112 protein-coding genes (1 of these 112 only partly in view) are annotated in these 109,196 nt (G+C 62.8%); 40 read left to right on the forward strand and 72 right to left on the reverse strand.

The window, feature by feature from the left end; translation table 11 throughout:
• The 5 genes from HMPREF3147_RS07280 to HMPREF3147_RS07295 form a co-directional block, all read left to right on the forward strand.
• Positions 1-1,525 (forward strand): RNA-binding domain-containing protein (locus tag HMPREF3147_RS07280; RefSeq protein WP_210384576.1); only part of this gene is annotated, 1,525 nt, incomplete at its 5' end.
• Positions 1,526-1,838: 313 nt separating this feature from the next.
• The gene (locus tag HMPREF3147_RS07285; RefSeq protein ID WP_246815744.1) at positions 1,839-2,765 is read left to right on the forward strand and encodes a PepSY-associated TM helix domain-containing protein; all 927 of its coding nucleotides are present in this window, start codon (positions 1,839-1,841) and stop codon (positions 2,763-2,765) included.
• A gap of 15 nt (positions 2,766-2,780) precedes the next feature.
• Complete coding sequence (locus HMPREF3147_RS13015; protein ID WP_246815745.1) at positions 2,781-3,074, forward strand: PepSY domain-containing protein; 294 nt, start codon at positions 2,781-2,783, stop codon at positions 3,072-3,074.
• Between the two features lie 52 nt (positions 3,075-3,126).
• Positions 3,127-5,169 carry a M3 family metallopeptidase gene (locus HMPREF3147_RS07290; protein ID WP_070446428.1) on the forward strand — a complete coding sequence of 681 codons (2,043 nt, stop codon included), beginning with the start codon at positions 3,127-3,129 and terminating at the stop codon, positions 5,167-5,169.
• Between the two features lie 82 nt (positions 5,170-5,251).
• The gene (locus tag HMPREF3147_RS07295) at positions 5,252-6,280 is read left to right on the forward strand and encodes an HNH endonuclease signature motif containing protein (RefSeq protein ID WP_070446430.1); all 1,029 of its coding nucleotides are present in this window, start codon (positions 5,252-5,254) and stop codon (positions 6,278-6,280) included.
• A 302-nt stretch (positions 6,281-6,582) separates the two neighbouring features.
• On the opposite strand, the gene ppc is transcribed toward HMPREF3147_RS07295, so the two are convergent.
• The 3 genes from ppc to pdxS all read right to left on the reverse strand — a co-directional run bounded on the left by ppc (position 6,583) and on the right by pdxS (position 11,265).
• Positions 6,583-9,333: a phosphoenolpyruvate carboxylase gene (gene ppc, locus HMPREF3147_RS07300; protein WP_070446432.1), complete on the reverse strand. Its 2,751-nt coding sequence runs from the start codon at positions 9,331-9,333 to the stop codon at positions 6,583-6,585.
• A 124-nt stretch (positions 9,334-9,457) separates the two neighbouring features.
• Positions 9,458-10,267, reverse strand: a complete 810-nt coding sequence (locus HMPREF3147_RS13140) for a type 1 glutamine amidotransferase family protein (RefSeq protein ID WP_371325743.1) — start codon at positions 10,265-10,267, stop codon at positions 9,458-9,460.
• Positions 10,268-10,362: 95 nt separating this feature from the next.
• Positions 10,363-11,265 carry a pyridoxal 5'-phosphate synthase lyase subunit PdxS gene (gene pdxS, locus HMPREF3147_RS07310; RefSeq protein WP_049157099.1) on the reverse strand — a complete coding sequence of 301 codons (903 nt, stop codon included), beginning with the start codon at positions 11,263-11,265 and terminating at the stop codon, positions 10,363-10,365.
• 81 nt (positions 11,266-11,346) lie between these two features.
• Between pdxS and HMPREF3147_RS07315 the strand changes: the two genes are divergently transcribed.
• The 4 genes from HMPREF3147_RS07315 to HMPREF3147_RS07330 all read left to right on the forward strand — a co-directional run bounded on the left by HMPREF3147_RS07315 (position 11,347) and on the right by HMPREF3147_RS07330 (position 15,909).
• Positions 11,347-12,645, forward strand: coding sequence for a MocR-like pyridoxine biosynthesis transcription factor PdxR (locus HMPREF3147_RS07315; RefSeq protein WP_070446434.1), 1,299 nt, complete (start codon positions 11,347-11,349; stop codon positions 12,643-12,645).
• A 44-nt stretch (positions 12,646-12,689) separates the two neighbouring features.
• Complete coding sequence (locus HMPREF3147_RS07320; RefSeq protein ID WP_070446436.1) at positions 12,690-13,304, forward strand: MBL fold metallo-hydrolase; 615 nt, start codon at positions 12,690-12,692, stop codon at positions 13,302-13,304.
• Between the two features lie 138 nt (positions 13,305-13,442).
• Positions 13,443-14,762, forward strand: a complete 1,320-nt coding sequence (locus HMPREF3147_RS07325; RefSeq protein ID WP_070446438.1) for an O-acetylhomoserine/O-acetylserine sulfhydrylase — start codon at positions 13,443-13,445, stop codon at positions 14,760-14,762.
• Positions 14,710-15,909 carry a homoserine O-acetyltransferase MetX gene (locus tag HMPREF3147_RS07330; protein ID WP_236659323.1) on the forward strand — a complete coding sequence of 400 codons (1,200 nt, stop codon included), beginning with the start codon at positions 14,710-14,712 and terminating at the stop codon, positions 15,907-15,909. Before HMPREF3147_RS07325 ends, HMPREF3147_RS07330 begins: the two co-directional genes overlap by 53 nt.
• A gap of 50 nt (positions 15,910-15,959) precedes the next feature.
• Here HMPREF3147_RS07330 and HMPREF3147_RS07335 read toward each other — a convergent pair whose 3' ends face one another.
• Positions 15,960-16,283, reverse strand: a complete 324-nt coding sequence (locus HMPREF3147_RS07335) for a DUF3017 domain-containing protein (protein ID WP_070446599.1) — start codon at positions 16,281-16,283, stop codon at positions 15,960-15,962.
• A 217-nt stretch (positions 16,284-16,500) separates the two neighbouring features.
• Complete coding sequence (locus HMPREF3147_RS07340; RefSeq protein ID WP_070446440.1) at positions 16,501-17,355, reverse strand: bifunctional methylenetetrahydrofolate dehydrogenase/methenyltetrahydrofolate cyclohydrolase; 855 nt, start codon at positions 17,353-17,355, stop codon at positions 16,501-16,503.
• 24 nt (positions 17,356-17,379) lie between these two features.
• Here HMPREF3147_RS07340 and HMPREF3147_RS07345 point away from each other — a divergent pair, with 24 nt between their 5' ends.
• The 5 genes from HMPREF3147_RS07345 to HMPREF3147_RS07365 all read left to right on the forward strand — a co-directional run bounded on the left by HMPREF3147_RS07345 (position 17,380) and on the right by HMPREF3147_RS07365 (position 22,327).
• The gene (locus HMPREF3147_RS07345; protein WP_070446441.1) at positions 17,380-17,850 is read left to right on the forward strand and encodes a tRNA (cytidine(34)-2'-O)-methyltransferase; all 471 of its coding nucleotides are present in this window, start codon (positions 17,380-17,382) and stop codon (positions 17,848-17,850) included.
• Between the two features lie 47 nt (positions 17,851-17,897).
• Positions 17,898-19,769, forward strand: a complete 1,872-nt coding sequence (locus HMPREF3147_RS07350; protein WP_070446443.1) for a pyruvate kinase — start codon at positions 17,898-17,900, stop codon at positions 19,767-19,769.
• Between the two features lie 108 nt (positions 19,770-19,877).
• A complete protein-coding gene (locus HMPREF3147_RS07355) occupies positions 19,878-20,126 on the forward strand; it encodes a FeoA family protein (RefSeq protein ID WP_070446445.1) in 249 nt (82 codons plus the stop codon).
• A 3-nt stretch (positions 20,127-20,129) separates the two neighbouring features.
• Positions 20,130-22,064, forward strand: coding sequence for a ferrous iron transport protein B (gene feoB / locus HMPREF3147_RS07360; RefSeq protein ID WP_070446446.1), 1,935 nt, complete (start codon positions 20,130-20,132; stop codon positions 22,062-22,064).
• The gene (locus tag HMPREF3147_RS07365; RefSeq protein ID WP_070446448.1) at positions 22,064-22,327 is read left to right on the forward strand and encodes a hypothetical protein; all 264 of its coding nucleotides are present in this window, start codon (positions 22,064-22,066) and stop codon (positions 22,325-22,327) included. The genes feoB and HMPREF3147_RS07365 overlap by 1 nt, the downstream gene beginning before the upstream one ends.
• On the opposite strand, the gene HMPREF3147_RS07370 is transcribed toward HMPREF3147_RS07365, so the two are convergent.
• Positions 22,305-23,819, reverse strand: a complete 1,515-nt coding sequence (locus HMPREF3147_RS07370; protein ID WP_246815746.1) for a PH domain-containing protein — start codon at positions 23,817-23,819, stop codon at positions 22,305-22,307. The two genes, HMPREF3147_RS07365 and HMPREF3147_RS07370, sit on opposite strands and share 23 nt — an antisense overlap.
• Positions 23,816-24,265, reverse strand: a complete 450-nt coding sequence (locus HMPREF3147_RS07375; RefSeq protein ID WP_070446450.1) for a PH domain-containing protein — start codon at positions 24,263-24,265, stop codon at positions 23,816-23,818. Before HMPREF3147_RS07375 ends, HMPREF3147_RS07370 begins: the two co-directional genes overlap by 4 nt.
• A gap of 58 nt (positions 24,266-24,323) precedes the next feature.
• On the opposite strand from HMPREF3147_RS07375, the gene HMPREF3147_RS07380 reads away from it, so the two are divergent.
• Genes HMPREF3147_RS07380 through HMPREF3147_RS07385 form a run of 3 tightly spaced genes read left to right on the forward strand, consistent with a single transcriptional unit; the run spans position 24,324 to position 25,061 of the window.
• Positions 24,324-24,584 (forward strand): helix-turn-helix transcriptional regulator, encoded by a 261-nt coding sequence (locus HMPREF3147_RS07380; protein ID WP_070446452.1) that lies wholly within the window; start codon positions 24,324-24,326, stop codon positions 24,582-24,584.
• Positions 24,585-24,591: 7 nt separating this feature from the next.
• Positions 24,592-24,714 carry a hypothetical protein gene (locus HMPREF3147_RS13085; RefSeq protein WP_256364858.1) on the forward strand — a complete coding sequence of 41 codons (123 nt, stop codon included), beginning with the start codon at positions 24,592-24,594 and terminating at the stop codon, positions 24,712-24,714.
• 2 nt (positions 24,715-24,716) lie between these two features.
• The gene (locus tag HMPREF3147_RS07385; RefSeq protein ID WP_246815747.1) at positions 24,717-25,061 is read left to right on the forward strand and encodes a hypothetical protein; all 345 of its coding nucleotides are present in this window, start codon (positions 24,717-24,719) and stop codon (positions 25,059-25,061) included.
• Positions 25,062-25,066: 5 nt separating this feature from the next.
• On the opposite strand, the gene HMPREF3147_RS07390 is transcribed toward HMPREF3147_RS07385, so the two are convergent.
• Entirely contained in the window at positions 25,067-28,204 is a 3,138-nt protein-coding gene (locus tag HMPREF3147_RS07390; protein WP_070446455.1) for an error-prone DNA polymerase, read from the reverse strand.
• 163 nt (positions 28,205-28,367) lie between these two features.
• Here HMPREF3147_RS07390 and HMPREF3147_RS07395 point away from each other — a divergent pair, with 163 nt between their 5' ends.
• The 4 genes from HMPREF3147_RS07395 to HMPREF3147_RS07410 all read left to right on the forward strand — a co-directional run bounded on the left by HMPREF3147_RS07395 (position 28,368) and on the right by HMPREF3147_RS07410 (position 32,030).
• Entirely contained in the window at positions 28,368-29,267 is a 900-nt protein-coding gene (locus HMPREF3147_RS07395; protein ID WP_070446457.1) for a MetQ/NlpA family ABC transporter substrate-binding protein, read from the forward strand.
• Between the two features lie 33 nt (positions 29,268-29,300).
• Positions 29,301-30,203 carry a MetQ/NlpA family ABC transporter substrate-binding protein gene (locus tag HMPREF3147_RS07400; protein WP_070446459.1) on the forward strand — a complete coding sequence of 301 codons (903 nt, stop codon included), beginning with the start codon at positions 29,301-29,303 and terminating at the stop codon, positions 30,201-30,203.
• A gap of 106 nt (positions 30,204-30,309) precedes the next feature.
• A complete protein-coding gene (locus HMPREF3147_RS07405) occupies positions 30,310-31,353 on the forward strand; it encodes a methionine ABC transporter ATP-binding protein (protein WP_070446461.1) in 1,044 nt (347 codons plus the stop codon).
• Positions 31,350-32,030, forward strand: a complete 681-nt coding sequence (locus tag HMPREF3147_RS07410) for a methionine ABC transporter permease (RefSeq protein WP_070446463.1) — start codon at positions 31,350-31,352, stop codon at positions 32,028-32,030. The genes HMPREF3147_RS07405 and HMPREF3147_RS07410 overlap by 4 nt, the downstream gene beginning before the upstream one ends.
• A 93-nt stretch (positions 32,031-32,123) precedes the next feature.
• Here the strand turns inward: HMPREF3147_RS07410 and HMPREF3147_RS07415 are convergent, their stop codons facing one another.
• Positions 32,124-32,993 (reverse strand): sucrase ferredoxin, encoded by an 870-nt coding sequence (locus tag HMPREF3147_RS07415; RefSeq protein WP_070446465.1) that lies wholly within the window; start codon positions 32,991-32,993, stop codon positions 32,124-32,126.
• 98 nt (positions 32,994-33,091) lie between these two features.
• Here HMPREF3147_RS07415 and HMPREF3147_RS07420 point away from each other — a divergent pair, with 98 nt between their 5' ends.
• Positions 33,092-33,745: an AMIN-like domain-containing (lipo)protein gene (locus HMPREF3147_RS07420; RefSeq protein WP_070446467.1), complete on the forward strand. Its 654-nt coding sequence runs from the start codon at positions 33,092-33,094 to the stop codon at positions 33,743-33,745.
• A 5-nt stretch (positions 33,746-33,750) separates the two neighbouring features.
• Here the strand turns inward: HMPREF3147_RS07420 and HMPREF3147_RS07425 are convergent, their stop codons facing one another.
• Together HMPREF3147_RS07425 and HMPREF3147_RS07430 are read right to left on the reverse strand one after the other, a co-directional pair.
• On the reverse strand, positions 33,751-35,295 hold the full coding sequence (locus tag HMPREF3147_RS07425; RefSeq protein ID WP_070446470.1) for a DNA polymerase Y family protein: 1,545 nt from the start codon (positions 35,293-35,295) through the stop codon (positions 33,751-33,753).
• A complete protein-coding gene (locus HMPREF3147_RS07430) occupies positions 35,292-35,975 on the reverse strand; it encodes a hypothetical protein (RefSeq protein ID WP_070446471.1) in 684 nt (227 codons plus the stop codon). The genes HMPREF3147_RS07425 and HMPREF3147_RS07430 overlap by 4 nt, the downstream gene beginning before the upstream one ends.
• Before the next feature lie 59 nt (positions 35,976-36,034).
• Here HMPREF3147_RS07430 and HMPREF3147_RS07435 point away from each other — a divergent pair, with 59 nt between their 5' ends.
• Entirely contained in the window at positions 36,035-36,445 is a 411-nt protein-coding gene (locus HMPREF3147_RS07435) for a hypothetical protein (protein WP_070446473.1), read from the forward strand.
• 109 nt (positions 36,446-36,554) lie between these two features.
• On the opposite strand, the gene HMPREF3147_RS07440 is transcribed toward HMPREF3147_RS07435, so the two are convergent.
• Complete coding sequence (locus tag HMPREF3147_RS07440; protein WP_070446475.1) at positions 36,555-37,208, reverse strand: response regulator; 654 nt, start codon at positions 37,206-37,208, stop codon at positions 36,555-36,557.
• Between the two features lie 2 nt (positions 37,209-37,210).
• Entirely contained in the window at positions 37,211-38,359 is a 1,149-nt protein-coding gene (locus HMPREF3147_RS07445) for an ATP-binding protein (protein ID WP_083276465.1), read from the reverse strand.
• Between the two features lie 113 nt (positions 38,360-38,472).
• Here HMPREF3147_RS07445 and HMPREF3147_RS07450 point away from each other — a divergent pair, with 113 nt between their 5' ends.
• From HMPREF3147_RS07450 to HMPREF3147_RS07460, 3 genes are read left to right on the forward strand one after another with little or no spacing between them, the layout of a single operon-like run.
• Positions 38,473-39,528, forward strand: a complete 1,056-nt coding sequence (locus HMPREF3147_RS07450; RefSeq protein WP_070446477.1) for a PspC domain-containing protein — start codon at positions 38,473-38,475, stop codon at positions 39,526-39,528.
• 11 nt (positions 39,529-39,539) lie between these two features.
• The gene (locus HMPREF3147_RS07455) at positions 39,540-40,661 is read left to right on the forward strand and encodes a threonine aldolase family protein (protein ID WP_070446480.1); all 1,122 of its coding nucleotides are present in this window, start codon (positions 39,540-39,542) and stop codon (positions 40,659-40,661) included.
• A 33-nt stretch (positions 40,662-40,694) separates the two neighbouring features.
• Positions 40,695-41,882, forward strand: coding sequence for an HNH endonuclease signature motif containing protein (locus HMPREF3147_RS07460; protein ID WP_070446482.1), 1,188 nt, complete (start codon positions 40,695-40,697; stop codon positions 41,880-41,882).
• 415 nt (positions 41,883-42,297) lie between these two features.
• Here the strand turns inward: HMPREF3147_RS07460 and guaA are convergent, their stop codons facing one another.
• Together guaA and HMPREF3147_RS07470 are read right to left on the reverse strand one after the other, a co-directional pair.
• Positions 42,298-43,866: a glutamine-hydrolyzing GMP synthase gene (gene guaA / locus HMPREF3147_RS07465; protein WP_070446483.1), complete on the reverse strand. Its 1,569-nt coding sequence runs from the start codon at positions 43,864-43,866 to the stop codon at positions 42,298-42,300.
• Between the two features lie 24 nt (positions 43,867-43,890).
• Positions 43,891-44,817 carry a LysR family transcriptional regulator gene (locus HMPREF3147_RS07470; RefSeq protein WP_070446485.1) on the reverse strand — a complete coding sequence of 309 codons (927 nt, stop codon included), beginning with the start codon at positions 44,815-44,817 and terminating at the stop codon, positions 43,891-43,893.
• A gap of 74 nt (positions 44,818-44,891) precedes the next feature.
• On the opposite strand from HMPREF3147_RS07470, the gene HMPREF3147_RS07475 reads away from it, so the two are divergent.
• A complete protein-coding gene (locus HMPREF3147_RS07475) occupies positions 44,892-45,869 on the forward strand; it encodes an EamA family transporter (RefSeq protein WP_168160902.1) in 978 nt (325 codons plus the stop codon).
• A 170-nt stretch (positions 45,870-46,039) separates the two neighbouring features.
• Here the strand turns inward: HMPREF3147_RS07475 and HMPREF3147_RS07480 are convergent, their stop codons facing one another.
• Complete coding sequence (locus HMPREF3147_RS07480; protein WP_070446489.1) at positions 46,040-47,236, reverse strand: GuaB3 family IMP dehydrogenase-related protein; 1,197 nt, start codon at positions 47,234-47,236, stop codon at positions 46,040-46,042.
• Between the two features lie 9 nt (positions 47,237-47,245).
• Complete coding sequence (guaB, locus tag HMPREF3147_RS07485; RefSeq protein ID WP_070446490.1) at positions 47,246-48,760, reverse strand: IMP dehydrogenase; 1,515 nt, start codon at positions 48,758-48,760, stop codon at positions 47,246-47,248.
• A gap of 148 nt (positions 48,761-48,908) precedes the next feature.
• On the opposite strand from guaB, the gene HMPREF3147_RS07490 reads away from it, so the two are divergent.
• Entirely contained in the window at positions 48,909-49,283 is a 375-nt protein-coding gene (locus HMPREF3147_RS07490; protein WP_010189463.1) for a DUF5319 domain-containing protein, read from the forward strand.
• 78 nt (positions 49,284-49,361) lie between these two features.
• Here HMPREF3147_RS07490 and HMPREF3147_RS07495 read toward each other — a convergent pair whose 3' ends face one another.
• Entirely contained in the window at positions 49,362-50,192 is an 831-nt protein-coding gene (locus HMPREF3147_RS07495) for a hypothetical protein (RefSeq protein WP_070446492.1), read from the reverse strand.
• 105 nt (positions 50,193-50,297) lie between these two features.
• Entirely contained in the window at positions 50,298-50,915 is a 618-nt protein-coding gene (locus tag HMPREF3147_RS07500) for a sigma-70 family RNA polymerase sigma factor (RefSeq protein WP_070446495.1), read from the reverse strand.
• A 394-nt stretch (positions 50,916-51,309) separates the two neighbouring features.
• Here HMPREF3147_RS07500 and HMPREF3147_RS07505 point away from each other — a divergent pair, with 394 nt between their 5' ends.
• Positions 51,310-51,609 carry a WhiB family transcriptional regulator gene (locus HMPREF3147_RS07505; protein WP_070446497.1) on the forward strand — a complete coding sequence of 100 codons (300 nt, stop codon included), beginning with the start codon at positions 51,310-51,312 and terminating at the stop codon, positions 51,607-51,609.
• 501 nt (positions 51,610-52,110) lie between these two features.
• Here the strand turns inward: HMPREF3147_RS07505 and HMPREF3147_RS07510 are convergent.
• From HMPREF3147_RS07510 to HMPREF3147_RS07530, 5 genes are all read right to left on the reverse strand, one after another.
• Positions 52,111-52,395, reverse strand: coding sequence for a P-loop NTPase family protein (locus HMPREF3147_RS07510; RefSeq protein ID WP_070446499.1), 285 nt, complete (start codon positions 52,393-52,395; stop codon positions 52,111-52,113).
• 221 nt (positions 52,396-52,616) lie between these two features.
• Positions 52,617-54,233 (reverse strand): chaperonin GroEL, encoded by a 1,617-nt coding sequence (gene groL, locus HMPREF3147_RS07515; protein ID WP_070446501.1) that lies wholly within the window; start codon positions 54,231-54,233, stop codon positions 52,617-52,619.
• Positions 54,234-54,251: 18 nt separating this feature from the next.
• A complete protein-coding gene (groES, locus tag HMPREF3147_RS07520) occupies positions 54,252-54,551 on the reverse strand; it encodes a co-chaperone GroES (protein WP_167595557.1) in 300 nt (99 codons plus the stop codon).
• A gap of 141 nt (positions 54,552-54,692) precedes the next feature.
• On the reverse strand, positions 54,693-55,967 hold the full coding sequence (locus HMPREF3147_RS07525) for an FtsX-like permease family protein (RefSeq protein ID WP_070446503.1): 1,275 nt from the start codon (positions 55,965-55,967) through the stop codon (positions 54,693-54,695).
• Positions 55,951-56,556 (reverse strand): ABC transporter ATP-binding protein, encoded by a 606-nt coding sequence (locus tag HMPREF3147_RS07530; protein ID WP_070446505.1) that lies wholly within the window; start codon positions 56,554-56,556, stop codon positions 55,951-55,953. The genes HMPREF3147_RS07525 and HMPREF3147_RS07530 overlap by 17 nt, the downstream gene beginning before the upstream one ends.
• 112 nt (positions 56,557-56,668) lie before the next feature.
• On the opposite strand from HMPREF3147_RS07530, the gene HMPREF3147_RS07535 reads away from it, so the two are divergent.
• Both HMPREF3147_RS07535 and HMPREF3147_RS07540 read left to right on the forward strand, forming a co-directional pair.
• Positions 56,669-57,799, forward strand: a complete 1,131-nt coding sequence (locus tag HMPREF3147_RS07535; protein ID WP_070446508.1) for a sensor histidine kinase — start codon at positions 56,669-56,671, stop codon at positions 57,797-57,799.
• Positions 57,796-58,431, forward strand: coding sequence for a response regulator transcription factor (locus tag HMPREF3147_RS07540; RefSeq protein WP_070446510.1), 636 nt, complete (start codon positions 57,796-57,798; stop codon positions 58,429-58,431). Before HMPREF3147_RS07535 ends, HMPREF3147_RS07540 begins: the two co-directional genes overlap by 4 nt.
• Before the next feature lie 34 nt (positions 58,432-58,465).
• On the opposite strand, the gene HMPREF3147_RS07545 is transcribed toward HMPREF3147_RS07540, so the two are convergent.
• The 9 genes from HMPREF3147_RS07545 to glmS form a co-directional block, all read right to left on the reverse strand.
• A complete protein-coding gene (locus HMPREF3147_RS07545) occupies positions 58,466-58,894 on the reverse strand; it encodes a hypothetical protein (protein WP_070446512.1) in 429 nt (142 codons plus the stop codon).
• 167 nt (positions 58,895-59,061) lie between these two features.
• On the reverse strand, positions 59,062-60,114 hold the full coding sequence (gene tsaD, locus HMPREF3147_RS07550; protein ID WP_070446514.1) for a tRNA (adenosine(37)-N6)-threonylcarbamoyltransferase complex transferase subunit TsaD: 1,053 nt from the start codon (positions 60,112-60,114) through the stop codon (positions 59,062-59,064).
• Positions 60,108-60,623, reverse strand: a complete 516-nt coding sequence (locus HMPREF3147_RS07555; RefSeq protein ID WP_070446515.1) for a GNAT family N-acetyltransferase — start codon at positions 60,621-60,623, stop codon at positions 60,108-60,110. Before HMPREF3147_RS07555 ends, tsaD begins: the two co-directional genes overlap by 7 nt.
• On the reverse strand, positions 60,620-61,312 hold the full coding sequence (tsaB, locus tag HMPREF3147_RS07560; protein WP_070446518.1) for a tRNA (adenosine(37)-N6)-threonylcarbamoyltransferase complex dimerization subunit type 1 TsaB: 693 nt from the start codon (positions 61,310-61,312) through the stop codon (positions 60,620-60,622). Before tsaB ends, HMPREF3147_RS07555 begins: the two co-directional genes overlap by 4 nt.
• Positions 61,312-61,881 (reverse strand): hypothetical protein, encoded by a 570-nt coding sequence (locus HMPREF3147_RS07565; protein ID WP_070446520.1) that lies wholly within the window; start codon positions 61,879-61,881, stop codon positions 61,312-61,314. Before HMPREF3147_RS07565 ends, tsaB begins: the two co-directional genes overlap by 1 nt.
• Before the next feature lie 140 nt (positions 61,882-62,021).
• Positions 62,022-63,614 (reverse strand): aspartate:alanine exchanger family transporter, encoded by a 1,593-nt coding sequence (locus HMPREF3147_RS07570; RefSeq protein ID WP_070446522.1) that lies wholly within the window; start codon positions 63,612-63,614, stop codon positions 62,022-62,024.
• 1 nt (position 63,615) lies between these two features.
• Positions 63,616-64,080, reverse strand: coding sequence for a tRNA (adenosine(37)-N6)-threonylcarbamoyltransferase complex ATPase subunit type 1 TsaE (tsaE, locus tag HMPREF3147_RS07575; RefSeq protein WP_070446525.1), 465 nt, complete (start codon positions 64,078-64,080; stop codon positions 63,616-63,618).
• Complete coding sequence (gene alr, locus HMPREF3147_RS07580; protein ID WP_210384578.1) at positions 64,070-65,167, reverse strand: alanine racemase; 1,098 nt, start codon at positions 65,165-65,167, stop codon at positions 64,070-64,072. Before alr ends, tsaE begins: the two co-directional genes overlap by 11 nt.
• Before the next feature lie 31 nt (positions 65,168-65,198).
• Positions 65,199-67,070: a glutamine--fructose-6-phosphate transaminase (isomerizing) gene (gene glmS / locus HMPREF3147_RS07585; protein ID WP_070446527.1), complete on the reverse strand. Its 1,872-nt coding sequence runs from the start codon at positions 67,068-67,070 to the stop codon at positions 65,199-65,201.
• A gap of 118 nt (positions 67,071-67,188) precedes the next feature.
• On the opposite strand from glmS, the gene HMPREF3147_RS07590 reads away from it, so the two are divergent.
• Entirely contained in the window at positions 67,189-68,010 is an 822-nt protein-coding gene (locus tag HMPREF3147_RS07590; protein ID WP_070446529.1) for a dienelactone hydrolase family protein, read from the forward strand.
• Between the two features lie 646 nt (positions 68,011-68,656).
• Here HMPREF3147_RS07590 and HMPREF3147_RS07605 read toward each other — a convergent pair.
• From HMPREF3147_RS07605 to eccCa, 9 genes are all read right to left on the reverse strand, one after another.
• A complete protein-coding gene (locus HMPREF3147_RS07605) occupies positions 68,657-70,324 on the reverse strand; it encodes a zinc metalloprotease (protein ID WP_070446534.1) in 1,668 nt (555 codons plus the stop codon).
• Positions 70,324-70,635 (reverse strand): hypothetical protein, encoded by a 312-nt coding sequence (locus HMPREF3147_RS07610; RefSeq protein WP_070446536.1) that lies wholly within the window; start codon positions 70,633-70,635, stop codon positions 70,324-70,326. The genes HMPREF3147_RS07605 and HMPREF3147_RS07610 overlap by 1 nt, the downstream gene beginning before the upstream one ends.
• Before the next feature lie 140 nt (positions 70,636-70,775).
• On the reverse strand, positions 70,776-72,119 hold the full coding sequence (gene glmM, locus HMPREF3147_RS07615) for a phosphoglucosamine mutase (RefSeq protein WP_070446538.1): 1,344 nt from the start codon (positions 72,117-72,119) through the stop codon (positions 70,776-70,778).
• Positions 72,120-72,291: 172 nt separating this feature from the next.
• Positions 72,292-72,828, reverse strand: a complete 537-nt coding sequence (rpsI, locus tag HMPREF3147_RS07620; protein WP_070446540.1) for a 30S ribosomal protein S9 — start codon at positions 72,826-72,828, stop codon at positions 72,292-72,294.
• The gene (rplM, locus tag HMPREF3147_RS07625; protein WP_010189505.1) at positions 72,828-73,271 is read right to left on the reverse strand and encodes a 50S ribosomal protein L13; all 444 of its coding nucleotides are present in this window, start codon (positions 73,269-73,271) and stop codon (positions 72,828-72,830) included. Before rplM ends, rpsI begins: the two co-directional genes overlap by 1 nt.
• Positions 73,272-73,706: 435 nt before the next feature.
• The gene (locus HMPREF3147_RS07630; RefSeq protein ID WP_010189507.1) at positions 73,707-73,994 is read right to left on the reverse strand and encodes a WXG100 family type VII secretion target; all 288 of its coding nucleotides are present in this window, start codon (positions 73,992-73,994) and stop codon (positions 73,707-73,709) included.
• A 70-nt stretch (positions 73,995-74,064) separates the two neighbouring features.
• Entirely contained in the window at positions 74,065-74,382 is a 318-nt protein-coding gene (locus HMPREF3147_RS07635) for a WXG100 family type VII secretion target (RefSeq protein ID WP_010189512.1), read from the reverse strand.
• A gap of 179 nt (positions 74,383-74,561) precedes the next feature.
• Positions 74,562-75,692, reverse strand: coding sequence for a type VII secretion-associated protein (locus HMPREF3147_RS07640; protein WP_070446541.1), 1,131 nt, complete (start codon positions 75,690-75,692; stop codon positions 74,562-74,564).
• A complete protein-coding gene (eccCa, locus tag HMPREF3147_RS07645) occupies positions 75,689-79,417 on the reverse strand; it encodes a type VII secretion protein EccCa (RefSeq protein WP_246815748.1) in 3,729 nt (1,242 codons plus the stop codon). Before eccCa ends, HMPREF3147_RS07640 begins: the two co-directional genes overlap by 4 nt.
• Before the next feature lie 129 nt (positions 79,418-79,546).
• Here eccCa and eccD point away from each other — a divergent pair, with 129 nt between their 5' ends.
• Entirely contained in the window at positions 79,547-80,878 is a 1,332-nt protein-coding gene (eccD, locus tag HMPREF3147_RS07650) for a type VII secretion integral membrane protein EccD (protein WP_070446546.1), read from the forward strand.
• The gene (locus HMPREF3147_RS07655; RefSeq protein WP_070446548.1) at positions 80,875-82,050 is read left to right on the forward strand and encodes a S8 family serine peptidase; all 1,176 of its coding nucleotides are present in this window, start codon (positions 80,875-80,877) and stop codon (positions 82,048-82,050) included. The genes eccD and HMPREF3147_RS07655 overlap by 4 nt, the downstream gene beginning before the upstream one ends.
• On the opposite strand, the gene eccB is transcribed toward HMPREF3147_RS07655, so the two are convergent.
• From eccB to secY, 12 genes are all read right to left on the reverse strand, one after another.
• Positions 82,010-83,269, reverse strand: coding sequence for a type VII secretion protein EccB (gene eccB, locus HMPREF3147_RS07660; protein WP_070446550.1), 1,260 nt, complete (start codon positions 83,267-83,269; stop codon positions 82,010-82,012). The two genes, HMPREF3147_RS07655 and eccB, sit on opposite strands and share 41 nt — an antisense overlap.
• Positions 83,270-83,323: 54 nt before the next feature.
• The gene (gene truA / locus HMPREF3147_RS07665; RefSeq protein WP_070446552.1) at positions 83,324-84,184 is read right to left on the reverse strand and encodes a tRNA pseudouridine(38-40) synthase TruA; all 861 of its coding nucleotides are present in this window, start codon (positions 84,182-84,184) and stop codon (positions 83,324-83,326) included.
• A 212-nt stretch (positions 84,185-84,396) separates the two neighbouring features.
• Complete coding sequence (rplQ, locus tag HMPREF3147_RS07670; RefSeq protein ID WP_070446554.1) at positions 84,397-84,891, reverse strand: 50S ribosomal protein L17; 495 nt, start codon at positions 84,889-84,891, stop codon at positions 84,397-84,399.
• A 78-nt stretch (positions 84,892-84,969) separates the two neighbouring features.
• Positions 84,970-85,980 carry a DNA-directed RNA polymerase subunit alpha gene (locus HMPREF3147_RS07675; RefSeq protein ID WP_010189530.1) on the reverse strand — a complete coding sequence of 337 codons (1,011 nt, stop codon included), beginning with the start codon at positions 85,978-85,980 and terminating at the stop codon, positions 84,970-84,972.
• A 69-nt stretch (positions 85,981-86,049) separates the two neighbouring features.
• Positions 86,050-86,655, reverse strand: a complete 606-nt coding sequence (gene rpsD / locus HMPREF3147_RS07680) for a 30S ribosomal protein S4 (protein ID WP_010189536.1) — start codon at positions 86,653-86,655, stop codon at positions 86,050-86,052.
• 21 nt (positions 86,656-86,676) lie between these two features.
• Complete coding sequence (gene rpsK / locus HMPREF3147_RS07685; RefSeq protein ID WP_010189540.1) at positions 86,677-87,081, reverse strand: 30S ribosomal protein S11; 405 nt, start codon at positions 87,079-87,081, stop codon at positions 86,677-86,679.
• Between the two features lie 3 nt (positions 87,082-87,084).
• Complete coding sequence (gene rpsM / locus HMPREF3147_RS07690) at positions 87,085-87,453, reverse strand: 30S ribosomal protein S13 (protein WP_039673764.1); 369 nt, start codon at positions 87,451-87,453, stop codon at positions 87,085-87,087.
• 185 nt (positions 87,454-87,638) lie between these two features.
• Positions 87,639-87,857, reverse strand: coding sequence for a translation initiation factor IF-1 (gene infA / locus HMPREF3147_RS07695; protein ID WP_003854422.1), 219 nt, complete (start codon positions 87,855-87,857; stop codon positions 87,639-87,641).
• A 223-nt stretch (positions 87,858-88,080) separates the two neighbouring features.
• Positions 88,081-88,872 (reverse strand): L,D-transpeptidase, encoded by a 792-nt coding sequence (locus HMPREF3147_RS07700; RefSeq protein ID WP_070446556.1) that lies wholly within the window; start codon positions 88,870-88,872, stop codon positions 88,081-88,083.
• Between the two features lie 52 nt (positions 88,873-88,924).
• Positions 88,925-89,719: a type I methionyl aminopeptidase gene (gene map / locus HMPREF3147_RS07705; protein WP_070446558.1), complete on the reverse strand. Its 795-nt coding sequence runs from the start codon at positions 89,717-89,719 to the stop codon at positions 88,925-88,927.
• Between the two features lie 15 nt (positions 89,720-89,734).
• Positions 89,735-90,280, reverse strand: coding sequence for an adenylate kinase (locus HMPREF3147_RS07710; RefSeq protein ID WP_070446560.1), 546 nt, complete (start codon positions 90,278-90,280; stop codon positions 89,735-89,737).
• Positions 90,280-91,605, reverse strand: a complete 1,326-nt coding sequence (secY, locus tag HMPREF3147_RS07715; RefSeq protein ID WP_070446562.1) for a preprotein translocase subunit SecY — start codon at positions 91,603-91,605, stop codon at positions 90,280-90,282. Before secY ends, HMPREF3147_RS07710 begins: the two co-directional genes overlap by 1 nt.
• Before the next feature lie 380 nt (positions 91,606-91,985).
• Here secY and HMPREF3147_RS07720 point away from each other — a divergent pair, with 380 nt between their 5' ends.
• Complete coding sequence (locus tag HMPREF3147_RS07720) at positions 91,986-93,293, forward strand: class I SAM-dependent methyltransferase (protein ID WP_070446564.1); 1,308 nt, start codon at positions 91,986-91,988, stop codon at positions 93,291-93,293.
• 17 nt (positions 93,294-93,310) lie between these two features.
• On the forward strand, positions 93,311-94,792 hold the full coding sequence (locus tag HMPREF3147_RS07725) for an FAD-binding oxidoreductase (RefSeq protein ID WP_070446566.1): 1,482 nt from the start codon (positions 93,311-93,313) through the stop codon (positions 94,790-94,792).
• Positions 94,793-95,044: 252 nt separating this feature from the next.
• On the opposite strand, the gene rplO is transcribed toward HMPREF3147_RS07725, so the two are convergent.
• The 6 genes from rplO to rpsH are packed head-to-tail and all read right to left on the reverse strand — an operon-like array spanning position 95,045 to position 97,693.
• Positions 95,045-95,494 (reverse strand): 50S ribosomal protein L15, encoded by a 450-nt coding sequence (gene rplO / locus HMPREF3147_RS07730; RefSeq protein WP_010189563.1) that lies wholly within the window; start codon positions 95,492-95,494, stop codon positions 95,045-95,047.
• 3 nt (positions 95,495-95,497) lie between these two features.
• The gene (gene rpmD / locus HMPREF3147_RS07735) at positions 95,498-95,683 is read right to left on the reverse strand and encodes a 50S ribosomal protein L30 (protein WP_010189565.1); all 186 of its coding nucleotides are present in this window, start codon (positions 95,681-95,683) and stop codon (positions 95,498-95,500) included.
• Between the two features lie 3 nt (positions 95,684-95,686).
• Positions 95,687-96,313: a 30S ribosomal protein S5 gene (rpsE, locus tag HMPREF3147_RS07740; protein ID WP_010189568.1), complete on the reverse strand. Its 627-nt coding sequence runs from the start codon at positions 96,311-96,313 to the stop codon at positions 95,687-95,689.
• A 40-nt stretch (positions 96,314-96,353) separates the two neighbouring features.
• On the reverse strand, positions 96,354-96,755 hold the full coding sequence (rplR, locus tag HMPREF3147_RS07745; protein ID WP_046648465.1) for a 50S ribosomal protein L18: 402 nt from the start codon (positions 96,753-96,755) through the stop codon (positions 96,354-96,356).
• Between the two features lie 3 nt (positions 96,756-96,758).
• Positions 96,759-97,295, reverse strand: coding sequence for a 50S ribosomal protein L6 (rplF, locus tag HMPREF3147_RS07750; RefSeq protein ID WP_070446568.1), 537 nt, complete (start codon positions 97,293-97,295; stop codon positions 96,759-96,761).
• A gap of 14 nt (positions 97,296-97,309) precedes the next feature.
• Positions 97,310-97,693, reverse strand: a complete 384-nt coding sequence (gene rpsH / locus HMPREF3147_RS07755) for a 30S ribosomal protein S8 (RefSeq protein ID WP_010189573.1) — start codon at positions 97,691-97,693, stop codon at positions 97,310-97,312.
• A 311-nt stretch (positions 97,694-98,004) separates the two neighbouring features.
• Between rpsH and HMPREF3147_RS07760 the strand changes: the two genes are divergently transcribed.
• Positions 98,005-98,253 carry a DUF6457 domain-containing protein gene (locus tag HMPREF3147_RS07760; protein ID WP_010189574.1) on the forward strand — a complete coding sequence of 83 codons (249 nt, stop codon included), beginning with the start codon at positions 98,005-98,007 and terminating at the stop codon, positions 98,251-98,253.
• Entirely contained in the window at positions 98,250-99,101 is an 852-nt protein-coding gene (gene fdhD, locus HMPREF3147_RS07765; RefSeq protein WP_010189575.1) for a formate dehydrogenase accessory sulfurtransferase FdhD, read from the forward strand. The genes HMPREF3147_RS07760 and fdhD overlap by 4 nt, the downstream gene beginning before the upstream one ends.
• On the opposite strand, the gene HMPREF3147_RS07770 is transcribed toward fdhD, so the two are convergent.
• From HMPREF3147_RS07770 to HMPREF3147_RS07795, 6 genes are all read right to left on the reverse strand, one after another.
• Positions 99,070-99,855 carry a formate/nitrite transporter family protein gene (locus HMPREF3147_RS07770; RefSeq protein ID WP_070446570.1) on the reverse strand — a complete coding sequence of 262 codons (786 nt, stop codon included), beginning with the start codon at positions 99,853-99,855 and terminating at the stop codon, positions 99,070-99,072. The genes fdhD and HMPREF3147_RS07770 overlap by 32 nt on opposite strands.
• A 132-nt stretch (positions 99,856-99,987) precedes the next feature.
• On the reverse strand, positions 99,988-100,539 hold the full coding sequence (rplE, locus tag HMPREF3147_RS07775; RefSeq protein ID WP_010189579.1) for a 50S ribosomal protein L5: 552 nt from the start codon (positions 100,537-100,539) through the stop codon (positions 99,988-99,990).
• 1 nt (position 100,540) lies between these two features.
• Complete coding sequence (gene rplX, locus HMPREF3147_RS07780; protein WP_005527724.1) at positions 100,541-100,855, reverse strand: 50S ribosomal protein L24; 315 nt, start codon at positions 100,853-100,855, stop codon at positions 100,541-100,543.
• A gap of 4 nt (positions 100,856-100,859) precedes the next feature.
• Positions 100,860-101,228: a 50S ribosomal protein L14 gene (rplN, locus tag HMPREF3147_RS07785; protein ID WP_070446572.1), complete on the reverse strand. Its 369-nt coding sequence runs from the start codon at positions 101,226-101,228 to the stop codon at positions 100,860-100,862.
• Between the two features lie 291 nt (positions 101,229-101,519).
• Positions 101,520-103,526 carry a sucrose-specific PTS transporter subunit IIBC gene (locus HMPREF3147_RS07790; RefSeq protein ID WP_070446573.1) on the reverse strand — a complete coding sequence of 669 codons (2,007 nt, stop codon included), beginning with the start codon at positions 103,524-103,526 and terminating at the stop codon, positions 101,520-101,522.
• 112 nt (positions 103,527-103,638) lie between these two features.
• Positions 103,639-104,964: a glycoside hydrolase family 32 protein gene (locus HMPREF3147_RS07795; protein WP_070446574.1), complete on the reverse strand. Its 1,326-nt coding sequence runs from the start codon at positions 104,962-104,964 to the stop codon at positions 103,639-103,641.
• A 21-nt stretch (positions 104,965-104,985) separates the two neighbouring features.
• On the opposite strand from HMPREF3147_RS07795, the gene HMPREF3147_RS07800 reads away from it, so the two are divergent.
• A complete protein-coding gene (locus tag HMPREF3147_RS07800; RefSeq protein ID WP_070446602.1) occupies positions 104,986-105,855 on the forward strand; it encodes a carbohydrate kinase family protein in 870 nt (289 codons plus the stop codon).
• Positions 105,852-106,244, forward strand: a complete 393-nt coding sequence (locus HMPREF3147_RS07805) for a hypothetical protein (RefSeq protein WP_070446576.1) — start codon at positions 105,852-105,854, stop codon at positions 106,242-106,244. The genes HMPREF3147_RS07800 and HMPREF3147_RS07805 overlap by 4 nt, the downstream gene beginning before the upstream one ends.
• Before the next feature lie 53 nt (positions 106,245-106,297).
• Here HMPREF3147_RS07805 and HMPREF3147_RS07810 read toward each other — a convergent pair whose 3' ends face one another.
• From HMPREF3147_RS07810 to rplV, 6 genes are all read right to left on the reverse strand, one after another.
• Positions 106,298-107,020 carry a hypothetical protein gene (locus HMPREF3147_RS07810; protein ID WP_070446577.1) on the reverse strand — a complete coding sequence of 241 codons (723 nt, stop codon included), beginning with the start codon at positions 107,018-107,020 and terminating at the stop codon, positions 106,298-106,300.
• Positions 107,021-107,207: 187 nt separating this feature from the next.
• Positions 107,208-107,489 (reverse strand): 30S ribosomal protein S17, encoded by a 282-nt coding sequence (rpsQ, locus tag HMPREF3147_RS07815; protein ID WP_010189641.1) that lies wholly within the window; start codon positions 107,487-107,489, stop codon positions 107,208-107,210.
• 2 nt (positions 107,490-107,491) lie between these two features.
• Positions 107,492-107,722 (reverse strand): 50S ribosomal protein L29, encoded by a 231-nt coding sequence (rpmC, locus tag HMPREF3147_RS07820; protein ID WP_005276944.1) that lies wholly within the window; start codon positions 107,720-107,722, stop codon positions 107,492-107,494.
• Positions 107,722-108,138 carry a 50S ribosomal protein L16 gene (gene rplP, locus HMPREF3147_RS07825; protein WP_010189643.1) on the reverse strand — a complete coding sequence of 139 codons (417 nt, stop codon included), beginning with the start codon at positions 108,136-108,138 and terminating at the stop codon, positions 107,722-107,724. The genes rpmC and rplP overlap by 1 nt, the downstream gene beginning before the upstream one ends.
• A 3-nt stretch (positions 108,139-108,141) precedes the next feature.
• Positions 108,142-108,888, reverse strand: a complete 747-nt coding sequence (rpsC, locus tag HMPREF3147_RS07830; RefSeq protein WP_070446580.1) for a 30S ribosomal protein S3 — start codon at positions 108,886-108,888, stop codon at positions 108,142-108,144.
• Positions 108,888-109,196, reverse strand: partial view of a 50S ribosomal protein L22 gene (gene rplV / locus HMPREF3147_RS07835; RefSeq protein ID WP_010189645.1) — the 3' portion only. 54 nt of this gene lie beyond the right edge of the window; only the last 309 of its 363 coding nucleotides appear in the window; its start codon lies beyond the right edge, outside the window — the gene reads right to left on this strand; it ends in the stop codon at positions 108,888-108,890. The genes rpsC and rplV overlap by 1 nt, the downstream gene beginning before the upstream one ends.

Raw genomic sequence — 109,196 nt, forward strand, 5'->3', positions numbered from 1 at the left:
AGACTTTTTCTTGACTGTTTCTTGCTTCTCGCGCATACTTTTACTCATGACTCCCATCAACTCTGCGCCTGAGGAACAACTTGTAGCCCGCGTGAAACGGTTTACGGCGCTTCCGGCTGAGCTACCGTGGCTCGAGTTCAAGGTAAACAAGCTGTCCTCTGGCGCGGAGATCGCAAAGTATGCCTGCGCTTTAGGCAACTCGGCGCGTCTGCACGATGAACCAGCAGGATACCTCATATGGGGAGTAAACGATGACCACGCTGTCGTTGGGACGTCGTTTGACTGGCAACGCGCAAAGGGGAAAGGCAACGAAGACCTACTCCCCTGGCTCAACCGCGTCATTAGTCCAGCTCCTGAACTAACCTTCGACGAGATCACGGTTGATGGGCGCCTCGTTGTGCTTCTGCGCATCCCCGCCGCATTGTCCGCCCCGTATTCCTTCGAAGGGAAACGGTATTTCCGCAAGGGCAGCTATGTAAAGAACCTCATGGATTTTCCCAATGAAGAACGTCAGCTCTGGCAGAAGCTCAATCAGTTCGAATTTGAAAACACTGTAGTCGCAGAGAACCTTGAGCCCGAATCGATTACCGACCTCCTTGATCCTGAGGCTTTCTTCCTTAATCGGCCGGAACTCCCGCATACGACAGGCGCTGCCCTTATCGACACATTAAGGAGCGCCAAAGCCATCTCCTACTCACACGAGCAAGGCTGGCATATTCCGGCGTGGTCCGCACTCATGTATGCGCGCTCTCTTCAGGACTTTCCGGAGCTGCGCGGGCGCGCTCCCCGCGTCCTATACTTCAACGGCCCTTCACGCACGGAGGTGGAACGAGAATGGGAATTCACCGAAGGCTATGCGTCTTCCTTCACCCACATAGTCACGCTTTTCAACACCATTCGTCCAGGTGGCGAACATATTGATTCCAGCGGTAAGCGCGTATTGACTCCGTTGTTGCCAACGGTAGCCTTCCGCGAGGTACTAGCAAATGCACTCATGCACCAGGATCTCGAGCAACGTGGCAGATTCTTGACCGTGGAGATTTTCAGCGATCGGGTCGAAGTAACCAACCCAGGGACCCCGCTTATCGACCCCCAACGGTTCATTGACTCGGCGTCCACCACACGCAATACCCATCTCGGTGAAGCTTTACGTCTGGCGCATTTTGTCGAACAACGCGGAAGTGGCTGGGACAAAATCGTCTCTTCCCTCGAAGCCGAACACTTCCCGCCTGCTCTCATTCGCGCCAACGGAAGTACCACCGTCTCCCTCAGCGCCTACCGCCCCTTTGCGCTGATGACGATGGAAGAAAAGACCCAAGCCGTTTATCAACACGCTTGCCTTCGCTTCCTTGAGAACCTCCCCGTTAACAATTCCTCAATCCGTCAGCGCTTCGGGCTGAAGAACTCACAAGCCGCTCAAGCCACACGCCTGCTTGCTGCCACCGTCGAGGAAGGACTCATCCATGCCTATGATCCCAACGCCGGTCCGCGTTCGTTGCGCTATGTTCCGTTCTGGAGCGAATAGAGATCACCTTCTTGCTTCATCAATCGCAAACAGGTCTTAAACAGCACTCCGCGACGCAATTTATACCCGTTGAGCTGCGAAGACTTTTTCTTGACTGTTTCTTGCTTCTCGCGCCTTATCTCGCGGGGCTTTTATCCTTTGAACACCGAGAACCCTAGTTAGTTAAAAAGTTTTTCACTACTTGGGAACCGAGAAACCATCGTCTCAGACTACTAGTGCAGTTGATATCAGCGCCTGTCCATCGCCCTTTGCTGAGCGCCCCGCGAACGTTCAGCAGGGGCCTTCACCAAAGACACTGAAAAGAGCACTACCTATGAGTCGGACGGCTCTGCGATCTTTCATTCAGCGCATTCACTTTTATGGCGGTATGTTCGTCGGCCCCTTCATTCTCGTTGCGGCCTTGACTGGCTGCCTCTATGCCATGGCACCCACCCTGGAGAAGGTGGTGTACCACGACGTCATGTCCGTTCCGGCGGTCGAGCACCCCGTGAGCTTGGAAGAACAAATCCAGGCCGCACAGCACGAGGTCATCGGGGACTACCCCACCTACTCCGGCCTGGGCGAGATGCCGCTACGCCGCTGGATTTCCTCCCTGCACGAAAGCTTCCACTTGGGCAAGATCGGTGAGCTCTACTCGGAGCTGGCTGCCTCTTGGCTGTGGGTCATGGCCTGCGGGGGTCTTTATATGTGGTGGATTCGCCGCCGTCCAAAGAACAAGGCAACCGCGAACGCCGCACACCAGCAGCCCAAGCGCTCTGCCCGCTGGAAGGCCACCCGCCTGCATTCCACCGTCGGTGCCTGGATCTTCATCGGTCTGCTTGGTCTCTCTGCCACCGGTATCACGTGGTCGGGACTGGCCGGCGACAACGTTGATTCCCTAGTGGAGCGCATGCAGTGGAAGGCCACCCCCATCGAGACTGCCCTCCCCGGCACCACCGCTGAAACGCATGAGCACACCATGCATGAAGGTCATGAAGGGCATGGGGTTGGAGGGGCATCGTCAAGCACGAACATAGCTGCCGAGGCCGAGCGCGTCCTCGCCACCGGCCGCGCCGAAGGGCTGACCGGACCGCTGCGCCTCTACCCGCCGGAGGACGTCCACTCCGCCTGGCAGGTCAGCGAACGCTGGGTGGAATGGCGCACCACCTCCGATGCAATTTCGGTAGATGGCGCCACCGGCGACGTCATCGACCGCCAGCCTTTCTCCAGCCTGCCGCTGTTTAGCAAGCTCAGCAGCTGAGGCATCTACCTGCACATGGGCATCATGTTCGGGCTGCCATTGCAGATTGCGCTACTCACGCTGGGTCTCGCCACCGCCGCTCTCGTGGTGCTGGGGTACTACATGTGGTGGAAACGTCGCCCACGCTTCCTCCCGACTGCCCACTTCTCCTGGGCCACCACAGGACTGGGCGCGCTTTTCGCGGCCACCGTGGGCGTCTTCCTGCCGCTCTTAGGAATCACCTTGGCGGCGTTCCTGGTTCTCGACATCGTCCTGGTGTACCGTGCCACCACTCCACGCAGGGAACGCACACCAATCCCGGTGGGATAGTTTAGTGAAAGCCATCACATAGGAACGGGCTTATTAGGTACGGTAGTTTCTTATGACTAACCCACTACTGACCCCCTCTACGCTGCCCTATCAGCTCCCGCCGTTTGCGGAGATCAAGGTAGAGCACTACCGCCCCGCTTTCGACGAAGCACTCGCGCTTCACGACGCCGAGATCGCCTCCATCACCGACAACCCCGCCGCGCCTACGTGGGAAAACACCGTGGAGGCGCTCGAGCGATCCGGCCAGGACCTCGACCGCGTCATGGCCGTCTTCGGCAACCTCTCCGGTACGGATGTCACCGAGGAGATGGAGGAGATCGCCGCCGACATCTACCCGCGACTGTCCGCGCACTATGACGCGATGTACCAGAACGAGGTGCTCTACGCGCGCATCAAGGAGGCGACGCCGCCTGCCGACGACGCAGAAGGCCAGCGCCTCCACGACCACCTCCTGCGCACCTTTGCCCGCAAGGGTGCCGATCTCGATGCGACTGGCAAGGCCCGCCTGTCTGAGATCAACCAGCGCCTTTCTGCACTGTCGGAGGAATTTGGCCGCAACCTCATGGCATCTACCCGCGAGCGCGCGGTCTCCTTCACCGAGGAGGAACTCGAAGGCCTGCCCGCCGAGCGCATCGCTTCCGCCAAAGCCGACGCTGAGGCGCTTGGCCGCGAGGGCTATGCCATCCCGCTGGAGCTGCCAACCGTACAATCGGAGCTAAGCCGCCTGGCGCGGGAGGATGCGAGGGAGAGGTTGTATGGGGCGTCGGCAAGCAGGGGATCCGAAAACAACATCCCGGGACTCATCGAAGCCGTCCAGCTACGGGCCGAGAGGGCCGAGCTGCTGGGCTTTGCCTCTCATGCCGACTACGTGATCGCCGAGGAAACCGCCGCGACTGCCGACGCCGCCCGCACCATGCTCTTCGACCTCGCCCCCGCCGCCGCGGCCAATGCCGAAGGCGAGCAGAAGCTCCTCGCTGAAGAGGCTGAGCTCAACAGCCAGGGATTCACCGCCGCCGACTGGCCCTACTGGGAATCCAAGGTCCGCGCCCGCGACTTCTCCCTCGACGAGGAAGAGCTGCGCAAGTACTTCCCGCTGGACCAGGTCCTAGAGAAGGGCGTCTTTGCCGCCGCCGAACGTCTCTACGACATCACCGTTATCCCGCGCGATGACCTCGAGGGCTACGCGGAGGGGGTTCGCGTGTGGGAGGTGCGGGACGGTTCCGTCCCGCACGGGGAAAAGAACTCACACGGGATCGGTCTTCTCCTCACCGACTACTTCGGGCGCCCCACCAAGCGCGGCGGCGCATGGATGAGCGAGTTCGTGGGGCAGTCCCGACTGCTGGAGCGCAAGCCGGTCATCGTCAACGTCATGGGCATCACCAAGCCCGCCGACGGCTCCCAACCGCTGCTGAGCATGGATGGGGTCCGCACTGTCTTCCACGAATTCGGTCACGCCCTGCACGGCCTGCTTTCCGACGTCCGCTACCCCACCTTCGCCGGCACCAACGTACCGCGTGATTGGGTGGAATTCCCCTCGCAGATCAACGAGAACTGGGCACTGGATAAGAACTTGGTCAAGGAGTACGCCCGCCACGTGGAGACGGGCGAACCTATTCCGGACGAGCTTCTCGACGCCATCTCCGCCGCCTCCGAGTTCGGCCAGGGATTCGCCACCTCGGAGTATCTGGGGGCGTCGATCATCGACCTCGCGTGGCATTCCCTGAGCGCGTCGGAGGCCGCCGAGTTGGAAGCTACACCGGAGGCCGTCGCCGAGTTCGAGGCCGAGGCCCTGCGCGCGGCCGGGCTAGACAACGAGCTCATTGCGCCGCGCTATCGCTCGACCTACTTCAACCACATCTTCGCCGGTGGCTACTCCGCGGGCTACTACTCCTATCTCTGGGCCGAGGCCCTCGATGCCGATGGTTTCGAGTGGTTCAAGGAGCAAACCGACCTTCGCGAGGCCGGCCAAAAGTTCCGCGATGTCATCCTGTCGAAGGGCGCATCCCGCGACTTCACGGAGGCTTACCGCGAGTTCCGCGGCCGCGACAAGGACGTCGCCCCGCTGCTCAAGCGCCGCGGCCTTGCCGGCGCCTAGTGCCGACTAGTTATCCACAGATTTCGTCGGATGGCTAGTCCGGGGCTTGGCGGCAGGATGGGGTGCTTTTAGGCTGCGGAGTATGAGATTGCAGACATACTTCGCCGCACTCGGCCGCGCCATTGACCTGGTGGCCGAGTGCGCGGGCCTGTCTGAATCTGACTTGGTGTCCCTTGGCGCCACGCCTGCCGACGCCACCGTGTTCCTCTCTCTTCACCACACCTACTTCGGGCATACCTCCTCGACGAAGAAGCAGCGCACGGCGGTTGCAGCCGCCCGCCGGCGCGGGCACGGGCTGGTGACCTTGCAGCTTATCGAGCACTTCGTGGCCAAAGTCCGGGACCACAACAAAGCGTGGGATTTGCGGGTGGAGCTGTGCCAGACCAGCGCTGAGTTGGTGGAAAAGGTAGCGCGCAAGCGGTTGCGGATGATGCGCAAGCCCCGCACGTATGCCGAGCGCGCCAAGCTCACCCAGCATGGCAACGGCCTGGCCACGCTCACGGTCACCGCGGACTCGCTGCAGCTGACCGGCGTCTTCGAAGGCATCGACCAGGAACGCCCCGGCGAGAGCTTCTTGGAGAATCTGGAGGGCGGTGGCGTCAAAACTGAGGTTGCCACCATGGCGGTCCTGCAGCTCGATGACTACGCAGAACTGCTCAAGGGCAATACCGACAAGGATGGCGAAGAGTTCATCGTCCGCACAACAAGTGGCGCGACGATGACCGGTTCGCAGCTAGTAGAGCGCGCTCTGCTGGACAAGGGGATCATCGTGGCTGTCAGCCGCGAGCACGGCCCGCTCGATGTCTTCCGCTTCCAGCGCTTCGCCACCACGAAGCAGCGCCTCGCCTTGGCTGCGGAGAATCCGTGCTGTGCATGGGAGGGCTGCAAGGTTCCTTTTGAGAAATGCCAAATCCACCACATCAAAGCCTGGGCCCGCGGCGGGCCCACCAACATCCTCAACCTGGTGCCACTGTGTCCGTACCACAACGGAGTCAACGACGATGACCCCGATGCCCCGCCCTCACGCGGCCACACGGACCGTATCGGCGGGCGGGTGGCATGGATCCCGCCATACGACGCCGCACCGGTCTTCACCAGCGCCTTCAATTAGCCCCCCCTTCAACTACCCCCAATGCCCGCTAAGGCACCGGTGTGCCCCGTCCCGCCAGTGCAGGTAGCAGTGCAAGCAACGCCGCTACCAGCGCCAGGGCATTCTTCCAGCACTGTTTGGTCGTACCCCGCAGGAAACCGCCTCCTCGCGGGGCATTCGGCGTGCCGGCTTAATTCATGGAACTGATCATGCGCTCAAGCCTGTCCCGCAGGAATTTTGGCCGTGCCGGTTGGCCGTGCCGGTTGGCCGTGCCGGTTGGCCGTACCGGTTGGCTGGGCGGTCGGTTTGGCGGGCGTGCCGGCTTAGCCGGCGTTGCGCAGCGCTGTGGCGAGACCATTCATCGTGACCTGGATGGTCTTGGACACCAGGAACTGATCGTCGCCGCGGCGGTAGCGACGCAGCAGCTCCAACTGGATGGCGTTGAGCGGAAGCAGGTACGGGTAGCGCCGCTTGAGCGACCGCGCCTGGCGCTGGTTCTCACTGACCAACTCCGCGTTGCCGGTGACCTTGAGGTAGACCTCGCGGGTGCGCTCAAACTCCTCGGAAATCAGGCTGAAGATACGGTCCGCAGTTTCTTTGTCATCAACCAAGTTGGCATACAGGCGTGCCAGCTGCATCTCCGCCTTGGCCATGACCTGCGCCATGTTGGCGAACACGGAGCGGAAGAAAGGCCACGTACGGTACAGCTCACGCAGCTCCTCCCAGCGCTTCTCCACTTCTCCATCGCCGCTTTTTACTCCGGCCTTTCCGGTTTCTGCTCCATCCGCAGTGGCATTTACTTCTTCTACGCTGGCCAGTCCTACTCCACATTCACCACCGGAGGATTGCTGTACCCACGCTGTCACCGCACTGCCCACGCCGAACCAGCCCGGAATGTTGGTGCGGGACTGTGACCACGACAGCACCCAGGGAATCGCTCGCAAATCCGTAATCGCGGTGGTCTGCTTACGCGAGGTCGGGCGCGAGCCCAGGTTAAGCTCGCCGATTTCGTGCAGCGGAGTGGACTGGGTGAAGTAGGCGATAAACCCGGGGTCATCAACCAGCTGGCAGTACGCCGTACCGCTCAAGTCCGCCAGCTCCCGCATGATGTCGTAGGCCCGCTCGGGATCCGCAATCGGCTCGGTATCCAACAACGATGCCTCCAACGCACCGGAAACGAAAGCCTCCAAATGACGGCGCGCGGTCTCCGGAGCTCCATACTTCGCAGAAATCACCTCGCCCTGCTCAGTAATACGCACCGAACCCGACACCGCACCTTTCGGCTGCGCCAAAATCGCATCATACGTCGGGCCACCGCCGCGGCCCACCGCACCACCACGGCCATGCGCCAAACGCAGCTCCACGCCGTGGCGCTCACACAGCTCAACTAGGGCCAATTCGGCGTCGTACAGCGCCCAATTCGCCTGCAGATACCCGCCGTCCTTGTTGGAATCCGAATACCCCAACATAACCTCTTGCACATCCCCGCGCGAGCGCAGATGCTCGCGGTACACGGGCACCTGCCATAGCTTCTCCAGAATGCCAGCACCCGCTTTCAAATCCTCGATGGTCTCAAACAGCGGCACCACATCTACCTGGTTCAGCCCCACCTCCTTGAGCAGCACCATCGGCTCCAAAATATCGGAGACCGTTCCCGTCATAGAGATAATGCAGTGCGACACCGACTTCGGTCCAAAGTCCCGCACAGCGCGGGCCGCCGCACGGAAAATCCCCAGCTCCTTGGCTGTATCCTCGGTGAATTCCTTTTCAGTGCCCGGGAAGAGCAGCGGACGATTTGTCTGCAACTCCCGCACCAGCAGCGCGACCTTCTCCTCCTCCCCCAGCCCGCGATAGTCCGAGGTAATGCTGGCTGCGGCGAAAATCTCGGTGAGGACGTTCTCAAAGGATTCCGAATTCTGGCGCATATCCAGCGTCGAGAGGTGGAATCCAAACGTGGTCACCGCCGAGCGCAATCGGGCAAGGCGGTCATCGGCGATGATGTCATCGTTGAACTGGCGCAGCGAGCGGTCGATCACATCCAGGTCCCGCTTGAGCTCCTCCGGAGACGCATAGGCGCTTGGCGACGCCTCCCCTTCCAACCTCGCCAGCACCTTCTTCCGGATGCCGAAGATGGCCCGGCGATAGGGCTCGTCGACGCGAGATTTTTCGTCGTTGTGGGCGGCGTCGGCAAGCGCGCCCAGCTCCTTGGAGCTGGAGGAATAGCGGTCTGATAGAGAGAGTTCGCGCTCCAGCTCGCCGAGCTCGTCGGCGTAGTACTGGAGCACCGTCGCCGCGGCTTTGCGGGTGGCATAGGTCAGGGTGTGCTCATTGACAAAGGGGTTGCCGTCATGGTCGCCGCCAATCCAAGAGCCAGGGCGGACGACGGGGGAATCGGGAAGCTGCTGGCCAAAGGTCTCACGCATGGCGTGACGGATAGCGCGGTTGAGGGCGGGGACCTGGTCGAGCAACGAAAGCTTGTAATAGCGCAGGCCGACGTCAATCTCGTCCTCAAGGGTGGGACGGGCGATGCGAATCAGCGCGGTCTGCCACAGTAGCGTCATGCGCAGGTACATTTCCTTCTCAATCGCCGCCATGTCGCCGCCGCGGTGTGCTTCCTTGAGGAGGTTCTTGATGCGGGTCTGGGTATCGAAGACGGTACGGCGGCGAGTTTCGGTGGGGTGCGCGGTGAGAACGGGGGCAACGTGCGCACCGCGGATGACGGAGGCGGCGTCGGCGGGCGCAACACCTTCTTCTTTGAGCTTGGCGAATGTCTTGCGCAGGGAAACCGGCGCCTCGACGGACTCGTCATCCAAGTCCTCCGCTAGGTTCGCGATGAGCGCGAAATAGCTGAACGCTCGCGCCACGAGGTTGACTTTGGTGATGTCGAGGTCGCGGAAAATAGCGACGAGATCTTCCGGCTTGGCATCGCCGTGGGCGATGTCGAAGGCCATGCGGCGGGTGGATTCGACGAGCTCAAAGACGTCCTCGCCCTCCTGCTGCGCGATAACTCGGCCGAGCACCCGGCCGAGGAAGCGGATGTCTTCGCGGACTTGTTCTGGGGCAGGTGTGCTCACGGCGAGGAGCCTTTCTGGGAGTGATGTGTTCGGCTGGCACATCTCAATGTAGCCCAGAGCACTATCGAGTGATAGGTATTTGCCGAAAGAGCTCGCGGGCAGAAAGGGGTGCGGACAGAAAGAGTTAATAGGCAAAGGACGCGAGCCACGCGGCGTGGAGGCGCGAGTCGCCGTTTTCTTCCGGATGGAAGCTCAGCGCTGTGACGTGCCCCTGCCGCACACCGACGATCACTTCGTGTCCCGCAGTAAGACGAGTTAGCTCCCCGTCATGCCCGGCACTATCTGCGCACGCCACACCAGATTTAGCGCTCGCACCCGCACTGAGAACTTCACTGCTGCTTGCCGCGCCACTAGCCCTTGCCGCGCCACCAGCCGCAGTACCACGCGCAGGGGCAGGCACCGTGGCGATGACCTCGACGCCTTCACCCACGCGGGTAACGATGGGCGCGCGGATGAAGCTCGCCTCGATGTCTAGCGTGATGCTTCGGGCCCCTGTGTCAGGAGCCTCGGTGTCGTCATGCGCCGCGGCGTCTCGGGACTCGGTGCGCCGCGTCCCGGCCTCGGAGGCCTCTACATCGGGTCGCTGACTTTGCATCGCGACGGGAACGACGCGCTCCTCGGAGAAGCGTTGGTTCCCGAAGGCGTTGCGGCGCACGGTGACGTCGATAAGCCCCAGCGTCTGCTGGCCCGGCGCGGGGTTCTCCAGGTCGCGAGCGCTGTAGATAAGCCCCGCGCAGGTGGCAAGAACCGGCAGCCCGCCCTCGACGGCTCGGCGCAACGGCTCCGCGACGCCGAAGGAGCGCGCCAGCTTATCGATGGTGCTCGACTCTCCGCCCGGCAGAATGATTCCGTCCAGCCCGTCGAGATCCTGCGGCAAGCGCACCCGGCGTGTTTTAGCGCCGAGGCTCACCAGCACAGCGATGTGCTCTTCCACTCCGCCTTGCAGCGCAAGCACTCCGACGAGCGGGTGTGCCATGTCTGCCGCCATCGTGCCCGTTGCGCGCTCTATGTTCATCGCGCGCACCGCGTTTACCAGCCGCGCTCGGCCAGGCGGTGCGGGGCGGGGATGTCGTTGACGTTGATGCCCACCATGGCTTCGCCCAGGCCGCGGCTAATCTTGGCCAGCTCGGCTGGCTGATCATAGAGGGTGGCAGCCTTAACGATGGCTTCCGCGCGCTTCGCAGGCTCACCAGACTTGAAGATGCCGGAGCCGACGAAGACGCCTTCGGCGCCCATCTGGCGGACGAGCGCGGCGTCGGCAGGCGTGGCCACACCACCAGCGACAAACAGCACGACCGGCAGCTTGCCGGTCTCCGCAACCTCAGCAACAAGGTCATACGGTGCCTGCAGTTCCTTGGCTGCGACGTAGAGCTCGTCGCGATCCAGGTTCTGAAGGCGCGCGATTTCACCCTTGATGGTGCGCAGGTGCTTGACGGCCTCGGAGACGTCGCCAGTGCCAGCCTCGCCCTTGGAGCGAATCATGGCCGCACCTTCGGTGATGCGGCGCAGGGCCTCGCCCAGGTTCGTCGCGCCGCACACGAAAGGAACGTCGAAATCCCACTTGTTGATGTGGTTAACGTAGTCGGCCGGGCTGAGCACCTCGGACTCGTCGATGAAATCGACGCCCAGCTCACCCAGAATCTGTGCCTCGACGAAGTGGCCGATGCGGGCCTTCGCCATCACCGGGATATCCACGGCGTTGACGATGCCCTCGATGAGGTCCGGGTCAGACATGCGAGCCACGCCGCCCTGAGCGCGGATATCGGCCGGTACGCGCTCGAGCGCCATGACGGCGGACGCACCCGCATCTTCAGCAATTCGAGCCTGCTCCGGGGTCACGACATCCATGATGACGCCGCCCTTGAGCATGTCAGCCAGTCCACGCTTGACGCGCGTCGTGGCGCGTCCCTGTTCAATCTTCTGTTCAGTCATGGCTCACATAGTGGACCAGGAAATTGGTCCAAGACAAGAGCCATTTTTAGAGTGTTGAATTAGACCACTTATGATGGGGTCGTGTCTTTCCGCCTCGATCCATCTGATACGCGCGCTCTGCCGGTGCAGATTGCCGAAGCCCTCCGCACCCAAGTCGCGGCGGGCATTCTGCTGCCCGGAGAGCAGGTTCCGTCAACCCGTTCGCTGGCGCGCGATTTGGGCATTTCCCGAGGCAGCGTGGTTACCGCCTACGAACAGCTCACCGCCGAGGGCTACCTCACTGCGTCGGTGGGCTCGGGCACCATCATCAACCCTCACCTACCCCACGGACGCACCCCACAGCCCGCCCCGGCACCGCGGCCTTCCCCTACCCCACCGCGCGTAGAGTTGACGCCGGGTTTGCCCGATACCGAAGGAATCATCACCCCCGAATGGAGGGCGGCGTGGCGTAAGGCCGCGGTGGATCCTTCCGGCGATCTCCCCCGCGAAGCGGCCGCGCACCTGCGCCACATGCGCGGGCTCACCGTCGACCCGGCCTACGTCGTCATCACCGCCGGCGCCCGCGACGGGCTGTCGGTGCTGCTGCGCGCGCTGGGCAGCCAGTTGCGCGTGGGCGTGGAGTCCCCCGGGTACCCCAGCCTGCGCCGCGTTCCCCAAGCGTTGGGCCACACGCTTGTCGACGTCCCCACCGACGCCCACGGCGTCACCGTCCCCACCGTTGACCTCGACGTTCTCATCGTCACCCCCTCCCACCAGCACCCTTATGGCGGTTCCCTGCCGGCGGCCCGGCGCGCGGAGCTCGTCGAATGGGCACGCAGCAACGACGTGCTCATCATCGAGGATGACTTCGATTCCGAGCTGCGCTACGTCGGCCAACCTCTTCCTGCCCTGGCCGCGCTCGCCCCAGAGCACACCGTCTTGCTGGGAACGTTTTCTTCGGTGATTTCGCCGTCGATTGCCTGCGGCTATCTGGTCGTGCCACCGAGCTTACGCTCGGCGGTGGATCGCGTGCGGGAGGTCTTCGGCCAGCCCGTCGGCGCAATTCCCCAGGCGGCGCTGGCGAACTATCTGGCCAGCGGTGCGCTGCGGCGGCATACCGGCCGGATGCGCCGCGCCTACAAGCGCCGCCGCGACCTCGTCCAAGCCGCGCTGGAAGACGCTCCCGCTACCCTTCTGCCCATCCACGGCGGACTCCATGCGGTGTTGCTATGCGACAACGCTGTGGTCGACCGCGCGGCTTCCCTAGGGCTGACGCTCACCCCGCTCAGCGATTACTGGGGCGGCGTGGCCGCCGAGGAAGGCGTAGTCTTGGGCTTCGGGCATTTGAGCGATGTTGAGCTCGCCGCCGCGCTGGAGCTGGTTAAGCAGGCCCTAGCGTAATAATCCGTGGCGCAGCCACTCTGCGCCACGCTAGCGTTGGCGGCATGAAGATTTCGTTACATGGACAATCCGCCGTGGCCGTCGAAGCGCCCCAGGGCCGCATCATCATCGATCCCGGTCCTCTTTCAGACCTCAGTTGCCTGGATAATGCCGGCGCGGTGCTGCTCACTCACGCACATGGCGACCACCTCGACGTCGACGCCGTGCGCGCGAGCGGCCTACCGGTGTGGGGGACGCAGGAAGCCGTAGACGCCATCGGTTCCGGGACCGCAGTCCAGACAGGCGAGGAGTTCGAAGTCCTGGGCCTGAGAATCCGCGCGGTGGGCGGGCTCCACGAGGAAATCCACCCCAACATCCCACGTCCGGAGAACCTGGGCTATTTCTTCAATGGAGTGCTGCACCCAGGCGACCAGTGGGTTACCTCGGAAGGACGCACGGTAGACGTCCTCCTGCTCCCCATCGCCGGGCCGTGGGTGCGCGGGGCGGATGCCGCGGATTACGCCATGCGCATCGGTGCGCGCGTGACAGTACCCATCCATGACGCCGTGCTGTCCGACGCCGGCAAGCAGATCACCGACGGCATGCTCCAACGCGCCGGCGTAACCGGCTACCAGCGCCTGCTCGTTGGGGAAAGCATCGAGATCCAACAGCGGCCTTGAGCCTTCGCACTGCATGGAGATCTACAGCACACACAGGCCCCCAAACCAACCGCTCGGTCTATTTTTATTCTCGGGCTTGCCTGCGGTTTCCAGAAAGCCACTAACAGCACTGAACCGCTTGGTCTAGCCTTTTGTGACATGAGCACCAAATACGATAATTCCGCAGTCAACGAGTGGTCGTTCGCGACCCGCGCCCTCCACGCCGGCCAGAACCTGGACGGCTCCACCAACGCACGCAACGTGCCGATTTACCAGACCACGTCCTACGTCTTCAACGACGCCGAGCACGCCGCCAACCGCTTTAACCTCTCGGATGCCGGCCCGATTTATACCCGCCTGACCAACCCCACGCAGGATGCGCTCGAGGAGCGCCTCGCTTCCCTCGAGGGCGGCGTCGCCGCCGTAGCTTTCGCCTCCGGCCAGGCCGCCGAGACCGCCGCCATTTTGAACCTGGCCTCCGCCGGCGACCACATTGTTACTTCCCCGCGCCTCTACGGCGGCACCTCCACGCTGTTTACCGTCACCTTGAAGCGCCTCGGCATCGACGTCACCCTCGTCGAGAACCCGGATGACCCAGCCTCCTGGCAGGACGCCGTCCAACCGAACACCAAGGCCTTCTACGGCGAAACCTTCGGCAATCCGGTCGCCGATGTCCTCGACATCCCCGCCATCGCCGAGGTAGCCCACAACAACCAAGTCCCGCTCATCGTGGACAACACCATCGCCACCGGCGCACTCGCCCGCCCGCTGGAGCTGGGCGCGGATATCGTCGTCGTCTCCACCACCAAGTTCTACAGCGGCAACGGCTCCGCCATCGGCGGTGCCATCATCGATGGCGGCTCCTTCGATTGGACCGTCGAGCGCGACGGCGAGCCGGTCTTCCCCTACTTCGTTACCCCAGACGAGGCTTACCACGGCCTCAAGTACGCCGACCTGGGCGCACCAGCCTTCGCTGTCAAGGCGCGCGCGGGCCTGTTGCGCGATACGGGTGCCGCCATCTCCCCCTTCAACGCCTGGCTGACGCTGAATGGTATTGAGACGTTGCAGTTGCGCGTCGAGAAGCACAATGCCAACGCTCAGGCCGTGGCCGAGTACTTGGAGTCCCACGCCAAGGTCACCACCGTCAACTACGCCGGCCTGGACTCCTCCCCGTACAAGCAGGTCAAGGAGAAGTTGAGCTACGACTACACCGGCTCCGTGCTCTCCTTCGACATCGACGGCGGCCGCGAGGAGGCCTGGGCGTTCATCGATGCGCTGAAGCTGCACTCCAACCTGGCCAACATCGGCGATACCCGCTCGCTGGTGGTGCACCCGGCGACCACCACGCACTCCCAGTCCGACGAGGCCGCTCTCAAGGCCGCGGGCATTACCCAGGCCACGGTGCGCCTGTCGGTGGGCATCGAGGATGTCAACGACATCATCGCCGACCTCGAGCGTGGGTTCGCGGCCATTGGTTAGCCCGATTCCGGAACTCGCGCCCGAAGGCGAGCTCGCCGTCGTCCCCATCGGTGACTTCACCACGGAAGCAGGCGCCGTGCTTGCCGACGCCCACGTGGCCTACCAACGCTGGGGTGCTTTCGCCGGCGACCCCGACGGCGTCAACAACGTCTTGGTGGTTGAGCACGCGCTGACCGGTGATTCCAACGTGGTGGATTGGTGGTCCGACCTGGTCGGCCCCGGCAAGGCCCTAGATACGACGCGCTGGTGCGTTATCGCCACCAATGCGCTCGGCGGCTGCAACGGATCGACGGGGCCGAAATCGTTGCACCCGGATGGCAAGCCGTGGGGCGGGCGCTTCCCGGCGCTGTCGATTCGGGACTTGGTGGAGGCCGAGCACGACTGCCTGAAGCAGTTGGGTATTTCGCGTGTGCATGCGGTGCTCGGCGGCTCGATGGGTGGTGCGCGGACTTTGGAATGGAGCTTGTTGCACCCGGAAAGCGTGTCGGCGGTGTGCGTGATTGCGGTATCGGCTCGGGCTTCGGGGTGGCAGATTGGTATCCAATCGGCGCAGATTTCCGCCATTGAGCGCGACCCGTTCTGGCACGGCGGAAATTACTACCTCACCGATAAGTCGCCGCGGGATGGTCTGGCGGCGGCGCGCCGCATTGCGCACCTGACGTATCGCGGCGAGCAGGAGATCGATGAACGCTTTGGTGCCCAGCCACAGCAGGGCGAAAACCCTTTGGGCCCGCACCGAGAGCTCAACCAGCGTTTCGCGGTGAACTCCTACCTGGATTACCAGGGGGCGAAACTCACCGAGCGCTTCGATGCAGGTTCCTATGTGGTGCTCACGGAGGCGTTGAACCGGCACGACGTCGGCCGCGGACGCGGTGGGCTCATCAAAGCACTGGCGGCATCGCAAGTGCCGACGATGGTCGTGGGCGTGGACACCGATATCCTCTACCCCTATCACCAACAGGAGCACATCTCCCGCAACGTTAACCACCTGCTGGCGATGGCCAAGATTGTCTCGCCCGTAGGGCACGACGCCTTCTTAACGGAGACTCGGCAGATGAATCGCATCCTGCGCAACTTCTTGTTGCTCTCCGCTCCGAATGGCCTCGATGTGGGCCCTGCCTACGTCGGCGACGAATACTATATCTAAAGAGCCGTGTGGCTCTTTTCAGGATCCACACGCATCACGATCCCAGCGCGTCACGATCCCAGCGCGTCAATGGAAAAAGCCAAGAACGCCATCGCCGCGCCCAAGATGCCGGTAAACCAGGCATCGAAGCGCCGGGAGCGGACCGCGAGCACGCCGACTCGCGAGGAATCACACGTCAGGCGCACCACCGTAAGCCACATAAGTGCCCCTCCCAGAAGCATGGTGGCACGCCGCCAGTGCTCAGAAAGCGCATAAATCCCCGACACCACAACCGCCACCACGAACAGTCCAATGGCCACCCACTGCACCGCCGGCGGCAGCGCCGAAGGTTTCAGGTGCGCGTCGTGGGGATTGGACAGGGATACCGGCGGCACAGCTTTCCCGCGGGCCTGGTTGGCTCCACGGTTGCGCACGCGGCTGGGGGCTTGGCCTTCAGCCTGCGCATGGGCTCGGCCCTGAGCCGAGGGCCGGGGAACTCGTCGCGCTTGGCGCTGCGGGGTCGCCTGTGACTGTGCAGGTTGATCCGTCATTCTTGCTACTCACATGCTCAAGTTAGACGTGCGTTTACAGTGCACGTTCTTATAGTGAACGTTATTCAGCGGCGAGCTTTTCGGCGCGCTCGACGATATTGCTGACCAGGAACGCACGGGTCAGCGGACCCACGCCACCCGGGTTCGGGGAGACGTAGCCAGCCTTCTCCCAGACGTCCTCAGCCACATCGCCGGCGAGTTTGCCGTCGACGCGGGATACGCCGACGTCGAGAACCGCAGCGCCTTCCTTGACCATATCGGCGGTGAGCATGTGCGCCTTGCCTGCGGCCGCGATAATGACATCGGCCTCACGGGTTTCTGCGGCGAGGTCCTTGGTGCCGGTATGACACAGCGTCACCGTGGAGTTCTCGGTGCGGCGGGTGAGCATCAGGCCGATCGGGCGGCCCACGGTCACACCGCGGCCAATGACCACGACCTTCGCGCCATCGAGCTCTACCCCAAAGCGGCGCAGCAGGTGGATGCAGCCATTCGGCGTGCACGGCAGCGGCGCTTCCTCGTTGAGCACCAGCTTGCCCAGGTTGATCGGGTGCAGACCATCGGCATCCTTGGCTGGGTCGATGAGCTCCAGCACGCGGTTTTCATCCAGGTGCTTCGGCAAGGGCAGCTGCACGATGTAGCCGGTGCAGGCGTCATCATTGTTGAGCTCTGAGATGACGCGCTCCAGCTCCTCCTGGGAGACGTCGCCAGGCAGATCCTTGCGAATCGAGTTGATCCCGAGCTTCTCGCAGTCGCGGTGCTTCATCTTCACGTAGGAATGCGAACCCGGATCATCGCCCACCAGGACTGTGGCTAGGCCCGGGGTAATCCCCTTCTCCTTGAGGGCGGCCACGCGCTGGGCTAGGTCCTCGAAAATCTCGTCGCGGTACAGGTTGCCATCTAGTTTGGTAGCGCTCATGCACACCATCCTAGACTGATGCCTATGAGCAGCTTGCACATTGTCTTCGACATCCCCGTGATCCCCACCAACACCGGCAACGCTATCCGCACCGCCGCCGTCACGGGCGCGAGCCTGCACCTCATCGAGCCGCTCGGCTTCAACTTCGAGGACAAGCACCTCAAGCGCGCAGGCTTGGACTACCACGACCTGGCAGACCTCAAGATCCACAAAGATTTCGATGCCTGCATGGAGGCCCTGCCCGGCGCGCGCGTTTTCGCGTTCACCACCCACACTGATAAGTGGTTTACCGACGTGGAGTACCAAGAAGGCGATGTCCTCCTCTTCGGCACCGAGCCGACCGGCCTGCCGGAGGAGCATGCCTTCCACCCCCGGGTAACGGAGCGCGTGCGGATCCCAATGATGCCGGCACGACGTTCGATGAATCTCTCCAACGCGGCCTCAACTGCCGTGTATGAGGCTTGGCGCCAGCTCGGCTTCCGTGGCGCGGTCTAACAAGTCGCGGCACAATATGGGTGGACTTTCACATCGAAGGAGACACCGTGCCTAGCCTGCGCCCACTGCTTGATTCCCTCATTACCCGCGTCGAAGCTTCGTCTGCCGCCCACGCCGCGCAGATAGCGCGCGTGGATCCCGTCCACCGCCCCGGCGCGGTCAACCTCGTGCGTTATATGGAATTGCGTTCCCAGGACGCCGTCGAACTGCAGGAAGGCCTCACGGCCTTGGGTGCTACGAGCCTGAGCCACCCGGAGCCCGCGGTGCTAGAGCGCCTCCACGCCGCTCGCAATGTGATTGATGCCTTCGACGGCCAGGCGCCGACCTACCCCGTGCAGCCCATCGCCTCGGCGTATGCAGACGCCGACGATATCCTCGACGCCAACACCGAGGCCCTCCTCGGTCCTACCCAGGAGGACACGCACGCGCGCATCATGGTGACTCTTCCCACCGAGGCTGCGGAGGATTATGAGCTGGTCCTCGGTTTCGCCCGCGCGGGTATGGAATTAGCCCGCATCAACTGCGCCCACGATGACCAGGCGGCGTGGGAGAAGATGGTGGAGCACGTCCACCGCGCCGCTCAAGAGGTGGGGCGCGAGATTCTGATTTCCTGCGATATTGCTGGCCCCAAGGTCCGCACCGGCACCATCGAGCCGGGCCCGCAGGTCATCCGCGTGCGCGGCGAGCGCACCGCAGCAGGCGAACTGCTGAGTCCGGCAACGCTCGTGCTTCACGACGCCCCCTCCACCGCCCGCGCCCACGGGGTGGCGGGGGAGGCGTCGCCAAGCGCGGCACGCCCAGCGGTAGCGCTAGAGGTAGAAGGTAAGTGGCTAGCAGGGCTTCAGCCCGGCAGCGAGGTCCGCTTCACCGAAGCGCGCGGGCGCTCGCGTGTGTTCACCGTGGAGAGCGTAGAGGCAGGCGTGGCCGTTCTGCACGGGGAGCGCAACTGCTACCTCGCCGAAGGGACGGTGCTCAACCACGGCGGGGAGATCACCCGGGTGCATGGGGTTCCGCCCCTCGAGCAAAAGATTCGCCTGCACCGCGGCGAGGAGTTGGTGCTCAGCACTTCGCAGGAGCCGGCGCGCATCGCGGAGGGTGAGGTGACCACTATTGGGTGTACGCTGCCGGGGGTGGTCGGTGCGCTCGAGGTGGGCGACCGGGTGATTTTCGATGACGGCGCCATCTCCGGTCGTGTCCGCGAAGTGCGGGTGAATGGTGCGGCGCGCGAGGCCGTCATCACCGTGGAGCATGCCGGGCCTACCGGCACCAACCTGGCGGCATATAAGGGAATCAATGTGCCGGATACTGACGTCCCGCTGCCCAGCCTCACCGAGGAGGACATCGAGGCGCTGCGTTTTGTGGCCACGCACTGCGATATCGCAGCGGTCTCCTTCATCCGCACGCCCTCTGATGTGTCCTTCCTCTACGACACACTCGAGGCGATTGCCGCTGAGCAGGACTCGGAAGAGATGGCACAGCGTGTGCGTGACCTGGGCATCGTGCTCAAGATTGAGACGGTTCCCGCCTATGAGCAGCTGGGAAGCGTGCTGCTGGAGGGCATGCGGCATGCCAAGTTCGGCATCATGATTGCGCGTGGCGACTTGGCTGTGGAGCTGGGATTTGAGCAGATGGTCCAGGTGCCGGGGCGCATCATGAAGGTCGCGGAGGCGGCTCATATCCCAGTCATCATGGCCACCCAAGTTCTGGAGACCCTGGCCAAGACCGGGCTTCCCTCCCGCGCGGAAATCACGGACGCTGGCTATGCGCTGCGCGCGGAGTGCGTCATGCTCAACAAAGGCCCGCACATCACGGAGGCCATCCAGATTCTGGACCGCATGTCCCGCAAGCTGGGCCAATCACGACTGAAGAATCGCCAGCGACTACGCCAGGTGAGCAGCTGGTCCACTCCAAACGCTTAATGCGCCGCGTGGTGAGAATCACCTAACCGAAAGCGGCAAAAACTAGATAGACCTATATTTACTTAGGGTAACCTATAACGGTAATGCTTTAGAGGAAGAGAGCTCACCGTGAAGTTGTCTGGGTGCCCACGGCAAACCGCCGACGCTATCCCCATGGGATGCACCATCACCTTGGGGAAAGAGTGCATTTCCTGCACCTGTGACGCCGCGCTAGCGCTGCGCCTCGGCGAGCTGGGAATCCGCCCCGGCGCCACGTTGACCATGGGCCCGCGCGTCGCCGGCGGCGCGCGGGTGGTGTCGGTGGGCAGCTGCCGCTACGCCATCGACAAGGCAACACTGCAAGCCATCGAGGTCTAAACCATGGCCACCACGAAACCCAGCTGTCACGGCAATCCGGGCGGCGCGGTCGCCCCTGCCGGAGCACCCATCATCGCACTCGTCGGCTCCCCGAATTCCGGCAAGTCCACGCTCTTTAATGCCCTGACCGGTGCGAAGGCGCAGACCGGCAATTGGCCGGGAACTACGGTTGAGGTCAGCCGCGGCGCCTGGAAGCTGGGTGAATCCACCGCCGATCTCATCGACTTCCCCGGCACCTACTCGCTCGACCCGCTCAGCCCCGATGAGGCGCTCACCCGCGCCATGCTCATCGATTGCCCCGCAGATGAGCGCCCCGACGCCGTCGTCGTGGTCGTCGATGCCAGCGCCGTCGCGCGCGGCCTCAACGTCGCCCTCCAGTTGGCGGAGCAGCCCTACCGCCTCATCATCGCGCTGACGAAGACCGACGTGGCGCTCAACCAGGGACAGGTCGTCGACGCCTCTGCGTTGGCCGAGGCCACCTCCATCCCGGTGGTGGAGGTTGATGGGCGTAGGAGGGAGGGCGTCGAGAAGCTGCGCGAGGTTGTAATGGAGTCTTTGGCAACTGAGCCCGTGCAGCTGCGCGAGAATGCTGGTTTGGAGGACCGCTTCGCCGAGCTCGACGCCGCCGCAAAGGCCTCGGTGAGCGAGGTCGAGCACGCCACGCCCCTCTCCCACCGCCTCGATGCGGTAGCCCTTCACCCGGTAGCCGGGCCGTTGCTGTTCTTGGCCGTGATGTGGGCGGTCTTCCAGATCACCACCACCGTGGCCGCTCCCCTGCAGGATGGCTTGGAGGCGCTGGTCTCCGGCCCGTTGAGCGACTGGGCGCGGGCGGGGCTAGAAACCATCGGCTTAGGCCACCCCCTCGTGATGGGCCTGCTTGTCGACGGCCTCATCGGCGGCGTCGGCATGGTCCTCACCTTCGCCCCACTCATGGCGCTAATGTTCTTGTGTTTGGCGGTGTTGGAGGATTCCGGCTATATGGCGCGTGCGGCGGTGGTCACGGATCGCCTTATGCGGGCCATCGGCCTGCCGGGCAAGGCGTTCATCCCCATTGTTGTGGGCTTCGGCTGCAACGTGCCAGCGATTTCGGCCACCCGTGTGCTGGGCAGCCCGCGGCATCGCATCATGACCGCGCTGCTCATCCCGTTTACCTCGTGTTCGGCGCGCTTGGTGGTCTTCGTCATGCTCTCGGCTACGTTCTTCCCGGAGCATGCCGGCAGCGTGGTGTTCATTATGTACGTCATTTCCATCGCGCTGCTCGTGCTGGTGGGGCTAGCCCTGCGCAGGACTCTGTGGCGCGCGGTTCCGGAAGAAGCACTCGTTATTGACCTGCCGACGTATCAGCTACCCACGGTGCGCTTGGCGCTCAGCGTGATGTGGACGCGCCTGAAGGGCTTCTTGCAGACGGCTGGCGGCATCATCGTGAGTACCGTGGTTGTGGTGTGGCTGCTCATGGCCATCCCGGTTGGCGCTGCGGCGCAGGATTCTTCGTGGGGTGAACCACCAGCCCCGGAGGATTCAGCCTATGGCGCGGTCGCGCACGCTATCGCCCCGGCCTTTGCACCGGCCGGCTTCGATTCTTGGTCACTGGCAGGCCCGCTGGTGACCGGTTTCGTGGCCAAGGAGGCGCTGATTTCTACATGGGCACAGACCTACGCGGTCGAGGACGTCACCGATGCCTCCGCGGAAGAGCAGTCGCACAGCGCGCTCAGCGATCACGTGCGGGCTGACTTCGAGCAGGCTTCCGGCGGTCACCCGCTCGCCGCGGTGTGGGCCTACATGCTCTTCCTGCTGGCCTATACTCCCTGCGTGGCCACGATTGCCGCGCAGCGCCGCGAGATTGGATGGCGCTGGACGTTCTTCGGCTTCGGCGTCCAGCTGGCCACCGCGTGGGTGCTGGCCGTGGCGGCCTTCCAGGTGTTGAAGGTGTTTATCTAATGCCTGCCTCCCCCATCCAGGCGGTGCAGAAAGCGATCGAGGACGGAGTTCGCTCGCGCGTGGGCCTCGTGGCGAAGACAGGGCTGGAGCCCGGGACGGTCGATGTCATCCTGGATCACCTCACCGCCAGCGGGGTCCTCGATATGGAGCCGCTCGACTCCTGTCCCGCAGGCGGATGCGGGTCCTGTTCGGCGGCCTCGGCGTGTGCCGGCCCTAGCAGCACCCGCGGTCCGGTACTGCTTAAGCTTCGTCGCCGGCCTTAAGCTCCTGCGACCCACGGCTCGCACCGTCGCGAGAGTTGTTACGCGGTTTGTTGCGTAGGTCTTGGTGGAGCCCTCTCTGCAGTTTGCCGTTCGGTTCATTGATCTGCTCCAGCACGGCGTCCAGGGATGGCAAGGGGCGGGAGCGCAGGCGGGCGAGGAGCTCGGAGGCGTCGGCAGGCGTGAGGTCCTGGCCAGCCATCTTGACTGGGCCCGCCACAAGGTCGAAGCGCACGGTGCGCACGCCTGCAAGGTGACCCAGCGGCCCCACCTTGAGAGTGAGCTCCTGGATGTGCGGAGTTCCAATCACCATGACGCGGCGGTTGATGCGGCCGCGGTGCACGATGGTCACGGGAAGCGGGGAATCCACCAGTGTCACCGACTGCTGTTTGCGGTCGATGGGGCTAATCCAGGTAGCCCGGCGCGGGGAGGTATAGGTGGGCTGGGTGTGGCCCTCGGGGCGTGCGTAACCCTCAATCTGCGCGCGGTCCAGATCGGAGATGAGCTCTAAAAGCTCCAGCGCCTGCTCGCGGGTGCCCACCGGCAGGATGCGCGTAGAACCAGATTGCTTGCCGCTGCCCTTCGCGCCGTAGCCGGCCACCGACACATTCACTTCGTACCAGCCCAAACGCCGCCACAGGAAAGGCTGGCTCACCCGCACGCCGTGGATGCGGCTGATGCGGATAGTTTGGCGGCGGCGGTCGGCAAGGCCGTAGGAGACGTTGAGGGCGTTGGTGGGGGCGTCGTGAAGCGCGGTGAATTTCCAGGAAGAATCCACCAAACCCCACACACTTCCCACGTAACCCACGATGATGGGCAACAGCGCGGTCCACATGCCCGGAATGAAGAGCAAACCGCCAATAACGAGGGCCGCGAGGAGCGTGGGCAGACGCAGCGCCTCGGCAGCAATCGTGCGCAGAATGGGAATTTCCGGGATCAGGGCGGTGGCTTCCTCCGCTTCTGGTGCCGGCTCACTGGTAGGACCTTTATTCGTGCGCCGCAGCAACTCCGCGCGTAGTTCTTCCGCCTTCGCTTTGGGCAGGTATTCAATCTTGATCACTGAGGACGTGCCACCGGCCGTTTCCACGCGCACCGCTGCCAAGCCCAGCAGGCGCGCGATGATGGATTCCACGACGTCCACCGCTTGGATTCGCTCATAACGCGCCGAACGGAAAGACGTAGAGATAACGCCGTGGCGCAGTGCAATTTCATCCTCGGTGAGCTTATAGCCCAGCTTGCGCCACCAGATTCCTGACATCAGCCAAATCACCGCGCACACGAGCACGAAGCCGCCGGCACCCAGCAGAGTGCCGCGGCCGATCTCGCCCAAGTGCCCGCTCTGCAGGTAAGACAGAACATCAGAAATCATGGAGGCGTTGATGTTCACCGCAAAAATGGCGAGCAGCGCCAGAATCAGCGACCAAAAGCGCAGCAGCGGGGTGAGGCGGTGGACGCGGGTGTAGCCGTCGACGTCGACAAGCGCGCGGTCCTTCACAGCCCGCTCATCCTCTCGCGGGCCTTGACGGCGAGGCGCTCGCGCAAGGCGTCGGCGTCGGCGGCAAGGAGGCCGGGAATGGTGGCGTCGCTGCTGGGCGACGCCGTGTGCAGCTGCACCTTCTTCAGCCCCATCGCGCGCTCGATAGGGCCGGCGGTGACGTCGACGAATTGGATGCGGCCATAGGGCACGACGGTGAAGGTGTGCCAGATTTTGCCGCGCGTAACCAAGAGTTCGTCGGCGGTTTCCTGCCAGCCTAAGTTCCTGACTTGGGCGGGGATGAGCCAGAGTTCGTAGAGCGCCCACACGATGAGCGCGCCGGCGACCCAATAGAGCCAATCCCACCAGAAATACGCCGCCCCGGCCGCCAGGGCAGCAAGAATGACGTCCCAACTCAAACGCGAAATGTAACGGGCTTTAGTGAGTGACGGGGATACGGAATTCATGCCGCAACTTTAACACGAACCCTTGACAAGTCGTTGGGCTTATACAACACTGCGGTGTATGTCCCCAAAGAAAAAGCCCACTCGCCCACTGTTTAACCGGGTACGCGTGCTGCGCGTTGAACGGGACATGACGCGTGCACAGCTTGCCGACGCCATCGGGGTCAACCCCCAAACCATTGGCGCCCTCGAGCGCGGTGACCACTCCCCCAGCCTGGATCTTGCTTTCAACATCTGCGAGGTCTTCGACTTACCCGTGGAAGCCGTGTTCTCCCGGACCGAATTCACTCCTATGTCCTCCGAAATCTACCGAAAGGGATAAGCCACACATGTCCGCCTCTATTCCCGATTCCGTCAAGGCCCGCAAGCGCTACACCACCCTGGCTGAGCTCTCCACCCTCCTCATCTGCCTTCCCTTCCCCTGCAGTTCTGGGACCTGTTCACCTCACTGATGGTGGCCGCCCTCGGAACGCTACTAACCGCACTGCTGACCGCCCGCCTCCGCAGAACGATTGGCGCCGCTGACCTTCCCACGACGGAACTCGATGAGTACCAAATGCAGCAGCACGTCGAAGCGCGTGACGACGGCCTCAAGTTCTCCCTCGCCGCACTTGTCATTCTGCTGCTGCTCACCGGCATCATTAGTTGGGGTGCGCGAACCATGCCCATCATGGATGGCGTGTTCGTATCCCTGCTCTACTTCAAGCTCATCCTGCTTTTGCTGGTGTGGCTGCCCTTCTCCGTGGCGCGTTCCCTCGCTGGAAAGATGAACCGCGACGAGCTCATCTCCAAGGAGTAAACCGCTTAGCGGAAATCCCGCGAGCCGCGCGAGAGCGCCTCGCCAAAGGCCAGCGGCTCCAGCTGGTCCGCGGCAACGGTGACCGCGCCGGAGGCGTTCTGCACGATACCGCGCACGATGAGCGCGGGTGCCGTCCGAGCCGTCACCTTATCCCGGGCCCACAGGCCGGGCGAGACCATCACGTTCATCAACCCGGTCTCATCCTCCAAACCAAAGAAGACCACACCGCCTGCAGTCTGCGGGCGCTGGCGGTGCGTGACCACCCCGGCGATGCGCACGCGGGTGCCATCCTCCACGGCCGGTAGATCCGCCGCCGACAGAATTCCACGGGCCTGCAATTGCCCGCGGATCTGCTCCATCGGCTGCTGGTTGTGGGTCACACCGGTGCTTGCCACGTCCGCCGCCATGAGTTCGAAAGCACTCATCCCCGGCAAGGACGGCGCCTCGATAGCAGACAGCCCCGGCAGCATCCCCGCCCGTTCTGTTGCGGCCACGCCCGCCTGCCACAGTGCTTGGCGGCGGTCCACCCCAAAGACATCCAAGGCCCCCGCCACCGCGAGGGCCTCCACGTGATCGACGGTGAGATCGGCGCGGCGGGAGAGATCGGGGGCGTCGGCAAACGGCGCGGCCGCCTCAATGCGGTCAGCGGCTTTATTACCCAAGCCTTTGATGAGGTTAAGGCCCAGGCGAATGCGTACCTCACCGTCCGTGCCCACCACCACGCGCGCTTCGCGACCCGACTCGTTGACGCTGACCGGCAGCACCTCCACGCCGTGGCGGCGCGCATCCTGAATGAGGGACTGCGGCGAGTAGAAACCCATTGGCTGCGCGCGCAACAGGCCCACACAAAACTGCGCCGGATAATAGCGCTTAAACCACGCCGAAAAGTACACCAAGGAGGCAAAAGACTGCGAGTGAGACTCCGGGAAGCCGTAGGCGGCGAAGGCCACGATCTTGGCCCACAGCTTGTCCGCGATTTCCCCGGTAATCCCGTTGGTTTCCTCCAAGCCCTCATAGAAGCGCTGCTTAAGCGCAGCCATCTTGGCCGGCGAGCGCTTTGAACCCATCGCACGGCGCAGGTCATCCGCCTCCGCACCGCTGAACCCGGCGGCGTCGACCGCAATCTGCATGAGTTGCTCCTGGAAAAGCGGGATGCCTAACGTCTTGCCTAAGGACTTCTCTAGCACCGGGTGGTCATAGGTGACCGGCTCCTTACCATCGCGGCGGCGCAGGTAAGGGTGCACCGAACCACCCTGGATGGGGCCCGGCCGGATGAGCGCGACCTCCACTACAAGGTCGAAGAAGACCCGCGGCTTGAGCCTCGGCAGCGTGCTCAGCTGCGCTCGCGATTCCACCTGGAACACGCCCACCGCATCCGCGCGGCAGAGCATGTCATAGACTTCCACGTCAGCCAGATCCAACTCCCACAGGTTGACCACCCGGCCAGTACTCTCCTCCACCAAGTCCATCATGTGGTGCAGAGCTTCGAGCATGCCCAGGCCCAGCAGGTCGAACTTCACCAGCCCAGCTGCGGCGCAATCATCCTTATCCCACTGCAGAACCGAGCGGTTTTCCATGCGCGCCCACTCCACGGGCACGACATCCGCAATCGGCCGGTCGCACAACACCATGCCGCCGGAGTGAATACCCAGGTGGCGCGGCTGGCCCAGGAACTGCTCAGCCAAGGTTTCAACATCCGAAGGCGCGGGCGCCACGCCCTTCGACCACGCATCGGCCGAGCCTTGCGGGTAGCCCAACGCCCGGGCGGCATCCCGCAACGCACCTTTGCGGCGGTACGTAATCACGTTGGCCACCTGCGCCGCCCTCTCACGGCCATGCTTGGCATAGACGTACTGGATAACCTCCTCGCGCCGGCCTGATTCAATATCAATGTCGATATCCGGCGGGCCATCACGGTCCGGGGAGAGGAAGCGCTCAAAAAGTAGGCCCGCGGAAATCGGCTCCGCATTCGTAATCCCCAGCGCGAAGCACACCGCCGAATTCGCCGCCGACCCGCGTCCCTGACACAGGATGTTTTCCCGTTTACAAAAGTCCACCAGATCGCACACGATGAGGAAGTAGCCGGGAAATCCCAGCTGCTTGACCACACCCAGCTCATAGCGCATCTGCTCCCACGCCCTGCGCCGAATCTCCTCAGGGCGCGTGGCATAGCGAACTGCCGCGCGCTCGAAGGTGAGGTGCTCCAGCCAGGACATCTCGGTATGCCCTTCCGGCACGTCGAAGTCAGGCAGGTTCGGGGCCAGCGCCTCCCAGGTAAAACTGCATTCTTCGAGGACGCGAACGGTTTCCGCAATCAGCTCGGGGCGCTCAGGCAGCAGGCACGCCATCTGTTCCCCGGAGCGCAGCCAGGACGAGCCCATGGGGTGGGAGTTGGGGGAGGCGTCGGCAAGCGCGAGGCGTCTGGACAGGGCTTGTTTGGCCTCGGCCAAGCGCGCGCGATCCCGCGTGGCGGCAGCCGGGTGGGCAGTAGCGATGGCGCGTGGAACCGGCAAGGAGTCCAGCAGTAGGTGGTGGTCCGCGTCCTCTGGGAGCTGGGTACATGCGTACTCCAAAACCATGCTGTCTATTTTTATTCCATCGACCAGATGATCGAAATGTTCCGACCACTCCCAGCCCACCAGGAAGAGGCACTCATCCTGCAGCAGCGCACCAATCTCCGGCAGTGAAGGATAGGACACGACCCCCTTCTCCCCCGCCCCCATGTGGGCGCGGGCAATGAGCCGGGATAGACGCCGGTACCCCTCCGGTGTGCGCGCCAGGACAGTCAGCGGGGCCGGGTCGAGGCTAAGCTCCGCACCAAAGACCGCGGGCAGACCCTCCTTGGCGGCAGCCTCCGCAAACTTCATAAGGCCATAGAATCCATCCCGATCTACCAGCGCAATCCCCCGCAAGCCCAGCTCGACGGCGCGCGCCACAAGTCCCTCCGGCTCGGAGGCGCCATGCAGAAAGCTATAGGAACTTACCGCGTGCAGCTCCGCGAAAGGCACGGAAGAATGCCCTACTTTCGGCGCGTCCGTGGCCTGCGGCAGATGATCTACCGAGATCGGGACGGGGCCCGGGCGACCAGAGAGGATCCTCTCCACCCGGGACCATGGCAGCGCCTTGCCCCCATTAAACCTCATAGCCTCACACAGTATATTCGAACACAGGTTCCCGTCAAGGTTGTCGTTGAACAATTCCCTGAATAGACAAAGCGGTTCAATCGTTGCTAGTTTTTCCTGCAGTGCAAACTCCTGCGGTGACACGACTTGCCGCACAAACCAAGAAGGGACACTAGAACCCACCATGAGCATCCGTCGCGTACTTGCCGCCACCTCGGCAGCCGTCATCGCTGCAACCGGCCTGGTTGCTTGCTCCTCCGATTCCTCGGACTCCGCTGAGTCCAAGGAATCCGGCGAGGCCATTACCAAGGACTCCACCATCACCATCGGCACCACTGACGCCAACATGGAAGAGTGGGCCGTATTCCAGGACCTGGCCAAAGAAGCCGGTTTCGACGTCAAGTTGGAGAACTTCGCCGACTACAACACCCCGAACCAGGCTCTGGACCAGGGCAAGCTGACGACGAACAAGTTCCAGCACCTGAAGTTCCTGGCTGAGTACAACAAGGGCAACGGCACCGACCTGGTCCCGCTGGCCGCCACCGAGATCTACCCGCTGGCCATCTACTGGAAGGACCACAAGGACCTCGCTGACATCGAGGGCCAGGAAGTCGCCATTCCGAACGACTCCACCAACCAGGGCCGCGCCATCGGCCTGCTGGTTCAGGAAGGCCTGGTCACTCTCAAGGAAGGTAGCCCGCTGACCCCCACCCCGCTGGACATCGATGAAAAGAAGTCCAAGGTCAAGGTCACCCCGGTGGATGCCGCCCAGACCCCGGCCGCGTATGGCGAGGGCAAGCCGGCTGTCATCAACAACTCCTTCCTCGAGCGCGCTGGCATTGACCCGCAGTCTGCCGTCGCTCAGGATGACCCGGACTCCACCGAGGCTGAGCCTTACATCAACGTCTGGGCCGTGCGCGCCGACGACGCCGATAACGAAACCCTCCACGAACTGGCTGAGTTGTGGAAGGACCAGAAGGTCACCGACGCCGTTCTGAAGTCCTCCGGCGACACCGCCGTGGCCGTCGACCGCTCCCAGGAGGAGCTCCAGGAGATCCTGGACCGCCTCGAAGAGCAGGTCTAAACAAACCCACCACCGACTAGTAAAGGACGAATCATGCGCATCCGCCGTCTCGTAGCAGCCGCCGCTAGCCTGCTTGCTGCTACCAGCTTGGTCGCCTGCTCGTCTGCAAGCTCCGATTTCGCCGCCGGCACCGCCGAAGATCCCATCATCGTCGGCACCACCGACGCCGAACTTCCGGAGTGGGGCGTGCTCAAGGAACTCGCTGCCGAGGAAGGCATCGAAATCGAGATGAAGAGCTTCACCGACTACGCCACCCCCAACCAGTCCCTGGCAGAGGGCAGCACGGATACCAACAAGTTTCAGCACTTAAAGTTCCTCGCTGAGTACAACGTGGGCAACGGCACGAACCTCGTTCCGGTGGCCTCCACGCAGGTCTACCCCATGCCGCTGTTCTGGAAGGGCCACGACAGCATCGACGGCATCGAGAGCCAGGACATCGCCATTCCCAATGACGCTACCAACCAGGGCCGCGCCATCAACCTGCTGGCTGCCAACGGTTTGCTGGTACTCAAGGAAGAGGGCAAGCTCACCCCGGACCCCGCCGACATCGACGAGGCCGCATCCAAGGTGAGCGTCACCCCGGTCGATGCTTCCCAGACCCCGTCCGCCTTCGGCGAAGGCAAGCCCGCCATCATCACCAACTCCTTCTTCAAGCGTGCGGGTATCAACCCGGCCGACGCCGTGCTTTACGACGACCCGGAAAACCCCAACGCCGACCCGAAGATCCTGTTCGACCCCTACGTCAACGTGTGGGCTGTGCAGGAAAAGGACAAGGACAACGAGAAGGTCAAGAAGCTGGCCGAGCTCTACCTCTCCGACGAGGTGAAGGCCGCAGTGCAAGACACCACGGGTGGCACCACTATCTTTGTGGATAAACCACAGGCAGAGCTTCAGGAGATTCTGGAGCGGCTGGAAGAGGAAGCCTCCTCTAGCTAAGCAAATCTCCCCCTCCCCCGCGCTCACGCTTAGTTGCGTGACCCGGGGGATTTTGCCCGTTACTCCCTCCTCGCTCACTACACGGACACGTACAAAGGAAAACCACGTGACTGAACAACAAGGCGCCCACCGGGGCACCCGGATTGAATTCCGCAATATCACCAAAGTCTTTAAGAACAAGAAAACCACCACGAAAGCGCTTGATGATGTCTCTTTGACCGTCGAGCCCGGTGAGATCATCGGCATCATCGGCTTCTCCGGTGCCGGCAAGTCCACGCTGGTGCGCATGATCAACGGACTGGATAAGCCAACCTCGGGGCAGCTGCTTCTCGACGGCACCGATGTCGTCCCCCTGCCCGAATCCAAGTTGCGGGGCATTCGCCGCAACATCGGCATGATCTTCCAGCAGTTCAACCTCATGTCCTCGCGCACCGCGGCGGGCAATATTGAGTACCCGCTGAAGCTGCAGGGCGTCGACAAGCAGGAGCGTCAACAGCGCGTCCAGGAGCTGCTAGAATTCGTCGGCCTGGCGGACAAGGGCGATAACTACCCAGAGCAGCTCTCCGGTGGCCAGAAGCAGCGCGTCGGCATCGCCCGTGCCCTGGCTAATAACCCTTCCCTGCTGCTGGCGGATGAAGCCACCTCGGCCCTCGCCCCCACCACCACCCACGAGGTGCTCGACCTGCTGCGCAAGGTCAACCGCGACCTCGGCATCACCATCGTGGTCATCACCCACGAGATGGACGTCGTGCGCTCCATCGCCGACAAGGTAGCCGTCATGGAAAACGGCCACGTCATCGAGGCCGGCAGCGTCTATGAGGTCTTTTCCAATCCGCAGACCAAGGTGGCGGAGAAGTTCGTGGCCACCTCGCTGCGCAATACCCCGGACGTCGTTGAGGCCGATGACCTGCTGGCCCACGAGGGCCGCCTGTTCACCATCAACCTGACGGAAAAGTCGGGCTTCTTCGACGCCGCCGGCAAGCTCGCGGACAAGGACGTGTCTATTGCCGTGGTCCACGGTGGCATCACCACCTTGCAGAAGCACTCCTTTGGCAAGATCACCGTGCGCCTCAACGGGCCGGAAGCGGCCATTGAAGATTTCTACGCACACATGCAACGCACCACCGATATTGAGGAGATCCAACGATGAACGTCACCTACCTCGCGCAGGCCAATTGGGATCGACTGGGCGGCACGCTTGTCGACGCCATCAAGGACACCCTCATCATGGTCGCCACCACCCTGGTGGTCGCCGGCATCATCGGTCTCGTGCTGGGCATCCTGCTCTACACCACGCGCCCAGGCGGCATCCTGCAGAACAAGCCTATCCACTTCGTCATCAATATCCTGGTGAACTTTATTCGCCCGATTCCGTTCATTATCTTGCTGGCCTTTGTGCAGCCGCTGACGGTGGCGGTGCTGGGCAGCTCCATCGGCCGCGAACCGGCCACGTTCGTCATGGTTATCGCGGCTACCTTCGCGGTGGCGCGCATCGTCGAGCAGAACCTCGTGGCGCTGGATCCGGGCGTGATTGAAGCAGCCCGCGCGATGGGTGCTTCGCCGTGGAAGATCATCACCACGGTCATCATTCCGGAAGCACTCGGCCCGCTGGTGCTGGGCTACACCTTCCTGTTCATCGGCATCGTCGATATGTCTGCGATGGCGGGCTACGTCGGCGGCGGTGGCTTGGGTGACTTCGCCATTGTCTACGGCTACCGCGCCTTCGAGTGGGAGGTCACCGTGGTGGCCACCCTCATCATCATTGTGCTGGTCCAGGCAGCTCAGTTCTTCGGCAACTGGCTCTCGGCCAAGATTATGCGCCGCTAGCCGCGTCGCGCCTGCGCATGGCTCGGCGCGGTTTAGAGTGCCACGCCCGTACTCTAAGCGCCGCGTTCGTATCTTATGCGCCGCGTCCTTATCCTACGTGCCACGTCGCGCGACGCGGCACGCGGCAAAGTAGGAAGAGGTCTTCGGCTCGTCTCCACAGGAAGAGACGACGCCGGAGGCCTCTTTTTCTTCGAGCTCTACGTCCCATGCGCGGCCGTCGCGGTGGCGCACAACGACGCTATTCTTCGCGGCGGGGGTTTCCGCCGCGTCGACGGTGAGGTCGCCGTAGTGGAGGGACTCGGAGGCGTCGAGAAGCTGGCGTGCTACTGCAAGCTCCGCTACCTGGCCTTGGGGAGTGTGAAGACCGGAACCACGGTTGGCGGGGTAGAAATACTCGCCGTGCAGAGCCTTGCCCACGAGCTCGCGGCCAGCGTCCACGTTGAGGCGGCCGAAAGAATATCCCCACGGCATCAGGAGCACCGACGGTGCGAAACGGTGTCCCTTGGTGTGGGAGGTTTCCCACACGGTCTCCTCAAATTCGCACGCCAGGGAAGCAGCAAGCGGGCGGCCCTTGATAGCGCAGCAGGCATCGCGCTTGGCGTGGGTACACACGAGCACCAGCGGCAGGCACGTGCCAGTGGGATGCTCCAGATCCAGATCGAGGATGTCCTCCGGGCCGTTGAGGACATAATCCTGTACCAACCCCTCGCGTGCCCACACGACGAAACAGCGGAAGTGACCCGTCCCCCGCTCATGCCCGGCACGCCCAGGGCGGCGAATGAGTTGCAGGCCCGCCACGCCTTTGAGCTTGGCCTTGAGCTTCGCAGTCAAGCCGGGGCCAAAGGTACGCCCGTCAAGCACGTCACGAGACCAGGCCGTGGGCCACTCAAAGAGGACGTACACAGATTCTTGTTTTGCGGTACCGGCCAGGGGCTCGACCTGGACGTCGGAGCAGAAGGTCATGGCTCCATCTTAACTGGCATCACTTTCTTCACAACAATGTGGTTACGATGCTTAGCTCGATGCATATAATTCCCCGTAGTGCCACTACGCTCGGAGTCATGCCGAAACATAACCTCTTGCGCACAGCCGCCCCAGTGGCCGCACTCGTTGTCTCGGGTGCACTCGCGCTTCAGGGATGCGCTCCGTCTTCCGCTCCGGACGGCAGCTCCGACGGCCCCACGAAGACTCTCGACGCCACCCTGTCCGGCGCCTCCACCTCCACGGCTACCGTTACTCCCACTGCCCCCTCCCCCGCCGCACCGGCTGGGCTGACCCCGCTGGGCGACGCCAACATGGAGATGAAAACCCTCCGTCCACCAGCTCCCTCGGAACTGGTGGTGACCGATGTCCGCGTGGGCAAGCATGAAGGTTTTGACCGCGTGGTCTTCGAGTTTGTCGGAGACGGTTCACCGGGCTGGTTCATCGATTACACCGATTCCCCCGCCCAGCAGGGATCCGGCAACCCGATTGCTTACAACGGTTCCACCGCGCTCGACGTCAGCATCGACGGCACCGCCTACCCTTTCCAACTTGATATGGAAGACCCGAATATCGGTACCGTGAAGGGCGCCGGCGGGCTGGTGACCCAGGTGGTCAGCAGCGGCACCTTCGAGGCCCGCTCGCAGTTTGTCATCGGGCTTGATGGGCGCCACCCATACTCGGTTCAGGTGCTCAAGGCACCGACGCGCCTGGTTATCGACATCCTGAACTAAACAGTTCAGGCATAGGTTGCCTCCACCGACCAGCGTCCGCCTGCCCACACGAGGAGCCAGGCGCGCTGGCCTTTCTCGTTTTCCCCGACGACTTGCAGGCGCGCGCAGCGCTGCGCCGCACCTGCTTCCCACCACTCAGAGTCCACGGGCCACGGGCCAGCCCAACCGGTCACCCGGTAGCGGTGGCGCCCCCACCCCAGGCCCGCCGGCTCCCCGGAGAGGAGGGCCTCGGCGGTGACGATGATGTCTTTCGATGAGGCGTCGATAAGCCGGATCCGCGCGGCCGGGTGCGCCAGGCTTGCCGGGAGCGGCGCGGGGATGCGCCCGGGCCAGGTGCCCTCCGGCTGCGGGTCACGCTGTTCGCCGTAGGGGACGTACTCGATGCGCTCGGCCACCCCACGCCCGCCCGCCGGGCGGGGCTGCAGCACGCGATCTACCCCCAGCTGGGATTGCACCCGCGCGATGACGCGCTTGGCCTGCTCCGCGGATTCGCCCGCGCCCCACAGGAGCCCATCCCCTGGCGGAGCGACCTCCACCGGCTCCAACGCCAACTTGACGATGCCCCCTCCCTCACCCGGCGCACTACCCGCCCGCGCAGCACTCAACCAACCATCGAGCTGCCAGCGCACGCGGTCCGCTGTAGCGGCCTCGCTGAGCGCTTCCTGGGTACGCCAGATCCGCTCCAGGCGCTCGCCACCCTCGAACTCCGCGGCAACGCACAGCCGCAGGCACACCACGCCGGCCTCATCGAGTAGCACGTGCAGGCGCGCCGCGAGCTGACGCGCAGCGAAAGCCGCAGCATCCACGCGCTCCAAGGGTTCTTCGAAGCCCTGCTCCACACCCAAGTCGGGGCGCGCAAGCTCCGGCGCCACGCGCCGATCCGGTGCCGCCGCAGCCACCGCGTGGCATCGCCGTCCAGCCTCGCCGAAACGGGTAGTGACTTGGCGCAGCGACAAGCTCGCCAACTCCCCTAACGTGCGCACGCCCAGCTGCCCCAAGGCATGCACCACGTCCGCCGAACACCCCAGCGCCACCTCCGCGGCCAATACTCCCACCGGCTGCTGAGCCAGAAAGTCGCGCGAGCCGCCTGCCGGAACTACCGCGCCCAGGTTGTGGTGGCGCGCGGCAATCAGCGCGGTGGCGATCTCATCAGCGACGCCGACGGTGGCGTCGAGGTGGGATCTGGCGGTGGCGTCGACAAGCATCTCCACTGCCTTATCCTCGCTGCCGTGGAAGCGCCCGGCCGCGCCCGCATCCACGATGACCAGGCCCGGACGCAGCACCTCCACCGAGGAGGCCACCGCGTCCAGCCCCGCGGCAATCTCCGCGAAGACCACGCCGTCTCGGTCCGGGTTGGCCTCCTCCACGCGCAGCTCCGGTAGGAGAGCTTGGGCCTGGCGCACGCGCATCCCGCGGCGCACCCCCGCCCGGCGCGCCGCCGCGTTGCACACCGCCACGCGGTGCTGGGCAGCGATAGCGCATGCTGCCCTGTCTGCGTCCTGCAGCGCCTGGATAGGCCAATCCGGGAACCACAGCGCCGCGACCCTCACACGACCTCCAAGTGCGGGCGCGCGTCCGGACGCTGCCCACATGTGAGCACTCCACGGCGCGGGCGCATGCTTGCCGACGCCACCCGCACCCCTATATCAACCCCCCGAATCCGCCCGCTGCCCCGGCCCACGCCATGCACAGCGATAACTTCCGCGCCTATCTCCACGGCTGTGCCCGGCAGCCGGGTTCCCACGGTAAGCAGGGCCGCCTGCCCAGCCCGCACTTTTGCCAGCACGGGGCGCGCCCGCGTGGGGCTCAGCGCGCCTGTGCCTTTGTGCACGACTAGATCCAGCCCCTCGCACAGCACGCCGGTCACCGCCCAGGGCTCTACGCCTGGATCGGGCACCGTGATAACCCGGGAGACATCACCCTCCTCGGCCACTTGTGCGAGTAGGAGATCGGGCCAACCCACCACCCCGACGTGTCCGCCTGCCGCGCTAACATGGGATATCAGCTCCACCACGAGCGCAGCACATTCCGCACAGGCGGTTGCCTGCTTGCGGGGCAGACCACCACCCGGGAGCAGCTCAGATAGCTTTTCAGGGACTCCGAGGAGCTCCGCCTCCGGCTGCACCTGCGCAGAATCATCCGGGGTTTCCAGGCGTTGAATCTGGGCGCGCAGAACCGCAATCCGGTCAGCCCGGGAGCCACCCGCCACACGAACACCTGTTTGATTCATGGCTCCTATTATGAACCTCTTCCCGGACGCGCGCAATTGCGCTGGTAGCGTTAGGCGCCATGAATCCCCTCCGCGCGCACACCACCCCTATCCCCACTCCGCCGCGGGTACGCCTCGGTGCCTCGCTGTTAGCTGGCGCCGCTGTAGCAGTGGGGGCGAGCCGCATCCACTTCGGCCTCGCGCTAGGACTCAGCCTGCTCTTCCTCATCGCCGCCTGCGCGCTCGTATTCCTGCACCCCTACCGCGCGGACCTGCGCGATTATGCCCAGCGCCACAACGTCACCATGCTGCCCAACGCCGCACAGCTCATCCCGCTTATGGCGCTGTGGCTGATGGTCATGTTCTCCCCGCTCCTCGCGCTTCCTGCCTGGGGCAGCGCGCTGGTGTGGGCGCTCGTTTCAGGCGCGGCCTTCCTGCTCTTCCCCCACGTTGACGGCTCCCGCAAGCTCGCCTACGCGCCCCCTGCCTAACCCCGCCGGACTAACTGCGTGAGCGGCGACCACCTCCACCGGCCCCCGATCCTGGTTTGTGCGGGGCTGTCTGCGCCAGCGCCTTTGCCAACCCGCCTCGGCCGGGCGTCTAAGCCAGGTCGCGCGAGGTGGCCCAGCGCGTGAGCTGATGGCGGTTGGACTGCTGCGTCTTGCGCAAAATATTGGAGGCGTGCGTTTCCACCGTCTTCACCGAAATGAACAGCTGCTTGCCAATCTCGCGGTACGTATAGCCGCGCGCAAGCAGCCGCAAGACCTCCAGCTCACGCCGCGTGAGCGCATCCACCGCTGGGTCTTGCCCCTCCTCCGGCTCCGGGGCGGGCGAACCGGAGGCAAAAGCATCAAGGACAAAACCCGCCAGGCGCGGCGAGAAATACGCATCCCCGCTGTGCACCTGCACCACCGCCTCGGCCAGGTCCGGGCCGGAAATATTCTTCGTCACATACCCGCGCGCGCCCGCCCGAATCAGCGCAATCACATCCTCCGCCGCATCCGACACGCTCAGCGCCAAAAACACCGGACGCGACGGCTGATGTGCCGTCCCATTAATAACGGCGAGGCCGCCGCCGTCGGGCATGTGGACATCAAGAAGCACCACGTCCGGGGAGGTCCGTGCAATGCCCTCCAGCGCCTCCGCGACAGTGCCAGCATCACCCACAATCTCAATCTCCGGGGCCACCGCCAGCTCTGCGCGCACACCCGCGCGGAAGACGGAGTGATCATCAACCAAAAAGACCTTCACCATGCTCATAACGCTACCTCCAGCTCCACCTCGGTGCCCTCCCCCGGGGTCGAAGAAATCCGCACGCACCCACCTGATCCCTCTACGCGCGCGCGAATACTGTCACGAATCCCGTGCCTATCAGCGGGAATATCCTCCACATCGAAACCCACCCCGCGATCGCGCACAAAGATACTCAGCTCGCCCGCCAACAACTCCGCGTAGACATCCACCACGTCCACGCTTGCGTGCTTGCCGGCATTCACCATGGCCTCGCGCGCTGCCTGGATAAGCAGCTTCGCGGATTCCGTTAGCTCCGCGTCTTCGCCCACCGTCACCGCGGATACCCGCATATCAAAGAGATCCTCCACTTCCCCGCACGCCGCTTCGAGAGCACCAAAGCAGGTGGTGGGGGCGGCAGAGGGGGCGTCGAAAAGCCAGGCGCGCAGCTCGCGTTCTTGGGCACGCGCCAAACGCGTTACCTCACGCGAATCCCCCGCCCGCTTCTGAATCAGCGCCAGCGTCTGCAGCACCGAATCGTGCAGGCGGGCGGCAATCTCGGCGCGCTCCTCCGAAACCGCCTTCGCCGCTTGCTCCTGCGACAGCGAACGCCAGAGCTTCAGCACCAGCGGCACCACCAGCGCCCCAAATCCCACCAGCGTCAGTGCCGTGGCCAGGATCGCCGAACCCGATCCGCTCTCCCACGTCACCGCCGCCACCACGACGCCACCGATGACCAGAACGGCACCCGCCGCCACGGCAACCAGGCCCACCGGCGTGTTCAGGCCGCGGTCATAGGCCAACCACGCCAACACCGCGCCGATGGCCACCACCGCCAACGGCACCGCCGCGCTTAACGACGCCCCCGAAACCCCCAACACGCCCACCGCGCTACCCGCCAGCGCCAAGAGCACCAACCCAAGGGAGAGGGGGCTGCGGCGGGTGGAGGGGGCGTCGTCAAGCGCGGGCGTGAAAATCCACAGACCGGCATAGGCCATCGCCCCCACCCCGCCCAGCAAGGTCAACGCGGTCAAAGCGATGCGCACGGAGAGCGCCGAGACCCCAAGATTCTGCGCCAGCCCCGCCGCCACGCCGGCGACCACGCGGCCAGACTGGGGGCGCGACATCACGGGATAGGGTGCCGCATTCTCGGCGGGGACATAGGGCGAAGTCATACTAGCTATGGTCCCACGCCCCATCCCTTGGGCACATCAGGGACAACCCTGAGGTCGAAAAATCAGGGCGATTACCGATACCGCCGCAAGGCCCCACGCGGCACCATAAAAGCATGACGAAGAACAACACGCTCAACCAGATGTGGACGACCCGCCCCGTCCGCCTTCCCAAGAAACAGGGTGGTGACGCGCACCTTGCTGGTGTCTGCGAAGGCATCGCGGTGCGCTATCAGCTCGACCCCACGATCGTGCGCGTGGTCTTCGTGGTCGCGTCACTCGCCTTCGGCGGTGGCATCGCCGCCTACCTCGCCGCGTGGGCGCTCATGCCGCGCTTTGGCTCGCCCTACTGCCCGCTCGATGCGGCCTTGGGCAAGGATGGTGTCAAGGAGGAACAAGAGCTCGGCTGGATTCTGATTGTCGGTGTTCTTCTTACTTTTAGCTCCGGCCCACTGTTCCTCAGCGGACAATTCCTCGCCGGACTTCCGCCCGCTGTGTTGACCTTCGGACTGTTGGCGCTGGCGTGGTACGCCCTTCACCAACGCGAACCGCTACCGCCCAGCGGGCTATTGGCCGCCGAGCAGCCGGTGCGCGAGGAACCTGTCAACCTCAACCCTTATACCCCGGCAGACGGCCACCCCTTCCCGCCAGGGCGTAGGACCCCGCCGTCTTGGGATCCACTCGGCGTGGTACCCGATGCCTGGGACCTGCCGGAGCCGGGCCCGCGGGAGGAACCGACAAAGAAGCGCGGTTCGCAGTGGGTCGAGGGCGCGATTGCCCTCGGCGCTGTGGGAACGGCCCTGACGATTGCCTTCCTTGGAGTCACCTTCGTCGCCGAGGCCGACGAGGAGTCCGGTTTCAGCTTCCGCTTTAACGCCGGTGAACAGCACTTTGCCCCCACCCATGAAGAGGAGCTTAAGGAGTACTATGACCTGGGCATCGGCGAATCGACGGTAGACTTCAGCCAGCTCCACGGCCTGAAAGACGAGCACGACGTCACCGTCGACGCCGGCATCGGCGCCGTCGAGGTCATCCTCCCGAAGGACGTCCCTGTCTCGCTGACCTGCGATGACGGCCTGGGTGAGAGTAACTGCACCGAACGTCAGGACCCTGACGCGCTGTTGAACATTCACATCGACGCCGGCATCGGCGAAGTCACGGTCACCGGCTAAACTGGCCCAGCATGATTCACTTCGGCAACGATTACCACCGCACCGCCCACCCCCGCGTCCTGGAAGCCATCGCGGGGGCAGGCGGGGCTTATGCCGGCTACGGCACCGACGAGCTTTGCAACACGGCCGCTGCGCGCATCCGCGCTGCCTGCCAGGCACCGAACGCCGAGGTGCATTTCATGGTCGGTGGCACGCAGGCCAACGCCACCATCATCGCCCACCGGCTGCGCCCCTGGGAAGGTGTTATTGCGGCGGATAGCGGGCACATCGCCACCCATGAGACGGGTGCTATCGAGCACACCGGGCACAAGGTCATCACGCTGCCAAACCAGCTGGGAAAGATCACCGCCGCACAGGTCCGCGCGTGCATGGATGAGTACCGCGCCTCCGGGGTGGAAGAGCACATGCCGGAGCCGGCGCTGGTCTATATCACCCAACCCACTGAGTTTGGCACCACCTACTCCCGCGCCGAACTCGTGGCCCTGCGCGCGGTCTGCGATGAGTACGGGTTGGGCCTGTTTGTCGACGGCGCCCGCCTCGGCTACGGTCTGTCCGCTTCAGATATCACCCTGCCGGACCTGGCCGCGCTTGTCGACGTCTTCACCATCGGCGGCACCAAATGCGGCGCCCTCTTCGGCGAGGCCATCGTCTTCCCCGCGGGTGCTCCGCGCTTTCGCAATGCCATGAAACAAAGCGGTGGCCTGCTGGCTAAGGGCTGGTTGCTCGGCGCGCAATTCGCCGCCCTCTTCAGCGCCCCTCCTACTGTCTCCGCCGACGCGCTCGCTGAGTCGAACGCAACCTGCACTCGCGCTCAAGCAGCCACCCCGGGCAATGAGGTAAACAGCGCTGCAGCAACCACCCTCTACGAACAGATCTGCGCCCGCGCCAACGCCCAGGCCCAGCGCATCGCCGAGGCATTCCGCGCCGCAGGCATCGACATGCTCTTTGACTCTCCCACCAATCAGCAGTTCGCTCTGCTAACCCGCGAGCAGGAAGACAAACTCTCGCAGGACTTCGTGTGCCAGTTCTTCGAAGAACACGAAGGCCTGCGGGTGGTGCGTTTTTGTACGGCGTGGTCGACGGAAGAGGGGGACGTCGATAAGCTCTGCGCCGCGATTTCTGCGCTCAAGTAGCGAGGTTCCCCGGCCTGGTTTAGGCTGTGGGCTATGCAACTGGGGGGTTACATTCAAGCACTAGCGCGCGGGCTGGACGTCGTCGAGCAATGCGCCGGTGTTACGCGCGCGCAGCTGGTTCAGATGGGTGCGCGACCAGATTTCGCGGAGAAGCTGCTGGGGCTACACGCGGTGTATTTCGGGGACACGATGTTCCGCTCCCGGCAGCGCAAGGCACGCCGTACGGGCCACGACGTGTTCACGCTCCTCGATATCGAGCGCTACTGTTCCAAGCTTAAAGCCCGCAGGGCCTGGGAGCTGCGGCAACTACTGGCGGCCACCCCGCGGGAGAAAATCCCCATGGTGGCGAAGGCAAAGCTCAAAGAGTGGCGTCCGCCCAAGGACCCTGCACCGGGCGTGCGGGTGACGCGGCGCGCGGGCCGCAACCACACGCTGAGCATTACGGATTCCTCGCTCAATATTTCCAAGCTGTTGGCCGTGCTCAAGTCCACGGATCGGGATTTGCTCACCGCAGCGCATACCGTGTTCCGCGGCGGCGGTGGTTCCGGCCAGACGCTGCAGTCGAACGTCATCGTGCGCTTGGGTGAGCTGGACCGCATCGTCGACGGTGACGGTGAGGAGATTGAGCTGCAGCTGACTAATGGCGCGACGATGACCGGTGCGGAATTCGTGCGCGAAAAGCTTGCCGACCTCGGCCTCATCACCCTCGTCCATCCCCATCACGGCCCCGTGAACCTCTACATGGCGAGCCGCTTTGCCAATTTAAAGCAGCGGCTCGCCTTGTCTGCGGAGCACCCGACGTGCGCGTGGCCGGGATGCAACGCACCCGCCGAGGACTCACAGATTCATCACCTCACCCGCTTCCAAGATGGCGGGCCGACGAATATGGCCAACTTGGTGCCGTTGTGCGCCTACCACAACGCGGTGAATGACGATGACCCGGAAAAGCCCACCGGCCGCGGGCACCTCGACCGCATCGATGGCCGCGTGCACTACCTGCCGCCGTGGGCGGGGCCGCCGATTCCTATCGAGAGCCCGGCTCACCCGCCGCACGCTACTAAACGTACAGCTAATCATGCTCCAGAGAGTAGGGCTGCTCGAACATCCACGGATCCGCCGACATACGGCTCGCCCGGACCGCCTTACGGCTCCGGCCCTGGGGCGCCGCCGCGTGACTCCGGCGAGCCTCCGAACCGCCCAACGAGCTCCTCCGGCCCGTAGAGCCTCGCCCCTGGGCTCGGGGGCGATACTGCTCCGCAGGCTCACCAGTCCCCGACACGCTGCGTCACACAGCCGCTTTAACCAGCCGCTCGCTGAGAAAACCCACTCGGCGTGCGGCTACTCGCGCGCGCGTTATAGAGGTATGCGTATTAGTGCTGTGCGACGTACAGGCTGGAGCTTGTAGCGGTCAACCTGGAGGGTACGCAGGAGCCTAGCACCCCCATCTGCGCCAATCCGCAGCGTTGAATGCTAGGGCCGAAAACAGGAAACGCGGCCAAGCCCCGTTGATTCGGAGCACGGCCGCGCTACGCAGCGTCGGGGAGTTTGCTTCCCTTCGCGCTTTGAGCACTACGCTATCTCGCTGAGAACGCCGCTGCACTGATGCAGTGCTTGTTCCAGTATCTTTCGGCAGTGTTTATTCCCACTCGATGGTTCCCGGCGGCTTCGAGGTTACGTCGAGCACCACGCGGTTGACTTCCTTGACCTCGTTGGTGATGCGGGTGGAGATCTTCTCCAGCACGTCGTACGGCAGGCGGGTCCAGTCCGCGGTCATGGCGTCCTCGGAGGACACTGGGCGCAGGACGATCGGGTGGCCATAGGTGCGGCCGTCGCCTTGGACGCCGACGGAGCGGACGTCGGCAAGCAGCACCACCGGGCACTGCCAGATCTCGCCGTCCAGGCCAGCGTTGGTCAGCTCGGTACGCGCGATGAGGTCCGCCTGGCGCAGCGTCTCCAGACGCTCCTCGGTGACCTCGCCGATGATGCGGATACCCAGGCCCGGGCCCGGGAAAGGCTGGCGCGCCACGATTTCCTCCGGCAGGCCCAGCTCACGGCCAACCGCGCGCACCTCATCCTTGAAGAGCAGGCGCAGCGGCTCGACGAGCTCGAACTCGACATCATCAGGCAAGCCGCCCACATTGTGGTGGGACTTAATATTCGCAGTACCGTCACCGCCACCGGACTCCACGACGTCCGGGTACAGCGTGCCCTGCACCAAGAACGCGGCATCCTGGCCGTCCAGAGCCTGGTCGACGGCGCGCTCGAAGGAACGGATGAACTCCGCACCGATGGCCTTACGCTTGGCCTCCGGCTCGGTCACACCGGCCAGCTTGTTGAGGAAGGCCTCGCGCTCATCCACGGTGATGAGCTTGGCGCCAGTCGACGCCACGAAGTCCTTCTCCACCTGCTCACGCTCACCCGCGCGCAGCAGGCCGTGGTCAACGAAGACACAGGTCAAACGGTCACCGATAGCGCGCTGCACGAGGGCTGCGGCTACGGCGGAATCCACGCCACCAGACAGGGCACAAATCGCGCGGCCGTCCTCACCGATCTGCTCACGGACATCGTTGATGAGCTGCTCCGCGATGTTCTCAGCGGTCCAGTTCTGCTCCAAGCCTGCTACCTCAGTCAAAAAGCGCGTGAGCACCTCCTGGCCGTACGGCGAGTGAAGGACTTCCGGGTGATACTGCACGCCGGCCATCTGCTTGGACAGGCACTCGAAGGCTGCCACGGGAGCGCCTTCCGACGACGCGGTCACCTCAAAGCCCTCCGGGGCTTCAGTGACCGAATCGCCGTGAGACATCCACACCTTGTGGGTTTCCTCCAGGCCCTTGTGCAGCACGCCGCCGGACACGGTCATGTCCGTGCGGCCGTACTCGCGGGCACCAGTGGAGGCCACGGTGCCGCCCAGGGCTTGGGTCATGGACTGGAAGCCGTAGCAGATGCCAAAGACCGGGATGTCGAGCTCGAGCAGCTCCGGCTTCAGAGCAGGGGCGCCGTCCGCGTATACGGAGGACGGGCCACCGGAGAGGATCAACGCGGCCGGGTTCTTGGCCTTGATGTCCTCCACGGAGGCAGAATTGGGGACAACCTCGGAGTAGATGTTGGCCTCACGCACGCGCCGGGCGATGAGCTGCGCGTACTGGGCGCCAAAGTCCACCACGAGGACAGGACGCGGGATTGTATTTGGGTTAGTCACGGTCATCAGTTTAACGCAAGAACCCGCGCCCTAGACCGCAGGGAGTGGCCCATAATCTTTCGCAGTAATAGCGGCCTTGCCCAACGCGGCCCGAAACGCCCGCAGAGCGGGGTGTCCCTCGCGTCCAGCACGCACCGCTGTGTAGAGCGTGCGGGTGGGATTACCAGGCAAAGCAACCACACGCACGCCTTCGATCTCCTCAAGAAAGAGGTCCGAAATCACCGCCACCGCGTGGCCCGTGCGCACCAAGTGCGCGTGCAAGAAGGGATCCGGGGTTTCATAGAGCACGCTGGGGTTAAAACCATGCCGGCGGCACAGACGGTGGACGAAGCGCCCCAATAAAAACTCCTCCGGGTCCATGGCAAAAGGGATTTCGTCATCGAACGCTGCAAAATCCTCTAAGCACAACTCGCTCCAGGGGCCGGTGAGTGGGGTGATGAGGCGTAGGGGGTCGTCGAGAAGCAGCTCCCGGTGGGTGTGCTCATCCGTGGCGGGCATGTCCGACTCATACTCTTCACCCAGGATGAGGTCCACCTCCCGGCGTGCCAGCAGCTCCATCGCGCCATCGGCTTCGCGCTGGATGATCTGCACGCGCAGGTCCGGGTACTCCCTGGCTAGCTCCGTCAGCGCCCGCGGGACCAGCGAGGACATGATGGTCTGAAACGTCGTGACCTTGATCGTGCCACGCACCGCGTTGGTGGATGCAATGACCTGTGACTCGGCCTCATCCGCCAAGGCGAGCATCCGCTCAGCATAAGACGCGAGGATTTTCCCCTGCTCCGTCAAACGCACTCGCCGGCCGACTTTCTCATAGAGCGCCACGCCGACGTCTTTTTCACACTGTGCCAGTTGTTGGGAGATGGCCGAGTGCGTATAGCGCAGCGATTCCGCCACGGCAGTGACGGTGCCGAGGCGTTGCAGCTCGTAGAGAATGCGCAGGCGATGCAGATCCAACATGACAGAATCCCTAACAGGTACGTGTTAAAAACTGTAGATAGACTAACAGTTCTTCCCACCCCACAATGGTCTGCATGACCAATCCGATTGCAGTTTTGTGCGTCATCGGCTCGTGCATTTCGATCCAGCTCGGTGCGAGCCTCGCCATCCAGCTCTTCCCCATCGGCGGGCCCTGGGGCACCGCTTCGCTGCGTTTGCTCTTCGCCGCCGTGATTCTGCTCGCCATTGCGCGACCGCGCGTGCGCACGTGGAGCCGTGAGAAGTGGATCTCCGCGAGCATTTTCGGCCTCACGCTGGGTCTGATGAATGGATTCTTCTATGCCGGCATCGAGCTTGTTGCGCTAGGTCCTGCCGTGACCATCGAGTTCCTCGGCCCGCTACTGCTGGCGGCGTGCCTCTCACGCTCGCTTCGCGACGCCACCTGCGTCGCCCTTGCTCTTCTCGGTATGGGTTTGATGGGCCTGGACTCTTTCAACGGAGATCCCCTCGACCTGCGAGGTGTGTTCTTCTTGCTGTGCGCCGGCGCGATGTGGGCTGCTTACATCCTGGCCAGCAAGAAGGCCGGCGCGCTCTTTAGCGGCCAAGACGGTTTGGCCGTGGCTTTCCTCATCGGTGGCTTGGTGCTCCTGCCAGTGGGTGGGCGCGGGGCGATGGCTCTAGCGAGCGATCCCACCCTGCTGCTACTCGCGCTAGGCACGGGCGTGCTGGCCTCGCTCATCCCCTACTCGTTGGAGTTCCTTGCGCTGCGCAGGCTTGCCCCCAACGTCTTTTCCATCCTGATCGCTTTGGAGCCCGTCTTCGCCGCATTCTTTGGCTGGCTCCTGCTCTCCCAGAACGTGTCCCAGCTCAAGCTGGCGGCCATCGGGCTGGTCGTGGTGGCCTCGGTGCTACAAACCATGGCACCGGCGCGCGGGCGCGTGGTATTCCGCAAGGTGGCACTGCGCCCACGCCACCTGAAGAAGCCCCGGCTGCTGTGGTTTCAGCGGCCACGTAATCGCAGCTGCAACTCCAACGTGGAAGCACCATCGGTGCTCAACCCCGCAGAGCGCTAAGCCAGGACACGAGCCGCCAAGACAGCGAAGTAGATCGAAGCTTTGTCGATCACCGCAGTGCCCCTCCGGCAGTCGGCTGCCCCGACGGGTAGCCGCACCTACAGGCAGCCACTCCCGCCGGTAGCCGCGCGTACGGGCAGCCGCGCCTGCGCACAGCTGCGTCCGCAGCACTAACGGACGGCCAGACCAACCTTCTGGAAGGACTTCAAATCCGTGTAGCCGCACTTTGCCATGGCGCGCTTGAGTCCACCGACCAAGTTGAGCTCACCCAGCGGCTCGTTGGACGGGCCATGGAGCACGACCTCCAAGGAAGGCGCACCCGCTGAGGCATCCTCGGCGGCGCCAGAAGTTGCGTTGCCAGAAACGTCGGTGCCCGAAACATCGGCGCCAAAAGTGCCGGTGCCCAGGAGGGAATTGGCCACGCCAATCGGCTCAATGAGGCCGCGCGGGAAACGCGGGTGGCCGGCCGTGGACGGCCAGTACCAGCCCTTGCCACCAGCCTCCGCCGCGCGAGCCAGGACTGGCCCGAGCACGACCCCATCAGCGCCACAGGCAATGGCCTTGGCGATGTCCGCGGAGGTGAAGATGTCGCCGTCGGCAAGCACGTGCACGTAGCGGCCCTCGGTCTCATCCAGGTAGTCGCGGCGTGCGGCCGCAACATCCGCGATGGTCGTCGCCATGGGGATATCAATACCTACGGTCTCCGGGTTGGTGTTCACACCGGCGCCGACGATGATGCCCGCAGCGCCCGCGCGCATGAGGTGCAGCGCCGTGGTGTAATCCGCCACGCCACCAGCCACCACCGGGGTATCCAGCGAGCCGATGAACTCCTTCAAGTTGAGCGGCTCGCCGCCAGTCTGCACGTGCTCGGCGGAAATCAAAGTGCCGTGGATGAACAGCAACTCCGCGCCGGCCTTAATAACCACGGGCGCCAGCTCGCGGGCGTGCTGCGGGGAGACGCGCACGGCCACGGTCACGCCGGAATCGCGCACCTGCGCGATGCGCTCTGCCAGCAACTCCTCATTCAGGGGTGCTGCGTGCAGCTCCTGCAGCGTGGACAGGTCGCCGAAGTTCTCCGTCACGCGAGCAATCGCGCCTTCCAAATCCTCGTGACGGCCCCACAGGCCTTCGGCATTGATGACGCCTAGACCGCCCTGTTTGCCCATCTCGATGACGAATTCCGGCGTGGCCAGCGCGTCGGTCGGCGCCGAAACGAACGGAACGTCGAAGGTGTAGGCATCGATGTGCCATGAGGTGTCCACGTCCTTGGAGGAACGGGTGCGGCGAGTCGGCACCAGGGAAATCTGATTCAAGTCATAGGTGCGGCGGGCCTCGCGGCCCACGCCGATTTCTACGTAATCGCGCATTCTTAGTCCTTAGCGGTAGTTCGGAGCTTCGACGATCTGCTGAAGGTGGTGCGGGTGAGACTCCTTAAGGCCCGCAGCGGTGATCTGGACAAACTGCTTGGTCTTGAGCTCAGCCAGGTTAGCGGAGCCGGTGTAGCCCATGGAAGCGCGCAGGCCGCCCACAATCTGGTGAACGATGGCATCAATATCACCGCGGAAAGGCACGCGTCCCTCGACGCCTTCTGGCACCAGCTTGTCCTCACTCTTGACGTCGGCCTGGAAGTAGCGGTCCTTGGAGTAGGAGCGCTTCTCGCCCGTCAGGCCGCGGCCCTGCATGGCACCCATGGAACCCATTCCGCGGTAACGCTTGTACTGCTTGCCCTGGACCACAACGATGTCACCCGGTGCCTCCGTGGTACCGGCCAGCATGGAGCCCAGCATGACGGCATCGGCGCCGGCCGCCAGGGCCTTGGCGACGTCACCGGAGTACTGCATGCCGCCGTCACCAATAACCGGCACACCCGCCGGACCTGCCACGGCGGCGGCCTCCATGATGGCGGTGATCTGCGGGGCACCTACACCCGCCACAACGCGCGTGGTGCAAATGGAACCCGGTCCGATGCCGACCTTGATGGCGTCGGCGCCGGCCTCAATCATGTCGCGTGCAGCAGCACGGGTGGCCAGGTTGCCACCGATGACGTCAATGCGGTCACCAAAGTCCTTCTGCACGCGGGAGACCATCTCCAGCACGCGGTTGTTGTGGGCGTGGGCGGAGTCGACGACGAGGACGTCTACGCCGGCGTCGACAAGCTGGCCTGCGCGCTGGTAGGACTCCTCACCGGTACCGATGCCCGCCGCCACGAGCAGGCGCCCGGAAGCATCCTTGGAGGCGTTGGGGAATTGCTCGGTCTTGACAAAGTCCTTGACGGTAATGAGGCCGACGAGCTTGTTCTCATCATCAACGATGGGCAGCTTCTCCACCTTGTTGGCGGACAGCAGCTCCAGCGCCTCTTCCTTGCTGACGCCTTCCTTGGCCACGACTAGCGGCATCGGGGTCATGATCTCGGAAACCTTGCGGGAGAAATCCGGCTCGAAGCGCATATCACGGTTAGTGCAGATGCCCACGAGGGTGCCTTGCTTATCGACGACCGGCAGGCCCGAAATCCGGTACCGCGCGCACAGCGTGTCTACCTCGTCGATAGTCATGTCCGGGGTGGCCGTGACCGGGTCGGTGACCATGCCGGATTCGGAACGTTTGACGATCTCTACTTGCTGAGCCTGCTCCTCTGCGGAAAGGTTGCGGTGCAGGACGCCGATGCCGCCCTGACGCGCCATGCCGATGGCCATGCGGGCCTCGGTCACCGTATCCATCGCGGCGGAAGCCAGAGGCACGCCGAGGCGAATGTTGCGGGTGAACTGCGCCGAGGTATCCACCTCGGAGGGAACGACGTTGGATTCTGCGGGAAGCAGCAGAACATCATCAAAAGTAAGGCCGTAGAGTGCAATCTTGTCGGGGTTGTCTCCGCCGGTGTGGACGTGGCTCATGAGGGTGGGGCTCTCCTAAACTGACCAGATAGTTGTATGCGGTAGCCCTCACTGTAGTGCGTGGACGCCCCGTAGTGGTAGCCGTGGGTATAGAAAAAGTCTCTATAGGGAATTGCCTTGCGCGCACGGAGTCAATAGGCTCGCAGACGTGAACTTTTTCGCCAACATGCCCCGCGATCCCTTCGCGGACGACCCGAACGACCCAGCTTCCTTCCTCGAGGAGGATGAGCACGTCGAGCCGCTGTCTGAGGAGGACCGTCTCGCCGTCATTCATGATCTGGCCATGGTCCAAGAGTTTGCGCGTGTTTTGAGCCCGCGCGGCATCGACGGCATCTTCTTTTTCTGCGAGGACTGCGAAGAAAACCACTTCTACGAGTGGGACATTATGGCCTCCAACATGCAGGCTACGCTGGCAGGCCAGCTCGCCCCCGTGCACGAGCCGGGTGCCGAGCCGGATCCGATGCGCTATGTTCCGTGGGATTATGCGGTGGGTTACCTCGACGGTATGGATTCGCGCTACTAGCGCGGCTGAAGTACCGCGCAGCTCAACGACAAGAACCTCTTTCCTCCTGGTGTGGGAGGAAAGAGGTTCTTTGTGGTTTTATTGCTGGAACTGCGGCGGCGGGAGCTGACCGTTATCCCCAGCGCCATCCGAGTTGTCATTCTGCGGTGGCGTCGCCTGCTCTCCACCACTCGGCTGACTTGGCTCCGGCTGGTTCTGCGTCGGCGGCTCCAGTGGGTTACCTGCCGATACCGTACGTGTCACCACGACGGTAGAGACCGCAGTCTCGGTCTGCGTGACGGTCTCCGGCTCCGGTGGCTTCTGCTCCTCTACAGGGGCGGGCTTCTCCACCGTCTGCGTCTGCGTCACCGTGGTGCGGGGCTGTTGTTTCGTCGTACTCGGGGACTCCGCCTCGCGTTCCCGCTTGGCCTGATCCACCATCTTCCGGGCTTCTTCAAGCAGCTGACGGGTGCCGTCCATATCGCCCTCAGCGGAACGCCTCTCCATTTCATCGAGTGTTCCGGCGAGCTCGACCACAGACACATCGTGCTCGTCTGCGCCGAAGAGCGACTGGTTCACGCCATACAGCGGGGAACCCGGTCCGGCGTTGACCACCACAGCTCCGGTACCTGCAATGAGCAGCGTAGCTGCGGCCGCTCCAATGAGGCCGTGTATGAATGGCTTGCTCCGACGGCGACGTGCCGCGCCGAGGGAAATAACCTCCGGCTCCTCCTCCGCGCCTTCGATGAGGGGGGCCGGGGGCATCTGCTTTTCGACGTCCCCGCGCAGCTCCAGCAGAAGACCCGCCAACTCATCACCGCCATCGGAGGGATCCGTTCCTTCGGAGAGAGTGGTGAGGAATGCATCATCATCGACCAAAGGCTGCAGCTGCTCAGCGACACCCTGCTGAGGCTGGTCCTTTTTTGCCATGATGTCCTCCCTTCCTTATTAGTAAAATTTTAATTTGTCGGTGCCAAGTACCGATGGCTCACTGCTAGCTCTGGGCTAGCCCAACTACTGGTTCACACTGCTGGTTCACGACGTCTCGTGCGAATCGAGGGATTTGCGCAATTGCGCAAGTGCACGATGTTGCGCCACGCGGACTGCGCCAGGGGTAGACTCCACAATTTCCGCAGTCTCCTCTGCCGACAGCCCCACGAACACACGCAAGATGATAATGTCCCGGGCCTTGTCACTTAACGTATCGAGCATTGCCCGCACTCTGTTACTACCGTCTACTTCAAGGGCGGATTCTTCGGGGGTAGCGTCCTGAGCGGCGTCTTCCGGAAGGTCTTCCGTCGGGTGGGTGTGGTCGCGGCTGAGGGCCCGGTGAGCGTCGGTCACCTTGTGGGCAGCGATGCCATACACATAGGCCATAAACGGGCGGCCCTTGTCCTTGTACGTGCCAATCGACGTCGCCACCGCCAAGCAGATCTCTTGTGCCACATCCTCCGCCGTGGGCTGGCGGTGACCGCCAATGCGTGCGCGGCAATAGCGCAGGACCTGCGGGTGAATGATGCGCATGATGCGCTGCAGGGCACGGCGGCTACCGTCGACGGCTAGCGGAACGAGGTCCGCTAGTTCCTTATCGCTGTCGCGCTTCGCCGCTGTGGAGGAGCCGCCTGCGCCTGTAGCATGTGTAGCCACTGCCATCCTTGCTCTTCTGCTTTGTGCTCTTCTGCCTAAAGTCTTTTCTGAATGAATTCGTTTAATTCATTACTACATATTCTGCATGAACATCATGTCATAACCATTTGGCGAAACCCGAAACGACGGGTCCATTCCCCGGCTTTTGAGCTGTGATAAAAAGTTCATTCATCGTTCATCTTAACCTTAAATGCAGGTCATACTGGGTAAACGTGAGGAATTTCGGCTCGTTACACCTGCATGTCAGCAATGCTTAACGCGCCGTTTACCAAGGGAAGACACACTTCTATCTCGTCTTACTTCGCCCTAGCGCTCACGGGACCATCTCCCGTGTTGAGTCGCGCTTACAGCACGCCTCGCGCTTGGAAACTCTATCTTTGACGAATAAGGAGAATCGAACGTGTCTCAGCCTTTCCTGCTCCCCGGGCCCAATACGGACTTCTGGGATTGGCAGCTACACGGCGCTTGCCGTGGGGAAAACTCTGACGTGTTCTACCACCCAGACGGCGAGCGCGGTCGCGCCCGCGCCCAGCGCGAAAACCGCGCCAAGGCTATTTGCCACACCTGCCCAGTCATCGAATTGTGCCGCGAACACGCCCTCGCATCCGGCGAGCCCTATGGCGTGTGGGGCGGCATGAGCGAATCCGAGCGCGTCGTTGCCTTGCGCTCGCGCCGCACCCACGCGACCGTCGGCGCCTAGTCCGCCCTCCCCCAGCCATGGCGTTAAGCAGGCTGCGCTGATATTCAGCAGCCGGCAATTGGAGGCCGGTAGAAGCCGCCAGTTCTACAGCACCTGCGCTAGGTAGCGGGCGGTCAACGTGTCCTTGTCGAGGAACTCGCGCGCGTTCTGCGCCAAGCACGTACCCTGACACTCTGGGGCAACCTACAAAGACCACTGCGCGCTCGACAAAGGCACGAATATGCTTCTGTAGGGACTCCACGGGTTTGCTCAACACGTTCGTCTTGAGCCGCGTGACCAGCCTCATGTAACTCATGCTGATGCCGCCGACCTTGACCTTGGTCTCGGTCTCATACAGGTTGCGTTTTTGCTCCTCGGTGAAGTCTTGGACCGGCACGTCGGCCGAATACAGCCCGGACTCGGCGTAGGCGCGCCACATCCACGAGTCCACCTTCATGCTGGGGTACATGATGGAGCCATCGTTGAGGGAATAAGCTGCGGGCTCGCCCGCGCGGGATTCTGCTAGGCGGGAAAAGCACGCGCAGGTGCCCGGTGATTGTCGGTGGCGGTGCCGAAGGTGGAGCGCGCAGAGGCCGCCCTGGGTTCCTGGCCTACGACGATGGCGGCGGTCAACCCTTCCAAGCGGTCCACGTCGGGGCGCGGTGGAGCTTGCATGAAGCCCGGGTAGGTTTCGTTGATGAGCCGCTGCGATTCGGCAGCGATGGTGTCGAAGACCAGCGAGGTCTTGCCGGATCCGGACACGCCGGTGACAACGGTGAGCTTGCGCTTGGGGATGCGCACATCCACGTTCTTGAGGTTGTTTTCGCGGGTGCCGGTGGCGGTGATGAATTCTTGTTCTACGGCTCCACAGTCTCATAACGGGGCAGAGATTCCCGCCCCACGGCAAAGGCCCGCCTCCCCGCGATGGATGCGGGCGGCGGGCCTTCCTTATGGCCACGCGGGAACCCTTGTGACTATGCGGGAACCCTTGTGGCGACGCGGGAAACGTAGGTTTCCCGCGTGCACGTTTAGTGCGCGTGCGCGTGTCCAGCCTGAGCCGGCTCTTCCTCGGCGGGCTTCTCCACGACGGAAGCCTCGGTGGTGAGCACCATGCGGGCCACGGAGGCGGCGTTAACCACGGCGGAGTGGGTGACCTTTACCGGGTCGATGATGCCCTGCTCCAGCAGGTTGCCGTACTCCAGGGTGGCGGCGTTGAAGCCTTCACCGTTGGCCTGCTCGGCAACGCGGGCGACGACGACGGAACCATCCAGGCCGGCGTTCTCAGCGATCCAGTAGGCCGGGCGGGTCAGCGCACGGGCCACAGCCAGCACGCCAACCTTGGCCTCGCCCTCAAAGCCCTCGGCAAAGGCCTTGAGCTCCTGGGAGATCTGAACCAGTGCGGAGCCGCCGCCGGCGATAACGCCTTCTTCAACGGCCGCGCGGGCGGCGTTGATGGCATCCTCGACGCGCAGCTTGCGCTCATTGACCTCGGTCTCGGTAGCGGCACCAACGCGGATGACGGCAACACCGCCAGACAGCTTGGCCAGGCGCTCCTCGAGCTTCTCCTTATCCCAGGTGGAATCGGTGCGCTCGATCTCGCGCCGGATCTGCTCGCGGCGCTCCTCGACGGCCTCAGCAGTACCTGCACCATCCACAATCACGGTGTCCTCCTTAGACACGGTGACGCGACGTGCAGAACCGAGAACCTCAGGGCCAACCTCCTTGAGGTTGATGCCGACCTCCGGGTCGACGACCGTAGCACCGGTGACAACAGCCAGGTCATCCATGAAGCCCTTACGACGCTCGCCGAAGTACGGCGACTTCACGGCGGCGACCTTGAGGACCTTACGGATGGAGTTCACGACGAGCGCCTGCAGCGGCTCGCCCTCGATGTCCTCAGCGATGATCAGCGTCGGGCGCGAGGACTCCGCGATCTTCTCCAGCAGCGGCAGGAAGTCCGGCAGGGAGGAGATCTTGTTGCGGACGAGGAGAATTGCGGCGTCGTCAAGCACGGCGTTGTAGGTCTCCTCCTCCGTCGCAAAGTACGGGGAGAGGTAGCCCTTGTCGAAGGAAATGCCCTCGGTCACGTCCACGGTGGACTCGATGGTTTGGGACTCCTCGACGGTCACGACGCCGTCCTTGCCCACCTTGTCCATCGCGCCGGCAACCATCTCGCCGACCTCCGCATCGCGGGAGGACACGGTAGCAACCTGGGAGATCTCCGCGGAGGAGTTCACCGGGGTGGCGCGCTTCTTGAGCTCCTCGACGACCTTTTCAGCGGCCGCCTCGATGCCCTTGTTGAGCTCCACCGGGTTAGCACCGGCGGCAACGTTGCGCAGGCCCTCGAAGACGAGTGCCTGGGCCAGCAAGGTCGCGGTGGTGGTACCGTCACCGGCGATGTCGTTGGTCTTGACGGCCACGGACTTCACCAGCTGGGCGCCGAGGTTCTCAAAAGGATCGTCGAGATCAATGTCGCGGGCGATGGTGACGCCGTCATTCGTGACGGTCGGGCCACCAAAAGCCTTAGACAGCACGACGTTGCGGCCGCGGGGGCCGAGGGTGACCTTGACGGCGTCGGCCAGCGTGTCTACACCGCGCTGGATGCCCTCGCGGGCCTCCTGGTCAAATGCAATCAGCTTTGGCATAGGGTTAATCGCCTACTTTTACTTCTCGATGACAGCGAGCAGGTCGCGAGCGGACAGCAGGAGGTACTCCTGGCCGTCGTACTTCAGCTCGGTGCCGCCGTACTTGGAGAAGATGACGGTGTCGCCCTCGTTGACGCCGACCGGGACAACCTCGCCCTTGTCGTTGGTGCGGCCCGGGCCGACGGCTACGACGGTGGCCTCCTGCGGCTTCTCCTTCGCGGAGTCCGGGATAACCAGACCGGACGCGGTGGTGGTCTCAGCTTCAACGATCTGGACGAGGACCTTGTCCTCCAGCGGCTTGATGTTTGCCATGATGATTTCCTCCAAAGTGTTCCTAGTGCACGTCCACGTGGACGTGCGTGTGCCGGTTGTGGGTAGCCCAGCACAGCCGTCGTCGCGGGTGAACAACTGTGGGTCAAAACAACCTGCCTAGCACTCTACCCGCGCGACTGCTAGCCCTCAACGTTGTGGGCCGCTAACCCGTTCGCCTTCCGCGAACGACGCCGCTCGTGCGTGTACAAAGCCGGCCAGCGCCAGCTTGACGGCGCCCAGGGCGATAAACATTGCGCCGAATATTACGGCGAAGGACGGCCACCATAGCTCCTCCAGGATTGTCCGACCGAGTGCTTCTTGTGGGGTAAGGAGGCGGTGGAGTGGGAGGAGCGTCGCCAAGCACAGCGCACAGACCACGCCAGCCGCAGTCAAGGCGAGGCAAGCCGCCTCCCCTACTTGCACGCGCATCCAAGCCAAAGGGGCAGCACCTGCCAAGGTAAGGCCACGAATATCGGCTGCGATGCGGCCGTGCATCAGCAGCGAGGTAAGCACGGCGCCCACGATGCTAGGGGCAAAGACAGGCCCTAAAAGGGCGACGAAGACTTGCCAGGAGGACAAGGTACCGCCGGCGCCTGCGTCGTTCCCAAAGCGCAGACCCGAGCCGACGGCGACGATAAAGCCACCGACGAGCACCCACGGCACGATGTGCGGGGTGGAAAAGGACCGGCGCACGCGCACGTTGGCCCCAGCGATGCCGGCCGCGCGGGTCCATTGATCCAGGGCAGGCATAAGCCAGGGTAAGAAGAGCGCGACGAGGATGACCAAGCCCATCTCGGCCGACAGGAGGTCGCCGGGGTCATCGATGTGCAGGCACCCGTAAACCGTGCCGCCGATGGCCGCGGATGCGAGCAGGAATTTCACCATGAGCCACACCGGGTGTGCGGTGGCGCGCGGGCGAAAGACTCGGCGCAGTGGAGGGAGCGCGCCAACTAGGGCCGCGGACATGCAGACGGCTACCGCAATGACAACAACCTGGCCGGTTATGGCAATATCTGGCATGGGGATGCCGTCACTGCGCAGGGCACGCACACACGGTGCGAGCAGTGGACGGGCCGGCAGCACACCGAGTAATCCGGCGGCCGCGCTGACCACCGCGACTTGGCCCAGAATGAAAAACAGGATCATCCATCTCGGCATGCCCACCATGCGCCAAGAACGATAGACCGGTTCACGCTCGGCGATAATAAGGCGCATCTGAGACAGCGTCACCAGCACCACCACGCACAGTGACATTGCCAGCACCGTGCCGCCCAGAGGCCCAGCGGGGTTTTCTTCGGCTCCGGAGGAACCGACCAGCATGGCTAGCGCTAGGGTGCACGAGGTGGAAGACACCACCAAGGTCAACGCTACGGCCAGCCACGATAGCCAATTGGACTGTAAGTCCTTAAGCCACACCAACATGGGCCGCCTCCTCCAAGGAAATGACCCGGTCGGCCGCCTCGGCGGCAAGGTGCGAGTGAGTCACCATGATCACGCTGGCTCCATCGCGGGCGACGGCGCGAAGGTGGGATAGGACGGTGGAAGCGGTGGCGTCGTCAAGCGCGCCCGTAGGCTCGTCAGCGAAGATATAGGGCGCTTGGGCCAGCAATGCCCGGGCGACGGCCACGCGTTGCTGCTGCCCACCAGACAGCTGCGCGGGCAGGCGACTCTCCAATCCAGCGAGACCGAGCGAGTCGAAGACCTCTGCCACCCGGCCGCGTGTAGGGCGCCGTCCGGAAAAACGCGCCGTCAAGGTAGCATTGCGCTGCGCGTTGAGGGATTCCAGCAGGTTGTAGTCCTGAAATACAAATGCACGCTGCTTGCGCCCCGGCGCGTTGACTTGGCCGGACGTGGGCTTATCTAGCCCGGATAGCAGGTTCAGGAGCGTGGTTTTGCCGCTTCCGGACGACCCCATGATGGCCACGAATTCACCTGGGGCGATGGACACACTGACGCGATTGAGCACGGTGCGGCGGCCGTAGCGCTTACTAAGGTTTTCTGCTTTTAACATGCCTCTGATTCCACTCGGCCACGCAACGCAATGACATGGAGCGGGCTACCCGGAAAATGGTGGAGCTAACTCCACTGCCCTTCCACCGGCATGGCGGATAGGGTCGAAGACTATGCGAACCCTCAAAGCCTGTGCGTGGAGCCTCCTCCTCGGCGTGCTGTGTATCCCAACCTTGGTGATTTCGGTGTTGATGCTGCCGTGGATCCCGTTGGTGGGTCGCGCCACGGAGTTTGTCGGCCGGTTGGGCGCAAAGTGGATGGGCGTGGAAATTCCACCCCGGCGCGCAGATCGATGGTTTGATTGGCAGCAGTTCTATCACCTCGTGTTGCAGTTATTGATTTCAGCTGCGTGTTTTACCGCGTGGACGGCCCTGGGTTTCACAGCGGGTGTGCTAGTGATAGCGCCATTCGTGCCTAAGGCTGAGTTCTCCGTTGGCGAGTGGTCCACCTCCAACCGTCCGCTGATTTTCTTCACCTGCTGGCTGGCCGCGGCAATGCTGGCGGCTCTATTGGTAGGCCTCAACCGCCTCTTGGTCTTGGCGTCGACCACGCTAACGCGGCTGGCATTGAGTCCTTCGGCTGAGGAATTGGCAGCCTCGCGTGCCACACTCATTGATGCCTTCTCCGGCGAGCGCCGCCGCATCGAACGCGAACTGCACGATGGTCCGCAGCAGTACCTCACCGCGCTCAAGCTCAACTTGGCCGCGGCAAAACGACAAGCCCCGTCCCAAGCACAGCAGGCCTTGACTGACGCAGAACATAATGCCTCTTTGGCCCTGGCTTCATTGCGGGCGACAGTGCGTGGCATTGCGCCGCAGGTGCTTTTCGATGACGGACTTATCCCCGCCCTCGACGAGTTACTCGCCCATTCCGGGCTTGAGACCACACTTCGTGTAGAGGGCGCTGAGAGCTCGATTGACGAGACCACAGCACTGCTGGCCTACCATGCAGTCGCCGAGGCGCTCACAAACGCCTCTAAGCACGGCGCAGCCACCGAAGCCGCGGTAACGGTCGCTTTTAGGGATATGCTGCGCCTAGAAATCGTAGATAATGGCACGGGACCCACGGACAAAGAGCTGGACGGTGAGAGTGCAGCTGTGGGTTCGGGCACGGGCCTCGCCGGGCTGCGCGAGCGTGCTGCTGCACTCGGCGGCACGGTGACCTTTGATGCTGCTAGCGCCAATGCTACGGGTGAAGGCGGCGGCCAGCTGCTGGTCAAACTACCGCTGAAGGAGGCGAAATGAAGCTACTACTCGCAGAAGATTCCGCGCTCCTGCGCGCGGGGCTGGAGCAACTACTCAGTGCGTTAGGCTATAGCGTAACGGCAGTCACAGATGCCGAAGCACTGCGCGCCATCGCAGGGCAGGAAGACTTCGACCTCATTATCAGCGATGTGCGTATGCCGCCCACGATGACCGATGACGGGCTTCAAGCCGTGCATGATCTGCGGGCAGCCAACCCCGCCCAACCCGTAGTGGTGCTCAGCCAATACGTAGCGGCAAGCTATCTCGACCGCCTCCTGGAGCACGGCGGATTCGGGTACCTACTCAAGGAGCGCGTTTCTGATGTTGAAGAATTCGTGCGCACGCTTAACGATGTCGCCCGCGGCGGCACCGTGGTGGACCCAGAGGTGGTCACGGCGCTGCTTTCCGCAAGGCACACTGGTTTAGCCCGGCTCACCGCTCGCGAGCGGGAGGTACTGGGGCTTATGGCCCAAGGATTGAGCAATAAAGACATTGAGGACGCGCTCGTCCTTACCTCCGGAGCAGTAAGCAAGCACGTCTCCAATGTATTTATAAAACTCGGGTTTCGACCCGAGGACTCCAACCGACGGGTGAAGGCCGTATTGACATGGCTGCGGCACACCGAGCGCTAGGAAAGCGCTCAGGCCCTACAAACAAAGGCTGGAATTAGACCTGCCGGTGGGAGTTCAGCACAGCCGCGCGCCACAGCTGGTACTCCTCCGGGTTGTCCTCGCGGTAGTTCTTCACCGCGCGGATGCCGTGCTCCACGGCTTCGACGACTTCGTCGATGTTCTTATCGTCACCGTCGGCAGCGACAAAGATGACCGGTCCGCAGATGGAGCGGATTGGGTCCTGCAGGAAAGCGGAGTTGCCGGTAGCCGCAGCGTTGCGGGCTAAGGAGGCCACCGGGTTCGGGTCGGCGTCGTCAGCCTTCGCGTTCGGGTTAAACAACGCCGCGTAGGTCTGGCCATCATCCTGGAAGGCCACGGAAACGCGATCCTCGGTGGTACCACCGAGGAATTGATTTGCCTGTTCGAGCTCAAACTCGATGATGCGGCGGGACAGATCAGGGTTAACGAGGAATCCAGTGGTCATAACGGTGTGAGCTCCTTGTGTGTGAGCCGGACGATTATCGGTCATCACACTACCGGCACCCTGGGGGTTGCGCATCCGCTAGAGCGCACCCCCAAGTACGCCTCCGCTAGAGCGCGGCCGTGACCGGCGTCCTCAATCTCGACGACACAGAGCGCGGTACGAATCTTCTAGCGCGCAGCGGCGACGAGGGGGACTTCCACCTCAAGCTGCGTATCCGTCCCGCATGCCAGGCCGGAAGGCTCGGCGCCTTCGTGAATGAGCTGGGCGGCCACCGCCGCAATCATCACGCCGTTGTCGGTGCATAGCTTGAAGCGCGGCACACGCAACTCAATGCCCGCAGACTCGCAGCGCTTTGCCGCCAGTGCGCGCAGCCGCGAATTCGCTGCTACTCCGCCGCCGAGCAGCAGCACCTTGGCGCCTGTGTCCTGGCAGGCGCGCACAGCTTTGGCAGTCAGCACATCTGCCACCGCTTCCTGGAAGGAGGCGCAGAGATCCTCAACCTGAACAGTCGAGCCTTCTCGCTCGGCCTTTTCCACGTGGCGCGCCACCGCAGTCTTGAGCCCTGAGAAAGAGAAATTGTGGCGGTTGGGCCCGCGCAGGTCCTCAGCCTTGGACAAACCCCGCGGCAGGTCGATGGTGGGCTTTCCTTGGGCAGCCAGCTTATCGATGATCGGCCCTCCCGGATACCCCAAGCCCAGCAGACGGGAGACTTTGTCGTAGGCTTCGCCGGCGGCGTCGTCAAGCGTGGTGCCCAACTCCTTCATGGGTTTGCCCACGGCCTCAACCTCGAGCAGCTGCGTGTGGCCGCCGGAGACGAGCAGTGCCACCGAATGCGGCAGCTCCTCGCCCTCCAGGTTCGCCACCGCGACGTGACCGCCGAGGTGGTTGACGCCGTAGAAGGGCACGCCCCACGCGGAAGCAAAAGCCTTGGCTGCCGACGCTCCGACGAGGAGCGCGCCGGCTAGGCCCGGGCCCACGGTGGCGGCCACCGCATCTGGCTTCTTGACGCCCGCTTCCTCCAACGCCGCCTTCATCACCTGTGGCATGGCCTCGAGGTGGGCGCGGGAGGCAATCTCCGGAACCACGCCGCCGAAGCGCGCGTGCTGCTCCATGGAGGAGGCGACGACGTCGGCGCGGATCTCCATGTGGCCGTTATCAAACAGCTCGATGATGCCCACGCCGGTTTCGTCGCAGGAGGACTCGATGCCGAGGATTAACATCTTTCACTCTTTCGTGGTCGATACATGGTGTGGGCGTCCGCACCGGAGGGTTGATAGTAATTGCGGCGCAGGCCGTTGATGACAAAATCATAGGCCTCGTAGAGGCGGATGGCCGGATCGTTGCCCACGCGCACTTCGAGGAAGATGGGCGCGTCGTGGGAATCTGCAAGTTCGACGATGGCGTCCATCATCAGCCGCGCGATGCCCTGCCGTTGGGCCGCGGGATCGACGCCGATGGTGCGGATTTCGTACTCCGGCCAGGCAGCGGGGCCCATGCGGCCCACGCCGGCGTAGCCGAGAACTTCCGCGCGGTTGTCGTTGTGGCCCACGCGGTTGACGTTGTGGCCCACGCGGTTGACGCTTGCGTCAACCGCCCAGTACGTGGTGTGGCCCGCCGCGATTTCCTGCTCGAAGGCTCGCGCCGGCCATGGGCTTTCGCCGGGGAAAAGGACCTTCTCTAACTCGGCACAGCGCGGCGCGTCCGCGGACGCTAATGGCCGCAGCCTCATGATGCCGCTGTGTCCTCGATGCCGCCGACCAAGGCAGCCGAGCGCGGCTTGGCCTGTGGTTCCACGGCATCGGGACGGCGAAGGTAGAGCGGGACAAGCGGCTCAGGTTCAGCGGACAGATCGGCGCAGGCAACCAAACCCGCTGCGCGCGGGGTAGCCCACTCACGGGGAAGGTCAGCGATGCCCTCCGGCAAACGCGGGGCAATAGACTCGGGGAACACTAGGCGCACGCTTTCCGGGCTCGCGAGTCCGGCGGCGCTCAGATCAAGGGTTTCCGGCTTCGATACGTTTGGGCCGCTGCGACGCTCCCCATCGGCAAAGGTGGCCCAGTAGACCTCTTTGCGGCGGGCGTCGATGGCCACCAACCACTCCCCCGCGCGGCCGTGCGCGATGGCGTCCAGAGTGCACACACCATGGACCGGCAGGTCAAGGGCCACTCCCAAGGCAGAAGCGGTAGCCATGCCCACACGCAGACCGGTAAACGGCCCGGGCCCCATGCCCACGACGATGGCGGAGAGATCTGGGTAGGTCAGGGAGGCGTCGGCAAGCAGCTCTTCGATAGTAGGGATGAGCTTCTCGTTGTGGGCGCGCGTACCGCTGATAACACGGTCGATGCTCTCCCCGGTGTCGGTGTCAACGATGCCCGTGACCAGATCCGTGGTGGCGGTATCGAGTGCGAGAACCTTCATTAGCCTGCGAGGTGCCAGTCGGTCTCAACGTAGTCAGGGTTGTTCTTCCCCAATTTCTCCACGTATTCCGGGGTATCGCGCATAAACTGCAGCGGCTGTCCCTGCTGGAACGGCAACAGCGGCGGGATATTCTGGCTAGCAGCTTCCGGTGTCTTCAGCTGCTGCAGGAAACCATCACAGAGGTCCACCTTCGCGCGCGGCAGCTTCTCCGCCTTGAATTCGTTGTACTGCGAGACCAGCAGCATGTAGTTCACGTCATCAGGCACAGCCCCATCGACGAAGTCGATATTCAGGTTTCCCGTCTCCACTCCGCGCTCCTTGAGCTGCTCTTCGGTGATACCCGGGCAGACGGCTGCGGCCGCACTCCACTCTGGGCCGTACACATCCTGCGGGATGAACATAGCGAAGTCCAGATTCTTCGGGTAGGCGCTCAGGGACTGAGCAACGGTTGAGGGCTCCTTCGACTCCGCGTCCGCCGTCCGGACCATCGGCAGCACGATGAGCGCGGCAAGGAATACGGCGAAGCCGCCGATAACAACGGTGGTGATGAACTGTCCGATTTTGTTCATAAAAGGGATGTGCTCCTAATTAATAGGGAGTTCAGTACGGGAGATATCCTACGCGACCACCTTGCCGCGAACCTGAACAACCCTTGTGAAGGCCCTGCGCTGAAGCGCCACGCCCAGCATAAAAAATCAGGCACACAGGGTCACACGATCAACAACGCTAGGACCTGACACATGAGGATCTTGCCGATCATCGTCGTGGGATACACGGTGGCATAGCCGCGCTCTGCCAGCTGAGTACCGGTCTGGGGGTTGAGGTAGGCCATGATCGCCGGGTTCGTGGTCATACCCGCGGCGATGCCCATCGACTCATCAAACTTCAGGCGCAGCACCAGCATGGATACCGCGACGATGCCGATGGCGGAGACCAGCGACAGCACCATGCCCACACCGATGTACTTCAGGGAGGTCGGATCCGACAGCGCATCACGGAACTGGCCGCCTGCCGACGTACCCACGCCCGCCAAGAACAAGGTCAAGCCCAGCGTGGAGATTGTCTGCTTGGCGTGGAAAGGAAGCTGCCAGTTAATCGGGCCCGAGCGGCCCAGCGCGCCCAAGATGAGGCCGACGACGATGGGGCCGCCACCGAAGCCGAAGGAGAGCGTCGTGCCGCCCGGCAACGGAATCGGGATAGCGCCGAAGAGCAGACCAATGAAGAGACCGAGGGCAAAGGGGAAGAGATCAACGTTGCCGAGTTTGGCTTCGGAGTCGCCGAGGAAACGGCGGACGTCGTCAAGCCTGCCCGGCGCGGTGATAACGCGCACGCGGTCCGAGTAATGCAGGACGGTTTCCTCGTTCGGTACAACGTCCGAGTCACCGCGGCGCACGCGCGCGATGAGGAAGCCTTCCTTCACAGTGTCCAAATCCTTGAGCTGATAGCCCGCAACACGTGGGCTGGACACGGTCAGGCGGCGGTAGACCAGGCCATCTTCCTCGTGGAGGTTGAGGTGGATCTCCTCACCCAATTGGGAAATCGCGCTATCCAGCGCTGGGGCCGTGCCGTTGAGCAAAAGCTCCATGCCGGCGCGCAGCGGCAGCTCCGGGTAGGCCAGGTTGTGGTTGTGGGGATTGTTGACGTGGCGGGTAGCGATGACGCGCTCGCCAGTCACCTCCTGCAGCTGACCTACCGTTGCGTCAAAGTCGCGGGTCAGGCGCACCGCCCGCCACTCCAGTGGCTCCGCAATCATGCCCTCGGCGCGGGCGTCCTCAACGTGGTTCACACGCAGGACTTTCGCACCGATGGCGGCCACCAGGATGGTTCCGATGATGCAGCCTGGGTAGGCCAAGGAATAGCCCACCACCGGGGTACTGTCACCGCCCAAAGCCTCGACGACCGCGGCCATACCGGGCGTCGAGCTCAGCGAACCTGCAAGGGTGCCCACGCTGATTGCGGGGTCCAGATCAAAGAGGCGCATCGCCAGGGTTGTCAGCCCCGCCAGAATGAAGAAGAAGACGATGACCACCATGGACATCTTCCAGCCGCGCCGGCGGAAATCTTCGAAGAAGCTACGGCCGAAGTTCAGGCCGATGACGTAAACGAAGATGGCCAGGCCAAATTGGTACACGAACGCCGGGACCACGATGTCCGGGTTCGCCGCGGACAAGCCCAAGGCCACGAACATCGCAGCCGCGGCGCCGAGCGAGATGCCGAAGACATTGATCTTGCCCACGGCCAGTCCCACCGCCATGATGAGAAAGAGCGTCAGCAAGGGCTGTTCAGCAAGAAAAGCCAGCACGTTAATTCACCCATTTCCATGTAAATACGCGGACATCATCGTCCGAGTCGCGGTTAATTGTGATAGCGAGGTACGCATCAGACAGGCGCTCCATGAAGCCCCCACCCCACTCGGCAACGACCACGGCGTCCTCTATTTCGGTGTCCAAGTCCAGACTGTCCAGCTCCCCCAACGGATCATCCGAATGATCGAGCAGGCGGTAGGCATCCACGTGCACCAACGTCGGCCCGCCCACGCGGGAAGGGTGCTCGCGCGCGATGACGAAGGTCGGTGAGGTCACCCGCCCCTTCACCTGCATCCCGCGGGCAATGCCCTGCGTAAAGGTGGTTTTCCCGGCGCCTAAGGGGCCGTCGAGGATAACCAGGTCTCCTGCTTCCAGCGCCGCGCCTAGCTCTTCACCAAATGCCTGGGCATCCTCTGGCGTGGCGGCCTCACGGCGTCCTTCGTGTGGAAAATCACTGCGCATCGCTAGCTCCTTCGCGGTATGTACGCTCGGTGCGCCCGGTGGGGCGGCACACCACTTCATAGTTGATGGTCCCGGCTGTCTCGGCCAATTCTGTAGCGCTCATACCGCCGCGCCCGAAGATAACGGCAGTGTCTCCGGCGCGCACGCCGTGAGGGCTCGCGCCGAGGTCGACGACGATCTGGTCCATGCAGACCCGCCCCACCTGCGGGTAGAGCTCGCCGCCAATACCTACCTGCAGCGCCCCCTGAAAGGCGCGCGGTAGGCCATCGGCATAGCCCACGCTGACGGTGGCGAGCTCGCGGTCGCTATCCGCGGTCCAGGTCAGGCCATAACACGTGGACTCCCCCGCCGAAATCGGCTTCACTGCGACGACGGAAGCCTCCCACGTCATGGCGGGTTCCAGCCCATGGTCGCGCCCGGCGACCGGTTCGAGCCCATACAGGGCCACACCGACGCGCACCTGTTCAAAACGCGCCGAGGGGCGAGTCAAGGCCGCGGGCGAGTTAGCCAGGTGGTTCAGCGGACACTCCAGCCCCACCTCACGGGCAAGCGTTAGGGCCTGGCGGAACTCAGATTCCTGATGATCATTGTGCGGGTGCGCCGGCTCATCAGCGCAGGCGAAGTGGGACATAAGGCCGAGGACGGTGATGTCGGGGGCGTCGGCAAGCAGGCGGAAGGTCTCCTCCCACGCATGCTTGTCGACGCCCGATCGGTGCATCCCCGTCTCCACCATCACGAAGACTTCGGTGGGAGTCTCAGCGGCAATGAGTGCTTGGGCGTGCGCCAGCGAAGGGATGCCGATCTGGATACCAGCGGCGAGGGCCGGGGCGATGTCCTCTGTTGGCTCCCACAGCCAAGCAGCGATGGGGAGGGTGTCAATGACCTTCCGCAGTGTGACAGCCTCGGCCAAGGTGGCCACCCCGAAGGCGTCTGCCCCAGCCTTCGCCATGACCGGTGCGCAGCGCTCGATGCCGTGGCCATAGGCATCCGCCTTGACCACGCACATGAGGCGGGCCGGGGCCACCGCCTCCTTCACGCGAGCAACATTGTGGGCAATAGCGTTGAGGTCAACGGTGGTTTTTAACATACCCACCATTGTGCCACTTGAGGGCTCAGCGCTATTCGACGGTCACGGACTTCGCCAGATTGCGCGGCTGGTCCACGTCATAGCCCTTGGCGGTGGCTACACCGCAGGCGAAAATCTGCAACGGAACGGTAGCCAGCAGCGGCTGCATCAGCGTCGGCGCCTGCGGGATGCGGATGATGTGGTTAGCGTAGGCCTCGACTGCCTCGTCGCCCTCTTCCGCGATGACGATGGTGATAGCACCACGGGCGCGGATCTCCTGGATATTGGAGACAACCTTGGCATGCAGGGAATCGCGGCCACGCGGGGAAGGCACGATGACGAAGACCGGCTGCCCTTCCTCGATGAGCGCGATGGGGCCGTGCTTGAGCTCACCGGCGGCGAAGCCCTCCGCATGCAGGTAGGCAATCTCCTTGAGCTTGAGCGCGCCCTCCAGCGCGACAGGGAAGCCGACGTGGCGGCCTAGGAAAAGCACCGACTTGGCGTTCTCCATAGCGTTGGCTAGGTCGTAGACCTGCTGCTCGTTGTCGATGATTGCCTGGACCTTATCCGGCATGCCACGCAGGTCTTCGAGGACCGAGTTGACCTCATCGGAGAACATGTTGCCGCGCAGGCGCGCCAGGTAGAGGCCTAGCAGGTAGGTCGCGGTGATCTGCGCCAGGAAGGCCTTGGTGGAGGCCACGGCGATCTCCGGGCCGGCGTGGGTGTAGAGGGCGGCGTCGGACTCGCGCGGAATGGAGGAACCCTGGGTGTTGCAGATGGCAATCACCTTGGCGCCCTGCTGGCGGGCGTGGCGCACGGCCATGAGGGTATCCATGGTCTCGCCCGACTGGGACAGGGCCACGACCAGGGTCTTCTCGTTGACGATCGGATCGCGGTAGCGGAACTCATGGGCCAGCTCCACCTCGCACGGGATGCGGCACCAGTGCTCGATGGCGTAGCGCGCGACGTGGCCGGCGTAGGCGGCGGTGCCGCAGGCGATGACGATGATCTTGTCGATGGACTTGAGCACCGATTCCTCGATGCGGATCTCATCGAGGATCAGGTTGCCGGTCTCATCGAGGCGGCCCAGCAGGGTATCGCGCACGGCTGCTGGCTGGTCGTGGATTTCCTTCTCCATGAAGGAGTTAAAGCCGCCCTTTTCAGCAGCAGCGGCATCCCACTTGATCTCGAAAGGCTTGCCCTGGGCGGGGTTGCCCTCATAGTCGGTGATTTCGATGTCATCCGCGGTGATGGTCACGACCTGGTCGTTGTCCATCTCCACGGCAGACTTGGTGTAGTCGATGAAGCCGGAGACGTCCGAACCCAGGAAGTTCTCCCCCTCACCCAGGCCGATGACCAGCGGCGAATCGCGGCGCGCAGCCACGATGCGATCCGCCTGCTCGGCGTGAATAGCCAAGAGGGTGAACGCACCTTCCAGACGCTTGCCGGTCAGCTGCATAGCCTTGGTGAGGTCACCGCCGGCTTCGTTGTGGAACACATCTGCCAGAAGGGTGGCGGCTACCTCGGTGTCGGTCTCGGAGACGAAGTTATGTCCCTTGCCCTCCAGCTCGCTTTTAAGCTCAGCAAAGTTCTCGATGATGCCGTTGTGCACGACGGCGAGCTTGCCGCCATCCACCACGTGCGGGTGGGCGTTCAGATCGGTCGGGCCACCGTGAGTAGCCCAGCGGGTGTGGCCGATGCCCAGGACGGAATCCTTCAGTGGACGCGCAGCGATTTCGGCTTCCAGCGCAGCGACCTTTCCGGCCTTCTTGCGCCAGCCGATCTCACCATCGGCGTACATTGCGACGCCTGCTGAGTCATAGCCGCGATACTCCAATCGGCGCAGGCCCTCCAGCACAACGTCTAACGCAAAGTACTCACGGCCATCGGTATTTCGGCCAATGTATCCAACGATTCCACACATGGGAAAAAATTTTACAGCATGATTTATCATGCCGAATCTCAAGGATCGCGTTTAATTCTCCCCCCACTGCCTTATAGTGTCCACCGCTTTACCTACTCTTTGCTCTATTCTGTAAAGCGTGTCTGCGAATTTGAAGAAGCATCTCGGTACGTTGTCCAAGCGCGGCCCGCACCGCGTTCTCGTCGGGGACCTGTCCTATGCAGGGCTGGAAGGCAAGGTCTACACCCCAGCTGAGGGTAAAGGTCTGCCTGCCGTGGCATTTGCCCACGACTGGACGAAAAGCGTTAAGGACTACCACGCCACCCTGCGCCACTTGGCCAGCTGGGGCATCGTAGTGGTTGCTCCCGATACAGAAACAGGCGTCTTTGCCAAGCACCGCAACTTGGCTGCCGACCTCGAATCGGCGTTGCAGATTGCCGCTGGTGTCCGGTTGGGTGCCGGAAAGATTTCGGTGTCCCCCTCCAAACTGGGTGTCTTTGGACACGGCATGGGCGGCGGCGTAGCCACCTTGGCCGCCGTGGATAACCCAAAGGTCCGCGCCGTCGCTGCCCTCTACCCCGCCGATACTTCCCCCTCTGCAGTTCAGGCCGCCCACGCTGTTAAGGCCCGCGGGCTCGTTATCGGCGCAGGCCAGGATGATATCTTCCGCGCCGGTAATCCCGCGAAGCTAGCCAACGCCTGGGGCGGCCCGGTGGCCTACCGTGAGGTTGCTAAGGGCACGCAGTCCGGTTTCAGCGAGGATAAATTCTTCAAGTTGGCGCTTGGTTCCGGCTTCTTCCAAGGATCCGCCGTTGAGACAGCCCGCGGCCTAGTCACCGGCTTCTTGCTGTCCACCCTGGCTGGTGAGTCCAAATATGACGCCTTTGCGGCTGCCGACGCCTCCGCCAAGGGCGTCGAGAGCTTCCTCGGCGAGGACCTCACCAAGCGCGCGGGTTTCTAGCGACGGGAAAGGTTTCGACGAGCTAGCACCGCAAGGCGCACGTGTGCTCCGACTAAAGCAGGACGATCGTTTATTCGTCCTGCTTTAGTCTTTTTAAGCGGGGAACTTCAAGGAGAAGCCAGGCGATAAGGCCAATTCCTGGGAGAAGCAGCTGCGCGGCCGTCCACAGCTTTATGTGGGCCATATCTCTGTCGCATTTAATCTCAATGCCAAGCACGACAAAAGCCACCAAGAGGTACAGCATGGGAAGAACTCCCCACAAGACGTCATAAAGCCAAGGAACTGTCATGTGGTCTTCCCCCAAACCTTGGTTGATACGTGCAGTGGCTACTCACGCCACAGTAACATCCGGGGCTGCTGGCGCACTGAGGAGTTTCCCGGTTTCCGTGTCACCCGCGCCTGAGCACTGATTGCACTTGGCCGCGCGGGCGGCCTCGCCCCTGCCTTTGGCTTTGGCTGTGCGCTCCGCCCCTAGAAGCAGGGTTCCGCCGCTGCGCCTCTGCAGGCGATTGGGCTTGGGCGGCACGCTGCGCAGACTTTTCCAATTCGTCCTGTGCTTTAGCCATGGCTTTCTCAAATTCCAGCAGCCGTGCGGCTGTGCGCTCGCGGAATCCGCGCGCGAACTCATCAAAATCATTGTGCGGCATTACCACTGCCCTGCCTTTCGTGCGTGTACGGAGGAGGTTTCTGAACTTTCTTGCGGGGGCATTTCTGGCGTGGCCTCAGCCCCAGCGGCCGGACCTGGTACTGGCTCAGGTGCAGGTGCTGGCGCCGGGGCTGGCTGCGGCGCCGGTGCCTCCGCTGCCTGCATGTGCGCAAGTTTCTCTGGCGGTGCCTCTGGCTCAGGAACGTTGTTCAGCTCCGGAGGCGGCGGCGTAACACCGTTGTCAGGAGCAGGCTCTGGTGCAGGCGGTGGGCAGGGTTCGGGCTCTGGCTGCGGTTCTGGCTCGGGTACAGGCTCCGGTACGGGCTCCGGCTCCGGCAGATTCTCCACGAAGTCCATAGCTGCCTCAGCCAACAGACCCAGCCCCAGAATGGCAACGCCCACGCCAAGCAGGCCTAAGCTTCCACAGCAGGCTTCTTCAGGCTTGCACTCACCTGCTTCCGCACCGGGTGGCTGCTCTGGCTCTTCGCAATCATCGCTTTCTAACGACTCTTCAGGACACTTGGCCTCCTCAGCCACCGGCTCCTCGTCCTCTGGGCAGTCCACCACCTCCTGCGGCACAGGCTCGATGGGAACGTCAACTCCTGCATCAGCGGGCTTCGTGGTTCCTAGTTCTCGCTGATGCTCACCGCAGTCACAGGTGTGTGCCGCTTTCTCTTCTGTGCAGCGGCACGGTGTGTGCTCCTCTTCTGGTGCCGTTGAAGCGGGCTCAGTCGGCACATGGCTCGGCTCAGTCGGCGGCGCAGGCTGTGGCTTCTCTTCAACCGGTGGGCAGTCTTTTTCAGGCACCGTGGCGGGCTGGGTGGACTCCGGCTTTTCTGGTGGTGCCACCGGTGTTTCTGGTTTCGGCTCTACAGGTTGCTGCGGTGCAGCTGGCGCCGAAGGCTGAGCTGGCTGTGTGGGCTGAGACGGTGTGGACGGGGCCGGAGCTGGTGACGGCTGGGCCGATGCACAAGGTTCAGGCTCAGGTTGCGGGCACTCTTTCCGCTTCTCCTCACAGCCGCATTCGGGCTCTGGCGGGGTTTCCGGCAGCTCCCGCTCGCACACCTCGGTGCAGCGCCGTTCAAACTCGTCATAGCAATTCTCAATGGCGGTATCGCGGTCCCGGCACGTTTGCGTGATGGTGTCATTCGTCTGATCGATAAGCTCCCCACCAATGCGCGATATCACCGGGATGATGACCTTTCCCAGAGGGTGCCGCTGCAACAGCATGGTCAAAATGTTAATCAGTGGAATCACAGCAGAGATAAGCTCTGCCACCGCGGAATCAGAAACATCAACGACGTCTTCGATGGCATCCGAACACTGCTGCGCGGATTCCACCAAATCATCGGCTTCGTCCCTTTCCTTGTCGAAATCGTCTTGCACGCCGCGCAAATGATCCATGATCGCTCCCCCGGCCAGCGATAGAACCGTACCGAGAAGGAATTCCCGCAACCCGTTACCACCGCGCCCTGGGCGGCGAGCACCCATCGCCGACGCAGTGTTCGTAACCAAGTCGCCTGGGTTAATCCCATCGACCGACCCCACCATGTCTCCCAACAAGCCAATGGGCGTGCTGGGCCCGGAATAGCCTCCTCGGCTTGCCGCCTGGAACTGGGACACCGCTTGTGAATAATCACCCAAGAGTGACTTGACCATCGTGGACATCAATTCACCCCTGCTTCCTGGTCACCGAGTTGCCCGGCGAGGCCGCGGTCCACGTCCCCGAAAGCACGCAGTTGTTCGCGCGCGGCATCCGCTGTGGCCGATATGTTCTCTAACCGCCACGCACCGCGTTCATGGAGCCGGTTCAACAGGGCCTGAATCTGTGCGCCGTGCCCGCCGAAATCACGCCCCGCGGAGGATTGGGGAAAATTCGGTCTATCCCCGCGGTGCGCGTCACTTTGGGCACGGGTTTGGTCCACGACGGCGTCGAGAAGCCGCGTGGCTTCATCCTCATCAAAAAATACGTCGGGCATATGTGCCCTCCTTCTCGTCCACAACAAACAGTGATTCCTGCTTTTATTGGACTGAGCAACATCCCCTTTGGTTCCCACACCACCCCACAAAACACGAAACCCCAGGCCAGCAGCCTGGGGTTGTGGTGGAATGAGTAGAGCTACACTGCAGCAACGACGGCCGCAAGCTTGCCTGCGACCTTGCGCGCCTGCTCCTTTTCAGCAGCCTCCACCATGACGCGGAAGAGCTCCTCCGTGCCGGACGGGCGCAGCAGAACACGGCCGGTATCACCGAGCTCCGCCTCGGCAGCAGCGATAGCTTCCTTAACCTCAGGGGCGTTAAGGATGGCGGTCTTGTCGGAAACCGGCACGTTGATAAGCACCTGCGGCAGCACCGTCATCACGGAGGCCAGCTCCTTGAGGGACTTTCCGGACTTGGTCATGCGCGCCATGATGGACAAACCGGTTAGCGTGCCATCACCAGTGGTGCAATCATCCGGCAGCACCACGTGGCCGGACTGCTCACCGCCCAGAGAGAAGTCACCGCGATTGAGCTCTTCCAGCACGTAGCGGTCACCCACGGCGGTTTCCTTGACCTCGATGCCCTGCTCCTGCATGGCCAGCTTCAGGCCCAGGTTCGACATCACGGTGGCCACCAAGGTGTTGAAGCGAAGATCGTTTTCTTCCTTCATACCCACGGCGAGTATCGCCATGATCTGGTCACCGTCAACGACGTTGCCTTCGGCATCCACGGCTAGGCAGCGGTCAGCGTCACCATCGTGCGCTAGGCCCAGATCGGCGCCGTGCTCGACGACGGCCTCCTGGGTCTTCTCAATGTGCGTCGAGCCGCAATCCTCATTGATGTTGAAGGCATTGGGCTTGTTGTGAATGGCAACGACCTCAGCACCCGCAGCCTCATAGGCCTGCGGTGCAACCTTGGAGGCAGCACCATTTGCAGTGTCGACGACCACCTTGATGCCGCTGAGATCCGTGGTAACAACCTCGGCCAAGTGCTTCAGGTAGCGCTCGCGGCCGTCGGGAGCCTCCGAAATAATGCGGCCAATCTTGGTCGCAGTCGGGCCATCTTCAGTGAGATTGTCCATAGCAGCCTGGATGCGGTCTTCCACCTCATCCGGCAACTTCTTGCCGCCCGCGGAGAAGAACTTGATGCCATTGTCTGGCATCGGGTTATGGGAAGCGGAGATCATCACGCCGAGATCTGCCCCAAAGTCATCGGTAAGGAACGCGATTGCCGGGGTAGGCAGCACGCCGACGCGCACGACGTCAACGCCTCGCGATGCCAGACCCGAGGCAATCGCCGCATCCAGCATCTCACCCGACACACGCGGGTCGCGCCCGATAATCGCGAGCGGGCGACGCTCATAAGATTCACGGTCTGAAGTAAGAACTTCCGCTGCCGCCTGGCCCAAGCGCAGCGCGAGAATCGGTGTGAGCTTCTTGTTCGCGAGGCCGCGAACTCCATCGGTTCCAAAAAGTCGAGTCATAGTTGTTCATTATGCCCGCTCCCCGTTGTGTGGCGCAGATCGGTCCACCTTTGGGGCTTGGTTATACCCCGCAACATAGCAGGAAACTCGCCCCACCCCTGCCATACACGGCGAAAGCCGCCACCTCCACGAAAGGGAAGCAGCGGCTTTCGGAAAATGCAGTAAGCGAAGATTAACGCTTGGAGTACTGCGGGGCACGACGTGCCTTGTGCAGACCAGCCTTCTTGCGCTCCACGGCACGAGCATCACGGGTGAGCAGGCCAGCCTTCTTCAGGGCCTGGCGGTCAGCCGGGTTGTAGATGTTCAGTGCGCGGGCGATAGCCAGGCGCAGGGCGCCTGCCTGACCGGTCGGGCCACCACCGTTGACGGTGACCTTGATGTCGAACTGACCCTCGCGCTCGAGGATGGTCAGCGGCAGCAGGATGTCCTGCTGGTGCAGCTTGTTCGGGAAGTACTCGTCAAAGGCGCGGCCGTTGACGGAGATGTTGCCGGAACCAGCAACGAGGCGAACACGAGCGATGGCGCGCTTACGGCGACCAACGGTCTGGATCGGGCCCTCGTGGATAGCCGGGGCAGCGGTCTCAACCTCAGCCTCGGTATCGGATGCCAGGGAATCACCGATGGTGTTGGTGAACTCCTCGGTAGCGGCGGTTGCTGCAGCGATGTCGGCAGCGTCGGCTACATTGTTGTCGATGTTCTGCTCGGTCATTACTGTGCCACCTGCTTAAACTCAAAGGTTTCCGGCTTCTGGCCGGCGTACGGGTGCTCCTCGCCCACGAAAACGTGCAGCTTCTTGATGGAGGCGTTGGAAAGCTTGTTGTGCGGCATCATGCCCTTTACAGCTTCCTCGATAACGCGGACCGGGTTGGCGTCCAGGGACTGACCAAGGGTCATGGACTTCAGGCCGCCCGGGTAACCGGAGTGGCGGTAGCGCATCTCGCGCTCGCGCTTGTTGGAGGAAATGTGGATCTTGTCCGCATTCAGGATGATGATGTGGTCGCCGCAATCAACGTTCGGTGCGTACTGGGGCTTGTGCTTGCCGCGCAGCATGTCAGCCACGGTGGAAGCGAGCTTGCCCAGAACCACGTCGGTAGCGTCGATGACGTACCACTTGCGGGTGATGTCACCGCTCTTCGGGTGGAAAGTAGACAAAATGACTCCTTGAAAGTCTGTCTCGGAACTGCCGGCCATCGCTATGTAAGCCCCTACGCGGTACATACAGCGGCCGGTGGAGACCTGCAGCACGCGCGCACCCAAGTCAACAAGGGTGCGGACACATAGGTGCTTCACTTTAGTACGCAGCGGATCAAAAACCCAAAACGCCGATATCGCCCCTCACCAACGCCTCCATCCCTGCTAATTCGGGGTGGGGGTTCGAGACAGAAACGTTGATGAGAAGCGATACCGGCGCCTTTTGCTGAGTGGGCGGAGGGTGGTGTGGGTCAAGGTGGCGCGTCCAGCCCTTCCATTCTCTGCGCCACTCCCCTAGCCTCCGCGCCTTCCTCCCTCCCGCTCACTGCTCATGGTGGTGAATGGTCAGGCAGAAAGTGTCCGCGCACCCAGCTCAAGACTCACAGTCGGAGTGGTTTAGCCCCAGCTGGCGGCAGCGCGACGGTTGACGTCGCTCATATTGTCATTGCCCTGGGAAACCGTGGTGGAGATGGTCGCTAGCACCGTGTTGAGCTCGGCGGCTGCCTTGTCCCATTTCGCCTGCGCCGCGTTATATGCAGCAGCGGAATCTCCCTCCCACGTCGATACCATCGGCTGCAGGGTGGATTTGAGGTCACCGAGGAGCCCGTTGATGCGGCCCGAGGTGGAGTTGATGTCGGCGGCGGCACCGGCGATGGCGCCAAACTGATACTTGATTCCAGACATTGCGTGTTCCTTATCTTCTGTGTTCGTGCGTGGTTCAGCGTGTGCAGTAGTCAGTGAAAGCAGCTCGTGTTTAGAGGGCCAGGCCCGCGCCGCCAACGTTCTCGAAAGACTGGGCGTTATCAGCCTCGACCGAATCAAAGTTGCGGGCATTGTCCCTGATGTTCTCGCTGATGGCGGTCAGCGCCTCACGCAGCTGCTGCGCGGAGGAGTTGTAGCGCTGCATTAGGTTGTCAAAGGAAACCTGCGCGCGGCCTGCCCAGCTGCCACGGACGGAGTCCACAACACCCTGCAGGCGGGTGAGCTCCCCCTGTACCTCGTCGTTGGTGGAGTCGACGCGGCCAGCGGTGGCCACCATTACGTCGGCTTCTGTGCGGAACGTTTGAGTCATGTCCTTCTCTTTCTGTCTTGTTCCCTACCTTGGGGCGTATCCCTTATTCCTAGGGATTGGTGTGTGTTTCTTCCCCCCGAGAAGCACCCTGTGTCCTTCTCACCCTTATTGGACTGAGCTAGTAGCTCATCGGTTCCCACTAATTTCCAGATTCTTTGAGATTCGCAGAACTTTCCCGCTTAGTCCTTCTTGACCAGCGATTCTGCCGCCATTCGGCAGGCAGCCTTCTGCACTACATTGGGCTCAAACTTGGTGTGGCAGCCCACGGACATCTGATGGCCCTTGTCTTCCCACATCATCCACGTCACCCGGGAGCCGTCGCCGGGATCCTCGGTATACGTCAGCCGTCCAGAGTCCTCTACCGGATCACGGAGGGCAGGATCGGATTCGATCTGCTCTTTAATCTCTGTGAACAACGCGTCGACAGGCACATTGAAAAGCGGATCAGCAGCCAGGAGGATGCGCAGGTTGGGGTCTTCACCGGCAGCGGTGACCAGACCATCCTCCACGCTGGTGCGGAATCCTTGAGGAAGCACCAGGGACATTCCCTCCACGTCGATGGCCTGCTGACCGGGTCGCAGCTGCCTGCTTCCGGTTTCCTCAGCTCCGGCCCCCTCGGCCGGGCCCTCGGGCTGTGCCTCCGTGTCGGGATTCGAGGCGGTGCCCGAAGTCCCGGAGGCGGCAGATGCTCCTTCAGCTGTCTGATCGGGAGTCGACGCTGCCACAGCCGCATCCTTGCGACCCACCGCCCACCACGACACCCCGGCCACCACGAGCACCATGACCGCGATAGCGATGTAGAAAGGATCGATACCTCCCAACAACGCGGACCAGCGGGATTCCGCTGCACGGTGCGAGCGCCCGCGGCGGGCAGGCCGGGACAGCTCGGCAGTCGCCGCGTCCTCATCCCCAAGGTCCTCGTGCTGCGTGCCCACGACCAAACGGGAAGAAGACGGTGCAGCACTAGCCGCAACAGACACGGACGGCGGCAATGGTTCTGGTTCCTGCACGGTCGCACCCGCACCAGCGAGCTGACGGCGCAGAATACTCACGGCTTCGACACTGACCTCCGTTCCGGAGGGATCCGCCACCACATCAACGCTGATATCCGGCCATTCCGCCCCGCAGACCTTTTCGGCTTGGTCGAGGACTGCCTCCAGCGCCCAACCTTCGGTGATTCCAGTGCCGGGCAGGTCATAGCGATAGATCGTCTCTGGGCCTTCATAGATCGTGGCGGCATCGAGCACCGTAATAGCTAGCGTGGTCTCGGGCGCGGTTGTCGGGGTTCGCAGTGCATGCGTCGTGGTCATTGGTTCTCTCCCTTGTTGCTTGTGGTCTGTGGTGAGGTATGTGAACTATCGGCGCTTGGCACATAGACCTGCGCCAAGCCTTGGGATACGCCGCGGACGACCCATTGGCCGCGGCCGGGCGGCAATGCCGTCGGTTTGACGCCGAAGATGGCGCCTTCGTCACGGTCGGCGTCGAGAAGCAGCAGCGCCGGCTGCAAGTCCCGCACCGCCGAGAGGAACTGCCCAAACATCGCGCGCCCAATGCCACCTGCTTTGCGCGCGAACACCAGGTGCAGCCCCACATCGCGGGCGTGCGGGAGGAGCTCCAGCAGAGGTGCTAGCGCTATCTCGCTGACGAGGTCGAGGTCATCGATGACAAGGTAAATATCTGGGCCCTGCCACCAGCTCCGCGCGGCGAGCTGGGCAGGGGTGACGTCGGCGCCAGGGAGGCGCTGCTCTAGGGTGCGCACTGTATCGAGAATGGCTTGGGTGGCCGCGCTTGCCGACGCCCCATAGGCCGCCACCATCTCCTCATCCAGCGTCCCCAAATGCGCGCGGCGCTCATCGATGACCACCAGGCGGGCTTCCTCCCGACTCAGCTGGCTGATTCCGGCGAGAATCACGCTGAGAAAATGCGATTTGCCGGAGCCTTGAGAGCCAATGCACACGAGGTGAGGCTGGACGCCCGGATCCCAGTCGAGGACCTCTAGGTCCGGACCACCAATGCCCCAGGCCACCCCGTCTGATGACGAACCATCTTCCGGCTCAGGCAATTCGGTGAGCACAGTGGGCAACATTTTCAGCGGTGGAACCGGAACAGCATCCGCATGCACGCCACAGATATGAGCGATATCCTGCGGTGAGGTCGCTGCAAAAAGGAGGTTTTCCCCTGCTAAAGTGATCCCTCGCCCAGGTGCTGCCGGCAACTTCTGCTGCGCCTTGCGGTCGATGAGGGAATCCATGGCTTCGCCCAAGCGCAGCTCAAGGCGGGCCGCGATGAGATCCCGAATCGACGGCCGCAAACTGGTCCACCGCGCCGCTGCAATCAAGACGTGAACGCGGGCGGAGGCACCGTCAGCAACCAACTGGGTAATCGGCTCAGCTAAGTCCTCAAAGTCTGCCCCGGAGGTGCCGATGTGGTGCCAGCCGTCCACGATCAAAAAGGTGTGGCGAGGTTCCGGGCGGCGCACGAGGCCGGCGACTTCATCGACGATGCGCCGCACCTTTTCCGGTTCCTCACGTCCGGCTACCCCAGCTACATGAGGCAGACGGTCCAACACCCGCAGCTGCCCGCCTCCTAGGTCGATGACATAAAAGCGCACCTGGTCCGGCGAATGCCACAGGGCCATACCGGAGGCGATGCTGCGCAGCGCCATCGACTTTCCTGACTGCGGTCCGCCGCACAGTGCAAGGTGCCCACCGCCCGTCGTGAAATCCACGAGCAGCGGGTCTTGACGCTGGTGATAAGGACGATCAATAAGCCCCACCTCCGCGCGTAGCCCGCCACCTGCGCTGAGTGAATCCGTGCGCAGAGCGGCAACGCTGGATAGCTCTACCACGGGCGGCAAGGGTGGCAACCAGATTCGCCTCGCTGACTGGCCGCGCTTGGAGGCTTCCTCCCGGGCGGCAGCCACCACTGTGTCCAAGAGTGTGCTCGAAGAATCCACGAGCTCCGTATAGTCCGCGTTCTCCTCCGCCGTACGATGCCCACTAAAAAGCTCCACGCGTGCCGAATGCCGCGTATGTTCGGCCACCTCATCACGCACTACCCGGCGCGTGACCGGGCCAGAAACATAAGAAGCCTGAAAGCGCGTGGGGGCATCGGCATCCGTTTTGAGGTAGCCGGCTCCCGGCTGGGCGGGGAGGTGATAAGCATCGGGCACGCCGAGGACCTGGCGGGATTCCCCGGCGGAGAAAGTCTTCAACCCAATGCGATAAGACAGGTGCGAGTCCAATCCCCGCAAGCGCCCTTCCTCCAAGCGCTGGGAAGCGAGCAGCAGATGCACGTGCAGCGAGCGGCCGAGCCTTCCCACCGCGACGAAGAGTTCAGCGAAGTCCGGGTGCTGCCCCAACAGCTCCGAAAACTCATCCACCACAATGACCAACGCCGACAGCGGCCCGTGCTCCGCCACCGCGGCAGCGGAGGCGTTGAATTCGCCCACGTTGGCAAAATTTCCTGCCTTGCGCAGCAGCTCCTGGCGGCGATTCATCTCGCCGGAGATGGCATCGTACATTCGCTCCACCAGGGTGGATTCTTCTTCCAGGTTGGTAATCACGGCGGAGGTGTGCGGCAGTTCCTCACAGCCCAAGAAGGTGGCGCCACCTTTGAAGTCAACGAGCACAAGATTGAGTTCCTCCGGACTGTGCGTGGCGGCCAGCGCTACGACAAGCGTTCGAAGTAATTCCGATTTTCCGCTGCCTGTGGCACCAATGCATAACCCATGCGGCCCCATCCCGCCCTGCGCGGACTCCTTTAAGTCAAGCATCAAAGCGTGCCCGGACTCGTCGACACCGATGGGCACACACAGCCGCTCAGCAGGGCTGCGCCCCTGCCACATGCCGGAGGCTTGGAGCGCATCTACATCCCGAAAGCCCAGCAACGAGGGCACATCCGCATTGCGGCCATGCCGAGGCGTGGACGCGACATCGCCACCGAAGGGGCGGTGATAGGGCGCGAGGGTGCGGGCAAGGAGGAGGGCCGTGGGGACGTCGACAAGCGCGCAGCTTCCTAGCTCCTCCTCGCCCGCGGCAGTAACCACGGAGAGCGTGCTTTCCGCCCGCAGGTAGATGCCCTCTTCCTCGGCGCGCCGTCCCAGCGGCGAATGGGGTGTCACCCCCACGGCGATAGTGGTTGTGGGGCTATCCCCCGGCGCGTCACTGCGCAGCACACCAACGCTATGCCCTTGTTCCTCCGTCATGACGCAGATGCGAAACTGCGCCTGGTCAGGCTCCCTGGAATGCGGCAGCCACTTCAACCATCCCCATTCCGCACCGTGATACTCAATGCCCACGGTCTCCGGGCCATGCAGCACCGCCAGGTGTAACAGCAGCGCGCGGGCCACCCCAGCGGCGTCTTCACCGGCCAGGCCGACGACGCGAAAGGCCTGCAACTGGATGACCACCGGCATATCCGCGAGGGTTCCCACCGCACGCACGGTCTGGCGCAGGCTCACCGCGCACACCGGGTCGAGGTCTTCCGCCGCACCCGAATCCGGCACATTAATGGGAGTGCACAGGGCCATCGGCCCCGTCCCCACCCGCACTTCCAAGGCATCCGGGGCATCCGCCGTCCGTTCCCACAGCCGCGGGGTGGGAATCAGCGCGCCAAGCTGTTCGGGGTCAGGGTTGCGGTGTTCCTCGTGCGCGCGCTGAGCCGCCCCACGCTCTAGTGCTTCCTCCCGCAGTGCCTTGAGGTGGCGCAAGTAGGTCCGGCGGGTCTCATCCGGATCGTGCCCGCCTGCCTGTGGGTTAAACATCATGGCCATGCTGGCCAGCATCATGAGCGGGAACATGAGGCTCATGGGACTGATCCGTCGTGCATCCCCCGCTCCAAGAACCATGAGCGCCACCATGCCCAGCATGGCCGCGATCATCACCAGCGGCATGAGCAGGCGCACGAGCGGCACCGGTTGTGCGCGGGCTGCCTCCGGCACCGCCTCGGCATCAATGCTGCCCTGCGGCAACGGTGGTGCTGGCTCCCGATAGGCCGCCACCCCAGTGCCAACGACGCGTGTAGGTACGCGCATGTCAAAGTCCTTCCCCCCGAAGTACTCCACCGCCTCCTTAAGCGGTGGACAGCGTGCCACAAGTAAGCCACAATGTGAGGCAATGGGCAAGGGGTTGCCCAGAAAAATTTTTCGGGGGAGGTACTTTCCATGACTCGCGCACTTGCGCATTCCATTCACGTCACCGTCCGCATCCATGCAGGCCAGACCCGCAAAGAAGCAGATGTATCGCTACCGCTTTCTTCCAGCGTCGGGGAGGTGCTGGGAGAATTGCTCGTGCTTGTCGACGTCCCCCCGGCCCCCATCCTCTGGCGCGCCACCACCGCGGCGGGCAAAACCATATCGATGACCACGCCACTCGACCGCACCAGTTTGGAAGACGGCTCCGTCCTGGTGCTCAGCCCAGATGCGCCGACACCAGCGCCCATCGTGCGGGATGCCGCGGAGGCACTCGCTGCCGAGGCCTCGACCACGCAGCTGTCTGGTCTAGCCGGGGTCTGGGGCGTGGCAGGGCTTATCGCCGTCGGCGCCTTGCTCGCCGCCGCCCTATCTCCCTCGATTGGCTGCGCCGCCGCTGCACTCCTCGGCCTCGTGCTCGCGGCGTGGACCCGGCGCGGTTCTCTGCTTGCAACCGCCCACGTTGCTGCTGGTCTGGCGGGGGCGCTGTCCACTGGTTCACCTGTCGCTACTGGCCCAGCCGGAACCGTGATTCCGGCCGCACCACTCGTGGGTGCTGCGGCGGCCGTGGGCGCTGTGGCGGTGCTCTCCCACGTGGTGCGTATTGGCGGATTAGGTGCTCGGGCAAGTGCCGCCACGTGGTGCCTGCTCGCGCTCGTCGGTGTGCTTGGCCCCGGCCCGTTGCTTGCCTCCACTGTGGTCTTGCTCGCGGCCTCTCCCCTGCTGACCACGCGGCTTGCTGGCCTCCGAGTGCCGCAACTGCCCACCGCCGGGCAGGACTTGAGCATCTCGGATGAGGCTCCCACGGATAACTCACTCAAAGCCCGGCGCGCCGGGCAGGCCTACGAAGGTATAGCGGTGGGCTGCACGCTGGCGGGCATTCCTTCCCTCTTTCTCGTCGCGCTCAACGCTCACGCGGACGCAACCGTGGTTGCGTCCCAGGCATTATGCGTGAGCATCGCCGGAGCAGTCATCGTGCATGCGGCACGCCATGCCCGGCCCATTGCGGCGTGGGCACTGGGTATCTATGGCCTGGCCGCGGCTAGTGCCGCGGTAGCGGTACCTCTGCGCGAGTGGCTGCTGCTTAGTGCCCCGACTATGGGAACGTGGGTGCTCAGCGTGATCGCGGGTCTCATCGTGGTGACCATGCTTTCAGTACCGGTGTGGGCAGGCAAACTACAGCAGATTGAGCCAACTACCATCGTGTGGTTCGAGCGGGCCGAAGCACTCGCACTCGCCGCGTGCCTGCCACTCGCCGCACACCTAGCGGGGCTCTTCGAGTTCATTCGGGGGTTGGGCGCATGACAGCTCTAAGCAGAATCAGCGCTGCCAGCACAGCCCTTGGCGCCGTCCTGGCTTGGGGTTCCTGCGTGTTGCCCGGGCCGGTAGCTGCTGCCCGCGAACCGGATACCGCCTGTGCAGTAGCCACGCGGGCTCCAGCAGGACCACAGCCTTCGGCGCAGTACTCGGAGTATCGTGCGCGACTGCATTCCTTTGCCACGGGTGCCGGGGTGAAGGTCGCGGTCATCGACACTGGGGTGGCCGCCCACCCACAGCTGCACGTATCACCAGGAGCGGACTTCGTAACCCCGGAGGAACCAGACCCGCTGCGAGATTGTGACCTGCACGGAACGGTGGTGGCCGGCGTCATCGCAGGTAAGGAACTCGGCATGGCTCCGGATGCGGAAATCTACTCCATCCGGCAGACCAGTTCGCATTACCGGGCTCCAGCAGCAGAGAGCAGTGAAGCGGAACGAGCTGGCTCCGGCACACTGGCCAGCCTGGCTGCCGCCATCGAGGATGCTGTTAACGCAGACGCAAAGGTCATCAACGTCTCCGTGGTCTCCTGCGTTCCGCAGGATGCCGCGGCAAGGGTGGACCGCGCTGGTGTGGATGCGGCGCTTCGCCGTGCAGAAGAGGCTGGGGCGGTGGTCGTGGCGGCGTCGGGAAACGCCACGGCTGGCGGCTGCGAAAAGGATGACGTGGTCTTTCCCGCGGAAGCCGAAACCGTCCTCGCGGTCGGCGCCTTAGCTACGCCGCATGAACTCGCGGAGTACTCCATCGCCGCGCCCCTCAGCGCGGAAGGAAGCGTCCCTCTTGCGCTTGAACCCGGCGGCGGCTGGGCCACGGGAAAAGGCGACGCTACCTTTCAAGGCACTTCCTTTGCTGCGCCGCTGGTCAGCGGTACTCTCGCTTTGCTGGTGCAGCGATACCCCGGGGACTCCCCGGCACAGCTGCGCCAGCGCATTATTGATTCGGCCGAACCCGGGCACGGGGTGGTGGATCCTCTTACTGCGGTAACCTATCGGCCCCCGAGCGATTCCCGTAAGGATCGCTCGATTGCGGTCGCACCAGCGGCGGCATCGAAAGACACGTCCTGGCCACAGGTGCGTTTGCTCCTCGGGGCCTTAGGCTTGCTCATCCTCGTGGCGGTTTTCAGTGCTCAGCCTTTAAGGCCTCCGCGCGGCTTAAGGTAGAGCCTTCCGGCAACAGGCGCAGGATCTCCCACGGCACCTGCTCCGGTTCCTCCACGCCCAGCGCGCTCAGCTCCGCGGCACCAGCCAGCTCGTGGCGTCTGCCAGTGGCGGACACCACGTGATAACCGTGCCCGCTATCCACGCCCACGCCAGCTTGGAGTCCGGCGAAACGGTGCGCGGGCGAATCTCCCGGTAGGTCCACCGTGGCCGCCACCGGCCGCAGCATGCCAGCACCCTGTTCGTGTGTCGCACACAACCAGCCTTGCTCAGGAGACAGGAAGTCCACGCGGGTGGTGGGCAGGTTGAAGGTCGGTGGGACATCGCCCAGCGCGGCCACCTCTTGCGCCTGTGCGGGCAGGCGCTGAGCACCCACGCCGACGAGCATCTCCGCCTGGGTGGGGGTGATGGAGAAAACACCGTGCTCCGTGCGCGCCCACAACTGCTCGCCGGTGTCGAGGATCTCAGGCGGCGCGGCTGGAAAGCTCAGCGGCTCCAGCTCTGTGAAGGCGTTGAGCAATTCCTCGGGCATGGTCCACACAGCGGTTTCTGCAGTCATCCCTAACGCGCGGCGCAGAACCCTGCCCTGCGTGCTCGTAGCCTCAGGCAACACGACGCGCCCCTGCCCCGTCAGCAGCCACTGCGTCCCAGCGGATTCCACCACGGCGGCGTGCTCCGCATCGAAGGTAGGAACGGCATGGTGCGCCACCACGGTGACGATGCCGACGTGGCTGCTGGACTGCCAGTTCTCGCCCTGCGTAGATTCTTCCAAACAGGCCGACCAGCCTGACTCCTCCCCCATCGCCGTGCCCAGGAGGTTAGGCGCATCCGCAATTCCCAGCGGTGTGCCCAGGTTCACCTGCTCCAGGAAGCTTTCGCCGGCGGCCTGCGCTTCGACCGGTTCGTTGGCGATGAGTCGGGCCGAAGCCAGGTTGGTCACCGGATGATAGGTGCCATTCACTAGCGCTAAGAGCTGTCCCTCAGAAGAACGCACCACGGGCGCATCCCCTGGCTGCGGGTCCGGCTGCATCCACGCGATGAGCCCCGATCCGAGACTCAAAAAGGCCACGGCGGCCACCCCGCCAAGCAAGGCGCGACGCCGTCGCTTTAGCGGATCATGAATCATGCGGATATCCCCGAAGACCAAGCCGTGCTCGAGGCGACGCAGTAGAAACTTGTGCCCGGATACTTGGGCCTTGGTAGTAGGCAACGCGCGTGCCATGAGAATCCTCCCCGAATCAGTGCGCCACCCTCCCACGGCGCAGTGAGTTCTAGATTAACCCAACTCGGTATCCTCTGCAGCGCGACGGCTGCGGGTCATCTCCGCGCGCGCGGCTAACTGTTCCGCATCGGGATAGTCCACGCCGACGAGGCTCAAACCCGCTGCCGGGGCGAGGGGAATCTGGGAAGACCTGCTGGTCTCTTTGAGCATCTGGTCTGCGAAATCCACGTCACGGGAGCCTTCGCCCACCCGCAGGCAGCAGCCTACGAGACAGCGCACCATGGACCAGCAAAAAGCATCGGCGCTCACGTGCGCCTCATAAAGCTGGGGCTCGGCCGGCGTGGAGACATCCTTCCACTCAAAGGCCAGCAGCTCGCGAATGGTGGTTGCGTGCGGCTTGGCTTTGCAGAAGGCCACGAAATCGTTGAGGCCCACCAGCCTGTCGGCGGCTGCCTGCATCAGATCCAGGTCCACCGGCTTGAACCAGGTCGCGGTATCGCGCGCGCGGGTCGGCAGTGCCCCGCGCGGATGCGTCGTAATGCGGTAGACATAGTGGCGGCATAGCGCCGAAAAGCGCGCATCAAAATCGGGCGATACTTCGGTGCAGGCGTGTACACGGACGTCGACGGGCAGCAGCTTGGCCAGGCGCCTGACCAGTTTGGCAGGGTCACCATCGATGCTCCGTTGGCTCAGCGCCTCACGGGTGGTGTCGAAGTGAGCCACCTGACCGCTGGCATGAACGCCCGCGTCGGTGCGCCCGGCCACGGTGAGCTCCACGGGGTGGCGCAGCACCATGCTCAGCTTCTCCTCCACGGTCTGCTGCACCGTGCGAAGCCCACCTTTCTGCCGAGCCCAACCATGGAAGTCGGTGCCGTCATAGGCCAAGTCCAGTCGCAGGCGAACGCTTTCACTCATGGGGGTTGATGATACCGTGCGCCCGAAGCGCCGTGCAGACTGCGTCGGTGGCCCGTTTTAACAAATAGTGGCCTAAAAACTGCAATTTTTGGACCCTTATTTGTTAAAACGGTACTTCATCCAGAGCACCTGCGCCGGGGCCCGTAAAAGACGACAAAGGCCCGCGTCCCACCACAGTGGTGAGCGCGGGCCCTATAAGACCTAAAGAAGAATTACTTCTCCTCGGTGGTCTCCTCTGCCTCAGTCTCGTCAGCCTTAGCGGACTCAGCCTCAGCCTCTTCAGCCTTAGCTTCCTCGGCCTGCTTGGAGGCAGCAGCGCGGGTAGCGCGGTTTGCCTCGGAGGTCACGGTCTCCTCGAGAACGAGGGAGATCTGGGACATCGGGGCGTTGTCGCCGGAGCGGTTCTCCAGCTTGATGATGCGGGTGTAGCCACCCTCACGGTTCTCGAACTTCGGTGCCAGCTCATCAAAGAGGTAAGCAACGACATCCTTGTGCGGGATGAGCTTGAGAACTGCGCGACGGTCAGCAACGGTGCCGGCCTTCGCCTTGGTGATGATCTTCTCGATGTACGGACGAAGAACCTTCGCCTTGGCATCGGTGGTCTTGATTGCGCCGTGCTCGATCAGGCTCGCAGCCATGTTGCTCAGCAGGTGCTTCTGCTGGCTGGCGGAGCCGCCGAGACGCGGACCCTTCTTGGGGGTAGGCATGATGTACTCCTCGTGTGCGGATTAATTGAGCGCGCGACGGGGCGCAAAAGTCGCGCCGTCACGATTCAGTGGAATTCTTTACTCGGAATCGTCGGAAGCCGGGTCCTTGAAGTCACCGGTTTCTGCGTCGTAGCCTTCCAGCTGGGTCGGGTCGAAGTCCTCGGGAGTGTCCTTGAGGGCCAGGCCCAGATTAGCCAGCTTGATCTTTACCTCGTTTATCGACTTCTGACCGAAGTTGCGGATATCCAGCAGGTCCGACTCGGTGCACTCAGCGAGCTCACCAACGGTGTGGATCTCCTGACGCTTCAGGCAGTTGTAGGAGCGGACGGAGAAGTTCAGATCCTCGATCGGCATGCTGTAGGCGGCGATGTACTCCGTCTCCTGCGGGGACGGGCCAATCTCGATGCCCTCAGCAGCGGTGTTCAGCTCGCGAGCCAGGCCGAAGAGCTCGACCAGAGTGCCGCCGGCGGAAGCCAGGGCGTCGCGTGCGGAAATCGAGTTCTTGGTCTCGACGTCGATGATCAGCTTGTCAAAGTCAGTGCGCTGCTCAACACGAGTAGCTTCGACCTTGTAAGAGACCTTCAGCACCGGGGAGTAAATCTGGTCAACCGGAATGCGGCCGATTTCTCCCGAGGTAGCAGCAGCCGGGACGTAGCCACGGCCGCGCTCGACGACGAGTTCCATCTCCAGCTTGGCGGACTCATTCAGCGATGCAATGTGCAGATCCGAGTTGTGGATCTCCACGCCAGCCGGCGGCTGGATATCGCCTGCAGTGACCTCACCCGGGCCTTCCTTGCTCAGGTACATCACAACCGGCTCGTCGGAGTCGGAGGACAGAACCAAGCCCTTGACGTTCAGGATGATCTCGGAAACGTCTTCCTTCACACCGTTGATGGTGGTGAACTCGTGGAGCACACCGTCAATCTTGATGGAGGTTACTGCCGCGCCCGGGATGGACGAAAGCAGCGTGCGACGAAGCGAGTTGCCAAGGGTGTAACCGAAGCCCGGCTCGAGCGGCTCGATGACGAACTTAGAGCGGGACGAGTCGATGAATTCCTCGGTGAGCTGAGGACGCTGGGAAATAAGCATGGAGTTTCTCCTTGTCGGCGCCCGCTATATGACGCCGGTAGAAGGGGTAAAGATGAAAGTGTCGAAGGATTACTTCGAGTAAAGCTCGACGATGAGCTGCTCCTGCAGCGGGACGTCGATCTGAGCGCGCTCGGGCAGCTGGTGCACGAGGATGCGCAGGGTGTCCGGAACGACCTGCAGCCACGCCGGAACGTTGGCGTCGACCAGGCGGTCCTGAGCCTCTTCGAACCATTCCATCTTCTGGGAACGCTCACGAACATCAATGATGTCGTACTGCGTAACGCGGAAGGAAGGAACGTTGATCTTCTTGCCGTTCACGGTGAAGTGACCGTGAGAGACAAGCTGGCGAGCCTGGCGGCGGGTGTTGGCCAGACCGGCGCGGTAGATCACGTTGTCGAGACGGGACTCGAGCAGAACGACGAGGTTGTCACCGGTCTTGCCCGGGAGACGGTTAGCCTCGGCGTAGTAGCGGCGGAACTGACGCTCCAGCACACCGTAGGTGTACTTCGCCTTCTGCTTCTCCTGGAGCTGCAGCAGGTACTCAGATTCCTTGATGCGGTTGCGGCCAGCCTGTCCCGGAGGGTACGGGCGACGCTCAAATGCCATGTCGCCGCCGACCAGGTCGACGCGCAGACGGCGGGATACGCGGGTAGCGGGGCCAGTATAACGAGCCATTTTCTTACCTCTTCCTTTCCCTTAAACCTTGCGGCGCTTGGTCGGACGGCAGCCGTTGTGCGGCTGTGGGGTGGCATCCGTGATCGAGGAAACCTCGAGGCCTGCAGCCTGCAGGGAACGGATGGCGGTCTCGCGGCCGGAGCCCGGACCCTTGACGAAAACGTCAACCTTCTTCATACCGTGGTCCATGGCCTTGCGGGCCGCGTTCTCTGCAGCCATCTGCGCAGCGAACGGGGTGGACTTACGGGAACCCTTGAAGCCGACGTGGCCGGAGGATGCCCAGGAGATGACAGCACCGTGCGGGTCCGTGATGGACACGATGGTGTTGTTGAAGGTGGACTTGATGTATGCGTGGCCAGCGGCCACGTTCTTCTTTACGACGCGACGACCACCACGGCGCGCGCCGGAACGAGTCTTGGGTGGCATATTTTACTTCTTCTTTCCTGCGATCGTCTTCTTCGGGCCCTTGCGCGTACGAGCGTTGGTCTTGGTGCGCTGACCACGAACGGGCAGGCCACGACGGTGGCGGATGCCCTGGTAGCAACCGATTTCAATCTTGCGACGGATGTCAGCCTGAACCTGGCGGCGGAGGTCACCCTCTACCTTCCAGGTAGCTTCAATGACGTCACGCAGCGCCGACAGCTGATCGTCGTCGAGGTTGTCGGTGCGCAGGTCGGGAGAAATGCCGGTCTTTTCCAGCAGTTCCTTGGCACGGGAAGGCCCGATGCCGTAGATGTAGGTGAGAGCAACCTCCATACGCTTGTTGCGCGGGAGGTCAACACCAGCTAGACGTGCCATATGGCTAGTCCTTTCGGGTTGTTACGATGGTTTTCTCCTCATCCGTCCCCCGCCACGCATACGCTTCGCCCCGGACCGTGCCGGGGTACTGTGGGCATGCTTAGCAGCGTGGGCTCAGGCCATCGCAGCCTGAGGTGAAAAAGGACGCAGCTAGTGCGTCCCGTGGGTGAGGAGGCTTACAGTCTTTACTTGTAGCGGTAGACGATGCGTCCGCGGGTCAGGTCATAAGGAGACAGCTCCACAACAACGCGGTCCTCCGGGAGGATGCGGATGTAGTGCTGACGCATCTTGCCCGAGATATGGGCGAGTACCTTGTGTCCGTTGTCGAGTTCGACGCGGAACATTGCGTTGGGCAGGGGTTCGACGATGCGACCCTCAACCTCGATTGCGCCTTCCTTAGCCATAACCTCTACTTTTCTGGTGAAGTGCGTGCCACGCTTGGCGACGCCCCCACCTGCATGTTTGATGTCTACTGCCTGGTGCCTCCAGCAACCACTTTGGCCGCATACAGACACCAGCACTAAAGCATACGCTGCGAGAACGGGTTTTCCAAATACAGAAACCTCCCGTCACCACATGGTGCGGGAGGCTGATGCCATGTAGCGGTGACTCGCTCACCGCAACGTCTTAGTAGATGAAGACCTTCGAGCCCATCGGCACATCATTCCAGTAGCGCACCGCATCCTGATGGGTCAGGCGCACGCAGCCATTGGACTGGTATGCCGGGGAACCCTCATGGAAGGCGTGGCCATTGTTGGTGAAGTACATGGCGTAGGGCATCGGGGCGTTGCCGAACTCCCAGGAGATCTCGTCCTTGATCTTGCGGTTGATGTAGAAGGTACCAGCCGGGGTTTCCTCACCCGGCTTGCCGACAGACATGCCCTGAGCGACGTAGGTGACGTTGCCGTTGCCATCCTGCAGCCAGGTACGGCTCCCACCACGATCCACGCAGATGCGTGCATCTGCCGGGCAAGGACCAACGTCGAAGCGCTGTGCCTGACGCTCAGCCTCAGCCTTGCGGGCAGCTTCCTCAGCGGCAGCCTTCTCGCGGGCAATCTGCTCAGCGTGGGCGCGCTCTTCAGCTTCGCGAGCGGCGCGGATCTCAGCATTCTTCTGGTCAATCAGACCCGGGAAGATCAGCTCGATGGCACCATCGATAACTGGGCGGAGGGCGTCAGCCGCCTGCGGGTTAACGCTCTGGAGCGTCTCCAGCATCTGGTTGCGGCTATTCCACGCGTTCTCGCGGGTCTGGCCAGCGAACTCATCAAGCTGGGACTGAACATCGGAAGACAGGGTGTCGATCGAAGGAACCGTCTGTGCGTTAGCGGCCGGAGCCACCGAGAGAGTGGCGGTTACCAGGCCAATTGCGGTGGCGCGACGTAGGGAACGGGCGCCAACTAGGGAGCGAATCTTAGACATGGCAAAAAGTATAAACCTTCCTTAGGCAAAATGCCTACCCAGGACACAGGTTTTAATAACGCTGAGTCAGGATGCGCGGACCATTCTCCGTGGCCGCCACCGTGTGCTCCCAGTGGGCAGATAGTGAACCGTCGAGCGTCACGACAGTCCAATCATCGTCGAGAACTTCATTGTCCTCGGTACCCAGGGTCAGCATCGGCTCAATGGCGAGGACGGAGCCCTCCTGAATAATCGGGCCACGTCCCGCCTTACCTTCATTAGCCAGGTAAGGCTCTTCGTGCATTTCACGGCCAATGCCGTGGCCACCGTAGCCATCGACGATGAATAGCTCCACGCCGAACTTATCCTCGGCGCGATAGGTAGCCTGCTCGAGGGCTGCGGAGACGTCGGTAAGCCGATTGCCGGGAACCATGGCCTTGAGGCCTTCGTGTAGGACCCATTCGGTGGCGTCGCTCAGCGCCTGTGCCTCAGGGCTGAGCTTGCCGACGCCAAACGTCCACGCACTATCCCCCACCCAGCCGTCTAGCGTGGCACCGCAGTCGATGGAGACGAGGTCTCCCTCGGCCAGGAGAAGGTCTTTGTGAGGAATACCATGGACAATCACGTCATTGACGGAGGCGCAAATAGACCCCGGAAAGCCGCCATAGCCCTTGAAGGTGGGCACGGCGCCGGCATCCCGAATGGTGTGCTCGGCTACTTCATCGAGTTCGAGCGTACTCACCCCCACTGCCGCAGCGGCCCGCACGGCTTGCAGAGCGCGGCCGACAACTTCTCCGGCCGCCTGCATGGCGTCGAGCTCGCCCGGCGTGCGGGCGGGAATGGTCTTGGTGCGTCGTCGAAAAGCCATGGCGAGGTTGGCAGATTACTTGCCCATAGCCTGAAGGGTGCGCTCGTTGATCTCCTCAACGCTTCCTTCAGCCTTAATGGAGATGATGGCATCGCCGTAGTGCTCGATGAGCGGGAAGGTCTCCTCGCGGTAGACACCTAGGCGGGTGCGAATGGTTTCCTCTGTGTCGTCCGCGCGGCCGCGAGCAAGCATGCGCTCGACCACGACGTCCTCGGATACCTCAAAGTTCAGGACGCCATCGAGCTTCAGACCCTTGTCGGCGAGTAGCTTCTCCAGGATGTCGGCCTGCTCCACGGTGCGCGGGAAGCCGTCGAGAAGGAAGCCGTCCTTGGCGTCATCCTGGTTGAGGCGGTCCTCCACCATGCGAGCCGTGACGTCGGTCGGCACCAGCTTGCCGGCATCAATGTAGGACTTGGCCTCTACGCCGAGCGGGGTGCCCTCACCAATGTTGGCGCGGAAGAGGTCACCGGTGGAGATGTGCGGAACGCCGAGCTTCTCGCTGAGGAGAGCGGCTTGGGTGCCCTTGCCGGCACCGGGAGGGCCAAGGAGTACGTAACGCATTACTTAAGCAGTCCTTCGTAGTTGGATTGTAGGAGCTGGGACTCGATTTGCTTGACCGTGGTCAGGGCCACCGAGACCATAATGAGGATGGCGGTACCACCGAAAGCGGAGGTACCAGCGGCACCAGCGCTGCCGATTCCAAGATCCAGGAGGATATTCGGCAAGACGGCGATAACCGCGAGGTAGATCGAGCCGACGAACAACAGACGGTTCATGACAAAGCCTAGGTACTCGGCGGTCGGTCGGCCCGGGCGAATGCCCGGGATAAATCCACCATACTTCTTCATGTTCTCAGCCTGCTCGGCCGGGTCATATTGAACCGAAACGTAGAAGTAGGAGAAGAAGATGGTGAGCACGAAGTACAGGACGATGTACTGCCAGGAGCTCGGCGACTGCAAGTGCGCGATGACATTGCGCTGCCACCAGTTATCAGACACGCCCGCGGAACCGGAGTTAACGATCTGGGTGATGAGCACCGGCATGTAGATCAGCGAGGAAGCGAAAATGACCGGGATAACGCCGGCCTGGTTGACCTTAAGCGGCAGGTAGGTGGAGGAACCACCGTACTGGCGGCGGCCCACCATGCGCTTGGCGTATTGCACCGGAATCCGGCGCTGGCCCTGCTCGATGAAGGTAATGCCCACGACGAGGAAGATGAGCCCGGCAAGAACCATGGCGAAGACCAGGCCGCCATTGTTCTGGAGGATGTTAACGCCGTCGGTAGGAAGGCGGGTAGCAATACCGGCGAAAATCATCAGCGACATACCGTTGCCGATGCCCTTCTCAGTAATCAGCTCACCCATCCACATCACAAGGATGGCGCCGGAGGTCATGGTGATAACGAGCACGATGAGGGTGAAGAAGTTGCGGTCCTCCGCCAGGACGCGCACACCTTGTCCTAGAAGCTGCTCGCGGTCCGCCAGAGCCACGATGCCCGAAGACTGCAGCAGCGCCAACGCCAGGGTGAGGTAGCGCGTGTACTGCGTCATTTTGGCCTGACCGGACTGTCCCTCCTTCTTCAACTGCTCGAAGTGGGGAATGACCACGGTCAGCAGCTGCACGATAATCGACGCCGTAATGTACGGCATGATGCCGATGGCGAAGATGGACAGCTGCAGGAGCGCACCACCGGAGAACAGGTTGATCACCGAATAGAGGTTGCCTGCTTCCTCCGTGAGGTCACGAAGCCGGCCGGCGATGGTGGCGTAATCAACGCCCGGCGACGGGATCTGTGCGCCAACGCGGTAGAGGATAATCAACACGAGCGTGAAGATGATCTTCTTACGCAGGTCGGCATCTTTGAAAGCCTGCAGAATGGCGGACACTACTAAATCCTCCTGGCCTACCGCGCTTGCTATGCGGTTCGAATTCGCCGCGCACGGGGGTGGATCTCATCTGTTCCCAAACTTTAAGAGTCTTTTTAAGGTCTCTCATAGGAACGGTTGAACACTTTTGACCCCATCACCCTACCAGCCTCGGCCTCATTCGCCACATTGAGCCCGCCCATGCCACGCCGCTGGGCTCCCTATGGTTTTCCCCCTTAGCGCCTTCTACAGATCGGGCCTACCATGGACCCCGTTGCTTTAAGGCAATGTCCTTACAAGATTTTTACGTCTTTTCGACCTTTCCGGCGACGCCTGGAGTGTCTCGGAGTATGGCCGTTCTTGATCTGCCAGACACTGAACCGAAAGAAGTATGTAATTTTATGAGTAAGCGATTCACCCCAATGACCGTGGCTGAGATCATCGATACCTTCGTTCCCAGCCCCAACCCCTTCCGCTGGGAGGCATTCGACGGTTCCTCTACCGGCCCGGCCGATGCGCAGTTCACCGTCAGGATTAACAACCTCCAGGGCTTGGCCTATATCGCTACTCACCCAGGGGACGTCGGGTTCGCCCGCGCCTATGTCACCGACGGCATCACGGTCGAAGGCGAACACCCAGCGCATCCCTATGGCATCTTCGACGCCTTGCATGCGATGTATGACAAGTTCTCCCGCCCGGACGCCAAGGCACTGGCCCGGGTAGCCCGCTCCTTAGCCTCGCTGGGTGCCTTCCAAATCCAGCCGGTCCCAGAGGTTGAGCGCGCTTCCTGGCTGCGCCGCAAGCTGCACGAAGGCCTGTCCAAGCATTCCAAGGAGCGCGATGCAGACGTCATCTCCGATCACTACGACGTGGGCAATGACTTCTACGAACTCTTCCTCGGCGATTCGATGACATATACCTGCGCCTACTACCCCTCCCCCGACGCCATGCTGGATGAGGCTCAGGAAAACAAGTACCGGCTCATCTTCGACAAGCTGCGCCTCAAGGAGGGCGACCGCCACCTGGACGTCGGCTGTGGCTGGGGCGGGATGGTGCGCTACGCCGCTAAGCGCGGCGTGAAGTCAGTCGGTGTGACCTTGTCCAAGGAACAGGCTGAATGGGGCCAAGCCAAGATTAAGGAGGAGGGCCTCGAGGACCTGGCGGAAATCCGCTTCCTGGATTACCGCGACGTCACCGAGGCAGGCTTCGATGCCATCTCCGCCATCGGGCTGCTCGAGCATATCGGTGTCAAGAACTATCCCAGCTTCTTCAGCTTCCTCCACGGAAAGCTCAAGCCAGGTGGTGTGATGCTCAACCACTGCATCACCTACCCGGATAACCATAAAACGCCGAAGGGTGGGTTCATCGACCGCTATATCTTCCCCGACGGCGAGCTCTCCGGCTCCGGCACCATCACCAAGTGCATGCAGGATGTCGGATTCGAAGTTGTCCACACGGAATCCCTCCGCTTCGACTACATGCGCACGCTGCATGATTGGTGCGAGAACCTCAAGGAGAATTGGGAGGAAGCCTGCTCGCTGGTGGGTCTGCCCACCGCGCGCCTGTGGGCCATCTACATGGCCGGCTCCGAGTGGGGCTTTGAGCACAACATCATCAACCTGTACCACTTCGTGGGCGTCAAACTGGGCGAAGCCGGCTCCCGCGCCGGCGTGCCAGAGCGCCGCTGGTGGGAAGATTCGCGCTTCTAAAGACTTAAGGGAGTTTTATGTTGACCGATCTCATCCGTAATCACCGCAGCGTTGACGCAGTAGAGATTCCGCCGGTGGGCTGGAAGGCGCACCGGGAGGGCGTCGATAAGCTCCTGCGTAGCTTCCACGCGGTGCCGAAGGATAAGCGTGTGCGTTTGGCCAAGAAAACCTCGAACCTCTTCCGCGGGCGCAGCGGTGAGCAAGCCGGGCTGGACGTCTCCGGTCTGGATGGGGTGATTGAGGTCGATCCGATCGCACAGACCGCCGAGGTCCAGGGCATGTGCACCTACGAGGACCTCGTCGACGCCACCCTGCCGCATGGGCTTATGCCCTTTGTGGTGCCGCAGCTCAAGACCATTACCCTGGGCGGCGCCGTGACGGGGATGGGAGTGGAGTCCACGAGCTTCCGCGATGGACTGCCGCATGAATCCGTCCTGGAGATGGACATCCTGACCGGCACGGGGGATATTGTCACGTGCTCGCGCGAGGAGAACGTCGATCTCTTCCGCCTTTTCCCCAACTCCTATGGCTCCTTGGGCTATGCGGTGCGCCTGAAGATTGAGCTGCGCGCGGTCAAACCCTATGTGGAGCTGCGGGAGGTACGCTTTCACGACTTCGAGTCTTTGGCACGCACGCTTGACGACGTCTCCCGCCCCCACACCTATGACGATGTCGAAGTGCACGGCCTGGATGGCGTGGTCTTCTCGCCGGAGGAGTCATACCTCGTCATGGCCCGTTTTACGGATGAGGCGGGGCCGACCTCCGATTACACGCGCGACAAGATCTTCTACCGCAGCCTCCAGCATGCGAACGGCATCCGGCGCGACCGCCTCACGGTGCGCGACTATATCTGGCGCTGGGACACGGACTGGTTCTGGTGTTCGCGCGCTTTCGGGGCGCAGAATCCGCGCGTGCGCAAGGTGTGGCCGCGGCAGCTGCGCCGCAGTTCCTTCTACTGGAAGCTCGTGCGCCTAGACCGCAAATACGAGCTGGAGTACAACTTCATCAAGAAGCCGAAGGGCCTGCCCCGCGCCGAGCGCGTGGTGCAGGACATCGAGGTCACACCGGACAATTTGCCGGAGTTCTTGGATTGGTTTTTCCAAGCCTCCGACATCCAACCAGTGTGGCTGTGCCCGATTCGGCTGCGCGAGGGCGTCGAAGACCTCGTTGACGCGGGCACGCTGGCCGCTGATTCCCCAGCTCCGTGGCCGCTGTACCCCCTGCGCCCGGGCCAGACCTGGATCAACGTGGGCTTTTGGTCAGGCGTGGAGGGCAATCACGTCGACCCCTCTGCTCCAGGCAATGGCGCCTTCAATCGCGTCATCGAGGACAAGGTGAGCGAGCTAGGCGGGCACAAGTCATTATATTCCGAAGCCTTCTATTCGCCTGAGCAATTCGCGGAGCTTTATGGCGGCGACCTGCCGGAGCGCATCAAGGCCGTCACCGATCCGGATGGCCGCTTCCCCGGCCTCTACGAGAAGACGGTCAACGAGGCCTAACGGCGCCGCATAAATTTCATGCCATACGGTTTCTCCCAAAAGGCATTAATACCTTTTGAGAGATGCCTTTTGCGGCACTCTCCACGTAAACCCCCAGGTCAATACATAACACGCAAGCCATAAGGCACCCCTCAAAAGGTACTCATGCCTTCTGCGCCCAGGGCTGCCCCGAAAGCGCCAGAAGCCCTCCCGAAGGCCACCGAAAGGTGGCGCCGCGGGAGGGCTATGGCTCTCACAGAGCCTGTAAGAGAATTACTTGGTTGCGGTGGCGGTGCCGCCAGCAGCCTCGATCTTCTCAACAGCAGACTTGGAGAACTTGTCAGCGGTGACGTTCAACTTAACGTTGATCTCACCGTTGCCCAGAACCTTGACCGGCTGGTTCTTGCGAACCAAGCCAGCAGCAACGATGTCCGCAACGGTGACGTCGCCACCGTTAGCGAAAGCCTCTGCGAGGTCAGCAACGTTGACTACCTGGTACTCAACGTGGTTCGGGTTCTTGAAGCCCTTGAGCTTCGGCAGACGCATGTGGATCGGCATCTGGCCACCCTCGAAAGCAGCTGGTACCTGCTTACGAGCTCCGGTGCCCTTGGTACCGCGACCAGCGGTCTTACCCTTGGATGCCTCACCGCGGCCGACGCGGGTCTTGGGCTTGTTGGATCCTGCGGCCGGGCGCAGGTCGTGGAGCTTGATGATATCAGCCATGGTTTACTCCCCTGCCACTTCTTCGACGGTGACCAGGTGACGCACCTTGTGAACCATACCGCGGATAATCGGGGTGTCCTGCTTCACAACAGAGTGTCCGATGCGCTTGAGACCAAGCGACTCCATGTTTGCGCGGTGGTTCGGCTTGGTGCCCACAAGGCCCTTTACCTGAGTAATCTTCAGAGCCATTGCTTATGCCTCCTGACCTGCGCGCTTGCGCAGCATCTGGGCCGGTGCGACCTCCTCGAGGGACTTGCCACGACGTGCGGCAACTTCCTCAGGGCGAACCAGCTGCTTGAGGCCGTCCACGGTAGCGCGGACGACGTTGAGAGCGTTGTCGGAGCCCAGGGACTTCGACAGAATGTCCTGCACGCCAGCGCACTCAAGCACCGGACGAGCAGCACCGCCGGCGATGACACCGGTACCCGGAGCGGCCGGCTTCATCATCACGATGCCAGCTGCGTCGCGACCCTCAACCGGGTGGGTAATGGTGCCAGCAATCATCGGGACGCGGAAGAAGTTCTTGCGAGCCTCTTCTGCACCCTTCTGGATTGCGGCCGGGACTTCCTTGGCCTTGCCGTAGCCGACGCCCACCATGCCCTGGCCGTCGCCGACGACGACGAGAGCGGTGAAGGACATGTTGCGGCCACCCTTAACGGTCTTAGCGACGCGGTTGATGGTCACAACGCGCTCGATGTACTTATCGCGCTCGTTGTCCTGGTGGTTGCGGCGGTCGTTACGACGGCCGTTGTTGCGACCCTTGCGGTCGTTGTTGTTCTCGGCGGAGCGTCCGCCGTCACGCTGTTCACGGTCCGACATTAGGCGTTCCTTCCGTTGATGTTTCCGTATGCCTTAATCATTAGAACTGCAGACCACCTTCGCGAGCGGCGTCGGCCAGCGCAGCAACGCGGCCGTGGTACTTGTAGCCTGCACGGTCGAAGACGACCTGCTCGATGCCAGCGGCCTTGGCGCGCTCAGCGATGAGCTGGCCTACCTTGGCAGCCTTGGCCTTCTTATCGCCCTCGAGTGCACGCACGTCGGCTTCCATGGAGGAAGCGGCAGCCAGGGTGTGGCCAGCCAGGTCGTCGATGACCTGAACGTGCATGTGGCGGGAGGAGCGGTGAACGACCAGACGCGGCGCCTCAGGGGTGCCGCGGAGGGTCTTACGGATGCGGAAGTGGCGGCGCGCGCGTGCTTCACGACGACGCGAGGAAATGTCCTTGCCAACCGGGGTGCGCTTTGCGTTTTCAGTGTTAGCCATTGCTTACTTACCCGTCTTTCCGACCTTGCGGCGGACCTGCTCGCCGTCGTAGCGAATACCCTTGCCCTTGTAAGGATCGTCCTTACGCAGGCGGCGGATGTACGCGGCGACCTGTCCAACCAGTTGCTTGTCAATACCAGATACGGAGAGCTTGGTTGCGCCATCCACAGCGAAGGTGATGCCCTCCGGAGCCTCGATGAGGATCGGGTGGGAGTAACCCAGAGAGAACTCCAGGTCCTTACCCTTCTGCTGGACACGGTAACCAACACCGAAGATTTCCATCTTCTTGGTGTAGCCCTCGGTCACGCCAACAACGGCGTTGTTGACCAGGGAGCGGGCCAGACCGTGCAGGGCGCGGTTCTTGCGGTCGTCATCCGGACGGGAGACCTTGATCTCGTCATCCTCGACGGCTGCGGTGATCGGCTCCGGTAGCTCAACCTCGAGGGCGCCCTTGGAGCCCTTAACGTTGACGACCTGGCCATTGATGGTGATGTCGACGCCCTTCGGGACGGCGATAGGTGCTAGACCGATACGAGACATGTGTCAATCCTCCCTTACCAGACGTAGGCGAGAACTTCTCCGCCTACACCCTTCTCCTGAGCCTGACGGTCGGTAAGCAGACCCTGAGACGTGGAAATGATAGCCACGCCCAGGCCGCCCAGAACCTGCGGCAGTTCGGTGGACTTTGCGTACACACGCAGACCCGGCTTAGACACGCGACGCAGACCCGAGAGGGAACGCTCACGGTTGTTGTACTTAAGCTCGAGGGACAGCTCGTGGCCCTCGACGGAGTAGTCAGCGATGTAGCCTTCCTGCTTCAAGATCTCAGCGATGTTCGCCTTGAGCTTGGAGGTCGGCATCGACACGACGTCGTGGTGCGCATTAGATGCGTTGCGCACGCGCGACAGCATGTCGGCAATAGGATCAGTCATAGTCATATGAGTGACCTTTAACCTTTCTCGTTGCGGTTCCCACAAAAGCTCACCAAAGCGTTCTCCGTGTGATTTCGGGCTACTCACGCTCCCCGCGGTCAATACCACGAGGCGCTCGCCACCCTTTGATACAGACAACGGTCCGCTATCTACGGCGAGGGGCCTACAACAAAGTAGATGTGTTCAATTCTTCCGGCTTGGCACGTTTCCGCACCTCCTGCACTGTTTTCGCGGAACAGGAGTGGAAAAATGCAAGTCCGTCGGATTACTCTACCCGCTGACATGCAGTTTTCCAAAACGCGTTAGCATAGGAAGCCATGAGCGAAACACCTGATCCGATCCGCACCGCCCATCAGTGGCTGAAGGAGGCTGCCGAGCTGATCGGCGCCTCTCCCGAGGAGGCCACCGCTTTGATCAAAGAACTTCTCGATCTGACCAAAGACGTTGCGCATACCCAGTCCCGGCCCGCCGCTCCCCTAACCGCTTACCTGGTGGGGCTCGCGTCCAAGAACACCGATGAGGCCCGCGCACACATTGCCACCTTGAAGGAGGCCCTCAACCGATGAGCGGGCGCGTCAACGCCACATTCGCTGTGACCAAGGTGCGCCTCGATGAGAACGGCCACGTCACCCAAGTCGATACCCGTGGCGATTCCGTCGCCGGCGAGGAGCCGCTGGAGATCCGCGTCGGCGGGCAAACACTAACGACGACGATGCGCACCCCGGGACACGACGTCGAGCTGGCACATGGTTTCCTCCACTCCGAAGGACACATTGAGAAGGTCAGTGACGTCCGGGGGGCCCGCTACTGCGCCGGCGCCTCGGTGGATGGGCGCAATCCCTATAATCTGCTCGACGTGGAGCTGGCTAACCCCCACGCGCTCACGCTCGCCGATCTGCGTCTGACCACCACCACGTCCGCCTGCGGCGTGTGTGGCACCTCCTCCATCGAGGCACTCATGAAGCAGTCACGCTACGAGATTCCACAGGTGCCGGTGGATCCGGGGGTCGTCGCCAAGCTGCCCGAGGCCCTCAAGCGGGAGCAGAAGCAGTTCCGCAAGACTGGGGGCATCCACGCCGCAGGCGCGTTCACTCTCGACGGCGAACCCGTCGTCGTCCGCGAAGACGTAGGCCGGCACAACGCCGCCGACAAGGTCATCGGCAACCTGCTCATGGAAGGAAAGCTGCCCGCCAGTGACCTCATTCTGGTCATGAGCTCGCGCGCCAGCTTCGAACTCGTCAATAAAGCAGCGATGGCCGGCTTCGGCATGCTTGTCGCGGTCTCCGCAGCCTCCTCCCTAGCCGTCACAACCGCCCGGGAGACGGGCATGGCGCTCGTCGGCTTTGCCCGCGGCGACCGATTCAACCTTTATTCGGGTCAACTTAGTCGCGATACGCTTCCGGGCCGGAGTTAAGCCACGCGTAGACCCCACCCATGAGGAAGCCACCGCCGATGAGGTTTCCCATCCACGCGATGGACCAGTTGGTGAGCACCGCGCCTAGGCTAAAGGCATCGGGCAGCGGGCTAGCACAGAAGACCGTCAGCATCATCAGACAGAAGTTCGCGATGACGTGCTCAAGGCTTAAGCCCACAAAGCACGCGATAATGGGAACGATGACGAAGAATTTGGACACCAGCTCCTTGGCCGACATCGCCCCGATGATCGCCATGTTCACCACGAAGTTGGCAACGACGGCCTCGACGAAAAGACCGCCCGGGGTCTTCTCCAGCTTCCCCGCCGACATCGTGGCGATAAGGTGACCCGGGTCCATGTTTCCCAGCTTCGCGGACACCGACATGGCGGCGGCAAAAATCACTACGCCGACGAGGTTAAACAGCGTGGTCACCACGAGCAACCACAGCGCCTTTCCCCACCCCACCTGCTTCTTCACCGCGCCGTAGACCATGTACATCATGTTGCTGGTGGCCAAATCAGCACCCAAGATGACAATGGCGAACAGGCCGAGCCCGAAAAGCGCAGCGAAAACCAAGGAGCCCAAGCCAGCCGCGTGCTTTTCGACACCCATCCCCACTACGCCAGCGAATGCCGTGCCGATGGCTAGGTACGCGCCCGCCAGGGTAGCTCGCACGGCGAAACGGGCGAGGGATTCGTCGAGAAGCGTGAGCTTCTTCTTCACCGCAACGGCGGCGGCTTCGTTGAGAGACATCCAGTACCTCACTGGCTCGAGAAACGTTAAGGCACCCGATATCGTACTCCGTGTCAGGACGCGCGAAACCCCCGGCCTCCTTGCAGGGAGTACCGGGGGTCGTTCTCTATCTCAAAGAGAAAGTGTCGCCGCTTACTTGAACGGGAAGCCGAGCTCGCGCAGGAGCTTGCGGCCTTCCTCGTCGTTGGTAGCGGAGGTGACGACGGTGATGTCCATACCGCGCGGGCGGTCCACCTTGTCGATGTCGATCTCGTAGAACATGGTCTGCTCGCTGAGGCCGAAGGTGTAGTTGCCGTGGCCGTCGAACTGCTGGTCGGAGAGACCGCGGAAGTCGCGAATACGCGGCAGCGCGATGGTCAGCAGGCGGTCCAGGAACTCCCACATGCGGTCGCCACGCAGGGTAACGCGTGCGCCGATGGGCATGCCCTCGCGGAGCTTGAAGTTAGCGATGGACTTCTTAGCGCGACGCACCTGCGGCTTCTGGCCGGTGATAGCGGTAAGGTCCTCGAGAGCGCCGTTGATCATCTTGGAGTCGCGGGCAGCGTCGCCCACACCCATGTTGACGACAACCTTGGTGACGCCCGGAATCTGCATCACGTTCTCGTACTTGAACTCTTCGTTCAGAGCCTTCTTGATTTCCTCGCGGTAGCGGGTCTTCAGACGCGGAGTGTAGTTCTCGCTCATTTTAGATGTCCTTCCCGTTGCTACGTGCGATGCGGACCTTCTTGCCGTTCTCGTCGAAACGGTAGCCCACGCGGGTCGGGTTGCCCTCGGAGTCAACGATCGCAACGTTGGACACGTGGATCGGAGCTTCCTGGGTAACGATTCCGCCGGACTCGGCGCCACGCTCGGTAGCGGAGTTAGCAACGTGCTTCTTGACGCGGTTAACGCCCTCAACGAGGACCTTGTCACGCTTCGGGTATGCCTCGATGACCTTGCCCTTCGCGCCCTTGTCCGGGCCCGAAATAACGATCACCATATCGCCCTTATGAATCTTCATAAGACTAGATCACCTCCGGTGCGAGAGAAACGATCTTCATGAAGCGCTTGTCACGAAGTTCGCGAGCAACCGGGCCGAAGATGCGGGTACCGCGCGGCTCGTTGTCACCCTTGAGAATAACTGCGGCGTTTTCATCGAATGCGATGTAGGAGCCGTCCGGGCGACGGGTCTCCTTCTTGGCGCGTACGATGACGGCCTTGACGATGTCGCCTTCCTTTACGTTGCCACCCGGGATGGCTTCCTTGACAGTGGCGACGACGATGTCACCAATGCCAGCGAAACGTCGAACGGAGCCGCCGAGAACGCGGATGACGAGGATCTCTCGTGCACCAGAGTTATCGGCGACGCGCAGACGCGATTCTTTCTGAATCACTATGGGTCTCCTGACCTGGATTAACGTGCGTCAAGATTTCCGTCCTTGACACACCTGGTCTACTTGCTTATGTGGCACAGGCTGTGCGACGAACTCGCTGTTCACAGCGGTCGAAGGGTCTCGGTGCGGCGATTCGGAAACGCATCGCGCTGCACCGACCGGCCATATGCAACCCATACATTCAAGCATGCCTAAGACTGTTTCCCCAAATTGCACGCCCCGCTGCTTCCCACAGCCCGGCTGCATGACGGGGCTCCCATGCGGCATACCCCCTCGCTCGCGTCTGCACTCCTAGGCCTTGGAGGCTGATGCGGTGGTTGTCGCATCAGCAGGTTCTGGTTTCGGGTCCACGGTAAGGAATGCATCGCCGAAGGAAATCTCCTCGCCCGTGACGAAGGCCGGCAGGACCGGGCCTGTCTTCTTCGAGTTGGACACGACGACCGGCGTGGTCACCGGGTAGTCGGCGGCCTTGATGGCTGCGATGTCGAACTCGCACAGCAGGTCACCAGCCTTCACCTCATCGCCCTTGGACACGTGCGAGGTGAAGTGCTCACCCTTCAGGTTCACGGTGTCGAAGCCGATGTGCATGAGAATGTCCACGTTGTTGCCGTCAGCATCCTTGCCACGCACGGCATACGCGTGCTTGGAGGGGAAGGTGACGGTAACCTTGCCGTCAATCGGGGATACGAGGCGCCCCTCGGTCGGCTCGACGGCCACACCCGCACCCAGCTTGCCAGCGGCAAACATCGGGTCCGAGACCGACGCCAAGGCGATAGCTTTTCCAGCCAGCGGGGAAGCCACGCGGTAGGCATTCGGGTCAGCGGTGGCGGCAGGAACCGCGCCACCCACGCCGGTTCCGGCAGCACCGACCTCATCGGGGTCGATGGAACCATGCTTGGAAATGAGGTAGCGGCCATAGGCAAAGGCCACGCCGAAAGCGAGGATCAAAGAGGTAAAGGCGCAGACGAAGAACTGCGTGTAATCCTCGGGACGCATGGAGACGAAGCCGATGAAGCCGGCGGCGCCGAGGGCGGTTGCTTTGACGTCGAAAAGCGCAATGAGCGTCGCGGCAATCGCGGAGGCACCCATGCCGATGTAGAAAGGCCAGCGCAGTCGCAGGTTCACACCGAAGATGGCAGGCTCGGTAATACCGAAGAGCGCGGACACACCCGAAGCGCCGGACAGACCCTTGAGCTTCTCAGAACGGGTCAGGAAGTAGACCGCCAGGGCCACGCCACCCTGGGCAATGTTGGCCACGGAAGCGACCGCAAAGATGAAGGAGCCGCCCTCGTTCCACAGCATGGTCTCGATCGGCGGGAAGGATTGGTGCAGGCCCGTGATGACAATCGGCGAGTAGAACAGACCGAAGATGAAGCCGCCCACCGGGCCGGCGAAGGTGTACAGGTCATTAAGACCCGCGCCGAGCATGTCGCCCGCAGTGCGCAGCACCGGCCCCACTGCGATGAAGGTAATAAAGCCCGTCACCAGCAGCGTGAGCAGCGGGGTGAGCAGGAAGTCCACCGTTCCCTTAAGGTGCTTGTGCAGGAATTTCTCAATCGTGGCCAGAATCCACGCGATGACCAGGATGGGCAGGATGGAGCCTTGGTAGCCCGCTTGGGCAACGTCGAGGCCGAAGATATTCCAGTAGGCCATCTCCCCTGCCTCGATGGTCGCGGCCACCTGGTAACCATTGACCAGGTCCGGCATCACCATCGCCATGGCCATGCCGGCGCCGAGGAACTCGTTACCGCCGAAGCGCTTGGTGGCGGTAAAGCCCACCAAGATCGGCAGGAAGGCAAACGGCGCGGAGGCCAAAAGGTTAATGAGCCCAGCAACATCTGCCATGGCCGGGAACATCTCAATAACGGACTGCTCACCAAACAAACCATTGACGGTCAGGACGTTGTTGAGCGCCATGAGCAGACCGCCACCGACCAGAATCGGGATGAGCGGCACGAAGATATCCGCGAGGACCTTCACCGCGCGGGAGAACCAGTTGCCGGAATCGGCGGCAATGTCCTTGAGCTTATCGGTGGAGACCGCGATGTCCTTGGTGGTTATCTTGTTGAGCTGGTCGAAGACGATGTTGACATCGCCCGGACCGACGATGACCTGGAACATGCCCCCGGCCTCAAAAATGCCTTTGAGGTCCGGATCGTTTTCCAGGGCGGCCTTGTCGACCTTCTTGCTGTCTTTGAGCACCATGCGCAGGCGAGTGGCGCAGTGTGCGAGCGCCACGATGTTGTCTTCGCCGCCGATGGCTGAGAGTATTCGCGCCGCGACCTGTGAGTGATCCATTCCGGCGTGCCTCCTAGAAGAGTGAGATGAATTAAATAGCGTCACCTCCCATTAGACACGTTACCCAACACAAAGCCAAGCATTCGGGCATAAATATAGGAAAATTCACACCCTAACGGGCTTCCCAGCCGTGCCAGCGAGCGTCGCTGGCACCAAAAATCGCCGACGCGCCCGCAATCCGCCCATCGCCCGCGAAGACCTCCACGGCACATCCATCCGCGATGAGCTCCACGGAGCCAGCCGGGCAGGGAACGACGCGCTCATCGTCCCCAACTGCCAAACGGAGTTCTCCCCCGCCGTAGGTGACGCGGAAGGCGTCGGCCCCGGAGTCGTCGACAAGCACGTACGTTCCCTCGCCGGCCGTCAGCGTGGCTACCGAACCGAACCCAACGCGTGCTGCCTCCGCCGGCACAGCCGGCAGCGACCACAACGGCGCCTGGCGCAACCAGCCTTCCTCCAGCCACACGCGCCGCGGCAAGGTGAGCGTGTGGACCCAGCCCTGGGCAACCGTCGGGGTGTCATCCTGCGCGGGCAGCCCCATCCACCCCAGCATGATGGCCTCGCCATCCTTTTCCACCAGCTGCGGCGCATAAAACTGGTGGCCATAATCCAGCTCGCTAAAGCCCCGCTCCACGTGGAAGACGGTGCCCTCCAACCGGCCCACGAGGTAACCGCACTGATCGGAGGAGGCGTAGTGCGTGGTGCCGTCAGCAACCACCGGCTCGAGTCCTTGCGGGCAGATGACCAAGACGTCCTTGTCCTCTCCCATCGCGCGGTCCCGGAGCGTGAGAAGGTTGGGGCACTCCCACATGTAGCCGCCCGGCACGAGATCCGGGCTCAGGCCCGGCTGAGCACTCGAGGTATCAAAGGTGATCGTGCCTTCAAAGGACCACTGCGCCAAGTCCGTAGAACGGTAGAGCACGGCGTGCCCGCTTTCGTCTTCTGCTTGGGCGCCGAGCACCATGCGCCAGCCGGCACCATCGCGGGTGATCTGGGGATCGCGGTAGTGCCCCGTGAAGCCCTCCGCGGGGCCATTGATGAGCGGGTTGGCGGGGTCGTGCTCATAGAAACCGCCTTCTGGACCGCCGGCATCGACGGCACGGACGCGATTCTGCGAGGGAATCCGCACGCCATCGCGCTTGAGATTGCCGGTATAAAACAGCCAGACGTCCTCACCGTCGACCACTGCGCCGCCCGAGTAGCAGCCGTGGGCGTCGTGCTCACGGATGGGATACAGCGCGTCCGGGTAGTGCCGCCATGGCTTCGCCTCGCTTAAGGAGGCCACGGCATGACCCCAGCCTGTCTGCTTCGCCGCGTGCGGGAAGTAGGGGTCGTGCTGATAATAAACATGCAGGTTGTTGCCATCGATGAAGACCCCATTCGGGTCATTGAGGCGGCCGGAGGGCGGGGAGAGATGGAAAAGCGGACGGTAGTTCATGCTCTCGATAGTATGGGTTCCATGGACATTATGGTGTGTGGCGAAGGCCTTGTTGACCTCGTTCCGCGCGGACGCGGGCCGCTGGCGGATTTAACACCGGCGTTGGGCGGCGGTCCCTTCAACGTGGCGGTCGCGGCGAGCCGTTTGGGCGCTAGCGTGGGATTTCAGTCGCGGCTCTCGCACGATGCCTTCGGGCAAGCGCTCATGGAGCGTCTGCATAAAGAAGGAGTGGATACCTCGCTCGTGCAGCGGGGTGAGGAACCCACGACGCTAGCGGTCTGCAACATCGGTGAGGACGGATCGGCCACCTATTCCTTCTACACGGAGGGCACGGCGGACCGCCTAATAGAGCCTGTGCTTGTCGACGTCCCCTGGGCCTGTTTCGGCACCGTCTCCCTCGCCCTGGAACCTGGTGCCTCCCGTTATGCCGCGTTGCTGAAGGACCTTGCCGCGAAGGGCACGAAGGTCGCGCTGGACCCTAATATTCGCCCCTTCTTCGCCACCCCGGAGCACCGCGATTTCTTGTTGTCACTGTTGCCACACGTCACGTTGTTGAAGTTGAGCGAGGAAGAAGTGGAATTCCTGGGCGAAGACGCACTGGCCCACGTACCTGTAGTGGTAACCACGCGCGGCGCAGAAGGGCTGAGCGTACGCACGGATTCGGTATCGGCGCAGGTCCCACCGGTTAAGGTCGAGGTGGCAGACACCATTGGCGCCGGTGACACGGTCATGGCCGCGCTGCTGAGCCAGTTGCTAACGCGGGATATCAGCGCATTAAGCGCCGAAGAGTGGCAGGAGATCCTCCACTTCGCGGCGACGGCCGCAGCCATTACGGTGTCCCGCACGGGCGCGCAACCGCCCACGTGTTCTGAAGTGGAGGAGCGCCTATGAACTACCCAGTGCGTGCCAGCGTAGTGCACGGCCTGCTCTTTGTGCTGGTAGCCGTGGCTTTTATCCTGCCGGTGGTCTTCGGTGCCGCAGCGCTTCTACCGGTGCCGCTTGCGGCGTGGGCGTCGGTGGTGCTCGCCGCACTCGCGCTTGTCGACGCCTCCTACCACGCCTTCTCCCCCTCCCAGCGCCCCACCCGCGGTTTACGAGCCCTGTCGGCGGTAGGCAGCGCTGCGCTCATCGCTGGCTGGTTGGTGTGGCTGCGGATTTATAACACCATCGACCTGGTGAGCGCCACGCCCTACCGTATCGGCACGTTCCTTCTCGCGGTAGGCGCGGTGTTGAGCGCATTCTGTCTCGCCATTGCACTCACGCACCGGGGCACACGCTAGACTCTTGGAGGCTTCCGCCCCGGGTTCGCCGCCCGATTCAGAGCACGCGTTCCCTAGAGGACTTCGTCTGGGGTGTAATCCACGTACAGCGCACCCATAGGAACGCTCGTATCGCTTTGCCACCAGCCGCGGTCGGGTTCAAAGGGCAAGGTGACGTGCTTGCCTTCGTAGCCTGCCCACGCGCTTTTCTCGACGAGCCCAATGCAACTCTTGCCGGAAAAGGTCAACGTTTTCCGTGACGGGCTGCCACTCTTATATCCGCTCAAGGTGGTGGGCGCATCCAAGGCCAAGAACCAGACCTCTGTCGAGGCGTAATCGGACACGACAATGCCTGGCACGCCACCATCGAGGTCGCCTGCTTTGACCTTGTGCACAGTGCCTGACACCGTGGTGGGAGCATCGGCAGGATTGCCCTCACTGGCAATGCGATCCTTCCGGTACTCGCACTTTTCGATGCCACTGGTGACGGAGGTGTCCGCCTCGGCATTGTTTCCATCGTTGGGTGCAGGTGTCTTCGTGACCTCGGCGGTGCCAGAATTACCGGCACCAGGCGAGTAGCCCGCCGGAAGCGTCGGTTTGGGTCCGGCAGCTTCGGTGCTGGGCTGGGGCTGCGCCTCCGACTCCGGTTTAGCTTGCGTAGGTGAAACGTCCGCGGCGGAGTCCATAGCCGGGGCGTCGGCAGCAACGGGGGCCGGCTCCTCTGCGGCGCAACCGACGAGGGCCGCTACGGAGGAAGCGCAGACAAGGGTAAGCAGAGAGCGAGAGAACGCGGACATACGGCGTTAAACCTTTCAGGAGATGAACGGCCTAACCCTAGCACGTTCCTGCAGCGCAGCCGGATAAAATCGGAGAGCATTCCCCTAGCCAGCCTGTGCTGTGTTGCGCCGATTCAGCCCGATAGGGGGCATAAAAAAGACCCCCACGGTGAACGTGGGGGTCATTGATATCGAAGAGGGCTAGATATTACTTAGCCTTCTCCACGATCTCGACGAGACGGAAGTGCTTGTCCTTGGACAGCGGGCGAGTCTCGGCGATGAGAACGCGGTCGCCGATGCCGGCGGTCTCGTTCTCGTCGTGCGCCTTAACCTTCTTGTTAGTGCGCATAATCTTGCCGTAGAGGGCGTGCTGCTTGCGGTCCTCGAGCTCGACAACGATGGTCTTATTCATCTTGTCGGAGACAACGATGCCGGTGCGGGTCTTGCGAGCGCCCTTTTCCTTCTTAGTGTTCACGTTTGCCTCACTCATGATTAAGCCTCAGCTCCCGGAGCAACGGACAGTCCCAGCTCACGCTCGCGCAGAACGGTGTAGATGCGGGCGATGTCGCGCTTAACCGTGCCGATGCGGCGGTTGTTGGTCAGCTGGCCAGTGGCCTTCTGGAAGCGAAGGTTGAAGAGCTCTTCCTTCGCATCCTTCAGGCGGGTTTCCAGCTCAGCGTTGTCGAGCTCACGGAACTCGTGGGCGGGGGTACCGGTAGCCATTAGAACTGGTCCTCCTTCTTGATGATGCGGACCTTGCACGGAAGCTTCTGGCCAGCGCGGCGCAGAGCCTCGATGGCGGTAGCTTCGTTCGGGTAGGTCATCTCGAAGAGGATGCGGCCCGGCTTAACGTTGGCAACCCACTTCTCGACGGGACCCTTACCGGAACCCATACGCACGCCGAGCGGCTTCTGGGTCAGCGGACGGTCCGGGAAGATGTTGATCCACACCTTGCCACCACGCTTGACGTGGCGGTTGATGGCAATACGTGCGGCCTCAATCTGGCGGTTGGTGATGTACGCCGGCTCAAGAGCCTGGATGGCGTAGTCACCGAAGTTGATGCGGTTACCGCCCTTGGACACACCCGAGCGGGTCGGGCGGTGCTGGCGACGGTACTTGACGCGCTTAGGAATCAGCATGGATTAGCCCTCCTGCTTCTGCTGTGCGCGCTGGCGACGCTGGCCACCACGGCGCGAGCGACCGTTACGGTCACCGCGGCCGCGGCCCTGCGCCGGAGCGTTCAGTTCGGACTCGCGGACGCCACCGACAACGTCACCCTTGTAGATCCACACCTTGATGCCGATGCGGCCGAAGGTGGTGTGGGCCTCTGCGGTGCCGTAGTCGATTTCGGCGCGAAGGGTGTGCAGCGGAACGCGACCCTCGTGGTAGCGCTCAACGCGAGACATTTCTGCACCGCCCAGGCGGCCGGACAGCAGAATCTTGATGCCCTTGACCTGCGGCTGGCGCATAGCGGACTGGATAGCCTTGCGCATTGCACGACGGAATGCGACGCGGTTAACCAGCTGCTCCGCGATGGACTGTGCAACCAGGGTTGCGTTGGCGTCGACCTGCTTGACCTCGAGGATGTTGAGGGCAACCATCTTGCCCGTGAGCTTCTCCAGCTCACGACGGATGCGGTCAGCCTCAGCGCCGCGGCGGCCAATCACGATGCCCGGGCGGGCGGTGTGAATGTCCACGCGGACGCGGTCGCGGGTGCGCTCGATGACGACGTCGGCAATGCCGGCGCGGTCGAGGCCCTTCTCTAGGTACTCGCGGATCTTGATGTCTTCGGCTACGTAGTTTGCGTAGTCCTTATCGGCGTACCAGTGGGTCTTCCAGTCGGAAGTGATGCCCAAACGTAGGCCGTGAGGATGGATCTTCTGGCCCATTACTTGGCCCCTTCCTTCTGGCTCTCGACAACCACGGTGATGTGGCTGGTGCGCTTACGAATCATGAATGCGCGGCCCTGTGCGCGCGGCTGGAAACGACGCATGGTCGGACCCTCGTTGGCGTATGCCTCGGAGATGACCAGGGTGCGCGGGTCCAGACCGAAGTTGTTCTCAGCGTTGGCAGCTGCGGATGCAACAACCTTGGCAACCGGCTCAGCGGCGCCCTGCGGAGCGTACTTCAGGATTGCAAGTGCCTCGGCTACGGACTTACCGCGGACCAAGTCGATGACGCGGCGTGCCTTCATCGG

The sequence above is a fragment of the Corynebacterium sp. HMSC05D03 genome (genome assembly GCF_001807205.1).
GTDB classification, from domain to species: Bacteria; Actinomycetota; Actinomycetes; order Mycobacteriales; family Mycobacteriaceae; genus Corynebacterium; species Corynebacterium aurimucosum.

What these genes read in the sequence shown, in the direction of transcription:
- HMPREF3147_RS07285 (WP_246815744.1), top strand. Translation starts at nt 1,839, where the DNA reads ATGAGTCGGACGGCTCTGCGATCTTTCATTCAGCGCATTCACTTTTAT.
- HMPREF3147_RS13015 (WP_246815745.1), top strand. Translation starts at nt 2,781, where the DNA reads ATGGGCATCATGTTCGGGCTGCCATTGCAGATTGCGCTACTCACGCTG.
- HMPREF3147_RS07290 (WP_070446428.1), top strand. Translation starts at nt 3,127, where the DNA reads ATGACTAACCCACTACTGACCCCCTCTACGCTGCCCTATCAGCTCCCG.
- HMPREF3147_RS07295 (WP_070446430.1), top strand. Translation starts at nt 5,252, where the DNA reads ATGAGATTGCAGACATACTTCGCCGCACTCGGCCGCGCCATTGACCTG.
- pdxS (WP_049157099.1), bottom strand. Translation starts at nt 11,265, where the DNA reads ATGACTGAACAGAAGATTGAACAGGGACGCGCCACGACGCGCGTCAAG.
- HMPREF3147_RS07320 (WP_070446436.1), top strand. Translation starts at nt 12,690, where the DNA reads ATGAAGATTTCGTTACATGGACAATCCGCCGTGGCCGTCGAAGCGCCC.
- HMPREF3147_RS07325 (WP_070446438.1), top strand. Translation starts at nt 13,443, where the DNA reads ATGAGCACCAAATACGATAATTCCGCAGTCAACGAGTGGTCGTTCGCG.
- HMPREF3147_RS07330 (WP_236659323.1), top strand. Translation starts at nt 14,710, where the DNA reads ATGTCAACGACATCATCGCCGACCTCGAGCGTGGGTTCGCGGCCATTG.
- HMPREF3147_RS07340 (WP_070446440.1), bottom strand. Translation starts at nt 17,355, where the DNA reads ATGAGCGCTACCAAACTAGATGGCAACCTGTACCGCGACGAGATTTTC.
- HMPREF3147_RS07345 (WP_070446441.1), top strand. Translation starts at nt 17,380, where the DNA reads ATGAGCAGCTTGCACATTGTCTTCGACATCCCCGTGATCCCCACCAAC.
- feoB (WP_070446446.1), top strand. Translation starts at nt 20,130, where the DNA reads ATGGCCACCACGAAACCCAGCTGTCACGGCAATCCGGGCGGCGCGGTC.
- HMPREF3147_RS07365 (WP_070446448.1), top strand. Translation starts at nt 22,064, where the DNA reads ATGCCTGCCTCCCCCATCCAGGCGGTGCAGAAAGCGATCGAGGACGGA.
- HMPREF3147_RS07375 (WP_070446450.1), bottom strand. Translation starts at nt 24,265, where the DNA reads ATGAATTCCGTATCCCCGTCACTCACTAAAGCCCGTTACATTTCGCGT.
- HMPREF3147_RS07380 (WP_070446452.1), top strand. Translation starts at nt 24,324, where the DNA reads ATGTCCCCAAAGAAAAAGCCCACTCGCCCACTGTTTAACCGGGTACGC.
- HMPREF3147_RS13085 (WP_256364858.1), top strand. Translation starts at nt 24,592, where the DNA reads ATGTCCGCCTCTATTCCCGATTCCGTCAAGGCCCGCAAGCGCTACACC.
- HMPREF3147_RS07390 (WP_070446455.1), bottom strand. Translation starts at nt 28,204, where the DNA reads ATGAGGTTTAATGGGGGCAAGGCGCTGCCATGGTCCCGGGTGGAGAGG.
- HMPREF3147_RS07395 (WP_070446457.1), top strand. Translation starts at nt 28,368, where the DNA reads ATGAGCATCCGTCGCGTACTTGCCGCCACCTCGGCAGCCGTCATCGCT.
- HMPREF3147_RS07400 (WP_070446459.1), top strand. Translation starts at nt 29,301, where the DNA reads ATGCGCATCCGCCGTCTCGTAGCAGCCGCCGCTAGCCTGCTTGCTGCT.
- HMPREF3147_RS07410 (WP_070446463.1), top strand. Translation starts at nt 31,350, where the DNA reads ATGAACGTCACCTACCTCGCGCAGGCCAATTGGGATCGACTGGGCGGC.
- HMPREF3147_RS07415 (WP_070446465.1), bottom strand. Translation starts at nt 32,993, where the DNA reads ATGACCTTCTGCTCCGACGTCCAGGTCGAGCCCCTGGCCGGTACCGCA.
- HMPREF3147_RS07420 (WP_070446467.1), top strand. Translation starts at nt 33,092, where the DNA reads ATGCCGAAACATAACCTCTTGCGCACAGCCGCCCCAGTGGCCGCACTC.
- HMPREF3147_RS07430 (WP_070446471.1), bottom strand. Translation starts at nt 35,975, where the DNA reads ATGAATCAAACAGGTGTTCGTGTGGCGGGTGGCTCCCGGGCTGACCGG.
- HMPREF3147_RS07435 (WP_070446473.1), top strand. Translation starts at nt 36,035, where the DNA reads ATGAATCCCCTCCGCGCGCACACCACCCCTATCCCCACTCCGCCGCGG.
- HMPREF3147_RS07440 (WP_070446475.1), bottom strand. Translation starts at nt 37,208, where the DNA reads ATGGTGAAGGTCTTTTTGGTTGATGATCACTCCGTCTTCCGCGCGGGT.
- HMPREF3147_RS07445 (WP_083276465.1), bottom strand. Translation starts at nt 38,359, where the DNA reads ATGACTTCGCCCTATGTCCCCGCCGAGAATGCGGCACCCTATCCCGTG.
- HMPREF3147_RS07450 (WP_070446477.1), top strand. Translation starts at nt 38,473, where the DNA reads ATGACGAAGAACAACACGCTCAACCAGATGTGGACGACCCGCCCCGTC.
- HMPREF3147_RS07455 (WP_070446480.1), top strand. Translation starts at nt 39,540, where the DNA reads ATGATTCACTTCGGCAACGATTACCACCGCACCGCCCACCCCCGCGTC.
- HMPREF3147_RS07460 (WP_070446482.1), top strand. Translation starts at nt 40,695, where the DNA reads ATGCAACTGGGGGGTTACATTCAAGCACTAGCGCGCGGGCTGGACGTC.
- guaA (WP_070446483.1), bottom strand. Translation starts at nt 43,866, where the DNA reads ATGACCGTGACTAACCCAAATACAATCCCGCGTCCTGTCCTCGTGGTG.
- HMPREF3147_RS07470 (WP_070446485.1), bottom strand. Translation starts at nt 44,817, where the DNA reads ATGTTGGATCTGCATCGCCTGCGCATTCTCTACGAGCTGCAACGCCTC.
- HMPREF3147_RS07475 (WP_168160902.1), top strand. Translation starts at nt 44,892, where the DNA reads ATGACCAATCCGATTGCAGTTTTGTGCGTCATCGGCTCGTGCATTTCG.
- HMPREF3147_RS07480 (WP_070446489.1), bottom strand. Translation starts at nt 47,236, where the DNA reads ATGCGCGATTACGTAGAAATCGGCGTGGGCCGCGAGGCCCGCCGCACC.
- guaB (WP_070446490.1), bottom strand. Translation starts at nt 48,760, where the DNA reads ATGAGCCACGTCCACACCGGCGGAGACAACCCCGACAAGATTGCACTC.
- HMPREF3147_RS07495 (WP_070446492.1), bottom strand. Translation starts at nt 50,192, where the DNA reads ATGGCAAAAAAGGACCAGCCTCAGCAGGGTGTCGCTGAGCAGCTGCAG.
- HMPREF3147_RS07500 (WP_070446495.1), bottom strand. Translation starts at nt 50,915, where the DNA reads ATGGCAGTGGCTACACATGCTACAGGCGCAGGCGGCTCCTCCACAGCG.
- groL (WP_070446501.1), bottom strand. Translation starts at nt 54,233, where the DNA reads ATGCCAAAGCTGATTGCATTTGACCAGGAGGCCCGCGAGGGCATCCAG.
- HMPREF3147_RS07525 (WP_070446503.1), bottom strand. Translation starts at nt 55,967, where the DNA reads ATGTTGGTGTGGCTTAAGGACTTACAGTCCAATTGGCTATCGTGGCTG.
- HMPREF3147_RS07530 (WP_070446505.1), bottom strand. Translation starts at nt 56,556, where the DNA reads ATGTTAAAAGCAGAAAACCTTAGTAAGCGCTACGGCCGCCGCACCGTG.
- HMPREF3147_RS07535 (WP_070446508.1), top strand. Translation starts at nt 56,669, where the DNA reads ATGCGAACCCTCAAAGCCTGTGCGTGGAGCCTCCTCCTCGGCGTGCTG.
- HMPREF3147_RS07540 (WP_070446510.1), top strand. Translation starts at nt 57,796, where the DNA reads ATGAAGCTACTACTCGCAGAAGATTCCGCGCTCCTGCGCGCGGGGCTG.
- HMPREF3147_RS07545 (WP_070446512.1), bottom strand. Translation starts at nt 58,894, where the DNA reads ATGACCACTGGATTCCTCGTTAACCCTGATCTGTCCCGCCGCATCATC.
- tsaD (WP_070446514.1), bottom strand. Translation starts at nt 60,114, where the DNA reads ATGTTAATCCTCGGCATCGAGTCCTCCTGCGACGAAACCGGCGTGGGC.
- HMPREF3147_RS07555 (WP_070446515.1), bottom strand. Translation starts at nt 60,623, where the DNA reads ATGAGGCTGCGGCCATTAGCGTCCGCGGACGCGCCGCGCTGTGCCGAG.
- tsaB (WP_070446518.1), bottom strand. Translation starts at nt 61,312, where the DNA reads ATGAAGGTTCTCGCACTCGATACCGCCACCACGGATCTGGTCACGGGC.
- HMPREF3147_RS07565 (WP_070446520.1), bottom strand. Translation starts at nt 61,881, where the DNA reads ATGAACAAAATCGGACAGTTCATCACCACCGTTGTTATCGGCGGCTTC.
- tsaE (WP_070446525.1), bottom strand. Translation starts at nt 64,080, where the DNA reads ATGCGCAGTGATTTTCCACACGAAGGACGCCGTGAGGCCGCCACGCCA.
- alr (WP_210384578.1), bottom strand. Translation starts at nt 65,167, where the DNA reads ATGTTAAAAACCACCGTTGACCTCAACGCTATTGCCCACAATGTTGCT.
- glmS (WP_070446527.1), bottom strand. Translation starts at nt 67,070, where the DNA reads ATGTGTGGAATCGTTGGATACATTGGCCGAAATACCGATGGCCGTGAG.
- HMPREF3147_RS07605 (WP_070446534.1), bottom strand. Translation starts at nt 70,324, where the DNA reads ATGTCCACGATGGTCAAGTCACTCTTGGGTGATTATTCACAAGCGGTG.
- HMPREF3147_RS07610 (WP_070446536.1), bottom strand. Translation starts at nt 70,635, where the DNA reads ATGCCCGACGTATTTTTTGATGAGGATGAAGCCACGCGGCTTCTCGAC.
- glmM (WP_070446538.1), bottom strand. Translation starts at nt 72,119, where the DNA reads ATGACTCGACTTTTTGGAACCGATGGAGTTCGCGGCCTCGCGAACAAG.
- rpsI (WP_070446540.1), bottom strand. Translation starts at nt 72,828, where the DNA reads ATGACCGAGCAGAACATCGACAACAATGTAGCCGACGCTGCCGACATC.
- HMPREF3147_RS07630 (WP_010189507.1), bottom strand. Translation starts at nt 73,994, where the DNA reads ATGTCTGGAATCAAGTATCAGTTTGGCGCCATCGCCGGTGCCGCCGCC.
- HMPREF3147_RS07635 (WP_010189512.1), bottom strand. Translation starts at nt 74,382, where the DNA reads ATGACTCAAACGTTCCGCACAGAAGCCGACGTAATGGTGGCCACCGCT.
- HMPREF3147_RS07640 (WP_070446541.1), bottom strand. Translation starts at nt 75,692, where the DNA reads ATGACCACGACGCATGCACTGCGAACCCCGACAACCGCGCCCGAGACC.
- eccCa (WP_246815748.1), bottom strand. Translation starts at nt 79,417, where the DNA reads ATGCGCGTACCTACACGCGTCGTTGGCACTGGGGTGGCGGCCTATCGG.
- eccD (WP_070446546.1), top strand. Translation starts at nt 79,547, where the DNA reads ATGACTCGCGCACTTGCGCATTCCATTCACGTCACCGTCCGCATCCAT.
- HMPREF3147_RS07655 (WP_070446548.1), top strand. Translation starts at nt 80,875, where the DNA reads ATGACAGCTCTAAGCAGAATCAGCGCTGCCAGCACAGCCCTTGGCGCC.
- eccB (WP_070446550.1), bottom strand. Translation starts at nt 83,269, where the DNA reads ATGGCACGCGCGTTGCCTACTACCAAGGCCCAAGTATCCGGGCACAAG.
- truA (WP_070446552.1), bottom strand. Translation starts at nt 84,184, where the DNA reads ATGAGTGAAAGCGTTCGCCTGCGACTGGACTTGGCCTATGACGGCACC.
- rplQ (WP_070446554.1), bottom strand. Translation starts at nt 84,891, where the DNA reads ATGCCTACCCCCAAGAAGGGTCCGCGTCTCGGCGGCTCCGCCAGCCAG.
- HMPREF3147_RS07675 (WP_010189530.1), bottom strand. Translation starts at nt 85,980, where the DNA reads ATGCTTATTTCCCAGCGTCCTCAGCTCACCGAGGAATTCATCGACTCG.
- rpsD (WP_010189536.1), bottom strand. Translation starts at nt 86,655, where the DNA reads ATGGCTCGTTATACTGGCCCCGCTACCCGCGTATCCCGCCGTCTGCGC.
- rpsK (WP_010189540.1), bottom strand. Translation starts at nt 87,081, where the DNA reads ATGCCACCCAAGACTCGTTCCGGCGCGCGCCGTGGTGGTCGTCGCGTC.
- rpsM (WP_039673764.1), bottom strand. Translation starts at nt 87,453, where the DNA reads ATGGCACGTCTAGCTGGTGTTGACCTCCCGCGCAACAAGCGTATGGAG.
- infA (WP_003854422.1), bottom strand. Translation starts at nt 87,857, where the DNA reads ATGGCTAAGGAAGGCGCAATCGAGGTTGAGGGTCGCATCGTCGAACCC.
- HMPREF3147_RS07700 (WP_070446556.1), bottom strand. Translation starts at nt 88,872, where the DNA reads ATGTCTAAGATTCGCTCCCTAGTTGGCGCCCGTTCCCTACGTCGCGCC.
- map (WP_070446558.1), bottom strand. Translation starts at nt 89,719, where the DNA reads ATGGCTTTTCGACGACGCACCAAGACCATTCCCGCCCGCACGCCGGGC.
- HMPREF3147_RS07710 (WP_070446560.1), bottom strand. Translation starts at nt 90,280, where the DNA reads ATGCGTTACGTACTCCTTGGCCCTCCCGGTGCCGGCAAGGGCACCCAA.
- HMPREF3147_RS07720 (WP_070446564.1), top strand. Translation starts at nt 91,986, where the DNA reads ATGAGTAAGCGATTCACCCCAATGACCGTGGCTGAGATCATCGATACC.
- HMPREF3147_RS07725 (WP_070446566.1), top strand. Translation starts at nt 93,311, where the DNA reads ATGTTGACCGATCTCATCCGTAATCACCGCAGCGTTGACGCAGTAGAG.
- rplO (WP_010189563.1), bottom strand. Translation starts at nt 95,494, where the DNA reads ATGGCTGATATCATCAAGCTCCACGACCTGCGCCCGGCCGCAGGATCC.
- rpmD (WP_010189565.1), bottom strand. Translation starts at nt 95,683, where the DNA reads ATGGCTCTGAAGATTACTCAGGTAAAGGGCCTTGTGGGCACCAAGCCG.
- rpsE (WP_010189568.1), bottom strand. Translation starts at nt 96,313, where the DNA reads ATGTCGGACCGTGAACAGCGTGACGGCGGACGCTCCGCCGAGAACAAC.
- rplR (WP_046648465.1), bottom strand. Translation starts at nt 96,755, where the DNA reads ATGGCTAACACTGAAAACGCAAAGCGCACCCCGGTTGGCAAGGACATT.
- rplF (WP_070446568.1), bottom strand. Translation starts at nt 97,295, where the DNA reads ATGTCTCGTATCGGTCTAGCACCTATCGCCGTCCCGAAGGGCGTCGAC.
- rpsH (WP_010189573.1), bottom strand. Translation starts at nt 97,693, where the DNA reads ATGACTATGACTGATCCTATTGCCGACATGCTGTCGCGCGTGCGCAAC.
- HMPREF3147_RS07760 (WP_010189574.1), top strand. Translation starts at nt 98,005, where the DNA reads ATGAGCGAAACACCTGATCCGATCCGCACCGCCCATCAGTGGCTGAAG.
- fdhD (WP_010189575.1), top strand. Translation starts at nt 98,250, where the DNA reads ATGAGCGGGCGCGTCAACGCCACATTCGCTGTGACCAAGGTGCGCCTC.
- HMPREF3147_RS07770 (WP_070446570.1), bottom strand. Translation starts at nt 99,855, where the DNA reads ATGTCTCTCAACGAAGCCGCCGCCGTTGCGGTGAAGAAGAAGCTCACG.
- rplE (WP_010189579.1), bottom strand. Translation starts at nt 100,539, where the DNA reads ATGAGCGAGAACTACACTCCGCGTCTGAAGACCCGCTACCGCGAGGAA.
- rplX (WP_005527724.1), bottom strand. Translation starts at nt 100,855, where the DNA reads ATGAAGATTCATAAGGGCGATATGGTGATCGTTATTTCGGGCCCGGAC.
- HMPREF3147_RS07790 (WP_070446573.1), bottom strand. Translation starts at nt 103,526, where the DNA reads ATGGATCACTCACAGGTCGCGGCGCGAATACTCTCAGCCATCGGCGGC.
- HMPREF3147_RS07795 (WP_070446574.1), bottom strand. Translation starts at nt 104,964, where the DNA reads ATGAACTACCGTCCGCTTTTCCATCTCTCCCCGCCCTCCGGCCGCCTC.
- HMPREF3147_RS07800 (WP_070446602.1), top strand. Translation starts at nt 104,986, where the DNA reads ATGGACATTATGGTGTGTGGCGAAGGCCTTGTTGACCTCGTTCCGCGC.
- HMPREF3147_RS07805 (WP_070446576.1), top strand. Translation starts at nt 105,852, where the DNA reads ATGAACTACCCAGTGCGTGCCAGCGTAGTGCACGGCCTGCTCTTTGTG.
- HMPREF3147_RS07810 (WP_070446577.1), bottom strand. Translation starts at nt 107,020, where the DNA reads ATGTCCGCGTTCTCTCGCTCTCTGCTTACCCTTGTCTGCGCTTCCTCC.
- rpsQ (WP_010189641.1), bottom strand. Translation starts at nt 107,489, where the DNA reads ATGAGTGAGGCAAACGTGAACACTAAGAAGGAAAAGGGCGCTCGCAAG.
- rpmC (WP_005276944.1), bottom strand. Translation starts at nt 107,722, where the DNA reads ATGGCTACCGGTACCCCCGCCCACGAGTTCCGTGAGCTCGACAACGCT.
- rplP (WP_010189643.1), bottom strand. Translation starts at nt 108,138, where the DNA reads ATGCTGATTCCTAAGCGCGTCAAGTACCGTCGCCAGCACCGCCCGACC.
- rpsC (WP_070446580.1), bottom strand. Translation starts at nt 108,888, where the DNA reads ATGGGCCAGAAGATCCATCCTCACGGCCTACGTTTGGGCATCACTTCC.